Raw genomic sequence first — 115,343 nt, 5'->3', positions numbered from 1 at the left:
TCGGTTCCGCCAGCATTATTCTGATGCTGGTGCTGGTCGTGCTGACCATGCTGGCAGCAATGACTACGGGTTCGGGTAACGCGCCGTTCTATGCTTTCGTCGAGATGATCCCCAAACTGGCTCACTCATCGGGCATTAACCCTGCCTATCTCTCCATCCCGATGCTGCAAGCGTCCAACCTGGGTCGTACCATCTCCCCGGTCTCCGGTGTGGTCGTGGCAGTCGCAGGGATGGCAAAGATATCGCCATTTGAAGTGGTTAAGCGCACCTCCGTGCCCGTGATTGTCGGCCTGATTGTGGTGATCCTCGCCACCGAAATTCTGGTTCCCGGCGTCGCCGCGTAAGTATTTATCAGCTAAATAATTAAGGCGCCTGATGGCGCCTTATTTTATGATTGAAGAATATTGCCAATAAAAACGTGGAGTCAGGAAAATGCTCAGGAAGAATATTGTGTCAGGATGCGCGCTGCTACTGTGTGCCGGTAGCCTGCATGCCGCCCCGCTTGCACCGACACAATATGGTGACTTCGACCGTTATGTGCTGGCACTCTCATGGCAAACGGGTTTTTGCCAAAGTCTGCATGACCGTAACCGCAAGGAGCCGCTGGAGTGTCATCGACAAACGGAAGCGAGCAATAAGGCCGATTATTTAACCGTTCACGGTTTATGGCCAAGCCTGCCGGGCTCCATCGCCTCTCGCGGCGTGGATAACAACCGCTGGATGCGTTTTGGCTGCGCAACCCGCCCTATCCCGAATATGCCCGAAGCCAGGGCCAGCCGAAAATGCGCGGCGCAAGAGACCGGGTTATCATTGGAAATTGCTAATAAACTCAACCAGGTCATGCCCGGCAGCGGTGGAAATACCTGTCTTGAACGCTACGAATACGCGAAACATGGCGTCTGCTTTGGTTTCGATCCCGATGACTATTTCGGCACCATGGTGCGTCTTAATAGCGAGATAAAACAGAGTGCGCTGGGACAGTTCCTCGCCGACAACTATGGCAAGACCGTCACCCGCGTAAGCTTTGATAACGCCGTCGCCAGCGCCTTTGGCAAGGATAACGTCAAAGCGGTTAAGCTGACCTGCAACGGTAATCCCGCCTATTTAACTGAAATGCAGATAGCCATTAAAGCATCGAGCATTAACGCACCGCTTTCGGCAAGTTCGCTGCTACCCCAGCCCCATCCGGGTAACTGCGGTAAACAGTTCGTACTGGATAAAACCGGCTACTGATCTCAGCCCCCGCGTTTGGCGGGGGCTGAGCCAACTATTTCTGAATAAACTCCAGCAAATCGGCGTTGATCTGATGTTTATGGGTAGTACAAATCCCGTGTGAACCGCCGTGGTAGACTTTCAGTTCAGCGTCCGGCAGGATCTCTGCCGCCACCTTGCCGCAGGTTTCAAACGGCACAATCTGATCGTCATCACCGTGAATAACCAGCGTCGGAATGGTCATTTTACGCAGGTCTTCCCGCAAGTCAGTTTCAGAGAATGCTTTAACACAGTCATAGAGCGCCTTAATCGAACCCTGTAATCCCTGCTCAGTAAAACTTTCTCGTACCGCTTTTGACTCCTTGGCACCATCACGGTTATAACCGTAAAACGCCGCCGACAGTTCGTAGAAAAACGCGCCGCGATCGTTAATCACCCCGTCACGAATACCGTCAAAGACCTCAATCGGCACGCCGTTAGGGTTAGAATCCGTTTTTATCATGATTGGCGTGACCGCACCTATCAGTACCGCTTTTGCCACCCGTTCGGTGCCGTGACGGCCAATATAGCGCGCCACTTCGCCACCACCGGTGGAATGGCCAACGTGAATCGCCTCTTTTAAGTTCAGATGCGCCGTCAGCTCAGCCAGATCGTCGGCATACTGATCCATATTGTGTCCATCCCACGGCTGTGCCGAACGTCCGTGTCCTCGCCTATCGTGGGCGATAACGCGATACCCTTTCGAACCCAGATACAGCATCTGATCTTCAAAGGCGTCCGACGTCAGCGGCCAGCCGTGACTGAACACAATAGGTTGCCCGCTGCCCCAATCTTTGAACCAGAGATAACTACCATCTTTCAGGGTCAGTTTATCGAAACCGCTCATACGCTCTCCTGTACCGGGGTGACGCTGCCAGATGCAGCTTAAAAAGGATAATCCATAATTACGAGGCGTGATGTCTTTCGCATAAAATTCACACAATAGATGATTCACCGCCTCTGAATGTGCGTTACATCACTTCAAACCTGACGCCGGGATCAGTATGATGGGACGAGATGAACCCTTGCCGCTGGCGGTGAGGGTTTTCTTTTGGATAATAGAAATGACATGGAGTAGATAATGACCAGACCTGCCATCATTATTAATGAGTTCGATGCCGAGCGTATCGACCGCCTGCTTGAGCAACCTGCTTACGCAAATTCACCGGTGGCGAATGCGCTAAACGACGAGCTGGATCGTGCCCAAATGTGTGCCCCAGAGGCCATGCCGCATGATGTGGTGAGTATGAATAGCCAGGTCAGATTCCGCGACCTCACCAGCGGTGAAGAGCGCGTACGTACGCTGGTTTTCCCAGCCAATATGACCGATAGCGCCACCCAGCTCTCGGTGATGGCGCCCGTAGGTGCAGCGCTTCTGGGCCTGCGTACCGGTAGCACCATCCATTGGGAGCTGCCGGGCGGCGCATCCACCCACCTGGAAGTACTTGAGCTACTTTACCAGCCGGAAGCCGCTGGCGAATTTAATCGCTAACGTCAGCAGTTGACTGATTAAGGGGATGCCAGCCATCCTCTTTCTGCCCTTCCCCCGCCTCACGAAACTTTACAACTCTTGCGCTCCCTCAAACACTATTTTGCGAACTCAATGACATAATTAAAACGAATGATATGCTCTTATAGTGATACAAAGACAAGGAGGAGCCTATGTACAAAACAATCATTATGCCAGTTGATGTTTTTGAGATGGAGTTAAGTGACAAAGCGATTCGTCACGCAGAGTTTATGGCCCAGCAAGAGGGGATTATCCATCTGCTGCACGTCCTGCCAGCGTCCGCAAGCTACACCATGAGCCGCTTTGCTGGCGATCTGCGCCGCTTTGAAGAGCACTTGCAGCACGAAGCGGAAACCCGTCTGCAAACTATGGTCAGTCACTTCAGTATCGACCCGTCCCGTATCAAGATGCATGTGCGTCTGGGCAGCGTTCGCGACGCCGTCAACGAGCTTGTAGAGGAGTTAAACGCCGATATGGTGGTGATTGGTTCACGTAATCCTTCTATCACCACGCACCTGCTGGGGTCGAACGCGTCCAGCGTGATTCGCCATGCGCATATTCCGGTATTGGTCGTGCGCTAGTCACATCTCAAAGCAGGCCTGAAAGCTGCGCGCCATCAGGCAATCGCGACAAAAAAAGGCCACCTTTCGGTGGCCTTTGACATTGCAGGTATTGTCTTCTTTTTTATGCTGTTTTGGTGCGAATGAGATAATCAAACGCGCTCAATGACGCTTTAGCACCCTCGCCTGCGGCGATAATAATCTGTTTGTACGGCACGGTCGTACAGTCACCTGCGGCGAACACACCTTTGACGTTAGTTTCGCATTTCGCATCAATGATGATTTCACCCATGCGATTACGTTCGATAGCACCTTCCAGCCAGTTAGTGTTCGGCAGCAGGCCAATCTGGACAAAGATACCCGCCAGCGCAACATGATGCTCATCGCCGCTAACGCGATCGCGGTACTGCAAGCCGGTGACTTTGCTGCCGTCACCCTTCACTTCCGTGGTTTGCGCATTAAGGATAATGTCGACATTTTTCAGGCTGCGGACTTTATCCTGCAATACCTGGTCAGCTTTCATTTCCGGCGCAAATTCCAGCAGCGTCACGTGTTCAACCACCCCAGCCAGATCGATTGCTGCTTCAACGCCGGAGTTACCGCCGCCGATAACCGCCACGCGCTTGCCTTTGAACAGCGGGCCGTCGCAGTGTGGGCAGTAGGTCACGCCTTTGGTGCGATACTGATCTTCGCCCGGCACGTTCATGTTACGCCATTTCGCACCGGTAGAAATGATGATGCTACGGGCTTTCAGAACTGCGCCGGAAGCCGTTTCAATCTGATGCAATCCCCCTTCTGCCGCAGCCGGAATCAGCTTCGAGGCGCTCTGGGAATCAATTACATCAACGTTATACTCGCTCACGTGGGCTTTTAACGCCCCCGCCAGCTTCTGACCTTCCGTCTTCGGCACGGAGATGTAGTTTTCAATGTCTACCGTGTCCAGCACCTGGCCGCCAAAGCGTTCGCCCATCAAGCCAGTACGAATACCTTTACGTGCAGAATATACCGCCGCCGCTGCACCGGACGGGCCGGAGCCGACGATCAGTACGTCATAGGCATCACGTTGGTTCAGTTCTTCCGCCGCGCGTTTTTCCGCGCCGGTATCCACTTTCGCCACGATCTCAGACAACGTCATACGACCCTGACCAAATTCCTGACCGTTCAGATAAACCGCCGGAACGCCCATCACGTTACGTTCGGTAATTTCGTTTTGATAAACCCCACCGTCAATCGCGGTATGCTTAATGCGCGGGTTCAGCACCGCCATCAGGTTCAGCGCCTGCACGACGTCCGGGCAGTTATGGCAAGAGAGCGAATAGTAGGTTTCGAACTCAAAATCGCCGTCGAGATCGCGGATCTGCTCCAACAAAGTCTGCGCTTCTTTTGACGGATGGCCGCCGGTCCACAGCAGCGCCAGCACCAGCGAGGTAAATTCGTGGCCCAGCGGCGAGCCTGCGAAACGCGGCCCCTGGTTGGAACCTGGGTTGGTAATCAGGAACGATGGCTTGCGCACCGCCAGGCTATTGTCTTCTTTGAAGGTCACTTTATCTGACAGTTCAGCGATTTCAGCCAACAGTTCCTTGATCTCTGCCGATTTTGCGCCGTCATCCAGCGTGGCAATCAGCTCAACAGGTTTGGTCAGCTTCTCAAGGTAGGCCTTGAGCTGGGTTTTCATGTTGGTGTCGAGCATTTTTATCTCCTGGGCTTAAAACATCATCATGCAAGCCGATTTCGTCGGCAATGCAACTTGCATCATGATGCTGGAATGAAACAGGCGCAGAGTTGCGCCTGTTGGATGCCGGATGGCACTGCGTTTATCCGGCCTACATGCTGGCACACCCATTTTAAAGGGGTGATTTCCTAAGTATTTCGCATCACGGCAAGGCGGCTAGCGGGTGAATCCCCGGGAGCTTACATAAGTAAGTGACCGGGGTGAACACGCGACGCCAACGCCGCTGTGGTGCGAAAGACGACGGAAATTTAGATCTTACCAACCAAGTCCAGAGATGGAGCCAGAGTCGCTTCACCTTCTTTCCATTTAGCCGGGCAAACTTCGCCTGGGTGGGAAGCTACGTACTGAGCCGCTTTGATTTTACGCAGCAGGTCAGACGCATCACGGCCGATACCTTCAGCGGTCACTTCGATTGCCTGAATGATACCCTGTGGGTCAACAACGAAGGTTGCGCGGTCAGCCAGACCTTCATCTTCACGCATGTTTTCAAAGTTACGGGTCAGGGCACCAGTCGGGTCGCCGATCATCGCATATTTTATTTTAGCGATGGTGTCAGAGCTACCGTGCCATGCTTTGTGGGTGAAGTGGGTATCAGTAGAAACAGAGTACACGTCTACGCCCAACTTCTGCAGTTCTTCATAATGGTCTGCAACGTCGCCCAGTTCGGTCGGGCATACGAAGGTGAAGTCAGCCGGGTAGAAGAAGAAGACGCTCCAGCGACCTTCGGTATCTTTCTCGGTTACTTCGATGAACTCACCGTTTTTGAACGCCTGGTTTTTGAAAGGTTTGATTTTAGTGTTAATTAAGGACATCTATACTTCCTCCGTGTTTTCGTTGAGGTCTAAGTTAACGAACTTTTTCCGTTTCGACCAATGCGTTTACATTATCAAATCAATCAGCGTTACCTAACAACCTGTATAAGGTAACTTTGTGAAAAGGGATGAAAAGAAAGCTCCTTTCTTCTCAGCGACCGATTCGGCAATGCACTCTGCACCTGTGCCTTTGCGATGTGCCAGGTGATAGTCTGACCGGGAAAAGCACACCACCACCTTACACGCTTTCATCGAGTCTTTTAAAGGACAAAAGCTGATCCATTGGGCTTATCTATAAATGTGGTAGGCTAGCACTCACAAAATGCATGAACTGATGATTTTACAACGATTTTTATGACCCTACAGATAACAGCAAATCATCAACCACAATTATTGATACAGGTCAGATAGCCGTCAGCATGGATAAGTTCCATCTGCGCCGATGACCGGCCACCCACCAAGAAACAATTGCCAAACTAATAATATACATTCAGACATATTGATACTTCTCAATAACCAACCGTAATTAATATAATTCACCATGTATATACACTAAACGACTGAACAAAAAGTGGATAAGTGAGGATAACTGCTATATATTTAGAATAAATTCAAATCAATTTCAGTTTTTTGAACGTATGGATTTTTTGAGAAATTTTTCGAAATGCGCCGTGGACTCCATTTCGTAGCTTAAAATCCCCAAGGATATTCAATGGCCAACCTCTATAATCTAAAACGCTTCGATCTTAACTTGCTGATTATCTTTGAGTGTATCTATCAGAACCTCAGTATCAGCCAGGCAGCGCAAACGCTTTTTATTACGCCTTCAGCGGTGAGCCAGTCTTTACAACGTTTACGCGTCCAGTTAAACGATCCGTTATTTATTCGCTCGGGAAAAGGTATTACGCCGACAACAGTAGCGATCAATCTTCACCGCCATTTGGAAAACAATCTTAATAGTATTGAGGAAACCCTTAATATTATGGGAAACTCTGAACTCAAAAAAGAGTTCGTTGTTTATGGCCCTCAATTCCACACGCAGCCCAGATTGACCCAATTTATCACTGCCCTTTTAAAACATCCCAACGTCGAGGTAAGTTACCACGACATCGCCGCGGTCAAAGATAGTGTTGAGGATATTCTCAATTATCGCAAAGCAGATATCGTCTTTACCACGGAAAAATGTGAGAATCGGTCGCTGGTGTGTATGCCGTTTTGTGAATGCCCGGTAGTTTTAGTCTGCCGTGAAGATCACCCTCGCCTGAACCAAAATTCAACCTTGAATGATATTATGCAGGAAAGATTCACCTATCTTGAATCCCGTGAAATGGCGTTTACGAATTACAAAGATAACTTTAAACAAACGCTATTAATTGAAAGAAATATTGTTTTTCGTTCAAATTCTTTTATGAGTATTTTTAACGTCATACACGATAGTGATTTGGTTGGTTTTGTGCCTAAAAAAGCGTTTGAAAAACTTAAAGGCACTTTAGGATTACAGGAACTCCCCCATCCGATCCCACTTCCAGATATGACTTTGTATATGGTCTACAGCCGCTCATCATTAACCTCACCTTATTTCTCAGAGATTATAAACCAAGTCCAGAATACGGATGAGGCATTCACAGAGTGAATATAATTTAAAGTAACAAATCAAAAATAGCATGTATTATTTGGTTTATTAGCACTAAAATAATTGTATTATATCAGCCCAACACTAGACGTTATCGCCATAAAGGACGGCTGATCTATGTCAATCAAAAAGATCCCCTTGTCTCTTTCCGTACTTGAGGCAGCCCGGGAGCGTATCGTGTGGACCCTGGAGAATTTCCCTCGCGTATGCGTTTCATTTTCAGGCGGTAAAGACTCCACGGTAATGTTTCATTTAACCGCTGAAATAGCTCGTTCATTGGGTAAAAAAATATGCGTGCTGTTTATCGACTGGGAAGCGCAATTTTCCTATACCATTAATCACTGCGAAAAGTTACGTATTGCGTATCAGGATATCATTGATGAGTTTTATTGGGTCGCGCTGCCGTTAACCACACAAAATTCACTGACCCAATTTAATCCAGAATGGCAATGCTGGGAGCCGGGCGAAAAATGGGTGCGGCAACCGCCGAAAGACGCCATTACCGATCCCGCTTACTTTCCCTTCTACCAGCCGGGCATCAGCTTCGAAACCTTTGTGCAAAAGTTTGCCGAATGGTTTTCAAAACAGCGCCCAGCCGCCGTTATGATTGGAATCCGGGCCGACGAATCCTATAATCGTTTTTTAACGATTTCTTCTCAAACCAAGCATCGATTCGCCGATGATAAACCCTGGACCACCGTCGCCCCCGGCAATCATGCCTGGTATGTCTACCCCATCTACGACTGGAAAACCGCCGACATCTGGACGTGGTTTGCCAAAAGCGGCAAACCTTATAATCCCCTTTACAACCTGATGTATCAGGCGGGGGTTCCCCTGCGCTATATGCGCATCTGTGAACCGTTTGGCCCAGAACAGCGTCAGGGATTATGGCTCTATCATGTTCTCGAACCCGAGCGCTGGGCAGATATGTGCCAGCGGGTGAGCGGCGTCCACAGCGGCGGTATTTATGCCGGCCAGGATAATCAGTTCTACGGACATCGAAAAATAGAGAAACCCCAGCATTATAGCTGGCGCGGATATGCGCACTTCCTACTGCAAAGCATGCCAGAAACGACGGCAGACCATTATCGCAATAAAATTGCCGTCTATTTGCATTGGTATCAAAAGCAAGGCTGGGAAGATATTCCCGATAGCCAGGAAAAAGATCTGGGCGCCAAAGATATCCCGTCATGGCGACGCATCTGCAAGGTTTTATTGAACAACGATTATTGGTGTCGAATGCTCTCTTTCAGCCCGACAAAATCCAGCCACTATCAGCGTTACCGCTCGCGCATGGAACAAAAGCGCCAGCAATGGGGAATTTTATGCGACAACGATTAATAGCTGAAATGCAGGATTATCTGCAAACCCTGTCATTTGATGAAAAAATTGAGGCGCTTAATCAATTCCGCCTGGCACTCCATAAAGAGAGTCCGTTTAACGATCAGCCTATCGACTGCGTACTGTGGGTAAAAGAGGAGCAAGTGTCTCCTAACGACTATAACCCCAACAATATGGCTCCACAGGAAAAACGACTGCTAACCAAATCGCTTGAGGCCGACGGTTTTACCCAGCCGATTGTGGTGATTGAAAAACAAGATCACCGCTTTGAGATTGTCGACGGCTTTCATCGCCACCTGCTCTCACAATCAAAAGCCACATTGAAAAAACGCTTTCATGGCTATTTGCCGGTCACCCAACTGGAGCATCAGGACAATTCACTGTCAGCACGCATGGCCGCCACCATTCGTCATAACCGTGCTCGTGGGCGTCATCAAATAAGCGCGATGTCCGATATTGTGCGTGAGCTGAGCCAGCTCGGCTGGAGCGACGAGAAAATGGCTCAGGAATTAGGGATGGATGCCGACGAAGTGCTGAGATTGAAGCAAATAAACGGCCTGTGTGAAATGTTCGGCAATCGCCAGTTCTCACAGGCCTGGACGGTGAAATAACTACAATTGGCACAGCCGCTCGGCGGCAGCCAGCAGGGTTGATTCCTGCTTAGCAAAGCACAGACGAATCAGTTTATGCGGGAATGGCGCGGCGCAAAATACCGACAACGGTATGGCCGCCACGCCAACTTCCGTCGTCAGCCAGCGGCAGAAGCTCACGTCATCCAAATCAGAAATCGCGCTATAGTCGGCCAGCAGAAAATAGGTGCCCTCGCAGGGCAGAAGTTTAAATCGACTCTGGCTTAACGCATTACTAAACAGGTCACGACGCGCACGGTAAAACTCGGGAAGCTGACGGTAATGTTCTGGCTCGCTGCGCAACATATCGGCCAGCGCCAGTTGAGCGGGCGTGTTAACCGCAAAGGTCAGATACTGGTGAACTTTGCGCAGCTCGGCGCTGATAGCGGCAGGTGCGATGCAATATCCCACTTTCCAGCCGGTCATATGATAGGTTTTGCCAAACGATGACACCGCCACCGCTCGCTCGCGAAGCGCAGGATGCGTCAGCACGCTGGCATGCCCTTGCGCGGCAAAGCAAATATGCTCGTACACTTCATCGCTCAGCACATAAATTTCCCGCTCGGCAATCGCCTGCCACAGCGCCTCAAAATCCGCCGCCTGCCACGTCGTGGCCGTTGGGTTGTGCGGAGTATTGAGGATAACCAGGCGGGTTTTATCGCTTAACCGCTCGGCAAATTCCTGCCAGTCGACGCCAAAATGCGGTGGTTGCAGCGCAATACGCTGCACAATTCCGCCAGACAGTTCAACCGCCGGAGCATAGCTGTCGTAGCTGGGATCAAAACAGATAACTTCATCACCCGTGCGTACCAGCGCAGTGATGGCAGCGTATAGTGCTTCGGTTGCGCCCGCGGTGACGGTGATATCGCTATTCGCGTCCGGCGCAAAGCCGTACAGCGCGGCGGTTTTCTCGGCAATGGCATCACGCAGCGCCTGTACGCCGGTCATCGGCGCATATTGATTAGCACCGTGTGTCACATGGTGGGTCAGCCGCGCCTGAAGATAAACAGGGCCGTCGAAATCGGGAAATCCTTGAGAGAGATTGATAGCCTGATGCTCATGGGCCAATGCGCTCATTTGGGTAAAAATGGTAGTGCCAAGGTGAGGAAGTTTACTTTGGGGGATGAGTTGCTTCGTTGTCATACGTTGTCTGCCGCTCGTGAGACCAATGTTAACAGCAATATAACACGGCGTGCAGGTTTAGCAATCAAGACGTTTAGATGTCTAAATATATATTAACAGCACTTTGCCCCGCCCTTTCCGCCATAGCGCGCATCCTGGCGATCGCGGAAAAACGCTTCGTAGGTCATCGGTTCCTGGTCTGGATGATTGATACGCATATGCTCGACGTAGTTGTCGTAGTCCGGCACGCCGATCATCATTTTTGCCGCCTGACCGAGGTATTTTCCGGCTTTTGAGAGGGTATCAAACATTGTTTATCCTTTCGGGTGAACCCGGCGGCGCTACGCTTGGCCGGGCTACAAATTTGCACAATCGCGCACATTGCCGGATGGCGGCTACGCCTTATCCGGCCTACACCAATCGGTAACCCGGCCAAGCGCAGCGCGCCGGGAAAGCACGCGTATTAATGCGCGCGTTTCGCCTGTACCACCAGATTCTCCGCATCCGCCGGCATCGGCTCGTACGGGGTCTCTTTTGCCGTCGGCTTATCTTCTTTCAACGCCGCCAGCGCGGTTTTGATGGAGAACACCGCCAGCACTACGACCACCACCATAAAGAAGATCGTCAGCCCCGCATCCAGACGGTTGTTGAACACCAGCTGCGTCAGCTGCGATTCGGTGTACTGCGGCGGGATATTGCCGCTGTCGATCATCGCCTGGAACTTGTTGGCAATCGCCAGGAAGCCGACGCGGGTATCTTCGCTGAACGATTTTTGCCAACCCGCAACCAGCGTACATACCAGCAGCCAGGCAGTAGGCACCAGTGCCACCCACGCGTAACGCTGACGTTTCATCTTGAACAGTACCACCGCACAGAGCATCAGCGCCATACCGGCCAGCATCTGGTTAGCAATACCGAACAGCGGCCACAGCGTGTTAATACCGCCCAGCGGGTCAACCACCCCTTGGTGCAGGAAGTAGCCCCAGGCCAGCACGCACAGCGCCGTTGCCAGTAAGTTCGCGGGCAGCGAGTCGGTGCGCTTAAGCCCCGGGCTGATAACGCCCAGCAGGTCTTGCAGCATAAAGCGTGCCGCACGCGTACCGGCATCGACCGCCGTCAGGATAAACAGCGCTTCAAACAAAATGGCGAAGTGATACCAGAACGCCACGTCCATCAGGCCGCCCAGCGCACCGTGCAGAATGTAGGCCATCCCCACCGCAAGGGTCGGCGCCCCGCCCGCACGGGAGATAATCGACTGCTCGCCCACTTCATTAGCAATCTGATGCAGCAGATCCGGCGTGACCGCAAAGCCCCAGCTACTGACCACCTGCGCGGCAGACGCTACCACATCAGCGGTACCGGCAGGGGCCAGCATCGCCATCGGACTGTTCATCGCAAAGTAGACGCCCGGGTCAATAATACAGGCGGAAACCAGCGCCATAATGGCGACAAAGGATTCCATCAGCATGCCACCGTAGCCGATAAAGCAGGCCTGACCTTCGTTCGCCAGCATTTTCGGCGTGGTGCCGGATGCGATCAACGCGTGGAAACCAGACACCGCGCCACAGGCAATGGTGATAAACAGGAACGGGAACAGATCGCCGGTCCATACCGGGCCGGTGCCATCGACAAATTTGGTCAGCGCAGGCATGGTCAGGGTTGGACGCATAATCAAAATACCAATCGCCAGGCCGACGATGGTGCCGATTTTCAGGAAGGTGGAGAGATAGTCGCGCGGTGCCAGCAGCAGCCACACCGGCAGTACCGAGGCCACAAAGCCATATCCCACCAGCATCCAGGTCAGCTGTACACCGGTGTAATCAAACCACGGTGCCCAGGTCGGGCTTTCTGCCACCCAGCCGCCGGAAATGATGGCAAACACCAACATAACGAGGCCGATAACCGACACTTCACCAATACGTCCCGGACGCAGATAGCGGATATAAATCCCCATAAACAGCGCTAGCGGGATGGTAAAGGCCACGGTGTAAGTGCCCCACGGGCTGTGGGTCAGCGCTTTCACCACGATCATCGCCAATACCGCGAGGATGATCACCATGATCATAAAGGTGGCAATCAGTGCGATGACGCCTGCGGTCGGGCCCATCTCTTCACGCACCAGTTCGCCCAACGAGCGACCATCACGGCGCGTGGAGACAAACAGCACCATAAAGTCCTGTACCGCCCCGGCAAGCACCACGCCTGCCAGCAGCCAGATCATCCCCGGCAGATAACCCATCTGCGCCGCCAGCACCGGCCCCACCAGCGGGCCTGCCCCGGCAATCGCCGCAAAATGGTGACCGAACAGCACTTTTTTGTCGGTCGGTACATAATCAAGACCATCGTTATGACGCACCGCTGGCGTCATACGCGTGGGGTCAACCTGCAAAACCTTTTTCGCGATATAGAGGCCATAAAAACGGTAGGCAATAAGATAAACGCAAACCGCCGCTACGACGATCCACAGCGCGTTTATCTGTTCACCACGGTTAAGGGCGATATAGCCTAGGGCAAACGCTCCGACAATGGAGAGCAATGCCCATATAAGGTATTTCCCTGAATTGTTCATCGTTGTTTTCCGTATCAGTAGCAGAGGATGTTACATTTTGTGTCCATAGAAACACCTATGATTTAACATCTTAGAAACGGATATGAACAGGAAGTGAACCTGACTTTTACATCACAGTGTTAACGGGATCACTTAAGTCAGAAAAATGGATGAGAACTGGAAAGGAAAAAGGTGAACTTCCCGGGGTCACTGCGTTCGCCCGGGCTACATTCCTGGTAGCCCGGCCAAGCGCAGCGCCGCCGGGAACGGGCACAATATTACCCCATCACCGCCGTACCCAACCGGCAGGTGCAGCAGCGTCGGCCCTGCTCGTCAAACACCACAATCTCCCAGCTCTGGCTTTGACGCCCTGTATGCAGCGGCTGGCAAACTGCCCGCACCTGCCCCTGTGACACCGGGCGATGGTGCGTGGCGTTAAGCTCCGTCCCCACTACGCACTGTCCTTCGCGGGTCATCAGAAAACCGGCCATTGAACCTAACGTTTCCGCCAGCGCCGCCGATGCCCCGCCGTGCAGCAAGCCAAACGGCTGATGGGTACGGCTATCCACCGGCATCACCGCTTCCAGACTGTCATCGCCAATATGGGTATAAACGATGCCCAGATGCGCCACCATGGTGTTATCACTGGTCGCATTGAGCTCATCAAGGGTTAAATGACGTTTCCAGATCATCTCACGCTCCTAACGTTGACCCACCGTCCACCACGATATCCTGCAACGTGATGTGGCTGGCGTAATCCGAGGCGAGGAACAAGATCGTGTTGGCGATCTCTTGCGGGCGAGCGATTTTACCCAGCGGAATGCCAAGCTTAAACTGCTCGCCAAAGCCGCGAATACGCTGCTGCTCGGCATCATCACTCACCCACAGCACGCGCTGCATGTCGGTATCGGTAGAACCTGGCGACACAATATTGCACCGCACCCCAGCGTGGGATAATTCCAGCCCAACGGTCAGCGCCAGACTTTTCAGCGCCGCCTTCGACGCGCCGTAAGCGCTCATGCCGATACGCGGCGTGTGCGCAGCATCAGACGCGACGGTGACTATCGCCCCGCCCTGCTGCTGACGAAACTGCGCCATCGTCTGCTGGAACAGATTAAACGCCCCGCCGACGTTGACCGCAAAGGTCTGCTGCCAGTCGTCGTGGCTTAGCGCATCGGTGGCGCCCATGCGCAAAATTCCCGCCGCATTCACCAATACGTCGAGGCGTTCAGTTTTCGCTAACAGACGCTCGCACACCTGCGCCACCTGCTGTGCATCCGCCACATCCAGCACTTCAGTGGCAAACGGATAATCTTCACCGTCAAACGCCCGATCGAAACCGGTGACGTTTGCCCCCGCCGCCACAAACGCCAGCGCGGTCGTGTAGCCAATCCCTTTGCCCGCGCCGGTCACCCACACGGTCTGACCGCCAAAATCAAACCCGGCCATTATTTCACCTCGCGGGAGAGCAGCGCCCACCAGGCGTCAATGCTCGGATTTTTCGCCAGCATCACAAAATCGATGTCGCCGTGGACTTTGCGCCAGCGCGCCGCCAGCGCCATCATCCGTACCGAATCCAGACCGTAATCAATCAGATTATCATCATCAAACGGCTCGTCAGACTCATCCAGCAGCGGCAAAATCTGGGCGCGCAGTGCCTCTTTACTCGCCGGAACCGACGGCAGCAGTTCGTCGGTCATCACCACGCGACCGCTGCGCCCGGCCACGTATTTCAGCGACATCAAATGCTCATCACGGCTGAAATCCGCCAGCGCATCGGCAACAAAGAACGGCTTAATATCGCGCATAAACGCATCGGTGGCGGTGGTCATGCAGCCGATATGGGCATACACGCCGGTGATGATTAACTGGTTGCGCCCGCTTTCTTTGAGCATCTGCTCAAGCGGCGAGCGGTGAAACGCGCTGTAGCGCCATTTCACCAGCACGGTGTCGTCTTCATCCGGCGCCAGCGCAGCAATCACCCGCTGTTGCTCCGGCGAACGGGTCAGCCCCGGCCCCCACATATCGTTCAGCAGCGCGCGGTCTTCGTCGCTCTGCTCTTTCGGCTGGGCGGTGTAATAAACCGGAATACCGTTCTTTTTGCAGAAATCACGCAGGGCGGCGATGTTCGCCACCACCGTCTCCATCATCTCGCTGTCATCGCCCCAGAAATTGAGGAAATATTCCTGCATATCGTGAATCAGCAGCGCCGCGCGCGCCGGTTCAAAGGCCCAGTTGACCTTGTTTTCGGGAAGATCCAGCGCGGTTGGCAGCGCATAGCCCTGTAATTTTGGAATCGCCATTTTATTGTCTCCTTTAGCCCTGCGAACGGCTCGCCAGCCAATGACGCAATTGTTTTTTATCGACTTTACCGACGTGGGTCAGCGGCAGTTCATCTACGCACTCGACGCGGTCAGGCAGTTTAAATTCAGCCACCCCTTGCTCACGCAGGAAGCGGCGCACTTCTACTGCGCGCAGCGGTTCTTTCACCACCAGATACGCGCAGCTTTTCTCGCCCAGCAGGCTATCTTCCATGCTCACTAACGCCGCATAGATAACCGATTCATGGCGCAGCAGCAGGTTTTCAATCTCTTCAGCGGCAATCTTCTCGCCGCCGCGGTTAATCTGATCTTTCTCGCGCCCCTCGACGGTGATGTAGCCGTCCTCATCGATGGCAATAAGATCGCCGGAGCAATAAAAACCCTCGGCATCAAAGGCGCTGGCATTGTGCTCAGGACTTTTGTAGTAGCCGCGGAAGGTATAGGGGCCTCGGGTCATCAGCCGTCCAACCTCACCGCGCGGCAGAGGATTGCCGTCAGCATCCGCCACCCACACTTCATCATCCGGACACATCGGATAGCCCTGGGTATTGAGGATTTTCTCCGGTGAATCATCCAGACGGGTGTAGTTAACAAGCCCTTCCGCCATACCGAACACCTGCTGTAGCTGGCAGCCAATCTCCGCAGGAATGCGCGCCGCCAGCGTCGCCGACAACCGTGCACCGCCAACCTGTAACAGCGTCAACGAGCGAAGCTGCGCGTTGCTGCCCCACTCTCCAATCGCCTGTAACCACAGACTGACGGCAGGCGGCACCAGCGCCGCGACGTTAACCTGATGTTTTTCAATCAGCGGGAAGCACAGCGTGGGGCTTGGATCCGCCGCCAGCACCACCGTGCCTTCAGCGAGGAAAACGCCGAGCGCGCCCGGCGAACTCATGGCGTAGTTGTGCGCCGACGGGATGGCACACAGATAGCGCGTCTTAGGATCGAAGCGGCAAATCTCATTACTGCGGCGAATGCTGTAGTAATAATCGTTGTGGGTACGGGGAATCAGCTTCGGCGTGCCGGTACTGCCGCCGGAAAGCTGGAAGAAAGCGACCTCATCGGCGGCGGTCGGCGTGGCGAAAAAGTTGACGGCCGGACGGTCAATCGCCGCCTCCAGCGCATGCTCGCCCTCGCCCTGGCGCAGCAGCACCACGCGCAGCGAACGGTGTCGCTCGCAGAAGGTATTGAGAAACGCATCATCGCCAAACAGCGCATGGGTACGGTCGGCAATCAGCGCCGCGGGCGCAATCTGTTCGGCGTAAGCATTAAGCTCACTGCGCTGATGGCTGAACAGCGCATTCACCGGCGCGACGCCGATTTTCAGCAGCGCAAACAGCGTGACATAAAATTCAGCAATATTGCCCAGCTGCACCAGCGCGGTTTCACCGCGTTTGAGTCCTTTGCTTTGCAACACGGCGGCAAGATTATCGACGGAGTGATTCAGCTGGCGGTAGCTTATCTGGCGTTCACCATCAATTACCGCTATCGCGTCACTGTCCGCATGGCGGGTCAGCATTTCAGTCAACGGCAAATCCTGCCAGTAGCCTTTTTCACGATAGCGCGCCGCAAGCGCCTCCGGCCAGCGGGTAAATTCCACGGTCATTGGGGTTCCTTAATGCAGGCCGAAAACATTCAGCATGGTAGAAAGTTTGACGCCGGTTTCGCGCCACTCAGACTCTGGCGATGAGGCGGGCACAATCCCTGCCCCGGCAAACAGGCGCACGCTATTGTCCTTCACCCGCGCACAGCGGATGGTCACCACCCACTCGCCGTTACCTTCGGCGTCACACCAGCCGACAATCCCGCCGAACAGGTCTCGCTCGAACGGTTCCAGCTCGGCAATCACCTGTTTTGCGACCTCATGCGGGAAGCCGCTCAGTGCTGGCGTTGGATGCAGCAGGCAAGCCAGCGTTAAGGCGTTTTCGCAAGGCCGGGCCTGACCTTCAATCGGCGTGGCGAGATGCCAGAGAGTTGGCGTGGTAATCAACTGTGGGGTCTGCGGCAGCGTCAGTTCGACGCTACGCGGAGCCAGCGTCTGTTTCATCGACTGGGTCACCAGCTCGTGCTCGTGACGGTCTTTTTCCGATGCCAGCAGACGGTTGCCCGCTTCCCTGTCGAGAACGTCATCCGGCTGACGGCGAGCGGAACCGGCCAGCGGCAGAGAGCTGTAATGGTCGCCGTCTTTGCGCAGCAGCAGCTCGGGACTCGCGCCCAGCAAAACGCCGCCGTCTGGTAGCGGAACGTGGAAGTTAAAACTGGCCGGGTTTTGCGCCACTAAGCGTTCCAGCAGCGCGCCGCTGTCGAGCTTTTGCGCGGCCTGGATATCAATCAAGCGCGAGAGCACCACTTTGTCGACCTGCGGCGTCGCCGTCAGCGCTGCGGCTTTAGCCACCATATCGAGGAAAACGGGATGTTCAGGAATTTCCTGGCGTGCGGTGACCGTCATCGGCTCGCGCGACGCCTGATAGCGCGACGACTTCTGTTTGGCGGGACGCGAGAACGCCTCGCAACGCTCAGGGATAAACAGCGCGGAAGGCTGACGGGTATCGAATGGGATGGCCCCAACCATCACCGGATTGGCAATTCCAGCCGCTTTTGCCGCCGCAAAGGCGGACGCAAGCTCTTGCTGGAAAGCGCTATCCGGCGCTTCGCCCCCTTGCGCCGGGCAGGTCAAGCGCGTGAAGCAGCCCGAGGTGGTAAAACTGCGAAACGGCGACATAAAGAAAAAGCTGTCCGCCGGGACGAGGGTCTGGTGCTGCTGTTTTTGCGTTTGGTCAGCCACTGACGTTTCCATATCATCCTCCAAAAACGATAAAGATATTACGAATAATTATCATTTATATTTTGGTTCGGTAACCTAAAAGTAAACGCCTCGTATGTCAACAGCTCTAAGCAGCATCTTGTGCTTAATAGTCGGGTGGTCTGCCCGATGTTGTTCTCCCTGCCTTCGGGCATAACGCTTGCATCCAGGCAGAACAATAGTTGAAAATGAGAAGCATTAACCAATCCAGACAGGAATCGTATTCGTGAATTTCACCGCACTTTGGCGTAGCGTCGCACTGCTCGCCGGTTTTAGCGTTTTGGGATTATCCTCAGCTCACGCCGCCGACTGGCCGCGCCAGATAACCGACAGCCGCGGCGTGCATACGCTGGAACATCAACCGACCCGCATCGTCTCCACCAGCGTGACCCTCACCGGCTCCCTGCTGGCAATTGACGCACCGGTGATCGCCAGCGGCGCGACCACGCCGAATAACCGCGTTGCAGATGACCAGGGTTTTTTACGTCAATGGGGTGAGGTGGCAAAGGCGCGTAAGCTGACCCGCCTGTACATCGGCGAGCCCAGTGCCGAAGCGGTTGCCGCGCAGATGCCGGATCTGATTTTAATCAGCGCCACCGGCGGCGATTCGGCGCTGGCGCTGTACGATCAGCTCTCGACCATCGCCCCGACGCTGATTGTTAATTACGACGACAAAAGCTGGCAGGCGCTGCTGACCGAGCTTGGCGCAATGACCGGGCACGAACAGCAGGCCGCTCGGCGCATCGCCGAATTCGCTAAAAAGCAGGCACGGGTGAAACAGCAGATTACGCTACCGCCGCAGCCGGTCAGCGCCGTGGTGTACACCGCCGCCGCGCACAGCGCTAACCTGTGGACCAGTGAGTCCGCCCAGGGGCAGTTCCTGCAACAGCTTGGATTTACGCAAGCCGCGCTGCCCGCCGGGCTTCACGCCAGCCAAAGCCAGGGCAAGCGCCACGACATCATCCAGCTTGGCGGTGAAAATCTGGCAACTGGTCTGAACGGTGAGAGCCTGTTCTTGTTCGCCGGTGACCAGAAAGACGTTGATGCGATTTACGCGAATCCTCTGCTGGCCCATCTGCCGGCGGTGAAAAATAAGCATGTTTATGCGCTGGGCACCGAGACGTTCCGCCTGGATTACTACAGCGCAATGCGGGTGTTAGAGCGTTTAACGGCGCTGTTTGGATAAACATCTGCGCACTCCCGGGGTCGCATTCTGCTCGCCCGGGCTACCGACTGGTGTAGGCCGGATAAGGCGAAGCCGCCATCCGGCAATGTGCGCGGTTATGCCTGACGGCGCTGTGTGGCTAAACATCTGTGCACTCCCGGGGTCACCTTCTGCTCGCCCGGGCTACCGACTGGTGTAGGCCGGATAAGGCGAAGCCGCCATCCGGCAATATGCGCGGTTATACCTGATGGCGCGTAGCTTATCAGGCCTACCGATTGGTTTCAGGTTGTAGCCCGGACGAGGCGTTTACGCCGACTCCGGGGCTTCGCGCCTGAATCGCCGCAGCTCACCCAGCAACAGCAGCAAAATCCCGCCAATAATCGCCAGCCCCCAGCCGCTCACGCTTGCCGAAGCCACCGGGGTGAGCATCGCGCCCAAGCCGCCTAACAGCGCGGCACCAATGGCATCTCCGGTCACGTTCTGCGCCGTCCACAGACCGTTAATCCGCCCCAACATCGCCTCCGGCGTCTGGGTTTGAATCAGGGTGTATTGCAGCAGCGAGCTAATCGCGCTAAGCCAACCGAACAGCGCCAGACACACCATCCCCAGCGCCCAATGCGGCATCATGGCAAACAGGCCAATCGCCACAAACGCACCGACGGTCGCCAGCAACATCACCCAACCCGGACGCTCATTGTGCGCCAGCCTGCCGCTGGTCAACGCGCCAAAGGCCGCGCCCAGAGGGATTGCCGCGTACAGCAGACCAATCTGCGCGGCTGACATCTGCCAGCCCATTGCCAGCGCCGGATACAGCACGCGCACCGCGCTCGCCATCGTCACCAGCGCGCCCAAGAGCGCAATGCCGCCAATCAGCGGGCTACTGAGCAGAAAGCGAAAACCCGCCACCAGTGATGAGAGCGGATGCTCACGCGGCTGCGGCGGTGGCGGCAACTGCGGCAAACGCAGCAGCGTTAGCGTGGTGATAAAGGTACCGAGCGCCGCCAGCAGGTAGTTCCACGACACCCCGCCGGAGGCCAGCAGGAGTCCGCCGACCATCGGTGAAATAACCGACCCCAGACGCACCGTCAGCATGGTAATCGCCCCGGCCTGCATCAGGTTTTCACGCCCGACCAGCGCAGGCGTCGCCGCCAGCAGCGCCGTCACACCAAGCGAAGCAAAGAAGCCGTCCCATAAACCCAGCACATAGATCGCCATCAGCGACGGTTCCGGCAGCAGCGCATTTAACCACAGGCCGATAAATCCAATGCCGCAGGTGCCGCGCGCCAGCAGGATCAGTTTGCGGCGTTCATAGCGGTCAGCCAGCACGCCGCCGACCATCAGCCCGATAAACATCGCGCTACCGGTTAACGTCACCGACAACCCTACCTGCCAGGTGGAATGGGTCATCATCTGGATCTGTACCGGCACGGCAACGCCCAGAAGGCCGAGTGAAAGAATGGAGATAAAGCGGGCGATAAAGACGGCGCGGAAGGCCGGGTGGCTTTTTAACAGGCTGAGATTGAGCAGCCAGGATTGTCGCTTCATTACAGTACCTTGTGACTTTTTCATACCCTTTTTAAGGGCGCTCATGCTACCATAAACGAATAAGATAGATAACGATAATCACTATCATTATCACATCAGGGATGTCACCATGTCGTTTTCCACACCCGCGCTGCGTGCCGTTACGCTGCCCGGTTTATTCATACTGCTGTTTCTTGCCGTCACGCTCAGTTTATTAATCGGTGCCCGACCGCTACCGCTCTCCGTTGTCGTTGACGCCCTTGCCGGAAGCTGCCAGAGCGCCGACTGCATTATCGTGCTCGACGCCCGCTTGCCGCGCACGCTGGCGGGGTTACTCGCCGGGGGCGCGCTGGGCCTTGCGGGCGCGTTGATGCAAACCCTCACCCGCAATCCGCTGGCCGATCCCGGTATTCTTGGGGTGAATGCGGGAGCCAGTTTCGCTATCGTGCTCGGCGCCGCATTGCTGGGGATCTCCTCACCGCAAGAACAGCTGGTTATGGCCTTTTGCGGCGCACTGGTCGCATCACTTATCGTGGCGTTTACCGGCAGTCAGGGCGGCGGGCAGCTCAGCCCGGTACGTTTAACGCTGGCGGGCGTGGCGCTTGCCGCCGTGCTGGAAGGTTTTTCCAACGGGATCGCCCTGCTAAACCCGGACGTCTACGATCAGCTGCGTTTCTGGCAGGCCGGTTCCCTGGATATTCGCACCCTGCAAACGCTTAAAACGGTGCTCATCCCGGTGCTGATTGCCGGAACCGTGGCGCTGATGATGAGCCGCTCGCTCAACAGTCTGAGCCTCGGCACTGATACCGCCACCGCGCTGGGCAGCAAGGTGGCGCGCACGCAAATCATCGGGCTTCTGGTGATTACCATTCTGTGCGCCAGCGCGACGTCGGTCGTCGGGCCTATCGCCTTTATCGGCCTGATGATGCCGCATATCGCCCGCTGGCTGGTGGGCGCGGATCATCGTTGGTCGCTGCCCGTCACCCTGCTGGCAACGCCGTCTCTGCTCTTATTTGCCGATATTATCGGTCGACTGCTGGTGCCGGGCGAGCTGCGCGTGTCGGTGGTTAGCGCCTTTATCGGCGCGCCGGTGCTGATTTATCTTGTCCGTCGTCAACGCAGCGGAGGTGGCCGATGATAGCGCCTTCACGCCGATTACTCGCCAGCTGCCTGCTGCTGGTCGCCGTGTGTCTGCTGTTAACGCTGCTCAGTCTGCGTAGCGGCGCGGTCACCCTGGAATTGTCACAAATTTTCAACGCCCTGTTCGGCGATGCCCCGCGCGCTATCACTATGGTGGTGATCGAGTGGCGTCTGCCGCGCGTGCTGATGGCGCTGCTGATTGGCGCAGCGCTTGGCGTCAGCGGCGCGATTTTTCAGTCGCTGATGCGAAACCCGCTGGGTAGCCCGGACGTGATGGGCTTTAACACCGGGGCGTGGAGCGGCGTGCTGGTGGCGATGGTTTTCTTCGGTCAGAACCTGACCACCATTACACTTGCCGCCATGACCGGGGGGATTGTCACCTCGCTGCTGGTGTGGGCGCTGGCGTGGCGCGATGGCATTGATACCTTCCGGCTGATCATTATCGGTATCGGCATCCGCGCAATGCTGATGGCCTTTAACACCTGGCTGCTGCTGCGCGCCTCGCTTGAAACCGCCGTCTCTGCCGGACTGTGGTTTTCCGGTTCGCTTAACGGCCTGACCTGGGCAAAAATCTGGCCTGCCGCGCCGCTTATGGGGCTGGCATTGATCGCCTCCGCCCTGTTAGTGCGTCGTCTGCGTCTTTTAGAGATGGGTGATGACAGCGCCTGCGCGCTGGGCGTGCGTGTCGAATCCTCCCGCCTGTTGCTGATGCTGGTTGCCGTGGTGCTCACCGCTGCCGCCACTGCGCTGGCCGGGCCGATTTCGTTTATCGCGCTGGTGGCCCCACATATTGCCCGCCGCCTGAGCGGCACCGCCCGCTGGGGATTGACCCAGGCCGCGCTATGCGGTGCGGCACTGCTGTCCGCCGCGGATTTCTGCGCCCAGCAACTGTTCCAGCCCTATCAACTTCCGGTGGGCGTGGTCACCGTCAGCCTTGGCGGTATCTACCTCATCGTGTTGCTTATTCAGGAGTCTCGCAAAAAATGACCGACACCGTAGCCCGTTTGCACGGCGAGCAGTTAACCCTCGCCTACGGTAAAAAAATCATTGCCGAGTCGCTGAGCGTTGCCATCCCGGATGGACATTTTACGGCGATTATTGGCCCCAACGGCTGCGGTAAATCGACGCTGCTGCGCACCCTGAGCCGCCTGATGACGCCAACCCACGGTCACGTGTATCTCGACGGCGAAGAGATCCAACGTTACGCCAGCAAGGAAGTCGCGCGGCGTATCGGTCTGCTGGCGCAAAACGCCACCACGCCGGGTGATATTTCCGTGCAGGAACTGGTGGCACGCGGTCGCTACCCACATCAGCCGCTGTTTAGCCGCTGGCGTCAGGAAGATGAAGAGGCGGTGCAAAATGCCATGCGGGCGACCGGCGTCGTCAATCTGGCGAACCAGAGCGTTGATACACTTTCCGGCGGGCAACGTCAGCGGGTGTGGATCGCAATGGTGCTGGCGCAGGACACGTCGATCATGCTGCTTGATGAGCCCACAACCTGGCTTGATATCAGCCATCAGATTGACCTGCTGGAGCTGTTGAGCGAACTGAACCGCGAGCGCGGTTTTACGCTGGCGGCGGTGTTGCATGATTTGAACCAGGCCTGCCGATATGCCACGCACCTGATTGCGATGCGGGATGGGAAAATTGTCGCCGAAGGCGCGCCGAAAGAGATTGTGACGCCGGAGTTTATTGAGGCGGTGTACGGTCTGCGCTGCATGATTATTGACGATCCGGTGGCGCACACGCCGCTGGTGGTACCGCTTGGGCGACGCTGAGGATTTCCCGGGGTCACTGCGTTCGCCCGGGCTACGCATCCAGTGTAGGCATGATAAGCGTAGCGCCATCAGGCAGAACGGTGCAGGTTGCCGGATGGCGGCTTCGCCTTATCCTGCCTACATCTGCCCCCTCTCCCTTCCAGGGAGAGGGCCGGGGTGAGGGTACAGCGCGCACATTGCCCCTCACCCTAACCCTCTCCCCAAAGGGGCGAGGGAACCGAACCGTACGCGGCTTTACGGGCTGAACAAAATCACAAACTTACCCCAAAATCTCCCGAATCACCGGCCCAATCGCTTCGAACGCTGCCGGGGTGATGATGTCGACGTGTGCACAATCCTGGCGGTAAACCTCCAGCTCTCCCACCCATGGCCCCCACGCGGCGTGCGGATCCGCTGAGCGCGTTTTCTCGGCGACAAACAGCGTCGCTTTGCCATCAAACGTTGCGCTGTGTGCGGTCGACAGCAGACGCACCGCATCCGCATAGTTGCCCTCAATGGCGCTAAACAGTTCGCCGGAGCCCTGCCCCTGCTGCGCGGCAAGAAACGCCTCGCGTTCGCGCTCAATCTCTGCAAGAACCGCCGGATCCAGACCGTTAGCCTCTTTTTCCGCCCAGTTTTGCGTTTCTGGCGGCCAGGTATCGAGCAGGCCCAGGAATGCCACGGTTTCGCCACGCTGACGTAAACGGGCCGCAATGCCCTGCGCCAGCGTGCCGCCCAGCGAATAGCCCAGCAGATAATACGGCCCATGCGGCTGCTGTTCGAGAAGCGTTGCCAGATGATTTTCGCACACCGCATCCAGCGTCGCGGCGGTTTGCATCGGCCCGTGCGGGCGCGGCGACTGAATGCCGATAATCGACCAGCGCGGCGACAAATAGCGCGACAGAACGCTAAACTGCCAGGCAAAACCGGAAGCCGGATGGAAGCAGAATAACGTCGGCCCCGAGCCGGTGCGCAGCGGTAACACTGTTTCATAGCCCAGACGCTGCGCCTGTTCATCGTCGCCCGCGTCGAGCAAGGCGCTCAGTTTGCCGACGGTCGATGACACCATCACCTGCCCCGGCGTCACCGCGCGTCCGCTGCGCTGACCGAGCATCGCCGCCAGACGCATCGCCAGGAGCGAGTGTCCGCCCAGGGCGAAGAAGTCGGCGTCGATGTCCTGGATATCGCATCCCAGCAGTTGGCTGAAAGCATCGGCCACTAACGTTTCAGTCGCCGTTTGCGGCGCACGTCCGGCCGTCTTTTGCGTAAGCGACGGCAGCGGTAGCGCTTTGCGATCCAGCTTGCCGTTGGCACTGAGCGGTAATGCGCTAAGCTGCAACAGCACCACCGGCACCATATGCGGCGGCAGCTGTTCGCGTAAACGCGCCAATAGCGCCTCGGTGTCCAGCGGCAGGCCAGACGCCGATACCACGTAGCCCACCAGTTGCCGTGCATCGCCGCCGGTTGCCGCCGCTTGGTTAATCACGCAGGCGTGCGTCACCGCCTGCTCAACGTCCGGCAGGGTTTGCATCACGCGGTCGATTTCACCCAGTTCAATTCGCTGACCGCGTATTTTCAGCTGATCGTCGCTGCGGCCTAAATATTCCACCGCGCCGTTATCCAGCCAGCGCGCCACGTCGCCGGTGCGGTACATCCGTTGGCCGGGAGCAAACGGGTCGGCAATAAAGCGGCTGGCGGTGAGATCCGGGCGGCCCAGATAGCCTTGCGCTAGCTGAATACCGGTGAGATACAGGTCGCCCGCCACGCCAAACGGCAGCGGGCGCATCATGGCATCAAGAATGCGTAGCCCGGTATTCCATACCGGGAAACCAATCGGCACGCTGTTGCCGGTGACTTGCGCCAGCGCTTCGCCGTAAGCCGGATACCAGCTCACATCCACCGCCGCTTCCGTTGGCCCGTACAGGTTATGCAGCGGCACGTGGGTCAACAGCTCCCAGTCGCGACAAAGCCCGGTCGGCAGCGCTTCGCCGCTACAGAACACCTGTTTCAGCGAACAGCAGCAGTCGGCGGTTTCTGGCGTGAGCGAGGCGACAAACGCTGCCAGCATGGACGGAACAAAGTGGGTTGTGGTCACACCGTATTCGGCAAAGAAACGCTGCATCGCCAGCGGGTCGCGGTGCGCGTCGGGGGCCGCCATGACCAGACTTGCGCCGGTGATGAAGGGCCACCAGAACTCCCACACCGACACGTCGAAGCTGCACGGGGTCTTTTGCGCCACCACGTCATCGGCGGTCAGCGGATAATGATCCTGCATCCACAGCAGACGGTTAACGATAGCCTCGTGGCCGACCATCACCCCTTTCGGACGTCCGGTTGAACCGGAAGTAAAGATGATATAGGCCGTCTGTTCCGGCTGCGCTAACCCTAACGGCAACGTGTCACCTACCGCCAGCGGAGCGTTCAGGCACAAACTTTCGATGTTCGGGAAACGTGGGAGCTGGTCATCTGAGGTAATGAGCAGCGAGGGACGCGCATCTTCAAGCATCATCTGCAAACGATCATCCGGGTAACCGGTATCCAGCGGCAGCCAGGCGGCACCCGCTTCAACGATGGCGTGCAGCGCCAGGGTCAGAAATACCGAACGCGGCAGCGCCACGGCGACGCTGTCACCCGGCTTCACACCACGCTTACGCAGCACGTTTGCCAGTGCCACCACCTGCTGGCGCATTTCACGATAGGTAAAGCGATAATGGGCATCCACCAGCGCCACGGCATCCGGCGTTTTCGCCGCCTGCTCTGCGACCAGCGAGCTTAGCGTCGCGCGCGGCAACGCTTTTTCGGTCGCGTTGATCTGCGCCAGACGCTGGTATTCGTCGTCAGACAGCAACTCGGCATCAGCGCAGTGCAGCGCCGGATTGTCGGCGAACTGCTGCAAAAGCGACGATAAACGGGCGATATATTGCTGTAACGTCGATTTGTCATAACGCTGCTGATTGGCCAGGATCTCCAGCGACAGCCCACCCGTTTCATCCGGGAACAGCGCCAGCTCAAGATCGTTGACCGGGCCGGTCGCCAGCGTATGCGTGACGAAATCAACGTCGTCGAAAGCGAGGCGATAATCAAACATTTTGACGTTAAATACCGGGCCAAACAGCGCTTCATCGCCCGCGGCCTTTCCGGCATCACGGACAATTTGCTCGGCATCGTAACGTTGATGGCGGCGCATCTTTTTAAGCTGCCCGGAGAGCCGGGTTGCCAGTTCGCCCAGCGTTTCCTGACCTTCCAGCGTCACCGCCAGCGGCAGCACGTTGAGCACCGGGCCGGTGGCCGTCAGCGCGGCAGACCCCATGCGGCGCATAAAGATAAACCCGGCGGCATAATCGCTGCGTCCGCACAGGCGACCCAGCCACAGCGCGGCTAAGGCCAGCGCAAGATCGGCGGGTTGGCAGTGAGGATGCGAGGCCGTCAGGCGGGAAAACGCGCGGCGATCGGCGGTAAGTTTTAAGCGCCAGATGGCGGTGCTTTCCGCGCGTCCCGGTAGCGGTGCAGGCGAAAGAGAGGCCGGAGACGGCAGCGCTTTTCGCAGCTCGGCCCAGAAAGTTTTATCGCGCTGGCAGGCATCGCTGTCGCGATAGCGCTGATATTCCTCCACCACCTCGGCGAACGGCGTGAACGCTGATTGTGGCGTCGCTTCACCGCGCTGCCAGGCTTGATAAATCAGGCTTATCTGGCGGGTAATCGCCGGGAAGCTAAAGCCGTCCACCAGCAGATGATGATAGCGCTGATACCAGAACCAGTGGTTATCGCCAATCTGGAAAAGTTGATGATTAAACAATGGGTTGCCGCTGTCGACGCGGCTGTTTTGCGCAAGATCGGCCTGCATCATCGCCAGCGCGTCCTGCTGCGGGTTTTCTCTTCCGCGCAGGTCGTGGCGCAGCGGTTCGGCAATCACCGCGCTTTCGTCTACCCACTGCCACACCTCGCCGTTATCCTCGGCAAAACGCATGCGCAGCGTGTCGGCCTGCATCATGCCGGTGGCAATCGCGCGCGCCAGCAGGTTACCGTCAATATTGCCTTTAAGTTCAACGTAGTGCGCCACGCTCCAGGCATTGGGCAACTCAGAGAGCGCTTCTGCCATCCAGATCCCCGGCTGGGCGGCTATTAGCGGTAAACGTGCGCTCATGCCTGGCCTCCGAGGGTCGAAAAGTGATTCGGCAGCAGTGAATCCCAGTGCGCCGCCAGCCAGTCGTTACACGCCTCAAGCGGTTGCGGCGGGCAAACTACCGTCCAGCCCGCAGGCAACGTGCACTGCTGAGGCCATAGACTGAACTGCTGCTCGTGGTTTTGCAGAAGATAAAACTGCCCTTGCGTGTCGTCGAAGGGGTTACTGACTTGCATACCAAACTCCTGTCGTTAATCCCGCGTTGCGGCCTGGGTGTCCCAGAGCGTGATGAGCCCGGCGGTGAGTCCGCCGCGCCAGCAAAGCGCATCATGTCCGCCGTCAACCTGACGCCAGAAAACCGGCTGCTGCATATGATCTAATTGCGTCAAAAGCGCCTGATTGGCGCGAAAAATAAGCGGCTCACGGATACCGGCTTCCAGCACAATCCGCAATCCCTGAGGGTTCAGCTCGCCGCGTTCAAGCCCGGCCACAATCTCACCGGTTTCACGGCCACCGCGATGTGGCCACCAGTACGATCCCGACTGGCTCAGTACGCAGCCAAAGCGTTGCGGCCAGTGTAATCCGGCATACATCGCCGACAGGCCGCCGAAGCTCTGCCCCGCCACTATCGTGCGATCGGCACGGTCGCTAAAGGGCGCAATGGCCTGCACCTGCGGCAGCAACTCCTGCTGTACCGCCAGCCAGAAATCCGCGTTGCACGGCAGTTCGCGGCTGCGATGGGCGTTGTCGATAACATCAATCAGCAGATACACCGCCGGAGGAAGCTTTCTGGCGTCGGTGAGCGCGGCAAGCGCGGGCCAGACCGGCATACTTTCGGCCCAGAACTGACCGTCCAGCAACACCGCCAGCGGTCGCGCTTCCTCGTTCGGTTCACCGGTCGTGAAAATCCATACTCGCCGCTGATTTCCTAAACGGTCGCTGCGCCAGGTGATGCACTGCGGTTCATTCCAGACGCTGGCAGGCGTAGACCAGCCGGGCTGTTCAGGGGCATTCGGCAGTTCGAATGCGGAAACCGGGTGTCCACGACCGCCCTTCCAGCTGTGCGCATTTAGCGGGTCAGCCACGGCGTGCGGCAGCAATTTGCGCCAGCCTTCACGCAGTTGCATGCGGTCAGGTTCGACGGCGGTGAAAATACCGGGGGCGAAATCGTCTTCATGTGCAGAGGGAATGAAACAGTAGCTGCCGCGCCAGGTGGACGGCAAGGTGGTCGTCCAGCACCAGGCATCGGTGTGAGGTATACGTTGTAAGGTCTGCGGGGCACTATTGTGGTGGTGATCGGTGACGCCGGTGATGTAAATCCACACCCGACGAATCGGTGATGTGGTCTCGTTTCCCGCAGGATCTCGCCACCAGAAAGTTACCTTATACCCTTCGCTAACCTGCTCATATTGTGGGCCTTTAAGCGTTGCCCACCATGTGTCACTTCCTGTCTCTAACTTCTCCACCACGTTAACCCCATGTTTATTGTGGAATTTCTTGTTACACATGAAAATTTATTGATAATATTATTGATAACTATTTGCATTTGCAATAGCGTAATGCCGCGCAACTTTCACATGCTTTAGGCATATAACCCCGCCGTATCCCTTTTTCGGGAATGGATTTAAACAGCATGCGGCGATAGAAAGCAGGACAAAAAATGAATAATAAAATCAAATCCCTGGCCCTCCTGGTCAATTTGGGTATTTATGGCATCGCGGCACCGGCTTTTGCCGCTGAGACCACTGGCGACAAAACCGCTGACGGCGAAACGATGGTGGTGACCGCTGCCGAGCAGAACCTGCAGGCTCCGGGCGTTTCCACTATCACCGCCGACGAAATTCGTAAACGCCCACCGGCGCGCGACGTCTCTGAAATCATCCGTACTATGCCAGGCGTGAACCTCACCGGTAACTCAACCAGCGGCCAGCGCGGCAACAATCGTCAGATTGATATTCGCGGTATGGGCCCGGAAAACACCCTGATTCTTATCGACGGTAAACCGGTGACCAGCCGCAATTCCGTGCGTCAGGGCTGGCGCGGTGAGCGTGATACCCGTGGCGATACCGGCTGGGTTCCGCCGGAAATGATTGAACGTATTGAAGTGCTGCGTGGCCCTGCGGCTGCCCGTTACGGTAACGGTGCGGCGGGCGGCGTGGTGAACATCATCACCAAAAAAGGCGGCGATGAGTGGCACGGTTCGTGGAACACCTACCTGAACGCGCCGGAGCATAAAGAAGAAGGCTCCACCAAGCGCACCAACTTCAGCCTCAACGGCCCGCTGGGCGGAGATTTCAGCTTCCGTCTGTTTGGTAACCTTGATAAAACCCAGGCCGACGCGTGGGATATCAACGACGGTCACCAATCCCAACGTACCGGTGCGTACGCCGATACCATGCCTGCCGGGCGCGAAGGGGTGGAGAACAAAGATATTAACGGCCAGCTGCGTTGGGACTTTGCGCCAATGCAGTCGCTGGAGTTTGAAGCGGGCTACAGCCGTCAGGGCAACCTGTACGCGGGCGACACGCAGAACACCAACAACGACAATAAAACCAACGGTCTGGTGAAAAAATACTACGGGAAAGAGACTAACCGTATGTATCGCCAGAACTATGCGCTGACCTGGAACGGCGGCTGGGATAACGGCATCACCACCAGCAACTGGGCGCAGTACGAACATACCCGTAACTCGCGTCTGGGCGAAGGTCTGGCCGGCGGTCTGGAAGGCCTGTTTAACAGCAACCAGTTCAGCGATACCGATCTGGCCGACGTGATGCTGCACAGTGAAATCAGCATTCCGTTCGATCTGTGGGTTAACCAGAATCTGACGCTGGGCACCGAGTGGAATCAGCAGCGCATGAAGGACTCCAGCTCCAACGGACAAACCTTCATGGGCGGCAATATTCCGGGATACAGCAGCACCGACCGCAGCCCTTATTCACAAGCGGAGATTTTTTCCCTGTTCGCTGAGAACAACATGGAGCTGACCGACAGCACCATGTTAACGCCAGCACTGCGTTTCGATCATCACAGTATTGTCGGTGATAACTGGAGCCCGTCGCTGAACTTGTCACAGGGCTTAGGCGACGACTTCACCCTGAAAATGGGTATCGCGCGGGCGTACAAAGCGCCAAGTCTGTATCAGACCAACCCAAACTACATTCTGTACAGCAAAGGTCAGGGCTGTTACGCCACGGGCGCGGCGACCGGTATTGGTTGCTACATGATGGGTAACGACGATCTGAAAGCGGAGACCAGCATCAACAAAGAGATTGGTCTGGAGTTCAAACGTGAAGGCTGGCTGGCCGGGGTGACCTGGTTCCGTAACGATTACCGTAACAAAATTGAAGCGGGAACGACGCCGCTGAGCCGTACCTCGATTACCAGCGGCGCAAAAACGACTTACACCGATATCTACCAGTGGGAAAACATTCCTAAAGCGGTGGTGGAAGGTCTGGAAGGAACGTTGAATATTCCGGTAAGCGAAACCGTTAACTGGACCAACAACATCACCTACATGCTGCAAAGTAAGAATAAAGAGACCGGCGAGCGCCTGTCGATTATTCCAGAGTACACCCTGAACTCCACGCTGAGCTGGCAGGTACGTCAGGACGTTTCTCTGCAATCCACCTTCACCTGGTACGGTAAGCAAGAGCCGAAGAAATACGATTATCAGGGCAAACCGGTGTCCGGCACCTCGGCCACCGTGGCGAGCCCTTACAGTATTCTCGGCCTGAGCGCGACCTGGGACGTGAACAAAAATCTCAGCCTGACCGGCGGCGTGGATAACGTCTTCGACAAACGTCTGTGGCGCGAAGGTAACGCCCAGACCGTGAGTGATACCAAGACCGGCGATTATATGGCGGGCGCGGGCGCGTACACCTATAACGAGCCGGGCCGTACCTGGTACCTGAGCGTTAACACCCACTTCTGATAAGATGTGTGCCCCCTCTCCCGCCCGGGAGAGGGTTTTCAGGAGCCGTATGCGAACCCATCACACGACCCTCAATACCATTCAACGCATCGATTTCGACCCCGATACCTTTACGCCAGGCGATCTATTGTGGTTACCGCATCATGCGGCGCTTGCGCGCACGGGAAAAAAACGCCAGACCGAGCATTTAGCCGGGCGTATTGCCGCCGTTCATGCGCTGCGGGTATTTGGTGAAAAAGCGGTGCCGGGGATTGGCGAGCAGCGCCAGCCGCTGTGGCCTGCGGGGCTTTATGGCAGTATTAGTCACTGCGGGAAAACGGCGGTGGCCGTGGTGTCGCGGACGCCGACGGGCATTGATATTGAGCGCGTATTTGACGACACGCTGGTAGCGTCATTGGCGCAAGAGATTGCTACCGATAGCGAACTCGCCGTGTTACGTCACAGTTCGCCTGGTTTTACGCTCGCCTTAACCCTCGCTTTTTCGGCGAAAGAAAGCCTGTATAAAGCTTTCTCCCTGAAGCATCCTGAGTTGCAGCATTTTCATCAGGCGACGGTGATTTCCGTGGATGAGCAGCAGGTCAGGCTTAATATTGCTGCGCTCACGCTTACCGTCAGTGTCCGGTGGTTTTTGCTCGATGCAGACACGATCCTCACCGTTTACCACACGCCATAAACCGGCTGAGCCGCCCCCTCACCCTAACCCTCTCCCCAAGCTGTCTCATATACACAAATTCGTGGGACAGAACTGAATGTATGTCAGTCTGGTGAGGGGTTCCGTTCACTTTACGTCAGGCAGAATATGAAGTCCCGTCACCGGTGAACGGGCTAAGGGATGCGGCCGCGCACCCCTTAGCAATCCCCGCGGCCCCGCAGGGAAATCGGTGCTTCGCACTGCGCTCGCCTTCGAACTCCAGCCTGCGGCACGGCGAAACTCGACCTCCTGTCTCGCTTCGCCTCAGTCCGCCATCCATGGCGTCCTGACCTTGTCTTCCATTCTCCGGTTCGCCGATTTTCAGCGGGGACTCCGCCGTTCCAGCGACATTCGTTTTTGCTGTTAACTCAAAGGCCGCACGGTTTCTGGTGGCGTCTAAATCGCCGAAGCGTTCCCTGGAGGCCGGGGCAGCCCACAGGGATGTGGGCTGAGGGCGCGGTTTTACAGGGACGTTGCCTCGCGCCCGACCCGGAGCCGGAAGGGATAAGCAGAGGGAACCGCGTAGCGGCGATTTTGCCGCCAGAGCCTGGGGGTGCAGGGGGCGGCGGCGACTGGCCGCCCCTTGCGCGCTCTCTGCGCCAGTGCAATTTATATGGCTAGCATTGGAAGAGAGCGCAACATATTGATAAACATTAATATATCACCCCTTACCTGATCGCTGTCACCACGAATTTGTGTATAAGAGACAGCTCCCATAGGGGAGAGGGTATTCTATGGCGCGGTCTTTGATGAGGGGTTAACCCGCCCGGCGGTGCGCCCACTCGCGCAGACGCTGGAACAAGGCGTACAGCGACGGGATAAACAGGATGCCAATCACCGTCGCCACCAGCATCCCGCTAAAGACGGTGGTACCGATAATCTGCCGACTCTGTGCGCCTGCACCGGTGGAGAACATCATCGGCATGATGCCGATAATAAACGACACCGCCGTCATCATCACCGCCCGGAAGCGACGGGTTGCCCCTTCACGCGCGGCATCCACAATCGACAGCCCTGCCTGCCGCTGGGCACGGGCGAACTCAACGATAAGAATCGCGTTTTTCGCCGCCAGGGCTATCAGTAACACCAGCCCTATCTGGACGTATACGTCATTGGCGTAGCCCGCAATCCATAACCACAGCAGCGCACCGCCGATGGCGAACAGCACCGACAACATAACGCTTGCCGGGAGCGTCCAGCTTTCGTACTGCGCCACGAGGAACAGCCACGCCATCGCCACCGCCGCCAGCACAATCCATATCGCCTGGTTGCCGGTCTGCTGCTCCTGCCACGACAGGCCGCTCCACGCGTAGTCGTAGCCCTCCGGCAAATGTTCCGCCAGCAGCGTTTCCATCTGCGCCATTGCCGTGCGGCTGCTGACCCCTTCTGCCGCCGAACCGCTCACTGACACCGACGGGAACTGGTTATATTGCTGGATAAACGGCGCGCCCACGGTTGGCGTAATGATCACCAGATTGCTCAGCCGCACGCGCTCACCGTGGTTGCTGCGGACAAACAGTTCGCTGATTTGCTCAGCGCGCTCACGCCAGTGCATCTCGTTTTGCATCACCACGTGATAGACGCGATTGTTGATGCTGAAATCCCCGGCGCGGGTGCCACCAAACGCCGTTTGCAGGCTGGTAAAGATGCGCGACACCGGGACATCCAGGCGCGCCGCCTGGTCGCGGTCGACGGTCAACGTCAGCTGTGGAACGTTGCTGCTCCAGGTGGTGAAGACACGACTTAACTGTGGATGTTGATTGGCTTCCAGCAAAATCTTACGCGTCACCTGCTCAAGCTCAGCGGAAGATTGCCCGGCCTGCGCCAGAACACGCAGGTCAAAACCGGCGGCATTTCCCAGCCCCGGCAGCGTTGGCGGCGCAAACAGCATAATATTCGCCTGCGGCAGCGCCTGAAGCTGGCGCTGTAGCTCGCCCATCACCGATGCAAGCGGCGCACGCTGCGACCAGTCTTTGAGCATCAGCGAGATAAAGCCGCTGTTTGATGCGCTGGTGCCGCTCAGAATGCTAAAGCCCGACACCTGAATCACATCTTCTACCGCCGGATGCGCCGCCAACAGCGCGCGCGCCTGTGCCATCACCGCTTCGGTACGCTCTAAAGAGGCCGATTCCGGGAGCTGTACATTAGCAAAGACGTAGCCCTGATCTTCTGACGGCAGGAAGCCTTTCGGCATGGAGGTAAAGCTATACGCCACCAGCAGCGCGGCAGCGCTGGTCGCCGCCACGGCCACCAGCGGGCGACGGTTCATCCACATGACTAACCGACCGTAGCCATCGCGCGTGGCGTCCAGGCCACGGTTGAACCACTGGAAGAACGCGGCAGGTTTTGCCGGGCGCGGACGCAGCAGCAGCGCGCAGAGCGCCGGGGTCAGCGTCAGCGCCACGATGCTCGACAGCGTAACCGCGGTGGAGAGCGTGACGGCAAACTGGCGGTATAACTCACCAACAATTCCCGGCAGCATCGCCACCGGCACAAACACCGCCAGCAGCACAAGCGTAGTGGCGATAACCGGGCCGGCAATCTGGCGCAGCGCCTGCGCGGTGGCTTCGCTGCGGCTTAACCCGTCAGCCATATGCCCTTCCACGCTTTCGACCACCACGATGGCATCGTCGACTACCATGGTCAGCGCCAGAATAATCGCAAACAGGCTTAGCGTGTTGGCGCTGTAACCGAGCAGGTAGAGCACCGCGAAGGTGCCGACCAGCGACACCGGAATGGCTAACGCCACAATCAGCGTCGCCCGCGCGCTTTGCAGGAACAGCGAAACCACCGCCACTACCGCCAGCAGGGTGAGCGCCAGCGAGGTGCCAATCTCCTTAATCGTTGCCGCCACAAAGCGGGTAGTATCAAATTTCACCTCCCAGGTCAGGTCGGCCGGAAAACGGCTTTGCAGGCGGGTGAGTTCGTTGCGCACGGCGCTGGCCACCTGCAAGGCGTTAGCGGTCGGCGTGGGATAAATCCCCATGTAGGCCGATTCAACGCCATTGAGCTGGGCGCTGGAGTTGTAGCTGCGGGCGCCAAGCTCGGTGGTTGTCACATCGGCAAGGCGAACTAACTGCCCCTGTTCACCGCTGCGCACCACGATGTCGGCAAACTCCGCCGCGGTGCTCAAACGCCCTAGCCCGTTGATGGTCAGGGTTTGTTGTTGACCGTTAAACACCGGCGGCGTGCCCACCTGCCCGGCTGCGCCCTGTACGTGCTGCTCGTTGAGCGCTTTGGCGATATCGTCGCTGGTAATATTCAGCGCATTCATCCGGTCAGGGCGCAGCCAGATGCGCATACTGTAATCCCGCGCGCCAAACATCTGCACCTGGCCGACGCCCGGCAGACGCGCCAGCGCTTCACGGATCTGCGTGCTGGCATAGTTGCTCACCTGCAACGGCGCGAGCGTACCGTTCGGCGAATAGAGGCTTACGCCCATCAGCAAATTACTGGCGCGTTTACGCACCTGCACGCCGTTTTGTTGGGCATCGGCAGGCAGTTGTGCCACGGCCTGCGCCACGCGGTTTTGTACATCTATCGCCGCCATGTCCGGGTCGGTTCCCGCGGCAAACGTCAGGTTCAGGCTATAGCCGCCATCGTCGGAGCTGGTCGACTCCATGTAAAGCATCTGGTCAACGCCGTTGAGCTGAGTTTCCAGCGGCGCGGCGATGGCTTCCGCCACGTCCTGCGCGCTGGCACCCGGCCAACTGGCGCTCACGTTCACCACCGGCGGCGTGATTTGCGGGTATTGTTCCACTGGAATCAGCTTTAACGCGACCGCACCGACAAAGGTCATCAACAGCGCAATCACCATGGCAAATCGCGGACGACGGATAAAAAACGTCAGCATCGTTCACTCCTTCCTTAATTCAACAGCTGCACGACGGCGCCGTTGGTCAGGCGCTGTGCGCCTTCGGTAATCACGCGCTCACCCGCCTGAAGCCCTTGGGTAACAGCAAAGTTTTGTCCCTGCTGCCCGCCCAGTGTCAGGCGTCGCTGGACGGCGGTATTCTCAGCCGTCAGCACCCAGCTAAAGTAGCCCTGGGCATCCTGCTGCACGGCCGACACGGGGATCATCAGGCTTTTGCCCAGCGCTTTGGGCCGCAGCGTGACGTTAACATTGCCGCCCGGTAGCAGCCGGTGTTGCAGGTTGGCAAACTCGGCGCGCACGGCGACGCTGGCGGTACGGGCATCAATGCGGTTATCGACCGAGGTCAGCACGCCATCTTCACGTTTGCCATCCAGGGTAATTTGCGCCAGCCAGGCGGTTTTCAGCGTGCTGATATCCGGGTGCTGCCCGGCCTTGCTGTAAAATGCCGCCTCGTCGAGCGCGAAACTTACGCGCACCGGGTCGAGCTGGACGACCTCCACCAGCACGCCGCTGGCGGCATTCACCAGGCTGCCGACGTGAAAGGCGCTGTGCCCCACGCGGCCGCTCACCGGGGAGGTGATGCGGGTGTAATCGAGGATGATTTGCTGGGCGCTGACCCGCGCCTTTGCTTGCTCGACGGCGGCTGCGGCAACATCGCGCTGCATCTGTGCATTGTCCACATCATTGCGGCTAATCGACTGATGGGTTTTCAGGCTCTGAAAACGCGTCAACAGTTGCTGCGCCTGCCGCAGCGAGGCCTGCGCGCTTTTTAACTCGGCCTGCGCTAACGCCAGGGCGGCGCGCGGCTGAGCATCGTCGAGGGTAAACAGCAGGCCGCCTGCCTGAATATTCTGTCCATCCTGGAAATGGCGCTGCACGATAGCGCCTTCGGTACGCGCCCGGATATCGACGGCATGAACGGCCTCGACGCGGCCCGGTAACTGGCGCTCCACCGCATGTGGCGCAGGTTCAACGGTGGTAACACGTACCGGAATCGCGGCGGATGCGAGGGTGCAGTAGGCCAGCCCGCAGGCAAGCCAGGCGAGGCGGAGTGTATTTTTCATCGGGGGATCCTTGCAGAGTCGGTGCTCCTCTCCATGAGAGAGGAGCACGCAGGGCTAGGCGGTTTTGCGGAATCGGCGGGTCAGGCGCTTTTCAACTTCAACCACCAGGAACATCACGACAGCGATAGCGAGAGTAATCCCCCAGTAGCGCAGCGGCAGCGCTTCGGTGCCAAACAGCGTCTGCATCAGCGGCAGGTAGATAATTGCCACCTGGAGCGCCAGCAGGACGCCGGTCACAAGCCAGATACCTTTGTTCTTCAGCAGGCCGCTGTTCAAGGAGAAGCGGTCGCTGCTGCGGCAGTTAATCATGTAGACCCACTGCGCGGTCACCAGCATCTGCAACAGCACGGTGCGGATAAACTCGGCGCTGTGGCCGCGCGGCGCAAGCCAGGCCTCAAGAATAAAGGCAGCAATCGCAATCATCGAGCCCACAAAGGCCACGCGCCAGACGGCATAGGCATCCATCACGTGCTGGCCGGTTTTGCGCGGCGGACGGTTCATCACGTTGCGCTCGGCGGCTTCAAACGCGAGGCCGAAGGAGAGCGTGGCGGAGGTCGCCATGTTCATCCACAAGATAAGTACCGGCGTCAGCGGGATAATATTGCCCGCCAGCAGCGCGATGATAATCAGCAGCCCCTGCGCCAGGTTGGTCGGCATGATAAACAGGATGGTCTTTTTCAGGTTGTCGTAGACGCGACGGCCCTCTTTCACCGAACTGGCGATGGTGGCAAAGTTGTCATCGGTCAGCACCATGTCGGCGGCCTCTTTGGTCACCTCGGTGCCTTTGATGCCCATGGCGATACCGACGTCAGCCTGACGCAGCGCCGGGGCGTCGTTAACGCCATCGCCGGTCATGCCGACAATTTCGCCGCTGTCCTGCAACGCTTTTACCAGGCGCAGCTTATGCTCCGGGCTGGTACGTGCAAAGATGTCGTACTCCACCGCCGCTTTTGCCAGCTCGGCGTCGTCCATGTGCTCTAACTGGTAGCCGGTCATCGCTTCACGGCTGTTACGGATCCCCAACATCTGGCCGATGCTCATCGCCGTCTGCGGGTGATCGCCGGTGATCATCTTCACGCGGATCCCCGCGTTCTGGCAGGTATTGATCGCATCAACGGCTTCCGGGCGCGGCGGGTCCATCATCCCGGCGATGCCGAGGAACACCAGCCCCTGCTGGAGGTCGCTGTGATCGAGCGTTTTCTGTCCGGCGTTCGCCGGTTTGGCGGCCGCCGCGACCATGCGCAGCCCCTGGCTGGCAAAGCGTGCCATTTCTGCTTCCCAGTAGCTGCGGTCGAACGGCGCTACGCCGCGCGCGGTCTGCTGCTGCTGGCACAGCGCAAACAGGACATCCGGCGCGCCGGTGACCATCACGGTCTCTTCGTCAGCCAACTGGAAGTGAGTCGACATATATTTGTACTGAGAATCAAACGGGATCTTGGCAATCAGTTGAGTCCGCAGCGGCGTCAGATTCGCCTTCGCCGCCAGCACCTTCAGCGCGCCTTCGGTTGGGCCACCGGTAATCCCCCAATGGCCTGCGGCATCCTGCACCAGCTGGCTGTCATTACACAGATCGATAGTGCGTAGATACGTTTCCAGCACCGTGTTCGGCTGTACCGTCACCGCAGTATTGCAACCTTCCAGATAAATATTGCCGTGCGGCTCGTAGCTGTTGCCGTCTACGCGGTAGCAGCTATCGGCGGTAATAATCGCTTTTACGGTCATTTCGTTCATGGTCAGGGTGCCGGTTTTATCCGAGCAGACCACGGTCATCGCCCCGAGAGTTTCAACGGTTGGCAGCTTGCGGATAATCGCCCGCTTGCGCGCCATCGCCTGAACGCCCAAAGACAAAATAATCGAGATAATCGCCGGCAGACCTTCCGGTACGGCGGCAACGGCCAGGCTAATTAGCGACAGCAGCAGCTCGCCGAGCGGGATATCGCGCAGCAGCATGCTAAAGACGAACAGCGCCACCATCATCGCCAGGATAATGGCAAAAATGGCTTTACCCAGTTTGTCCATCTGCACCAGCAGCGGCGTGCGGTGCTTCTCAATGCCTGCCATCATCTGGTTGATGTGGCCAAGCTCGGTCTCCTGACCGGTGGCAACCACCACGCCCTTGCCGCCACCGGCGCTGACGGTGGTGCCGGAGAACAGCATGTTGGTGCGGTCACCCAGCGACAGCTCACCGTGCAATGCCTCAACGTGCTTATCGACAACGGTCGACTCACCGGTCAGGATCGCCTCTTCCACGCGCAGGTTGTGCGCTTCAATCAGGCGCATATCTGCCGGAATACGGTCGCCCGCGCGCAGTACCACGATATCGCCCGGAACCAGTTCGGTGGTCGCCACCGTCATAGGGTTGCCGTCGCGGATCACCTGCGCATCGCTTGAAAGCATGTTACGGATGCTTTTGAGCGATTTCTCGGCGTTACTCTCCTGGATGTGACCAATCAGGGCGTTAATCACCGTCACACCGAGGATAACCGCGGTATCGACCCAGTGGCCCATTACCGCAGTCAGCGCCGCAGCGGCCAGCAGCACATAGATCAGGACATCGTTAAAGTGTGCGAGGAAACGGAGCCACGCGGGCTTACCTTTCTTTTCCGGCAAGGCGTTAGGGCCATAAACATGCAGACGCTGCTGGGCGTCGGCAGGGCTAAGGCCGTTAGGCTGGCTGTTTAACTGCGACAGGACTTCCTGGGCTGAGCGCTGATAAGCGTGCTCGTGCGAGTCAGGAGCGGAGCGTGAAACATTCTGAGTGTTCATCATTTTCGACAAAATAGCGTTTCCTTTTAAATTCCTGCGAACGGAAAGCCTGAATTCACTTTCTGGCCAAGGCGACGTCGTTAATTATTTACTGCATTCAAAGAATATTTATTCTCCGACAAAATTCTTTGTTGTATAAATTTCAAAACGACATTAAGTTTATTAACTGATATTAATATTACAGAATATTTCTAAACCCAATCTAAACGAGGTCATTATGTTTGGAATCTACAGAGGACGCCGCCTGGCGCTGTACATCGCCCTAGCTATCGTGGTCGCCACGCTGGTTGGATACAGTACTTATACTTTTGTAAAAATATTATCTGGGGCATGACGTTAATTTACGAAAGACTTATTTAATTTAATATCGATTGTTATTTATCGCCTGTTATACGATGAATTTCGTAGGGCTTATTATTTATATTAATTAATACCGTCGAATGTTTATTAAATTAGAAACATTGCGTTCCATAAAAAATTACTGGACAATAATATCTTTAACTAAAGATTAACATTACATGAAGCATCCACTTGAAACGCTGATGACCGCCGCCGGTATTTTATTGCTGGCGCTTCTTTCCTGCCTGCTGCTCCCGGCACCTTCCCTTGGGCTGACGCTGGCGCAAAAGCTGGTGGAGACCTTCCATTTTATGGATCTCAATCAGTTCTATACGGTGCTGTTTTGCGTGTGGTTCCTGGCGCTGGGGACGGTGGAGTATCTTGTGCTGCGTTTTGTGTGGCGACGTTGGTTTTCGCTGGCGGATTAGGTACGGTGTGTCCCCGAGTACCCTATCGGTGTAGGCCGGATAAGGCGCAGCCGCCATCCGGCAATCTGCGCGGATGCGCCTGATGGCGCGTTGCTTATCAGGCCTACGAAGTCGTCCCCTCGCCCCTTTGGGCTGACGCTGGCGGATTAGATGCGGTGTTTCCCCGAATTACCTATCGGTGTAGGCCGGATAAGGCGCAGCCGCCATCCGGCAATCTGCGCGGATGCGCCTGATGGCGCTTTGCTTATCAGGCCTGTGAAGTCGTCCCTTGGCCCCTTTGGGCTGACGCTGGCGGATTAGGTGCGGTGTTTCCCGGCGTCGCTACGCTCGACCGGGCTACGCGATAAATCGTGGTACATACTTGTTCCCTCGCCCCTTTGGGGAGAGGGTTAGGGTGAGGGGAAACCGGCGACAAAGCCCCCCGCTCTCCCCCTGAGAAGATCAATGCGTTTGCGGACGATGATTCTCTTTGCGATAAGCCCCCGGCGACAGATTGAACGTGCGGGTGAAAATGCGCGTAAACGTCTGCTGGGAATCAAACCCGTACTTCAGGCAAATGTCATACACCTTTTGATCGGTCGTACACAGCTCATCCGCCGCCAGATTGAGCTTACGCTTGCGAATATAGCGACCAAGACTCTCCCCTTTGTGCTGTAAAAAAATGCGCTGCAAATGCCATTTTGAATACCCGGCTCGGCGAGCAATTTCATCAATGCGCAGCGGTTGATGCAGATTGTTGTCAATCCATTCGACCAGCGTGTCGACAACCTGAGTGGCTAATTCGGTCATATACCCCTCCCCTCATTTAACTACAATCGGTGGTTACTCCCACCAGGCACGAAATGTTTGCGTTGTGTCGGCAAGCCAGACCGGCTCGCCCTGCATCGGCGTCAGCAGCCGATACGCTTTATCTTTACTGGCGGCGGCCAGCCGTTTGTACGGGTCGTCCCAGGTATGTTTTGCCAGCACAAAGCGTCCGGCATGCCCCGGCAGCACGCGCTGCGCGTTCAGGTCTACCGCCGCCTGCGCGGTTTGTTCTGGCATCATGTGGATATAGCGCCAGTCCTGGTCATACTGACCATCTTCCAGAATGGCGAGGTCAACGTTGCCAAACTGCTCGCCGATGGCTTTAAAGTGCGGGCCGTAGCCGCTGTCGCCGCTGTAGTAAATTTTCTGCGTTGGCGTCACGAACATAAAGCTGGCCCACAGCGTCTGGTTACGCTTGAGTCCACGCCCGGAGAAGTGACGTGCGGGCAGAACGTGCACGCTCAGCGCATCGCTGATGGTGACGCTTTGCTGCCAGTCCGCTTCGGTGATGATCTCGTCCTTCATCCCCCAGTAACGCAGATGAGAACCGACGCCCAGCGGCACGACAGCACGCTTCACCTTCGGCATCAGCCCTTTGATGGTGGCGTAGTCGAGGTGGTCATAGTGGTCGTGGGAGATAATCAGCAGATCAATCTCCGGCATATTGGCCGCCTGCCACGGATAATTACCGTCAAACGCCTTATTCAAAAAAGCGAACGGTGCGGCATAGCTGCTGAATACCGGGTCAATCAGAATGCGTTTACCGGATAACTGTAAGTACCACGACGAGTGGCCCAGCCAAATCATGGTGTCTTGCTGCAACGGCAGGCTGGCGAGGTCAGTTGGCACCAGCGGCAGCGGCTGCTGTGGACGGGCATTTTCCCGTTTAGCGGTCAAAAATTCCCACCACGCCATAAGCATGTTTTTGTCACCGGTAAAACCCGGCGTAGGCAATGTGTTCTGGAACGCGCCGTCGCGGTAGTTTGGCGAACGTTCGATCTGACTTTTCTCGGCCCCTTGCGGTGCCTGACCAAAACCGGCATTCAGAACAAAGGGCAAACTTGCGGCACTGGCAATAAGCATGATGGCAACCACACTGATGATGAAACGTTTCATGTCCTGACCCGAGATAAGCTTCATCCAGGAAGCCACATTAAAAAAGTTGATTATGAGTGAGTAGGCACTCATTATAGGAAGGTGCGAAAAAAATCGTCAAGCGATTTACAAAATTAAACATTCGACATTGAAGTCTCTGTCCCCGACATGTTTCAATCACGCTTTTAACCGTCAGAGAGGTAAAGTGTAGTGGCTCGTCCGAAGAGTGAAGATAAAAAACAAGCGTTACTGGAAGCGGCTACCAGCGCCATTGCCCAATCCGGCATTGCCGCGTCCACTGCGCTTATTGCGCGCAGTGCGGGGGTCGCTGAAGGCACACTGTTTCGCTATTTCGCCACCAAAGACGACCTGCTGAATGCGCTTTATCTGCATCTGAAGAGCGATCTGTGTCAGGCTATGCTCGCCGGACTCATTGAGAACGTTTCGCCAAAAGAATTTACCCACAGTATCTGGAACAGCTATATCGATTGGGGCGTGCGCAATCCTTTGGGCCACCACGCCATTCGCCGCATGGCGGTGAGTGAAAAAATCACCGCTGAAACTATCGACCAGGTGCGCGCTATGTTCCCGGAGCTCCAAAAGCTCTGTCAGCGTTCAGTCCGCCCGGTGTTTATGTCGGACGAATTTCGCGCTTTTGGCGATGCGTTGTTCCTGTCGCTGGCGGAAGCCACCATTGAATTTGCCAGCCGCGAACCGCAGCGCGCCGATGCCCTGAAAGCGCTGGGTTTTGAAGCCATGTGGCTGGCGCTTGCCGAGGAGGATTGATGGACGGTAAAACGCTGCACGCATGCGCACATGAATTTGCGCTGACCCTGCCTTTTTCTGATATCTACTGGCCGTTTGGGCCGGAATATGACGTTTTCACCGTCGAGGGGAAAATGTTTATGCTGAAAACCTTTCTGCACGGCGAGGCGATCCTCAATCTGAAGGCCGATCCCGAGCAATCCCTCTTACATCAGGCGATCTACCCGCATATCAAACCGGGTTACCATATGAATAAAAAACACTGGATTTCAGTCTATCCCGGCCCTGAGATCACCGAAGATCTGCTGAAAAGTTTGATTGAGGATTCGTGGAATCTGGTGGTCAATAAGCTGCCGAAGCGGGTTCAACAACGCGTTCGCCCCGTCTGATTTTGCGTTCAATGCGATAAGTGTTATCGCATTGAATACCCTTCTCATTTGTTAATTCGCGCGGTACCCTGCTGTGATTCAATACACCGATTGGCGGTGTTTTTCATCATTCAGGAGTATTTATGGACATCGTTTCCGTTGCCTTAGCGCGCTATTCCACCAAGGCGTTCGACGCCAGCAAAAAACTGACCGCAGAACAGGCAGCCGACCTGAAAACGCTGCTGCGCTATAGCCCGTCCAGCACCAACTCTCAGCCGTGGCATTTCATCGTCGCCAGCACCGACGAAGGGAAAGCGCGCGTGGCAAAATCCGCGGCGGGCGGCTACGTGTTTAACGAACGCAAAATGCTGGATGCTTCTCACGTGGTGGTATTCTGCGCGAAAACCGCTATTGACGATGCCTGGCTTGAAAAAGTGGTCGATCAGGAAGAGGCCGATGGTCGTTTCGCGACCCCGGAAGCAAAAGCGGCTAACCACAAAGGCCGTACCTTCTTTGCCGACCTGCACCGCAAAGAGTATCACGATGACGATCAGTGGGCTGCGCGTCAGACCTACCTCAACGTCGGTAACTTCCTGCTGGCCATGGGCGCAATGGGTCTGGATGCAGTACCGATTGAAGGCTTTGATGCTGCGGTGCTCGATGCCGAATTTGGTCTGAAAGAGAAAGGCTTTACCAGCCTGGTAGTGGTGCCGGTGGGTTATCACAGCGAAGAAGATTTTAATAAGAAGCTGCCGAAATCACGTCTGCCTGAAGAGACGGTGATTACCGAGGTTTAATTGGCTTCGGAGCCCTTCCCGGCGGCGCTGCGCTTGGCCGGGCTACAAGGGTATGGTGGTAAGCTATCAGTTTTTAATAAAACGGTGATTACCGAGATTTAATTGGCGAAGCCGGGTTACGGCAATATTGTAGCCCGGCCAAGCGCAGCGCCGCCGGGGAATCTCAATATAGCACTATCTGCGGGTGCTCTACGCCGCAGGCCAGCGCATAACGTGTCAACGTGTCCAGGCTCGCGCGGGTCACGTTGGCCTCCATTCTTGATACCGTTGGTGCACTAACGCCCATCTTCATCGCCACCTGCGCCCGTGTCAGGCCCGCATGATTTCGCCATTGTGCCAGCATGGCGCGCAACCTTTCTCGCCGAGCCTCAGCGTCAAACGCCGCTTTCACCTCCGGCGCGTCCAGCATCTCCGCTTTAAGCTCGTCCCAATCAATTATTTTCTTGCTCATCACGCATCTCCTGTAGCCGCTTTAGTGCCAGGCTAATCTCCGCCTGAGGCGTCCTGACCGTTTTTTTGATAAAAACGCGTAGCAAAAAAATCGTTTCTTCTCGCTGGAATACATAGATGCCGCGACTGTGAATGGCTCCCAGCGTGCGAATCTCAAAAAGCCCATGAGAAAGAGGTTTGCTGTCAGGCTCCCTGAGCGCCGTGGGATTATGCCGAAGTTTCTCTATCTTACCGATCATTTTGGCCTGAACCACCGGGGGCAAGGCCAGTAACTCATCCCTGACATCCGAATGAACAACGATTCTGAACACGATTTTTATCCCCGAAATATTAGCATATATGGCAAATTGCATTAAAGGCTAATCAGCCCATAAAGCATGACTTTATGCGTAATAACGGCGACATTCAGATTGCATCATCCATTCTGGATAGCGGATCGTAAAACATCCTCAAACGGTAGCGCGACCTGGGGAGTTTTTCAGCGCGAGAGTTTCTCCAGCACCACCTCCCCCGCTTCATCCACCGGTAAATAGACCAGCAGGCGCGAACCGTTGCGCGGCGCGGAGTACCAGTACATTTGCTGGAGCTGGAATTCACCGAACTCAGGGTGGCAGAAGTTTTTAATCTGGTTTTCGACGCCGCGAACGTCGTAACGTTGATGCCACATCGCTTCAAATTCTGCGGAAACGGCGAAGAAACGCGCCAGCTTGTTTTCCCACGCCGGTTCACCACGGTGTTCTGCCATCGCGGCGCGGAAATAGGAGACAAAGGTCGCCAGCGCGTCGCGGTTTGCCAATCGACTGCGCCAGTCTGGGTGAGTCAGATACAGATAGATACAATTTCTATCGTCCTCCGGCAGGGTCGAAAAATCGACGCCCATCAGCCGACAAAAGGCATCATTCCACGCCACAATATCAAAATTTGGCCGCTGAACGCTGGCCGGATTCGGCAGCAAACTGTCCAGCATACGCCGCGCGCCGGGGCTTACCGAGTCACATTGCGTGGCATTGAGCGACTCCAGAGGTTGCAGCCCCGCCAGCACGAAAAGGTGGCGCGTTTCCAGCTCGCTGCACGAAAGCGCCTCGGCGACCGCTTGCATTACCGCCACCGACGGATTAACCTCGCGCCCCTGCTCAAGCCAGGTATACCAGGTCACGCCGACATCAGCCAGCATCGCCACTTCTTCGCGACGCAGGCCCGGCGTGCGCCGCCGTCCGCTGCGCGGTAATCCCAACCGTTGCGGATCGAGACTTTCCCGTCGCGCCCGAAGAAATGCACCCAGCTGTTTACGGCTATCACTCTGCCGTGTCTGCAATGCATCGATTTCACTGTGGCTGATGAGGCTCATGGTATCTCCAGCATAGTAGTGCCAGTACCAGTATAACCAGGAACTGGTACCCGTTTATTTAATCAGCGATGCTACGGCCAATCGCTGAATGACGCAATGGAGTCACCATGAAAACGTCTACTGTTTCACCCGGCCGTGCTGGGCTTCTCCTGCTAATGACTGGCCTGATGTTGCCGCAAATTGATACCTCAATTACCAACGTCGCCCTCGACTCAATCACCGCGTCGCTGCACGCCAGCGCGACGCAGCTGGAGCTTATCGTCGCAATGTACGGCGTCGCGTTCGCCGTCTGTCTGGCTATGGGCAGTAAGCTTGGCGATAACTACGGACGCCGCCGCCTGTTTATGTGGGGCGTGGCGGTGTTTAGTCTGGCCTCGCTGCTGTGCGGCGTATCGAATTCGATTACCGCCCTGCTGGCTGCGCGCACCCTACAAGGCGCGGGCGCGGCGCTGATTGTGCCGCAAATTCTGGCGACGCTGCATGTCACGATGAAAGGCACCGCCCACGCTCGCGCCATTAGTCTTTACGGTGGGATCGGCGGGATCTCGTTTATTGTCGGGCAGATGTTCGGCGGCTGGCTGGTGTCGGCCGATATCGCCGGGATGGGCTGGCGTAACGCTTTTTTCATCAACGTGCCGATTGGTCTGCTGGTGCTGGCCTTTAGCCGCCGCTATGTCCCAGAAACCCGTCGCGACGGGCACGCCAGCATCGACTGGCAGGGTACGATTAGCCTCGGGCTGATTCTTTGCTGCCTGCTGTTCCCCATGGCATTGGGGCCGGAGCTGCACTGGCCGTGGTCAATGCGTTTGATGCTACTGGCGACGATTCCGCTGCTGTTGTGGATGCGCGCCAGCGCGCTGCATAAAGAGCGACGCGGCGAGCACCCGCTGCTGCCTCCACGGCTGCTAAAATTAGCCAGTATTCGTTTCGGGATGGTTATTGCCCTGCTGTTCTTCAGCGCGTGGTCTGGGTTTATGTTCTGTATGGCGCTGACCATGCAGTCGGGCCTGGGCATGGCGCCCTGGCAGTCAGGAAACAGCTTTGTCGCCCTCGGCGTCGCCTACTTCCTGTCGGCGATGTACGCACCGAAGCTGATTGCCCGCCACAGCATGGGGCGCATTATGGTGGCCGGTCTGGCGGTGCAGATAAGCGGCCTGCTGTTGCTGATGGAAACCTTCCATCATTTCGGCCAGTCAACCACCACGCTTAAGTTAATCCCGTCGACGGCGCTGATTGGCTATGGTCAGGCGCTGATTGTGAACTGCTTCTACCGTGTAGGAATGCGGGATATCACCGCCAACGATGCCGGTGCCGGCAGCGCGCTGCTCAGCACGGTGCAACAAGCCACGCTGGGGCTTGGCCCTGCCGTATTTGGCTCGCTGCTGCTGGTGTTGATGCGCAACCATCACGGCAGCTATACCGATGCGATGGTCGGCTTTCTGGGCGTTGAAGCGGTGATGATGCTACTGCTGGCTATTATCGCGATTGGCCTGCGCCATCATTTAAACCGCAGTCCGTCGCTCGCCACCTCGTAATGTTAAGTTCCTGTATAGCGGTTTGCATATTATAGCCAGCCTGTCCATTATAAAGGGCTGGCATTAAAGGAGACGTTATGCAGGAACTGATTTCCCAAATCGAAGAAATGGGCATTGAAATAAACCATACCAATTCACTCTTCATCATCTTTGGTATTATTTTTCTCACTGCCATCATTGTCCATCTGATACTGCATCGGCTGGTGCTTCGAACCTTTGAAAAACGCGCACAGGCGAGCAGTCATTTATGGCTGCAAATCATTACGCAAAACAAACTTTTTCACCGTCTGGCATTTACCCTGCAAGGGGTTATTGTCAACGTGCAGGCGGTTTTGTGGCTGCAAAAAGGCAGCGATGCGGCACAAATATTAACGACCGCTGCCCAACTGTGGGTCATGCTATATGCCCTGCTGTCATTCTTTTCTCTGCTTGACGTTATATTTAATCTTTCGCAGAAACTCTCTGCCGCTTCACACCTGCCATTAAAAGGCATATTCCAGGGCGTTAAGCTGGTCAGCGCCATTCTGGTCGGCATCCTGATAATCTCCCTGCTATTAGGGCAATCACCGGCAATTTTGATCAGTGGTTTAGGTGCCATGGCCGCGGTGCTGATGCTGGTGTTTAAAGACCCGATACTCGGTCTGGTGGCAGGCATTCAGCTTTCCGCCAACGATATGTTGAAACTGGGTGACTGGCTGGAAATGCCAAAATACGGTGCGGATGGCGCGGTAACCGATATTGGCTTAACCACCGTCAAAGTGCGTAACTGGGATAATACCATTACCACGATCCCAACCTGGTCGTTGGTTTCCGATTCCTTTAAAAACTGGAGCGGCATGTCGGCCTCCGGCGGGCGTCGAATTAAGCGCAGTATTAATATCGACACCACCAGCGTGCATTTTCTTGATGAGCAAGAACAGCAGCGCTTAATTCAGGCGCGATTGCTTAAACCGTATATGGACTCGCGTCATGAAGAAATCACCATGTGGAACCAGCAGCATGGCGGCGGCGAGTCGGTGCTTAATCTGCGCAAGATGACCAATATCGGCACGTTCCGCGCCTATCTTAATGAATATCTGCGCAACCATCCGCAGATTCGCAAAGATATGACGCTGATGGTGCGCCAGCTCGCGCCGGATAATAACGGTTTGCCGATTGAGATTTATGCGTTTACCAATACCGTGGTGTGGGCGGAATATGAAAGCATCCAGGCTGATATCTTCGATCACCTTTTTGCAGTGGTGGAAGAGTTTGGTTTGCGTATTCATCAATCGCCTACCGGTAACGATATTCGCGCCCTGGCAGGCGCGATAGGACAGTAATCCTCAGGCGCTGGCGCGTGAAATAAAGCGCCAGTCCAGCATGACCCGTTCGGTTGGCACGTCCGGGTTTTCAATTTTATTGAGCAAAAGCTCCACCGCCTTCGCACCAATTTCTCGTGACGGTTGCTGGACGGTGGTGAGCTGCGGCGACACCATTTCAGCAAGCTCTGTACCGTCAAAACCGACAACGGCGATATCTTCCGGCACCCGCAGTCCGGCCTGTTCTATGGCGCGCATCGCACCGGCCGCCAGTGAGTCGGAAACGGCAAACACCGCATCCGGGCGCGGATTCATTGCCAGCAGTTTTTTCATCGCCGCCTTACCCGCCGCCGCACTCAGGTCGCTGGCGTATTCGACCGCGCCCTCCCCCAATTCCTGCTGCTGCAGCACCGCTTTATATCCCTGTTCGCGCAATCGGGCATATTTATAGCTCAGATCGTGATTTATCAGCGCAATATGCTGACGTCCGCTCGCGGCCAGATAACCCACCGCGTGTTCCGCCGCATCGATATCGTTGATCCCAACACAAGACACCGCGCCCGCATCCGCATATTCGGCACACTGCACCCACGGCGCATCGCCAATGACGGTGGTGAGTTCCGGCAAATTAGTGAAGGCGTCCATGGTGATAATTCCGTCGACCATTTTACCGGTCAGCAAGCGCAGGCCCGATTTGGAACGCTCAATATCAGAGCCTGAGTGGCACAGCAGAATACGATAACCGTTTTGTTCGGCGGCCGCTTCAATGCCTTTCACCACTTCGGCGCAAAACGGGTTGGCGATATTCGACACCATCACCAGAATCATAGAGCTGCGCGCCGTTCTGAGCTGGCGCGCCAGCAGGTTGGGCTGATAGTTGCTCTCCTGGATGGCTTTCAGCACCCGCTCACGATTTTTCTCTTTCACCGATTCGCTATTGTTGAGCACGCGAGAGACGGTGGCGACCGAGACCCCCGCCATCTGGGCGATTTTCTGAATTGACATAGCTACGCGATTCCCTGCAATTAACGCTTTGCTGCAGGCTATCATAAAAACGTGCCCGGCGTACCGGGCACAGCGTTATTGCTCGACGCTTATCCAGCGCCGCTGCTGGTGACTTTTGACTATCGCATCAATGATGTACATCACGTTTGCGCCTTCAGAAAATGACGCAAAACGACGCTCAGGGCCTGTCGGCATTTTCCCGGCGAGAACCGCCTGGTAAAAATTGAGCATCATATTTTTAAACGCGTCCGGCCAGCCTTCGCTGTGACCGCCGGGGAAATGCGCCTGCCCGGCAACGTCACGATTAAGCAGGCTCGGATCGTCACCTAAGATCTGATTCGCCCGGTGGCGCTGGCCAATCCATAGCTGCTGGGGCGTTTCCTGATCCCACGAAAGCGAGCTCACGCTGGCGTTAATATCAAAATGCAGACGGTTTTTACGCCCGGCGCTGACCTGCGAAACGCTAAAGCAGCCTTTGCTGCCGTCGTCAAAACGGAACAAGACGGAACCCGCATCCTCGGTGGTGACGGGAATATCCTGATAGTCAGCGTCAGGCAGACGCTCGCTAAAGGTGGAGTTATCGGCAACGCTGGCTTTACGCGTCGGCCAGACGATGGCAAGGTCAGCCATCACCTCGACAATGCGCCGCCCGGTGACGAACTGCACGGTATCGCACCAGTGGGAGCCTATATCGGCCATCGCCCGCGACACGCCACCTTGCTGTGCGTCCACCCGCCAGTTGAAGTCGGTTTCTTGCAGCATCCAGTCCTGATGATAGCCGCCGTAGGCTGAAAAGAGCCGCCCGGCGCTGCCGTCGCGCATCATGCTCGCCGCCTGCTGCACCATCGCAAACTGACGGTAGACAAAGCTGACCCCGTGCACCACGCCCGCCTCCCGCGCCAGCTGCTCAAGTTCCCTCGCCTCTTTTGACGTCAGGCACAGCGGTTTTTCCGAGAAAACGTGCTTGCCCGCTTTAAGGATCTGCCGGTTCACCTGCGCATGCAAAAAGTTGGGCGTACAGTTATGGACAACCTGGATCCCGGGGTGCGCCAGTAGTGCCTCAACATCACTGTAAGCGTAGGGAATGTTGAGCTGACGCGCTTTTTCCTGCGCGTGTTCCAGCGACGCATCGCACAGCGCCACCACCTCAACAAACCCCAGACGACGCAGGGCTTCAATATGCGCGGGGCCAATAAACCCGGAACCGACAATAGCCACCTGAATCATCCGCGCACCTCGCCGCCTGTGGCAAAATCATCAAATGCCCGCGCGGAGACGGGAATAATGTGCCGTTTGATAAATTCGCTGCCTTCACGCGCCCCGGTTTGCGCATCCTTTAAGCAGCACTCCCACTCCATCACCGCCCAGCCGTCGTAATCGTACTGAGTGAGCTTGCTGAAGATCTTTTTGAAATCGATATCGCCATCGCCCAGCGAGCGGAAGCGCCCGGCACGGTCGGCCCAGTTTTGATAGCCGCCGTAAACGCCGCTGCGGCCGTTTCGCTGGAACTCGGCGTCTTTAACGTGGAACGCCCGAATGCGCGAGTGGTAGATATCGAGATACGCCAGATAATCAATATTCTGCAAATGCAGGTGGCTTGGATCGTAGAGCATCTGGCAGCGCGGGTGGTTGTCGACCTTGTGCAGAAAACGCTCAAACGTCACGCCGTCGTGCAGGTCTTCACCGGGGTGAATTTCATAGCATACGTCAACGCCGTGCTCATCAAAGCAGTCGAGGATCGGCCGCCAGCGCTTCGCCAGTTCGTTAAACGCTTCATCCAGGAGCGCCGCATTATGCGGTGGCCACGGATAGAACCACGGCCAGGCCAACGCCCCGGAGAACGTCGCGTGGGCTTTCAGCCCCAGCCGTGAGGAGGCCTGTGCCGCTTTCATCACGCGGTCTACCGCCCACTGCTGGCGCGCCGTCGGGTTGTCTTTCACGGCGGCAGGCGCAAAGGCATCGAAAGCCCGATCGTAGGTTGGGTTCACGGCGACAAGCTGCCCTTCGAGGTGCGTCGATAGCTCGCTTATCACAAGGCCATGTTCTGCCAGACGGCCGGTGATATCGTCGCAGTAGGTTTGGCTTGCCGCAGCCTGCTCAAGATTGAAAATAGCCGGATGATTACACGGCAGCTGTAGGGCTTTAAAGCCCAGCTCAGCCGCCCATTGCGCTAGCCCATCGAGCGAATTAAACGGTGCCTGGCTGCCGATAAACTGCGCCAGAAATATCCCTGGCCCCTTGATGGTTTTCATACCCTTTCCTCCTTAAAAATTACGCCTGGTGTTTATCGTCGTACTTAAACGAGACCAGAAAAATCAATGCGATCACCACTGCGGCCACCGCCGGGATCCACCAGAAGTTCACCCATGCCTGCGGTACGGTTTGCCCGGCTACCAGCTGGTTGTACAGCGCGCCGGAGATCTGTGAACCCAACAGCATGCCGATACCGTAAGTGAACATCACCACCATACTTTGCGCCTGACCTTTCACCTTCTCGCCCGCCACGCGGTCGGTGTAGATAAAGCCGACCACAAAGAAGAAGTCATAGCACACGCCGTGCAGCAAAATACCGAGATACAGCAGGAAGCGCGTCTCTTCATTAATGCCGAGAGCGAAGAACATGTAGCGCACAAACCACGCCAGCATGCCGATGAGCAGCATGTATTTCACGCCCAGACGGCGGAACAGCAACGGGATAATCAACATAAAGATGATTTCAGACATCTGCCCGAACGACATGGCGGTGCTGACGTCGGCCACGCCCGCATCGGCCAGGAAAGAGGCGGTGTAGGCGTAGTAAGTGCCTAATGGCACGGAGATCAGCGTGGCGCAGAGGGCGAATACCAGGAAATGACGGGTTTTCAGCAGGGCAAAAGCGTCAGCGCAAAACAGATCGCGCAGTTTCAGCGCTTGACCTTTGGCCGGGGCCGGCGTGTGGGGCAGCGTCAGGCTGTAGACCGCCAGTATCACTGAGCACAGCGCTGCCAGCGTAAAGATGCCGGTAGTATCGGAAATACCGGTTACGCCGATAAAGATCCCGGCAATAATCCAGCCGATAGTGCCGAAAACGCGCACCACCGGGAACGTTTTGTCGATGTTACTCAGGCTGTGGAAGGCGATGTTGTTAGTCAGCGCCAGCGTTGGCATGTAGCACAGGGTGTAACCAAACAGCAGACCAATCAGTAGCGCGCCGTTTTCTGCCACCAGCGCCTGCGGCACAAACCACAGGATCGCCGCGCCCAGCAGGTGCATCACCGCCATCACCTTTTGCGATGGGAAGAAACGGTCGACCAGCATGCCGAGGACAAACGGCGACAGGATGGAAGCAATTGGCCCGGCCGAGAAGGCGTCACCAATCAGCAAAGACATGTTGTGCTGGCTCATTACCAGACCTAAGGTGACCGACCAACTGCCCCAGATGAAGAACTGCATAAACATCATTAATGATAAACGCGGCACCAGCAGCCGATGCTGTACGCCGCTATTTTCAGGATTTGATGTGGTGGAGACCATGTTTTTACCCTCAAAGTAATCGATTACAAAAACAGCTCAAATAAAAAGTAATCGATTACAAATTAAAGATCGCGCGTGGAATAGTAGATTTGCGAGAAGGGTCACGATTAAAAATGAATCAGGGAGAAAAGCGGCGATGGAGAGTTCCCGGCGTCGCTATGCTCGGCCGGGCTACCGTTTGGTGTAGGCCGGATAAGGCGTAGCCGCCATCCGGCAATGTCATTTCGCAGATAGCCCGGCCGAGCATAGCGACGCCGGGAAGTGCGCGGTATTACGCCTTGCGACGTAACACTTTAAAGGCGATAAACAGGAACAGCACCCAGACCGGCAGCAGAATCGCCGACAGGCGCATGCCGTCCATGGTGCACATCAGCACCAGCACCATCAGCAGGAAAGCAATGCAGATGTAGTTGCTGGCTGGCGCCCACAGCGCTTTGAATTTCGGCTCACGACCTTTACGACGCATGGCGGCACGGAACTTGAGGTGCGCCATGCAGATCATCACCCAGTTCAGCAGCAGCGTTGCCACCACCAATGCCATCAGCAGACCAAACGCCTTCTGCGGCAGCAGATAGTTGACCAGCACCACCAGCGAAGTAATCGCCCCGGAGAGAATCAGCGAGTTCACCGGTACACCACGACGGCTGACTTTGGTCAAAAAGCGCGGCGCGTTGCCTTGCACGGAGAGGCCAAACAGCATTCGGCTGTTGGAGTACACGCCGCTGTTGTATACCGATAATGAGGCGACCAGAATGACGAAGTTCAGCGCCGAAGCCACCAGGTTGCTGTCCAGATTATGGAAGATCATCACAAATGGGCTGCTGTCGGATTTAATGGCATGCCACGGGTACAGCGCCAGCAAAACAATCAGCGAACCGATATAAAACAGCAGGATACGGTAAACGACCTGGTTGACGGCTTTCGGGATCGAACGTTCCGGGTCACGCGCTTCCGCCGCCGTGATGCCAATCAATTCCAGCCCGCCGAAGGAGAACATAATCACCGCCAGCGATAAGATAAGCCCCTTCCAGCCGGTTGCCAGGAAGCCATCGAAACGCCAGAGGTTGTCGATACTGGCGTTGTCACCGCCCTTACCGGAGACCAGCATCCAGATGCCAAAACCAATCATGCCGATAATCGCCAGCACTTTAATCAGCGCGAACCAGAATTCGGTTTCCCCGTACAGCCGCACGTTCACAAGATTGACGGCGTTAATCAGCACGAAGAAGCCCGCGGCCCACACCCAGGTAGGGACATCAGGCAGCCAATATTGCATATAGATCCCGGCGGCGGTCAGTTCAGCCATGCCCACCAGCACGAACATAACCCAGTAGTTCCAGCCGGAGAGAAATCCAGCGAACGGCCCCCAGTATTTATAAGCAAAATGAGCAAACGAACCGGATACCGGCTCTTCAACGACCATCTCCCCTAAAAGGCGCATGATCATAAACGCGATAACGCCAGCGATGGCGTAACCCAGAATGACCGCCGGGCCTGCCATCTGAATAGCCGGGCCGATGCCGAGGAACAATCCGGTACCGATAGCGCCGCCGAGGGCGATTAATTGGATATGGCGGTTTTGTAACCCGCGGTGAAGCGTCGGGCTATTTTCCGACGACGCATCCGGTTGATTCTGGCTGGATGCTGATGACGCGTTTCTCACGTCTAACCCCTGTAGCTTTGATATGAAGGGGCACCTTTTAACACTTAGCGCGACTTGTCGCAAGGCTATCGGTACCCGAAGCCCTGAGGTAAGTGCTACGGATTGCACAAGATGGGCGCGGTAGGCCGGATAAGCTGCGCGCCATCCGGCAGTGTGCGGCAAATTGCCGGATGGCGCGCAGCTTATCCGGCCTACGTTGTGAGTATCATGATAACGAGTGGCGAAATGTTCCCGTTATCAAGGCGCTTTTAGAAGTCGTAGCTGACGGAAACTTTCAGCGTACGCGCCTCTCCCTGGTACAGATAGACGCCAAGGTCATCAACGCCTGACCAGTATTTCTCGTTGGTGACGTTGGTAATACCGGCGCGCCATACCAGATCGTTCTGATCCTGATTCAGGCGCATTCGATAACGCACGCCTAAATCCAGCGTGGTATAGCTATCGAGTTTTTTGGTGTTGGCAGAGTCAGCGTACTGAGAGCCGGTATGGTTAACGCGCGCGGTGGCTGTCAGACCATCAACCGGTTTGATGTCGTACTCAGCGCCCAGTACTGCGTAGAAGCGGGAGACGCCAATCGCATCGTTACCGTCGTTGAGACCGCCTTTGGTTTTGGTCATTTCCGGGTCAATCCACAGGGTGCTGCCGTTTAGACGCAGGCCGAGAACCGGTTCACCAAAGACGTTGAGCTCCACGCCACGGTTGCGCTGTTCACCGTCCATGCCATAGTAGCCGTCGCTATCAAGCACGCCGGAAGGTTTTTTAATCTGGAACAACGCCAGCGAGCCACCGACGCGTTCGTAATCAATTTTCACCCCCACTTCATCCTGCTTAGAGTGCGCGATGCCGATACTCTGACCAAAGTTTTTCGCCGTACTTGGCGCATTGCCGCCCGGTTGCAGCGCTTCCGTATGGTTGGCGTACAGAGAAACGGTTTCCCACGGTTTGTAGACCAGACCAAAGGTTGGCATCCAGCGGCTTTCGGTAAAGCTCGAGGTGGTGGTTTCCAGACCGGTGTTGTTATTGTAGTTACGGATAACCACTTTCTGGTTGCGCGCCGCGGCGGTAAACAGCAGGCTGTCGTCAAAGAAGCCCAGCGTGTCGCTGAATAGCCAGCCTTGTGTGCGATTACGCGCGGTGGTCAGCGGGTCGTGATAATTGCCGCCGGTTAAGGTGTAATCCGGCTTCTCTACGCCCTGATTGTCGTAGATGTTGGTGGTCGGGTTGGTTTTGCTGTTCGACATACGCCAGGCCGTGGCGTCGCGGGTGATCTTCGCCGAGTAGCCAATGTTCACTTTGTGGGACACGGCGCCGGTGTCGAAATTGCCGCGCAGGCCGCCCATCCCGCTGAAGCTGTCGATAAGGCGGTTGGTATCCAGACGCCCGACGGTGGCATCGCCGTTGACATTGGTCAGTTTCGGCGTGGCATAAATCCCCTCTTCGTGCGCATGCTGTGCGCCAAGCCCGAGGTAAGTCGTCCAGTTATCGGTCAGATCGTATTCTGCTTTTGCCATACCGAATTCGTTTTCAATATCGCTGTAGCCCCACTTCTGGCCGGTGTTTTTGGTGTTGCTCGGCACGTCCGGGATGGCGTTAATGGCGGCAAAGCCGATGCCCATCTCACCGCCGTGGAAGGTTTTTTTCTGGTAGCCAAAATCAAACGAGGAGCGGAAACGATCGCCACGGTAATCCAGCCCTAAAGAGGCCAGCGTGGTACGACGGTTATCGTTATCAACGCGCGCTTCGCCTTCGCGATGCAGTACGTTGACGCGGGCACCCCACTGATTGTCAACGCCAAAACGACGGCCAACGTCCAGCGCGCCGCCAACATGAGAGTTACCGGTGTAATCGACGCCGATACGGGTAGTGGGGATATCTTCGGCGCGTTTCGGCTCAAGGTTTATCATCCCACCGACGCCGGAGCTTGCCGCGCCGTTCACCAGCGCGTTGGCCCCTTTAAACACTTCGATACGTTCGAGCATCTGGGTATCGACCACCTGACGCGGCACGACGCCCGCCAGGCCGCCCATCGTCATGTCATCACCATCAAGCTTGAAACCGCGAATACGATAGGTTTCGGCAAAGTTACCGTAGCCCTGAACGGCCTGCACACCGGCATCGTTCTTAACCACATCAGCGATGGTTTTTGCCTGCTGATCCTGTACCAGCTTCGAGGTGTAACCGATGACGTTGAATGGGACATCCATGGATTTCTGCTCGCCGAGCATCCCTAGACGTCCACCGTGAGCGATTTGCCCATCGAGGTAGGCAGGAACCAACTGGTCGCCACCGGGGATGAAGCTACTGCTATCAACGCCCTGCACCACCATGGTTTCAGCCTGATTATTCTTTGTGGTTGCGCTTTCTGTAGCGGCATGAGCGGCAGGAACACCCGCGCTTATCGCCAGTGCGAGCACAGACAGTTTGGTTTTCATAAGAGGATCCCTGAGGTATCAATAAAAATTCATCTGAAGTACCAGCAGGTGGTCGCCACTTACGCCTGAGAATCCCCTGTGAAATTCCTCAACGACGCCTGAGCCAGCCGTACCGCATCAATGAATAAAAAAAGAGAGTGAGAACTATACTCATTATCGTTACACAATCAAGCGTAACGAGGCGCATCAATGGAATCTCACCGCATGTCATCCTGACACATCGGCGCACAAAACCATGGCGCAACGTCGCGCGGCTTACGGCATAATTTGCCGACTACCGTAAAAAGGAACGCCCTGTGTTGGTAAAAATAATTCTCGCTATGACCGCCTTTGCCGCCAACTCCCTGCTTTGTCGACTGGCGCTGAAAATGCTGCACATGGACGCGGTCACCTTTGGCAGCCTTCGCTTGCTGAGCGGCGGCGTAGCGTTATTTTTACTGCTGCAACTGCCGGGGATCAGAAAAAAACCCGAATACAATCTGCTCAATGCCGCGCTGCTGGCGCTGTATGTATTTGCTTTTTCACTGGCCTACATGTCGTTAACCACCGCGGCGGGCGCGTTATTGCTGTTCGGCACCGTGCAAGTGGTCATGACGTTTTGGGGATTGCTGCGGGGCGAACGGCTGACGTGGCTAAAAAGTACCGGGATGCTGGCGGCAATGGGCGGATTGGCGCTGCTGCTGTTGCCGGGAGTCGGTCATCCTTCGGGCAAGGCATCGCTGTTAATGATGCTCTCCGGGGCGGCCTGGGCGGTGTACTGCATCACTGGCAAAAGGGTGCGCGATCCCGCTGCCGCCACGGCGGGAAACTTTATGCTCGCGGTTCCCATCGCGCTGGTGGTTTTTGCCGTGAGCGATATGCCGATTCGTGGCGATCTTTTCGGCGTGCTGCTGGCGATCATCTCCGGGGCGCTGATGTCCGGCGCGGCCTACCTGCTATGGTATTCACTGTTGCCAAAACTCTCTCCCACTACCGCCAGCACGCTGCAGCTTAGCGTGCCCTGTCTGGCGGCGATGGGCGGATTGCTGCTGATGGGTGAAGCGATTGACGGGCGGATGCTGCTGGCTATTGTTATTACTCTTTCCGGGATTGGCCTGGTTATCGTGGCGGATAAAAGACGAGCATCGTCTTTATCCACTCATCAATAAATAGTGTTAAATCCCGGCGCTTTTCCACAGCGCCGGAATTTGCGTCAGCACCTCATCAATGATTCGACGCTTATCGTGACCCGGGCGCCAGAGGGTGACCATCGTCTGGCTTATCCCCTCATTGCCCACCGCCACCGGAATAGCTGAGACTTTGTCCCAGCGCGCCGCCTGAAAATGCGTGGGCAAAAAACCCCATCCGCAGCCCGATTCAATCAAGCCGCGTAGCATCTCCAGTTCATTGGTGAAAATAATGCTTCCCGCAATTTGTAAGCGTTGTGAAACCGGAATATCAGAGGCCGAATGCATGACGACCTGCGGCGTTAAGGACAAGTCGAGCAGCGAACACGGCATGGCAACCTGCGCAAATAACGTCTGCGAGGCGTAAAAATCCATCTCGAGCGTGCCGATGGCCCGCCACTCCATTTCAGTGCCGATGCTGCGATTATTGGCCTGGTAAAATCCCAGATCGGCCTGCCCGGCGGCCAGCGCCCGCTCCCCCGCTTCACGCGGCATGCAGGTGAGGCTGAGTCGAACCTGTCGTTTTGCCATAACGGCAATCAGGCCGTGGATAAATTTTCGCGGGGTAAAAGCGTCGTACACCACGCTTAGCGCCTGTGTTTCGGTTGACGGCACCTGGCAGGCAAACTGCTCGAATGCCCGGGCCTGACGCATCAGCAATTGCGCCTGTCGCTGAAGTAAGTCGCCTTCCGGCGTCAGTTGCAGCGTTTTTCCCTCACGGACAAACAGCGCATAACCCAGGCCATCTTCCAGCAAATCGATAAGATCGCGTAGCGTCGTTCGATCCTTACCGAGTTTGGCGGCCGCTTTCACCAGGCTCCCGTGCGCCGCCACGGCGGTAAAGGCTTCAAGTTGTGCAAACGAATAGGACAAAGATGGCAAAACGCACTCCCGGGTTTGATGTGGGGGTTTTTCCCCCATTACGCGTTTTTTATTATAGGTCGTCGATTTTTATACTGCACCTATCCCGCGATCGTCCCGGGCTACGGTGTCTACTTCTATAAACTTCGAACGAGAATACGATGAATAATAAACAAAAATCGTTAACCGCAACGTCATGCATCCTGGCAAGCCTTATCGCTGGCGCGCTGCTTTCCCCCGCCGCCATGGCCGCCTGTGAAGGCACTGAATTAACCCATTGCCCCGCGCCTTTTGATAAGCAGCTGCCCGATACCCAGAAAATGCTGACCTGGAGTCAGGCCGATCGCGTGATCGGTTTTCGTAACGATTATCGCAACTATCAAGGTGATGTTTTCCGCCATGGGCAATCCACTCCCCTCCTTAGCGCCGAAAAGCCGCTGACGCAGGCGACGTATCAGATTAACGGTCAGCAGTTTAACCTGCAGGACTACGTCAAACGGCAGAATGTCAGCGGCATGCTGGTGCTCAAAAACGGCAAAGTAGCGTGGAAATATCTGGCGCAAGGCAATACCGATACGACGCTATGGACGTCGCGCTCTGTCGGGAAAGCGGTCGTTTCCGTTCTGGTGGGCGCGGCGGTCAAGGAAGGCAAAATTCACTCAATGGACGATCTGGTAACTCAATATGAGCCCGATCTCAAAGGTACAGCCTGGGAAGGGGTAACGCTGAAGCAGCTTATCCAGCATACCTCCGGCGTGGCGTGGAACGAGGATTATACCAATCCACAGTCTGATTTCGCCAAATTGACCCAGTGTGAAGCGCATCCAGGGACTTACGACTGCGTGCGTAAACTGGTTTCGGGACTTAAACGCGCGCACCCTGCCGGAGAGGTGTGGTCGTACTCCTCGGGCGGCGCCTGGTTATTGGGTGATGTTCTCGAGCGCGCAACCGGCATGCCGCTGGCCCATTATCTGGAAAAAACGCTCTGGAAACCTTATGGCATGGCCAATGACGGCGTCTGGCATTCCTACAGCAAAGATAAGCATGACGTTGGCGCACACGGCTTTAACGCTACGCTGGAAGACTGGGGCCGCTTTGGCGAGTTTGTATTAAACGATGGTCGTCTGCCGGATGGTACTCAGGTACTGGCAAAAAACTGGATAGCGCAATCCGCAGATTGGACTACCGCAAAAAACTCGGTCTCAGCCGGTCATCCACGAGGGATTTATGGCTACCAGTGGTGGAATAACGAAGTACCCGCCACGGCAAAAGGCGTTGTCCCGCTCCCGCAAGACTCGCTTAAAGACTCCATGTGGGCATTGGGCATTTTTGGCCAGATGATTATGGTTAACCGCGCGGAAAACCTGGTTATCGTGCAGTGGTCAACCTGGCCACAGGCTGAGCCATCGTTCAACGCGCAGCCGCTCGAAGCTTCGCTGATGTTTAGCGCGATAGCCCAGGCGCTGCATTAATTAGCCACCGTTATAGATAACGCCAGAGCCCGTTTCGCGCTCTGGCATTTTCCTTACTGTTTAGGCGCTACCGCGACATACATTTCGATATCCCAATAGCCATCCTGCGCCCCGTTGTTGTGGTAAATCTCAAAGCAGGGTTTGTCGGCAATTTGATGCTTTTCATCCTTCAGCACGCTATCAAAGAACTGATACCAGGGCGTCGCAAAATCATGATTTTCGACCCGAGCACGCGCCACGGCGTATAACCCACCGGCCACTGCCGCCGTCATGACGCCTTCACTGTTTTCTGGCACCACAAAATCATCAGCCACGGAAACAACCGTATCACAGCGTAGTTTTTCCGCCGGAACTTCATCAGGATTATCGTAGTAAACAGCAATCCACTCCTGAGCGGGGGTCTGCTTGCCATCTACCCACATCATCAGTTGTTCAAAGCCTTGCTTAACCGTCTGCTCCCACGGGCCAACCATATGAAAACCGGCGATTTTTCTTGGCTCGATGTTTTTGATCTCGTAGTTCATACTGCCTCCGTATTGATGCTGTTTTTTTATACAGTGTAATTCGTGTTTTGTGGTTTAGACAAATGGGTGGTGGGGAATATGTGAGGGGATTCGCAATGTGGTTTGTGGGGTACGATATTGAACGAATCCTCCTGTGTCAGGCAAATATTGTTAAGCTATAGGAAATGTATACCATTCTTGTGATTTATGTCCTGTATATCTATATTTATTCATAGTATAATTTCAAAAAATCATTTTCCAATTAAGTTCATATGTTAACCAATCGACAATCTTTATCTTTACGTTATGCGCAAGGTTTAGGAATGATTGCAGTAGTGCTGGGGCATTACGGAATTGTGCCTCCTTATATTTTTGAACCTTACACTTTCCATATGCCATTATTTTTCTTACTTGGCGGAATTCTTTTTAAAGAAACATCAATCTTACAAACCATTAAAAATATCACAATAAAACACTTATGGTATATTGTATATACATATATAATTATTTCTGCCATAGCATTATTAATAAGTAATTATTACAACATTTCCATAGGTGAAATATACAAATCAACAATTTCTGACACTTTTAAAAACATATTTGATAAAAACTTTCATAACAATGGTTACTTCCTGGTCGCCTGGTTCTTATTTTCATATGCCCTTGCCAGTCTACTTTGCAGAGTAATTATTTATATTAAAAAACAAGTGATTATTCTTGGGATCGCAATACTCTTTGGTTTTGTTGGTATGGGTTATGTTGCATCACTCTATGCTGAAACGAGCAACCAGACATATAATCTAATTTCTCAAGTACTAGTAGGCTCCATGTTCTACCTCATAGGTTTTGTGTTTAAAAAAACACTTCTCTCTATGAAAAGCCTATACATCCCAATAATGTCTATAGTAATTATTTTTACAATGAAAAATTTCGGAGTTTTAGGCGGCTTACTAATGTCATGGAGTAAATACCCACAGGGATTTATTTTTCATACATTATCATCGTTATTATCGATATGCACAATTCTTGCGATAACAAATGCAGCAGCATCACAGGATAAAAAACTAAACTTATTAGCACTGATTGGCTCAAAAAGTAAAATAATCATGAGCTATCACTTATTAACCTTTACTATACTCGATATTGTTTTTTATAAACTAGGAATGTATAATATGAAAAGCGCATCCTATTTAAATCATTATTCAACACCACATTACTGGTTTTTGTACATTGCCACAGGCATAGTCTTACCTATAATTATTTCGCTCGCAGTGGATTATATAAAAAGTATAAAAGCAAATGAATTATTGGCAAAGAAAGAATCATAAATATAATAAATAACTAAATATTCAAAAAGACAAAAGCCCATTTTTTGGGCTTATCCCTTTCATTACCTCACCATTCTAAAAAAATTAACTAGTGCCAACACGACCCACATCATCATTTTATAATATAACTGTAATACGTTATTAATCTCCCCCAAGCTTCATTTAACATCATACAATTAGAAAATGACTTCCCCCAGACACTAACGAAGCCTAATACCACATCAAAAATTATAAGGGCTACGCTTGCATTCTCACCACGTCAAAGCATTGCCGTTAGATGATGAACCATCTTCACCGACTCTAAGTTGTTTCGCACAAATGTTTACCCTACTGGAGAGCATCGCCTCATAAACTCAATAGCCTTATCGATCATGTGAATAGATGATGCTAAACTTCATGCCTTTCAGAATTTACTGATTTCACTAATGTTAAAGCTTTTTAGTCGTTATGTTTCCGTGGGCGTACTGAACACGGCCCTTCACTGGGCGTGCTTTGGAGTGCTATTCAGCTTGTTCGGCTTGAACCAGGCGATATCGAACCTTGTTGCGTTCTCTGTGGCAGTGACGTTCAGCTTTTTTGTTAATGCCAGATGGACATTTAAAACCAAAGCCACGACAGGCCGGTATGTCGCCTTCGTTATCTTTATGGGGGCTATGGCAGTCCTGACTGGATACATTGCAGACAGCCTCCATGCACCGGCACTGCTAACGCTGATTGTATTTTCAGGATTCAGCCTGGTCGCAGGGTTCATCTATTCGAAATTCATTGTATTTAGGGATGTTAAATGAAAATCTCTTTGGTCGTTCCTGTCTTTAATGAAGAGGCCACGATACCGATTTTCTATAAGACGGTACGTGAGTTTGAAGAGCTAAAACAACACGATGTTGAGATAGTTTTCATCAACGACGGGAGCAGCGATGCAACCGAATCCATCATAAATGCTCTGGCGGCGTCGGACCCAATGGTTGTACCGCTATCCTTTACCCGAAACTTTGGGAAAGAACCGGCATTATTTGCTGGGCTCGACAACGCTTCCGGCGACGCAATCATCCCAATTGATGTTGATCTGCAAGACCCTATCGAAGTTATTCCCCACCTCATTGCTAAGTGGCAGGCTGGGGCAGACATGGTGCTGGCGAAAAGAACAGATCGCTCTACTGATGGACGGCTCAAACGTAAATCGGCTGAGTGGTTCTACAAGCTTCACAACAAAATCAGCTCACCGAAGATTGAAGAGAACGTGGGCGATTTTCGTTTGATGTCACGTGAAGTTGTAGAAAATATAAAGCTCATGCCTGAGCGGAATCTGTTCATGAAAGGCGTTCTGAGCTGGGTTGGTGGTCGTACAGATGTCGTCGAGTATGCACGTGCCGAGCGCGTAGCTGGGGATAGCAAATTCAACGGCTGGAAGTTATGGAATCTTGCACTGGAGGGGATCACAAGCTTCTCTACCTTCCCACTCCGTATGTGGACCTATATCGGATTATTTGTGGCTGGCCTTTCGTTTCTATACGGCGCATGGATGATTTTCGATACCGTTGTATTTGGTAATCCTGTTCGCGGATATCCCTCTATTCTGGTTTCAATCCTTTTTCTTGGCGGCGTACAGCTCATTGGTATTGGCGTTCTTGGCGAATACATTGGCAGAATTTATGTTGAGGTTAAAAACAGACCTCGATATGTATTGAAGGATAAGTAGATGAAAGACAACTTTTTTGAAACTTCCTCAAGGAAATATATATTCCTTTTATTTGGTTTTATATTTATCGCGACACTGGTGTTTTTCTCATATATACACCCTGTAACGATAGTATCTGGAGATGATTGGGGCAACTTAGCACGTTATCGCTCAGCTCTTCCTGAGTGGGGTGGATTCAATCCTGTAAAAGCCATCCCAGAAATATCATTCCCTATTGTTGCCAGATTCTCATCATTAGTGCTAATGAAGTTTGGGATGAATTTCTTCTTCGCAATCTCAATCACTACCGCTTTGATAACATCTGTTCTTTGCACAATCTTCTTGTACAGCTTTTTTGTTCTTATTAGTGAAAAATCAAAAGAACAGATAGTAACGGCATCAACCTGCACCTTTATCTATTTCCTTTTCATGTTTGGTTTCTTCAAAAGCGAAGGCGTGACAAATAGCTACTACCTTCTTTGGGAAATCAATATCACCTGCTTTTATCACTACCTTTTCCCTGCTCTGATAAATGGTTCATTTGTTTTATTTCTGATGAACAAGGAAAATTGCAGAGCATATCATAAAAAATACAGCGTTAATTTTTTAATAGCAACTTCCATTGTCACTTACGTTTGTATTTTTTCTAATGTTTTTGCTAGCGTAATACTCGCATCATATTGTGGTTCAGTAATTCTTATAAGCTTTATATCAAATAAATTCAACATCATAGAAACTGCAAGAGAAAAAAATCTTCAGATTTATATTTCTATCGTATGGTTGATTTCCATCTTATTTGAGATGAATGGAGGAAGAGCTTCTCAGATTGAAGGCGCTTCCCTCGATATATCTGGCAGCGTTAATAAGCTATGGTTATTTATAGGTAGCGCTAATAGTTGGTACATAGCGCTGATTTACATAGGCGTTGTGGCAGGCCTATTAATCGCTATAATTGATTTGTTGCGTAGAAAAAGATCATCTTTTTCAATGATTTACATCACAGCGTTAATTAGCTGGATTTTTTCCACGGTAGCATTGATTTTATTGTGTGCTAAGGCATCATCGTCTTATGCCGAAAGACCTGTTGCCATGTGGGCATTTTATATGTACCCCATTGTCCTGTCGTTATATTCAGTACATTACTTCTCAGCCAGATACAAACTTGTGGCAATAATTTTACCAATCTATGCTTTCATTCTGTTTAATATAGCGACTATGCCTCAATCATCTTTAAGAGAATCCCAGAACTTAAACTTAACCTATGAGAAAGCGACTCGAATTGGCGAATTAGTAATATCCCAAGTTACCGATGCTATTAATTCAGGCAAATCGGAAATTTCCGTTTTGGTGCCGAAAGGTGATGACAGGGATAATTGGCCATTCCCTGTTTACAATGGTAAAAAGATTGAAAATGCGCTATTGGATAATAATATTATCGATAGAAAAATCAAGATAACCATTACCCCTGATCCGAGTTTAAATGAGAGGTTAGGAATTCCCAAAAGCTAATTAATCATATAAAGGCTGCTAAACGCAGCCTTTATTATTTCTGCCATTGTCATCGAAAACCCAAGCCCTACTTCTGGCTGGGGCCGAAACTAAAAAAATTATTGGCTGGTAACAACAATCACATGCCCATGATGTCAAAACACTGTAAGCTATAACAATCCCCAAAATATATAGGCTCCTGTGTATACCAACAACCTCAAATTACTGCACAATCAAACCAGTAAATCTCTCTAAGATTAGGTTATCTTTCACCAACTATATGACCAATAGTTACCCAAATGAAAACCCGCCGAAGCGGGTTTATAAAAGCACTGAAATTATACAGCACATATTCACTTAGGGAGTATTAACGGTGCTACAAATCTTGAACCATACTTGTTGAAATGACTTCTATCCTTATAGATCTCATGACCATCAGCAAATAATGTACACTTTTGTGCATCGCACAACGTCTTCGATAAGTCCACAACCCTCAGTTCTGGATAATCTTTAGCAACTCTATACACCATCTCTTTATATGTCTGATGGGCAGCATTGTTATCATAGATAGCACGATCATATGAGCACTTTTCTCCTGCACTGGAAAGTCGTAGCGGACGAACAATACATGCTTTAGGGTCGAATTGTAATTCGGGATTATCGATAACCATTGTTACATGCTTGCCAGCAGTTGAAAGGACATTTAACGTTCTACGCATTCCTGCCTCAAGAATTTTTCCGCTATCTTTTTCTCCAGGATTAAGGATGTCAATTGCATTATGATAGGAGCAACCTGGGTTGTGTGCTAAAACCACATCTGTAATTTTTTTGTCCTTAAGAACATAATCGTATGCCTGATTGATAAGCTTGTAAGTGTACCTACGCCCTTCAAATTCTGCTTTATTATTCATACCAGAAGCGACGTTTATGAACGGAGACGCACAGCTCGCTGGGAACACAGCAACCCCCCTGTCCTTATATAACTCACTCAGTCCAAGATACAAATGATTTGTATGGGAGTCGCCAATTAAAGCTATTTCATTCTGTCCTGAACTTTTTTGCATAGCGCAAAGGTTATCTGTTTTATTCTTCCAGTCAGGGAACCTCTCGTCACATAACTTTATAGTGTCTTTCATGAATGCATGGATATAGGCATCATCTTTGATTTCCGTTACTGATTTTTCAAGCCTTGAAGGAATACCACCACTCATGAAGATGTACAACCCAGTGCAGCCGATTGTAACCATAACCATTATCAGGCCGATAGTTTTCTGGAAGGGATAATTCCCTCCCCTTAGATTCTTTTCAATGAAACGGTATGATAACCATGCTAGCAGGACGGAGAGGCCAACAATCGCCCACTGGATTTTATATGTCGGATAACCGCTTTCCATTATGTATGAAAAAGCTATTAATGGCCAGTGCCACAAATAAAGTGGATAACTTATCAATCCGAACCAAATTACGATACGTCTTGATAGAATAAATTTATTAACAAATGCATGGGGCCCAGCAAGGATGAGCATCACAGCCCCAAAAACAGGCGCAATGGCATACCACCCTGGAAATGCGAGTGATTCCGTATAGCTATACATGGCCATTACGATCACACATAATCCTGTTATTGAGATTAGGTGTCTATATGACGATCTACCATCACTATTTATAAATAGTGATACTATAGCTGGAACATTTCCATTGAATCTGGAAGAAATTGTTTTTTTATTTACCTGGCACCAGGCAAGGCAGCTACCGGAAAGTATTTCCCAGAATCTCATAACTGGAGAGTAAAACGTTAGAGACTGATTTTGCTCTATAAAATGAATATTTATGGAAAATGTCAGCACTAATAGCGCCAACGCCATGAAAATAGGATTTATAATCTTCCTAAATAAGACTAGAAGCAGAGGCCAGACAATGTAGAATTGCTCTTCAACAGCAAGGCTCCAAAGATGGAGAAGCGGTTTACTGATCGAAGCTGAGTCAAAGTAACCTGATTCACTGAGTAGAACAAAATTTGAGATAAAAATCGAGCTTCCTGCAACATGCTTTCCTAACTGGGCATATTCATCCGGGAATAATGCAAACCAACCGAATACTAATGAGAAAACCAACACAGTTGTTAGTGTTGGAAATATACGTCTTATACGACGTACATAAAAATCAACAAAGGAAAAACTATCATTGTTAAAGTTTTTAAGAATAATTAGTGATATGAGATACCCTGAAATAACAAAAAATATATCTACACCAACATACCCGCCTGTGATGGAATCAGGAAATGCATGAAATAGGACAACAGGTATTACAGCTAATGCACGTAAGCCATCAATATCTGGTCTATATTTAGGATGAGTTGAATTGCTAGCCACTGGAATAGTCCGTTACGATGAAATCGACGCAGATGCTATCACAACTATCCCACTACAGCCACAGCTTGCTTGTTACCATACCTTCAACGTAACACTTTCACATGCGCCACACATACCAATGTGTAACCTCAAACCGTTACCTATGAAATTTAGTAGGCTCTAACCTCAACGCTAATCGCCATAGTTGAAACCTCCGTTGATTTCTTTATCGCCCTGTAGCGCAACCTTCGGACAAGGATATCCTAACCACAACAAATTAAATCATCTTGCCGAAGTTTTATACTCTACCGCGAAAGTAAAATCATTAATCATCATTTTTATAAAAAGTGCTCGCCCCCGGAATCGGCTTCTTTTTATAATTTAACTTTATTCTAATACTCAACAACAGTTATTAAGGTATTTTCTAATAAAAATATCGATATTTATTAGCAATTATCTGTTAATATATTTCTTTAAAAGACATTGTCATTTTTTATCACGGCCTTTATTCCACTAAATAAATATAAAGCAACCTGAAAGAAGTGTTCTGATTAAATGTCACTTGATAGTAGATATAATTAATTCTAATGGGTAATTAATTGGATCTGACTTTTTTAAAAAATTCAGTTGCATTGTTATGGCAAAGAATATACGACATCATATAATCTGTGGCTGCCAATGTTCTTCAACTAAGATGTACAGTGCTAACATTAGCTTTACCTATGCGTTCCTGTTCTTCTCATCTACTACCTATATCAAAGCCTTTCAGACCTTGCCGAGCGGAACACTTTTGAGTTATTACATGACTCTTTGAGTTGAAATGGTGCGCCCTGCAGGATTCGAACCTGCGGCCCACGACTTAGAAGGTCGTTGCTCTATCCAACTGAGCTAAGGGCGCACTGGGGAACTTCTTGATGGAGTGAAGCGCGTGGAATTATACGGTCACAGACAGTTGAGTCAATCCATTTCCATGCGAAACCTGCACTGAATGTGGAGATGGATAAACTAACGCCAACTATCGCTCAAGTCTTCAACAAAACGACTTTCCGGTGAAAACTCGCAAACGATAACTGACAGCGAGCCTCGCATCTGACAAAATATGTCCATCCCCCCTTCGTTAATGACAGATGGAATAATTTCCCTGATGGCAGCAAAGATTATTGACGGTAAAACGATTGCGCAGCAGGTGCGCTCTGAGGTTGCGGAAAAAGTTAAGGCTCGCATTATAGCCGGAAAACGCGCCCCTGGGCTGGCCGTTGTGTTGGTTGGCAGCAACCCCGCATCGCAAATTTATGTCGGCAGCAAGCGTAAAGCCTGCGAAGAGGTGGGCTTTATCTCCCGCTCCTACGATCTGCCGGAAACCACCAGCGAAGCTGAACTGCTGACGCTGATTGATACTCTGAATGCCGACACCACTATCGATGGCATCCTGGTGCAGCTTCCGCTGCCTGCGGGTATTGATAACGTGAAAGTTCTGGAACGTATCGACCCGGACAAAGATGTTGATGGTTTCCATCCGTATAACGTGGGTCGTCTGTGCCAGCGCGCGCCGCGCCTGCGCCCATGCACCCCGCGCGGTATTGTGACGCTGCTTGAGCGCTATAACATCGACACCTATGGTCTGAACGCCGTGGTAATTGGCGCGTCCAACATCGTGGGTCGTCCAATGAGCATGGAGCTGCTGTTGGCTGGCTGCACTACCACCGTGACCCATCGCTTTACCAAAAACCTGCGCCACCACGTCGAAAACGCCGATCTGTTGATCGTGGCAGTTGGCAAACCTGGCTTTATTCCGGGTGAGTGGATCAAAGAAGGCGCCATCGTGATTGATGTCGGGATCAATCGCCTTGAAAGCGGTAAAGTAGTCGGCGATGTGGTGTTTGAAGATGCCGCCGCGCGCGCGTCTTACATCACCCCGGTACCGGGCGGCGTTGGTCCAATGACCGTCGCAACCTTGATTGAAAACACCTTACAGGCGTGTGAAGAGTATCACGACGTGGAGAAGGCATAAGATGGCAACATTTTCTTTAGGTAAGCATCCGCATGTGGAACTCTGTGACTTACTAAAACTGGAAGGCTGGAGCGAAAGCGGCGCACAGGCGAAACTCGCCATTGCCGACGGTCTGGTCAAAGTTGACGGTGTGGTAGAAACCCGCAAACGCTGCAAAATCGTTGCAGGCCAAACCGTGAATTTTGAAGGCCATAGCATCACCGTAACGGCGTAAGCCCCACCGGTCACCCGGCAACGCACCGCGATGCCGGGTTCATTTTTGTGCAATTTCAGAATTACGCCCTGCTGCATAAAATGCCTCAAGCAGCGATACTCTGTACTCCTTTGGCTGAAACGGATTACAGATGCCAACCATCATCACTCACGCCGCCGTCCCGATTTGTCTGGGTTTAGGTCTTGGCACTCGCGTTATTCCACCACGCTTGCTTTTTAGCGGCATCGTCCTTGCAATGCTGCCCGACGCCGACGTGCTGGCGTTTAAGTTCGGCATTGCCTACGGCAACGTATTTGGCCATCGCGGCTTTACCCATTCGCTGCTGTTCGCTTTTCTGGTTCCTCTACTCTGCGTAGTGATAGGCCGACGATGGTTTCACGCAGGGCTTGTCCGCTGCTGGCTGTTTTTGACGGTGTCACTGCTTTCACACAGTTTGCTGGATTCAGTCACGACAGGCGGTAAAGGCGTCGGCTGGCTGTGGCCGTGGTCGGATGAACGCTTTTTCGCCCCGTGGCAGGTGATTAAAGTGGCCCCCTTTACGCTTTCTCGCTATACCACGCCGTATGGGCATCAGGTGATTTTGTCGGAGCTGATGTGGGTATGGCTACCGGGTGTAGTAGTGATGGCATGCCTGTGGTGGCGTCGGCGGTGAGTCTGGGGGGCCGGGGCGGGCGACCTTTTTACGCCGTCATCCGGCGCTCCCAAAAATGATACTACGGGCAAAGTGAAGCCCATCACAAATCATCACACCCGGCGCCCCGCTTTCGCAACGCTAAAACGTATAGCCGATACGTAATTCATTGATTAATAAAACCCTAAAATCATCGTCGTTGTAATCAATACGATAATCATATCAATAACAGCATTTATCGAATTGGATTGGCAATCAACGGTTCCCCAGAATAGCGCGAAACATCCCTGATTCTGGAGTTCCTATGTCACCGTCAATCCTCAACAATGCCCCTTATGAAGCCGTCGACATCCTTCGTGCTGCCAAACCTGGGTTTACTCCGCGTATCGCCCTTATCCTCGGCTCAGGCCTCGGTGCGCTGGCTGACCGCATGGACAATAAAACCACGCTCTCCTATGAGGAACTTCCGGGCTTCCCGGTTAGCACCGTCATTGGCCATGCGGGAGAAATTGTCATGGGGACGCTGCACGGCGTACCGCTTATCTGCATGAAGGGGCGCGGTCATTTCTATGAAGGTTTAGGCATGGGCATCATGACCCAGGCGGTGCGCACCTTTAAGCTGCTGGGCTGCGAGTTTATGTTCTGCACGAATGCTGCCGGTTCGCTTAATCCCGCCATTCCAGCCGGCAGCCTCGTCGCCTTAAACGACCACATCAATACCATGCCCTCCACGCCGATGGTTGGCCCCAATGATGACCGCTTCGGCCCGCGCTTCTTCAGCCTGGCAAACGCCTACGATAAGGATTTGCGCACCCAGCTTCATCAGACGGCCAAAAGCCTTGAAATTCCCCTTCACGAGGGCGTTTTCGTCTCTTATCCTGGCCCGAATTTCGAAACCGCCGCTGAGATCCGCATGATGCAGCGTATGGGCGGCGATGTGGTCGGTATGTCGGTCGTCCCGGAAGTGATTGCCGCGCGCCACTGTGGGCTGAAGGTGCTAGCGGTTTCCGCCATCACCAATATGGCAGAAGGGCTGAGCGATGTAGAACTCTCGCACGAGCAGACGCTGAAGTGCGCAGCCATGGTGACCGACGACTTTATCCGTCTGATTGGCCAGTTCATAAAACAGTTAGCCTAATCCTCGAATGTTCGGCGGGCAGCCTCCTGCCCGCCTGGAGAGATATTTATGTCAGACACCTCATTTTCTCGTGCGAATTTAAATGCCGTCTCGTATCTGAGCTATTACTTTGTCGGCGCGCTTGTTTCTACGCTGGGCATCGTGCTCGGCCCGTTGTGCGCGGCATTCCATAAAGATCCAAGCTTTATCGGTCAGGTCTTTACGCTGATGAATATCGGCATGTTTATCCCGATTATGCTGGGCGGTATCCTGATGCGTAAATGGGGGCTGCAAAAGCCGCTGGTCATTGCAGCGGCAGTGACCGTCCTCATTAGCGCCATTCTTTTTGTTTCCCCTACCCTGACCCTGTTCAGCTTTGCGGTCGCTGGTATCGGCGCCTGTGGAGGGATTTTCATGACCATCGGGAGCTATCTGGTCGTGCGCATTAATCCCGATGAAAAGAGCCGTTCCTCAAGCCTGATTTTTACCGACTTCTTTTTCAGTCTTGCTGGCGCAACGCTCTCCTTCCTGCTCGCCTGGCTATTCCGCATGGGGGCAAGCTGGGTTGCGATGTACGGGATCATGGGAGGATTGGGCGCACTCATGCTGGCGCTGACGGCCCGCTGCCGCTTTCCAACCACCGAGGCGGCTGCGCCAGAACAGCGCAGCGTAACCGCCGCACGGGAGCCGTGGGGGCCATCAATTTATTTGATCTGCTTTGCGCTGTTTGCCTTCTTACTGGCTGAACCTATCTTCACCATGTGGACGCCAGGCTATCTGCAATTCCGCTTTCATCTCCAGCCACAGGACGCGGCGCTGTATACCACCGTCTACTGGGTGGCTAAAGCGATTGGTCTGTTCCTTAATCAGTTCACCGTGAAGTGGATGAAGCTACGCACCTTCCTGCTCGGCTGCACCTGCATCGGTCTGGCGGCCATTACGCTGATTGCCAACAGCGGTAATACCACGCTGATTCTGCTGGCCTGCGGGGTGTTCGGTTTCTTCAACTCCGGGCTGTTCTCAGGGCTGATGAGTTACGGCTCGCTGCAGGTGAATCAGAGTTCACCGACGCTTATCTCCGCCCTGCTCACCTGTGGCACCGTCGGTACACTGCTGTTTGCCAGCGTCTCTTCCCTGGTCAACGGCCACTTCGGCCTGCACGGCGCGCTCAATACCGCGACGATAGCCTATACGATACTGTTAGTGGTGCTGGCTGTTGCTATCGTTTGTAGCCGCGCAGAACGTCTGCACACCACCGCGCAGGCGGTTGTTTGACAACAAAAAAGGAGGGAGGCATCATGGCCCTCCCTCCTTTTTTTCCCGAACAGTCAATGAACGATGCCTTGACCAATAATCGTATTAACATCCGCGCTCTACGTTATTTTCAGGCTCTTGCCGAAGAATTACATTTTGGGCGAGCTGCCGCGCGGCTGAACATCTCCCAGCCACCGTTAAGCATGCAGATCAAAGAGCTGGAAGAGACGCTGGAAACCAGACTGTTCGAACGAACCAGTCGTAAGGTTGCGTTGACTCGTGCAGGTCAGGTGTTAAAAACTGAGGTGGACCGAATCCTCAACGCCACGGAGCAGTCACTTAACTACGTGCGTCAAATTGGCCGCAGCGAAAACCAGCACATCAGCATCGGCATTGTCGGCAGCGCACTGTGGGGGACGCTACTGACCCGGCTCAAAAAATTCAAAGCCACGCATCCCGACGTTGACTGGAGCCTGCATGAGCTGTCACAGCATCAGCAAATCGACGCCCTGCGCGCTCGCACCATTGATATCGCCATTAACCGCAACGTCCTGCCTTATGCGCAAGCCCATATTCGCAACCAGCTCATCTCCCATGAATCCGTCGCACTTGCCGTACCGGACACCGATCCGCTGGCCCAGCTGAAAGTTGTACCGTTAAGCGAACTCGCCACAAGGCCGCTTATCTCGCTGTCTTTCCAGCAAAGCGATTTTGCGCGTCAGCTTTATGACCGCTGTGCGGAAGCCGGATTTTACCCGCTCATCGCACATCAGGTGAATGAACCGCAAACGGCGCTGGCGCTGGTGAGCGCGGGAATGGGCGTGTCGTTGTTGCCGGAGACCTGCGGGCTTATCCACTGGCCAGGCGTGCGTTTTTTACCGCTGGAGGAAGCCGTACCGGCGGATCTTTATGCCTTGTGGTATGACGAACCGCTAACTGAGCTGATGACGGCGTTTGTGGCGGGGTTACAGGGGCATTAACACGAAGGGAGCCCCGGAGTCGGCGCTACATTTCGATGTAGGCCGGATAAGGCGAAGCCGCCATCCGGCACTACCGGGTAAATTGCCGGATGGCGGCTTCGCCTTATCCGGCCTACGTGCAGAGTTACTTACGACGCCAGGTAGTACCCTGCGGGCCATCTTCCAGCACGATATTCATGGCGTTAAGACGATCGCGCGCGGCGTCGGCTGCCGCCCAGTCTTTGGCTTTACGTGCATCAAGACGCTGCTGGATCAGCGCTTCAATTTCTGCGACTTCACCATCATCTGCCTGCGCGCCGCTTTGCAGAAATGCTTCCGGCTCCTGTTCCAGCAAGCCCAGCACTGAAGCAAGCTTACGCATGTGTGACGCCAGCGCATTAGCGGCGTGCGCATCTTCCGTTTTCAGGCGGTTCACTTCGCGGGCCATATCGAACAGTACCGAATAGGCTTCCGGGGTGTTGAAATCGTCGTCCATTGCTTCAATGAAGCGCGCTTCAAACGCTTCGCCACCCGCCGCCGCCACGGATTTATCGGTGCCACGCAGCGCGGTATACAGACGTTCAAGGGCCGAACGGGCCTGCTTTAAGTTTTCTTCACTGTAGTTCAGCTGGCTACGATAATGGCCGGACATCAGGAAGTAACGGATGGTTTCCGCATCGTAATATTTCAGCACATCACGTACGGTAAAGAAGTTGCCCAGCGATTTAGACATTTTCTCACGGTCAACCATCACCATGCCGGAGTGCATCCAGTAATTCACGTATTCGCCGTCGTGCGCACAGGTCGACTGCGCAATTTCGTTTTCATGGTGCGGGAACATCAAATCGGAACCGCCGCCGTGAATATCAAAATGGTTACCCAGCTGTTTGCAGTTCATGGCGGAACATTCAATGTGCCAGCCCGGACGGCCTGCACCCCACGGGGATGGCCAGCTTGGTTCACCCTCTTTGGACATTTTCCACAGCACAAAGTCCATCGGGTTACGTTTAACGTCAACAACGTCTACGCGCGCACCCGCCTGTAGCTGGTCCAGATCCTGACGTGACAGCTTGCCGTAATCAGCATCGGTTGGCACGTCGAACATCACGTCACCGTTGTCCGCCACGTAGGCGTGGCCTTTGGCGATGAGCTGCTCGGTGATTTCAATGATTTCAGGAATATGGTGGGTTGCACGCGGCTCCTGATCCGGACGCAGAATATTCAGCGCGTCGAAATCGTTGTGCATTTCAACGATCATGCGGTCAACCAGCGCCACGAAGCTCTCGCCGTTCTCATTGGCACGTTTGATGATTTTGTCGTCAATGTCGGTAATGTTACGCACATATTTCAGCTTATAGCCAAGAAAACGCAGGTAACGTGCGACGACATCAAAAGAGACAAACGTACGACCATGGCCGATGTGACAGAGATCGTAAACGGTGATACCACACACGTACATACCGACTTCACCGGCGTGAATAGGCTTAAATTCCTCTTTTTGGCGCGTCATTGTGTTGAAGATTTTTAGCATCGAGAATTCCATGTTTACGTGTGTGAACCGGGCTTTCGCCTGAAACGGCATATTCTACCCGTAATTCAACCCGGAAGCAGCACACAATGCAAGGTGATCGATGTGCACGGTTATGCTATAACAAGCACCTATATGCCGCTTAACTGCGGGCTAAAGCACCATACTAAACGGAACAGGATGCAGAAATGGTTACTTTCCACACTAATCACGGCGATATCGTCATCAAAACGTTCGACGACAAAGCGCCGGAAACAGTCAAAAACTTCCTGGACTACTGCCGCGAAGGTTTCTACAACAACACGATTTTCCACCGTGTTATTAATGGCTTTATGATTCAGGGCGGCGGTTTCGAGCCTGGCATGCAGCAGAAAGAAACCAAAGAAGCCATCAAAAACGAAGCGAACAACGGTCTGAAAAACACCCGTGGTACGCTGGCAATGGCGCGTACCCAGGCTCCACACTCAGCGACTGCGCAGTTCTTCATCAACGTTGCGGACAACGATTTCCTGAACTTCTCCGGTGAAAACCTGCAGGGTTGGGGCTATTGCGTATTCGCAGAAGTGGTTGAAGGCATGGACGTTGTTGATAAGATCAAAGGCGTGTCTACCGGTCGTAGCGGCATGCACCAGGACGTACCAAAAGAAGACGTTATCATTACTAGCGTGACCGTCAGCGAGTAATTGGTGGCGACACTTTTTATTGCAGACCTGCATCTGCAAACCCAGGAACCGGCGATTACCGCCGGTTTTCTGCGTTTTTTACACGGTGAAGCGCGCAGCGCCGATGCGCTGTACATCTTAGGCGACCTGTTTGAAGCCTGGATTGGCGACGACGATCCTAATCCGTTGCACCGTGAAATTGCCCGTGCGATAAAATCCCTGACTGATTCCGGCGTCCCCTGCTACTTCATTCATGGCAACCGGGATTTCCTTATTGGTCGCCGTTTCGCGCACGAAAGCGGCATGCAGTTGCTCCCTGAAGAGAAAGTGCTCGACCTCTACGGCCGCCGGGTGCTGATTATGCACGGCGACACGCTGTGTACCGACGACCCGGGCTATCTGGCGTTTCGCGCCAAAGTTCACACCCCGTGGATCCAGAAACTGTTCCTCGCCTTACCGCTGTTTATCCGCCGCCGCATTGCGCAAAGAATGCGCGACGACAGCAAGGCCGCGAACAGCAGCAAGTCGATGGAGATTATGGATGTCAACGCGCGGGCCGTGGTTGAGATCATGGAAAAGCATCAGGTGCAGTGGCTTATTCATGGGCATACCCATCGCCCGGATATCCATACCCTGACTGCCAACGGCGAAATCGCTCATCGTGTCGTGTTGGGTGCCTGGCACACGCAAGGCTCTATGGTGAAAGTCAGCGCCGACGACGTCGAGCTTATCCCCTTCCCGTTTTAATTTTTCCATCTGATTCCCCCTCAACCTGCTTACGCAACCGTTTTCCTTGCCCATTTTCCGTGGTATTCTCTGTGGCCTCTAAGTCGTGTGCAGCACACCCACAGGAGTTTTCAGACGCATGTCTTCGCGCAATAATCCGGTACGTATCGCCATCGTGATGGGGTCCAAAAGCGACTGGGCTACCATGCAGTTCACCACAGAAATCCTCGATATTCTGAATGTTCCTCACCACGTTGAAGTGGTTTCCGCCCACCGCACCCCCGATAAACTGTTTAGCTTCGCCGAAGCGGCAGAAGAGAACGGTTATCAGGTGATTATTGCCGGTGCCGGCGGTGCTGCGCATTTACCCGGAATGATTGCCGCCAAAACGCTGGTGCCCGTGCTGGGCGTGCCGGTACAAAGCGCGGCGTTAAGCGGCGTCGACAGTCTCTATTCTATTGTGCAGATGCCGCGCGGTATTCCCGTGGGCACGCTGGCAATTGGTAAAGCGGGAGCGGCCAACGCTGCCCTGCTCGCGGCGCAAATCCTGGCTCAGCATGATGCGGAACTGCATCAGCGTTTGCAGGCCTGGCGTAAAGCACAGACCGATGAGGTGCTGGATAACCCCGATCCGCGAGGTGCGGCATGAAACAGGTCTGCGTATTGGGCAACGGTCAATTAGGCCGTATGCTGCGCCAGGCGGGTGAACCGTTAGGAATTGCCGTCTGGCCCGTGGGTCTGGAAGCCGATCCGGCTGCTGTGCCCTTCCAGCAAAGCGTGATTACCGCCGAGATTGAACGCTGGCCGCAAACCGCGTTAACCCGCGAACTGGCGGAGCATAAGGCTTTCGTCAACCGTGACGTCTTCCCGATTATTGCTGACCGTCTGACGCAAAAGCAGCTTTTCGATAAGCTCGGCCTTGCCACCGCGCCGTGGCAGCTTCTGGCGAGCGTCGAGGAGTGGCCTGCGGTCTTTGACCGTCTGGGCGAGCTGGCTATCGTTAAGCGCCGTACCGGCGGCTACGATGGCCGCGGCCAGTGGCGTCTGCGCAAAGACGAAACCGCACAGCTGCCGGACGACTGCTACGGCGAGTGCATTGTCGAGCAAGGGATCAACTTTTCCGGTGAAGTCTCGCTGGTTGGCGCTCGCGCTCATGATGGCAGCACCGTATTTTATCCACTGACGCACAACCTGCATCAGGAAGGGATCCTGCGCATGAGCGTTGCCTTCCCACAGGCGGATGCAAAACAACAGGCGCAGGCCGAAACGATGCTTTCGGCAATTATGCAGGAGCTGGACTACGTTGGCGTGATGGCGATGGAGTGTTTTGTTACCCCCGCCGGGCTGCTGATTAACGAGCTGGCGCCGCGCGTACATAATAGCGGTCACTGGACGCAAAACGGGGCGTCAATCAGTCAGTTCGAGCTGCACTTACGTGCGATAACCGACCTGCCCCTGCCGCCGCCGGTGGTCAACAGTCCTTCGGTGATGATTAACCTGATCGGCACCGGGCTGAATTACGATTGGCTGAAGCTGCCGCTGGTGCATCTGCACTGGTACGACAAAGAGGTGCGTGACGGGCGTAAAGTTGGCCACCTGAACCTCAATGACAGCGATACCGGTCGCCTGAGCGCCACGCTGGAAGCGCTGGTTCCTCTCCTGCCCGCCGAATACGCCAGCGGCATTGCCTGGGCGCAAAGTCGTCTGAAATAGGCCTTTAGTGCCGGGGAGCAAACTTACGCTTCCCCGGCCCCCTCATCAAAGCGTAAAATCCTCTCTTAACCGCAACACTCCCCCGTTGGTATACAGAAGGATTTCCCCATGAATAATGGGACGGATTACTGCGCTATTCTGCGCGCAGAAACGCCCATCATTGACGTTCGCGCCCCCGTCGAATTTGCGCAAGGCGCGATGCCTGCCGCCGTCAATCTACCGCTGATGAACGACGATGAACGCGCCGCCGTGGGCACCTGCTACAAACGTGAGGGCGCCGATGCCGCGCTGGCGCTGGGGCATAAACTGGTCGCTGGAGAAACGCGTCAAAAGCGCATTGAGGCATGGCTTGCCGCCTGCGCTAAAGCGCCACAAGGCTACTTATGCTGCGCACGCGGCGGGCAGCGTTCACATATCGCCCAAAGCTGGGTTAAAGAACAGGGTATTGATTATCCGCTGATTGTCGGCGGCTACAAGGCGCTGCGTCAGGCGGCGATTCAGGCCACCGAGACGCTGGTGCGCCATCCGATCGTGCTGATAGGCGGCTGCACCGGCAACGGCAAAACGCCGCTGGTGCGCGAACAACCGTTAGGGATCGATCTCGAAGGGCTTGCCCACCACCGAGGGTCGTCGTTTGGCCGCACGCTAACGCCTCAGTTTTCTCAGGCGACCTTTGAGAATCATCTGGCGACCGCGCTGCTTAAAGCCGCATATCAGCAGGACAACGTTCGCTGGGTGCTGGAAGATGAAGGCCATATGATCGGCGCGAACCATCTGCCGGAATGCCTGCGCGATCGTATGGCGCAGTCGCCGATCGCGGTGGTTGAAGATCCGTTCGAACTGCGTATAGAGCGCCTGCGTGAAGAGTATTTCGCGCGCATGCATCATGACTTTATCGCCGCCTATGGCGAAGAACAGGGCTGGCAGGAGTACAGCGAATATCTGCATCATGGGCTGTTTGCGATCCGCCGCCGTTTAGGGCTCCAGCGCTTTGCAGAATTGACCGCCGCGCTCGATCTGGCGCTCGCAGAGCAGCAACGCAGTGGCTCCACCGAAGCGCATTTTGCCTGGCTGGTACCGCTGTTAAACGACTATTACGATCCGATGTACTGTTATCAGTTAGAGAAAAAAGCGGACAAGATTGTGTTTCGCGGGACGTCGGAAGCGGTCATAGAATGGTTGGCGGCAAGTCTGTGAATGACCCAAAACAGTAGCCCGGCCAAAGGCAGTGCGCCGATCCCGGGGTCGGCTAAACGCCTCGCCCGGGCTACAGGATAACGTAGCCCGGCCGAACGCAGTGACGCCGGGAATGCCCCAGCGTCACTTTTAGACGATTAGAAATCGTAACGCAGACGGACCAGGTTCATATCACCCAGGTCGTCGGTGCTGGAGGTAAAGACGTGTTCGTAATCAACACGGAAACCATAATCCAGCTGGAAGCTAATACCCACACCGTTGTCGATGCGCTGGTAGTTGCGACCATTCACGTATTCAATACGGTCACCCATGAAGTATGGCTGAACAGATTTAAGCGCATACTGGCCAACCGGGATTTTGTAACCCGCGAAGTATTCCACACCCCAGGCATCACCCGCGAAATAGTCGTTAACAGACGATTTCTTGGTGGTCATGAAGTTCTGATACCAGCCGCCGCCAACAGAGAAGGTCCAGTTGTCAGGCGTCCAGCTTAATGCGGTACCAACGATATTTTGATCGTAGGATTTGCTGTCATTGTTGTAGGTGGTGTTCATTTCAGCACGGGTATAGTTCCATGCAGTACCCCAGGTGAGGTCGTCGGTGATATGGTAATCCACACCCAATGAACCGCCGCCTTTACGTTTGTAAAGCAGGCCGTTGTTTTTGTTTAAGTCATCGTTGAACAGATAAGATGCGTAGAGATCGACATCGCCAACGGTTTTCTTATATTTCAAAGATTTACGGGTACGATAAGAACCATCGTAGTCGCCGTTAATACCGTTACCTGGAGCCTGGGCAATCATGTCATAGTCCCAGATATCGGTTTTCGCGCCCACCACATCGTAGTAGATGCTGTTTTGTTGACCGAAGGTCAGCGTACCCCAGGTATCGCTCTTCAGACCGGTGTAAAGCATACGACGAGTGGTGTCGTTAGCACCTTCAGCGTAGTGGTTATCCCAGTCAAATACCGCAGGGATGTTCACGCCGAGTTCGTAGTAGCTCACCCAGCTAATATCATCGAACAGGTAATAGTCTGCTGCGAAACGGAAACGAGTACCGCCGTCAAAACCGTTACGTTTGTAACCGTTTTTGCCGTCATTACCGTTCATGTTCTGGAACTGTGGACGAATACTGCCGCCCACGGTGAAGTTCAGACGACTTAGTGGATTGCCAGCCTGAGGATCCTGCTTAAGCAGGGTAATTTCAGCCTGGGATGCAAAAGACGTCAAAGCCACTGCAGCACCGATCGATAACGCCAGTGCTTTCATTTTTATAGTCATTATTTTTCCTTGATAGATTGTAAGCCAACTATCTGGCGCACAAATATTATCGTTTATTAATAAATTACACCTCGCTGATTTTTAATAAAACGTGCGCTTTAGGTTTCCAGATTTACCCAATGGTGCCATAAAAGCGGCAAAACGATGAAAAGATAGGCAATTTGCGAGGGTGAGGAGAATTGCGTTATCCGGTCGAATGCAGTGACGTCGGGGATGTGGAGTAATAAGCCGCGGTGCCGATCCCGGGGTCGGCTTAACGCCTCGCCCGGGCTGCAGGGTAATGTAGCCCGGGCGAACGTAGTGACGCCGGGAATGTAGACGTACTAGCTGGCGAACTGGCGGAACAAGGCGCGGCCTTTCAGGAGTCGCAGCCCCAGGCCCACGCCGCAAAGCGACAGCAACACCGCCCCGCACAGCGGCAATGCCACCCATAAGCGCCAGTCCGGCGACCATGGGAAATCAAACACTTTGCTCTGGAGCATCGCCAATGCGGTTTCAGCACCGATAGCCGCCACCAGGCCAGAAATCGCCCCCAGCAGCGCAAACTCCGCCAGTAACGTCGCGCGCAGCAGCGGCTTGCTGGCACCGAGCGTACGGTAAACCACCAGCTCCTGATGGCGCTGACGCATCCCAACCTGAACCTGCGCGAGCAGCAGCAATACGCCACAAGCGGTCACCAGCACCACCATCACCTCCAGTGCCCGGCTCACCTGCGACAGCACTTGCCCCACCTGTTTTAAAATCGCGCCAATATCGAGCAGGCTTACCGTCGGAAACTCGCGATTGAGCTGGGTCAAAAGCGTAGTACCGCGATCCCAGCGGAAGCTGGTCAGCCAGCTTTGTGGCTGACCATCCAGCGCGCCGTCCGGGAAAATAAAGAAGAAGTTAGGCCGCAGACTCTCCCAATCCACTTTACGGATACTGCTTACGGTGGCGCTGAAGTCCTGAGTATCGCCAGTAAAGGTCACGCTATCGCCGAGGCCAATCTTGAGGCGCTGCGCCAGCCCTTCCTCTATAGACACTTCACCCTTTTTCGGCGGCCAGACGCCCGCCACCAGCGGGTTATGCTGCGGTCGCTGGTTTTGCCAGGTTAAGTTGAGCTCCCGGTTGAGCGATTCATCTTTATTGCCTTCTGTACTGTGGTTATTTATCTGCGTCAGACGGGCGCGGACGATCGGATAGAACGCCGCCGGGATCACCTGATGATCGGCAAGAAAGGCCTTCACCTCGCCGACCTGCTCAGGGGCGATGTTAATCAGGAAATAGTTCGGGCTTTCCGGCGGAAGCTGCTGTTGCCAGCGAGCCAGCAGATCGCCCCGCAATACCAGCAACAGGGCCAGAAGCATGAACGAGAGCGAGAATGCCGCAAGCTGGCTTAACGTTGACCAGGGCTGGCGTAATAAACGGTTGACCGCCAGACGCAAAGGCAGCGCGCGCAGCGTCAGGCGTTTTAGCACTTTCAACAATAGCCAGCCCACCAGGCCACACAGAGCTGCCAGAACCACCGCGCCGGCCAGCACCGACCACAACAGGGGATTTGCGCCCATCAGCCACGCCAGCAGCGCGACCGTCACGGCGCACACCAACGGCAGATAAACTTTTAGCGGCCAGACGTTCGCCACGCTATCCCGGCGCAGCACGCGTAAAGGCTGCGTTGCCAGCAGCAAGCGATACGGGCGCAGCCCAACCAGCATTGAGATCACCGTCATGGATCCCACCGCCCATAGCCACGGCCAGGCGCTGGCAGCAGGTAATGCCGCCGGTAAGACGGGCTTTAACAACATCAGCAGGATGGACTCAAAAGCCAGCCCCATCGCCCCGCCCGCCAGCGCGGACAGCGCCAGCAGCAGCACCCACTGACCGATAATCAGCTTACGCAGTTGCGCCCGTCCGGCCCCCAGCGTTTTGAGGATGGCGACCATATCGTAGCGGCTTCGGCAGTAGTGCCCCATTGCCACCGCCACCGCCGCCACGGCTAAAAGCAGGGTTAACAAGGCCGACAACAGTAAAAACTGCTGGGAACGTTGTAACGATTTGCCCAAGGCACCATCGTCTTTATCCGGGCTCAGCCAGCGGTGTTCGGGCTTGAGTTTTGGCAACAGCCAGCTTTCATAGCTCGCCAGCTGCGTCGGCGTTCCCGCGAACTTATAGCTCCAGCTCACCCGGCTGCCGGGCTGCACCGCCCCGGTCTTCGCCACATCCGCCAGGTTCATCATCAGGCGTGGCGCCATCTGGAATGGATTAAAGCCGCTGTCCGGCTCCTGTGTCACCTCTCCGGCAATCCGTAAGGTGGCGTCACCCACGTCAATGTTATCGCCGGTTTTCAAATTCAGCAGCGCCATCAGACGCGGCGCCATCAGCACCGTACCCGCCTGCGGCTTAACGTTGGCCGGTAACGTTTCCAGCTCACCGTACAGCGGGTAGCTGTCGTCTACCGCTTTAACATCCGCCAGCTGTGGGGTATCACCCGCCCAGGTCATGGTGGAGAAGTTAATCTGCTCGCCAACCGTCAGTCCCACCGAACGCGCTTTCTCCAGCCATTCATGTGGCACTTCGCGCGAACTGCGCAGCGCCCGGTCGCCCGCCATATATTCACGGCTTTGTTGACTCAGCCCTTTATTCATACGATCGCTGATGCTGCCGAGCGCCAGCACGCAGGCCACCGCAAGGCTTAACGCCAGCCAGACAATCAGCAGCGATGGCGAACGCCATTCGCGCCAAAACCAGCGTAAAATCATGCTTCCTCCTGGAGCTGTCCATCCACCAGCCGTAAACGGCGGTCACAGCGTGCGGCCAGTTGAGGGTCATGGGTGACGAGGATAAGCGTGGTGCCGTGCTCGCGATTCATCGAGAACAGCAGGTCAGCGATTTTGTCGCCGGTCTGGCGATCAAGATTGCCGGTCGGCTCATCGGCAAACAGCAGTTCCGGGCGACCGTTAAAGGCACGCGCCAGCGCCACACGCTGCTGTTCGCCACCGGAAAGCTGTGCCGGAAGATGATGCAGACGCTTGCCCAACCCCAGCTGTTCAAGCAACGCTTTCGCCCCCTGGCGGCTCTGAGCGTCACTTTCGCCTCTGAGTAAGGCGGGCAGTTCAACATTCTCCTGGGCATTGAGCGTCGGAATCAACATAAAGGACTGAAAGACAAAGCCAATATGCCTGGCACGTAAACGAGCGCGCGCCTCTTCATCCATTTTCCCCAGCGATTGTCCCAGCAGTTTCACCTCGCCGCTGCTGCCATCATCCAGCCCGGCGAGAATCGCCAGCAGCGTCGACTTACCGGAACCCGACTCGCCAATTAAAGCAAGGGTTTGTGCCGGTTTGACAATCAGGTTAACTCCGGTAAGGATGGAAAGCTCATGCTCCCCCTGACCGACGGATTTCTTAAGATGATGAACTTCAAGTACGTTTTCCGCTGGCATTTGCCTGTCCTGTTTGTAATTTTGTTAAGCTTTCGCGCCGCGGCGGCGGACACGCTATTAGTGCTCGGCGATAGCCTGAGCGCCGGCTATCGCATGGCGGGCAACACCGCATGGCCCGTCTTATTGAACGATAAATGGCAGCCCAAAATCACCGTTGTCAATGCCAGCATCAGTGGCGACACCGCCCAGCAAGGGCTGGCTCGTTTGCCGGGACTTCTCAAGCAACACCATCCGCGCTGGGTACTGGTTGAGCTTGGCGGTAACGACGGACTGCGCGGTTTTCCGCCACAGCAGGTCGAAAGCACCCTGCGCACTATCTTGCAGCAGCTTAAAGCCGCTGACGTTCAACCGTTTTTAATGCAAATTCGTCTGCCCGCAAACTATGGACGCCGCTATAATGAGGCCTTTAGCGCCGTGTACCCAAAACTCGCCAGCGAATTCACTATTCCACTGCTGCCCTTCTTTATGGAAGAGGTCTACCTCAAACCGCAGTGGATGCAGGATGATGGCATTCATCCCAACCGTGACGCCCAGCCGTTTATTGCCGACTGGATGGCGACACGTCTGGCTCCATTAGTTAATCACGACGCCGGAAAGTAAAGCGGTGTCTTCAGGTAAAGTTATGCAAAAATCGGTCTTAATTACAGGATGTTCCAGCGGGATTGGCCTGGAAAGTGCGCTTGAGTTAAAGCGTCAGGGGTTTCACGTACTGGCTGCCTGCCGCAAACCCGATGACGTTAGACGCATGGACGGCATGGGGCTGACCGGCATTTTGCTTGATCTGGACAGCCCGGAGAGCGTGGATAACGCTGCGGATCAGGTGATTGCCCTCACCCACAATCGCCTCTTTGGCCTGTTTAATAATGCGGGCTACGGCGTTTATGGCCCGCTGGAGAGCATTAGCCGCGCGCAGATGGTGCAGCAATTTTCCGCCAACTTTTTTGGCGTCCACCAGCTGACTATGCGCCTGTTGCCTGCCATGGTGCCGCACGGCGAAGGGCGTATCGTCATGACGTCATCAGTGATGGGCTTGATTTCAACCCCAGGCCGCGGCGCTTACGCCGCCAGTAAATACGCGCTGGAAGCATGGTCTGATGCCCTGCGTATGGAGTTGCGTCACTCCGGTGTGAAGGTCAGCCTGATCGAACCCGGCCCTATCCGCACCCGCTTTACCGAAAATGTGAATCAAACCAGCGATAAAACGGTTGAGAACCCCGGTATTGCCGCACGCTTTACCCTTGGCCCGGACGCGGTAGTCGCCAAAGTGCGCCACGCATTTATCAGCGATAAGCCTAAGCTGCGCTATCCGGTGACGTTAGTGACCCACGCCGTGGGCTGGCTCAAACGTCTGTTGCCAGGGCGATTGATGGACAAAATTCTGCAAGGCTAGGTTGAAGTGCACACTTTTGCCCTCATCTCGAATACAAACTGACTATAGAGAATGACTTATGTCCGTACAGAATATCGTAAACATTACAGAAGCTAACCTGCACCAGACTCTGGAGCAGTCGGCTTCCATTCCGGTGCTGTTCTATTTCTGGTCTGAACGTAGCCAGCATTGTCTGGAGCTCACGCCGGTGCTGGAAAGCCTGGCCGCGCAGTACAACGGTCAGTTTATTCTGGCGAAAGTTGACTGTGACGCCCAGCAATTGGTCGCTTCCCAGTTTGGTCTGCGCGCAATCCCTACCGTTTACCTGTTCCAGAACGGGCAGCCGGTTGACGGCTTCCAGGGGCCACAGCCGGAAGAAGCGATTCGTGCGCTGCTGGAAAAAGTGCTGCCGCGTGAAGAAGAGTTGAAAGCGCAGCAGGCGCTGGCACTGATTCAGGAAGGCAATCACGCCGAAGCGCTGCCGCTGCTCAAAGATGCGTGGCAGCTTTCAGGTCAGGATAGCCAGATTGGCCTGTTGCTGGCAGAAACGCAGATTGCGCTGAACCGTTCTGAAGATGCCGAAGCGGTGCTGAAAACTATTCCGCTACAGGATCAGGATACCCGTTATCAAGGCTTGCTGGCGCAGATTGAGCTGCTTAAGCAGGCGGCAGATACGCCAGAGATTCAACAGCTTCAGCAGCAGGTTGAGCAGAATCCAGATGACGCAGAACTGGCGTCTAAACTGGCGCTGCAGCTGCATCAGGTTGGGCGTAATGAAGAAGCGCTGGAGCTGCTTTTCAGCCATTTGCGTAAAGATCTCGGCGCGGCCGACGGTCAGGCGCGCAAAATGTTGCAGGAAATTCTGGCGGCGCTCGGTACGGGCGATGCGTTGGCATCGAAGTATCGTCGTCTGCTTTATTCGCTGTTGTACTAACGGTGCGATCCCGGCGGCGCTGCGCTTGGCCGGGCTACCAATAATCTGCAATCGGGCGGGATATGCCGCCATCCGACAACGACGCTGCGTTATGCCTGGTCGGGCTACCAATAACAAGTAGCCCGGCCAAGCGCAGCGCCGCCGGGAATCCCTCATGCACTCTTCTTCAACTGCGTCACGACTAATTGATGGCGAGCGTTGTAAAATTTCCGATAGGTCAGGTAACAGGCAATAATCGTTGACAGACTGGCGGTAGACAGCAGCATAAACGTCACCATTATCTGATACTTAATCGCTTTCACCGGATCAATACCGGCAAAAATCAGCCCCGACATCATTCCCGGCAAGCTCACCAGCCCCACGGTTTTCGCTGAATCCACGGTGGGGATAAGCGAAGCGCGAATACTTTCGCGAATAAGCCGCGCTGAGGCCATTTTCGGCGTTGCCCCCAGGCTTAACTTCTCCTGAATCTGCTGCTGTTCAGCGCTAAAGCGCTGTCCCAGATTGTTGTAGCACAGCCCCACGGCAATCATCGCGTTACCGGCGATCATCCCGGAAATAGGGATAACCTGCATTGGCACAAAGGCAATCGAGCCGGAAAACACCAGCACCGCCAGCGTCAGCCCCGCTCCGGTGGTGATGGCGATAAATGAGGAAACAAACGCGTTGCTGATATATTTACTGCGCTTTTGCGCGTTGTAGGCGGCGTTAAAGCAGATAAACAGCACCATACACAGCGTCAGCACCGCGTGATTAACGTTAAAGATATACTTCAGCACGTAGCCAACAATCACCAGTTGCACGACCGCCCGGCAGATACTCCAGATAATGTCTTTTTCCAGCGCCAGTTTTTCCCGGTAGCTGACCAGTACGGCGATAAGCACCAGCACCATCGACAGGGCTAACGATTCGTTAGTAATAATATGATCATTCATGATGAGCCTCCTGCACGCTTGCATGGTGGGATGGCAGCGTTATTACCTCATCCGCATGACTTATTTCATCTTTATCGTGCGTCACCCATAGCACCGCCACCTGCTTATCGCGCACGTAGCGATGAATAATGTCGTTGACGTTCTTTTTATTCTGCTCGTCGAGCGCGCTGGTAATTTCATCGAGCAGCAGCACTTTAGGCAGAAATTGCAGATTACGAATTAACGACACCCGCTGCTTTTCTCCCCCTGAGAGTTCGTTAATCGATTTAGAGAGCGTCTCTTCGGTCAGGCCAAATCGCGTAAGCTGTGCGAGAAAGCGGTCTGGTTGCGGATTCTGCTGGCGAATTTGCCACGGGAAAATAAGGTTGTCATAAACCGTATCGCCAAATAGCGCGGGCGTTTGCGCGCAATACGACACCTGCTGACGATACGTTTCCGGCGAGAGCGTATTAATATCTTTGCCTTCAAAGAGGATCTCCCCGGCGCTGGGGGAAAGCAGCGAGGCCACTATCTTTAGCAGCGTGCTTTTACCACAGCCCGACGGCCCGGTAATCAGCTTAAACTCGCCGGGCGCAAGTTTAAGGTTGACCTCTTTAAGAATGGTATTCCCACCAATATCAAAGCTCACATTCTGGAGCTGTAAAATAGCGTTATTATCCTGCATGGCCTTCCATTGTCCTGATTCGTACTTTTAGTTCCCTTAGTGTAACGCCAATTAATTTCGGGGGGCGAATTTCACCGCCATTGCCGATATACTTGTTGACGTTACGGACAGTTAAACAGGAGGTTTTATGCTGGTATTTATCCCTATTCTTATCTTTGTGGCGTTAGTGGTGGTTGCCGCTGGTGTCAAAATCGTGCCACAAGGCTATCAATGGACGGTTGAACGTTTTGGGCGCTATACCAAAACGCTGCACCCGGGTTTGAGCCTGGTGGTACCGTTTATGGACCGCATCGGTCGCAAAATCAATATGATGGAACAGGTCCTCGACATCCCATCTCAGGAAGTCATTTCTAAAGACAACGCCAACGTATCTATCGATGCCGTCTGCTTTATTCAGGTGATTGATGCACCTAAAGCGGCCTATGAAGTAAGCAACCTTGAGCTGGCGATTATCAACCTGACGATGACCAACATTCGTACGGTGCTCGGTTCGATGGAGCTCGACGAAATGCTCTCCCAGCGCGATAACATCAATACGCGCCTGCTGCATATTGTTGATGAAGCCACCAATCCCTGGGGCATCAAAATCACCCGTATTGAAATTCGCGACGTGCGCCCACCGGCTGAGCTGATTGATGCAATGAACGCGCAGATGAAAGCGGAACGTACCAAACGTGCTTACATTCTGGAAGCCGAGGGGATTCGTCAGGCGCAAATCGTTAAGGCTGAAGGTGAAAAACAGGCGCAAATCCTGACTGCCGAAGGTGAGCGTCAATCAGCCTTCCTGCAAGCAGAAGCGCGTGAACGTTCGGCGGAAGCTGAAGCCCAGGCAACCAAAATGGTTTCTGAGGCGATTGCCGCCGGTGACATCCAGGCGATCAACTACTTCGTCGCGCAGAAGTATACCGACGCGCTACAGCAAATTGGTTCTGCTAATAACAGCAAAGTGGTGATGATGCCGCTGGATGCCAGCAGTCTGATGGGCTCGATTGCCGGGATTGCCGAACTGGTTAAAGACAGCGCAAGCGACCGGAAATCATAATGATTGCCCTTATTCTGGCGCACCCTCACCTCTTTTGGTTAAGCCTTGGCGGCCTGCTGCTGGCAGCAGAAATGCTCGGCGGCAGCGGCTATTTGCTGTGGAGCGGCATGGCGGCGGCGGTCACCGGGTTACTGACCTGGGTACTGCCGATTGGCTGGGAGTGGCAGGGTACGCTTTTTGCGGTGCTCACGCTGCTGGCAGCCTGGCTATGGTGGAAATGGTTAAGCCTGCGGAGCGGACGTCAGCGTCCGAACGAAAGCCGACTTAACCAACGCGGTCAGCAGCTTTTGGGGCAACGCTTTACGCTCGATAACACGCTGGTCAACGGGCGCGGTCATATGCGCGTCGGCGACAGTTCGTGGCCGGTCGTGGCTGATGACGATCTCCTGGCGGGCAGCAAAGTAGAAGTGATTGCGGTGGAAGGGATAGTCTTGCGCATCAGACTCGTCCCTTCGCGTTAAGTATCAGGCCTGGGCTTTACGATGGCAGCAGCCGGACAGATTATCAATAATCGGACAGTCGGCGCTGTCATCGCCCGGGCACGATGCCGCAAGCGTGAGAAGCTGGTCGCGCATCGCCTGTAAATCGCTGATGTGCCGCTCGATATCGGCCACTTTCTGTAGCGTATAGGCCTTCACATCTGCACTGTGACGCTTGGGGTTATTAAACAGATTCACCAGCTCGCCGCATTCTTCCAGATTAAATCCTACCTGTCGCGCCTGGCGTAGTAACGTAAACTCATCAAGGTGCTTTTGCGTATAGCTGCGGTAGCCGTTCTCGCTGCGCAGCGGCGGCGTCACCAGCCCCTTCTCTTCATAAAAGCGAATGGCTTTACTGGTTAAGCCGGTTTTTTTGGCAACATCACTGATATTCACTTTTCCCCCTTGACCTTCCCCTTGCTGGAAGGTTTAACCTTCATAACTGTAGACCAAAACAGATTATTGGTCATTCATTATTGAGGAACGTGATATGTCTCATACCATCGATCTGGCACTGGACGGTCTGTCCTGCGGCCACTGCGTGAAACGCGTGAAAGAGAGTCTGGAACAACGCCCTGACGTCGAACAGGCAGACGTCACCATTGAAGCTGCGCACGTTATCGGCAGCGCCAGCGCTGAATCGCTCATCGACACCATTAAACAAGCCGGTTACGGCGCGGAGCTAAGCCACCCAAAGGCTAAACCGCTGGCAGAGTCATCACTCCCGTCGGAAGCACTGACAGCGGCCACCCCTGAGCTTCCGGCAGCACAGGATATCGATGACAGCCAACAATTGCTGTTAAGCGGAATGAGCTGCGCCAGCTGCGTCTCCCGGGTACAAAAGGCGCTGCAAGCCGTACCGGGCGTCGTACAGGCACGGGTAAACCTGGCGGAGCGCACGGCCCTCGTGATGGGCAATGTCTCCGCCAGCGATTTAGTGCAGGCCGTTGAGAAAGCTGGCTACGGCGCGGAAGCGATTGAAGACGACCTTGAGCGCCGTGAACGTCAGCAGGAAACGGCGCTGGCGACCATGAAGCGTTTTCGCTGGCAGGCGATTGTCGCCCTGTTGGTCGGTATTCCGGTGATGGTGTGGGGGATGTTCGGCGACAACATGATGGTCACCGACGATAACCGTTCACTGTGGTTGGTTATCGGCCTTGTCACCCTTGCAGTGATGGTTTTTGCAGGCGGTCACTTTTATCGTAGCGCCTATACAAGCCTGAAAAATCGCACCGCCACCATGGATACGCTGGTTGCGCTCGGCACGGGTGTAGCGTGGCTGTACTCCATGAGCGTCAACCTGTGGCCACAGTGGTTCCCAATGGAAGCCCGCCACCTCTATTATGAAGCCAGCGCCATGATTATCGGCCTGATTAACCTCGGGCATATGCTGGAAGCGCGAGCACGTCAGCGTTCGTCCCGGGCGCTGGAGAAATTACTCGATCTCACGCCGCCTACCGCGCGCGTGGTGACCGACGAGGGTGAAAAAACCGTGCCGCTGGCGGAAGTCCAGCCTGGCATGATCCTACGTCTGGCAACCGGTGACCGCGTGCCGGTGGATGGTGAGATTAATCAGGGCGAAGCCTGGTTTGATGAAGCGATGCTGACCGGCGAACCGATCCCACAGCAAAAAAGCGACGGCGACACCATTCACGCCGGTACCGTTGTGCAGGACGGTTCTGTCCTGTTTTGCGCCAGTGCGGTCGGCAGCCATACCACGTTGTCACGCATTATTAAGATGGTGCGTCAGGCGCAAAGCAGCAAGCCGGAAATTGGCCAGCTTGCCGACAAAATCTCGGCGGTGTTCGTGCCGGTGGTCGTTGGTATCGCCATTTTTAGCGCCGCCATCTGGTACTTCTTTGGCCCCGCACCGCAGATTGTCTATACCCTGGTGATTGCCACCACGGTACTGATTATCGCCTGTCCGTGTGCGTTAGGTCTGGCGACGCCGATGTCCATTATCTCCGGCGTCGGTCGCGCTGCGGAATATGGCGTACTGGTGCGGGATGCCGACGCGTTACAGCGTGCCAGTGAGCTGACAACGCTGGTATTTGATAAAACCGGCACCCTGACCGAGGGCAAACCGCAGGTGGTGGCGGTGAAAACGCTCGGCGCTATCAGTGAAGCCACCGCCCTGCGTCTGGCCGCTGCGCTGGAGCAAGGTTCCAATCATCCGCTGGCGCGCGCCATTATGGAAAAAGCCGCGCAAAAATCGTTGCCACAGGTGAGTGCATTCCGCACGTTACGCGGTTTAGGGGTTAGCGGCGAGGTGGACGGGCATCGTTTGCTGCTGGGTAACCAGGCGTTGATGCACGAGGAGCAGGTCTCGACTCAAGAACTCGACGATGAGCTGGCCCAACAGGCAGCGCTTGGTGCGACGCCGGTGCTCTTAGCCATCGATGGTCAGGCCGCCGCGCTGTTCGCTATCCGCGATCCGCTGCGCAACGATAGTGTTGCCGCATTGCAGCGCCTGCACCGCGAAGGTTATCGTCTGGTGATGCTCACCGGTGATAACCCGGTCACGGCCAAGGCCATTGCCAAAGAAGCGGGTATTGATGAGGTGATTGCGGGCGTACTGCCAGACGGTAAAGCACAAGCGATTATTGATTTACAGGCCCAGGGGCAGAAAGTGGCGATGATCGGTGACGGTATTAATGATGCCCCTGCGCTGGCGCAAGCCGATGTAGGCATCGCCATGGGTGGCGGTAGCGATGTCGCCATTGAAACGGCGGCTATCACCCTGATGCGTCACAGTCTGGTTGGTGTGGCGGATGCGCTGGCCATCTCCCGCGCCACGCTGCGCAACATGAAGCAGAACCTGCTGGGTGCATTTATTTATAACTCGCTCGGCATTCCGATTGCCGCCGGGATCCTGTGGCCGCTGACCGGCACGCTGCTGAATCCGGTGGTTGCAGGTGCAGCGATGGCGCTTTCGTCGATTACGGTGGTGAGTAACGCTAACCGCCTGCTGCGGTTTAAACCGAAGCAGTAATCTCCCCGTCCCCCCGTCACGGGGGACGCATTTGCACCTTTTCTTGCATCGCGCTAGCATGAGATTTTGGCTTCAGGGAGCGCGAATGAGTCTGGTAATTCACCTACAACGCCTGTGGCGCGCCCTGCGTGGTTCGCCCTACAGTTGGCCTGCGATTGACGTTTCCCTGCCCGGCGGTCGCCACTTGCATCTCATCGGCAGTATTCATATGGGGACGCGTGATATGGCCCCGCTTCCCGCCAGACTCATCAAGAAATTACGTCAGGCCGATGCCCTGATTGTCGAAGCGGATATTTCGGGTAACGACACGCCGTTTAGCAATCTGCCGGTCTGCCCGCCGCTTGACGAAAGGCTTAACGAGACGCAGCTTGCCTGCCTGGAAAAACTGGCGGATGAACAAGGTTTACCGCTGTCTCGTTTTGATAGCCAGCCGCTGTGGCAGATAGCGATGGTGCTTCAGGCAACGCAAGCGCAAAGATTGGGGCTGCGGCCGGATTACGGCATCGATTATCAGCTTTTAACGGCCGCTCGTGAAAGCGCGCTACCGGTAAAAGAGCTGGAGGGCGCTGACAGCCAGATTGCGCTGCTGTGCCAGTTGCCCGACGGCGGCATGGCGCTGCTTGATGATACGCTCACCCACTGGCATACCAATGCGCGCTTGTTGCAGGTGATGATTGGCTGGTGGCTACAACAGCCGCCGTCGAACGGGACGGCTTCGCTGCCCAATACCTTCAGCCAGTCGCTTTATGATGTGTTGATGGTGAAACGCAATGAGGCCTGGCGCGACAGCCTGCAGGCGCTGCCGCCGGGGCGCTACGTGGTGGCCGTTGGGGCGTTACATCTTTATGGCGAGGGCAATCTGCCGCAGATGTTGAAATAAAAAAATGGCCAATATTTCTATTGGCCCGTCAAAGAGGAATTTCATCATTATTATTATCCCGGCGTTTTCACTCCGGATCCTTCGATTGTCGCTCAAAGTTACCGCAACTGCCAAGACCTATTGCGCAAGATTATACTATTTTTTAGTCCGCTTTCGGGCGTATGCTGGCCTCATATCTCGTTAGAAGTAAGAAGGAAGGCTATGACTCCCGCCGTTAAGTTACTCGAAAAGAACAAAATCCCGTTTAGCATCCATACCTACGATCACGATCCCAATGAGACAAACTTTGGCGATGAGGTGGTGCGTAAATTAGGCCTTAACGCCGATCAGGTTTATAAAACGTTGCTGGTAGCCATGAACGGCGATATGAAGCAGCTTGCTGTTGCCGTGACGCCGGTCGCCGGGCAGCTAGATCTGAAGAAAGTGGCCAAAGCGCTCGGCGCGAAAAAAGTCGATATGGCCGATCCGCTGGTGGCTCAGCGCGTGACCGGTTATCTGGTCGGTGGGATCAGTCCATTAGGGCAGAAAAAAAGGCTACCGACGGTCATTGACGCGCCATCGCAGGAATTTAGCTCTATCTTTGTGTCCGGCGGTAAACGCGGGCTGGATATTGAACTGGCGGCGGTGGATTTGGCGAAGATCCTTGGCGCAACGTTTGCGGATATTGCGCGTCGGGATTGAGGGTTATCCCAGGGGGCGCTTGCGCTCGCCTGTGTAAACCCGGCGGCGCTGCGCTTGGCCGGGCTACGTTCGTGCATATTGGTAAACCGTGCGAACGAATGTTTGCATATTTGTCGCCCGGCCAAGCGCAGCGCCGCCGGGAACGACTCAAAACCTTACTGCCAGCTCACTTCACCTTTCGGTTCGTAAGCATTCACATCCAGCGGTGAATTTTGCTCAATATACTGTTTGAGCACCTCAGCATCGATAAAACCGGTATTCACATACCCCGATTTGGTATCAATTTTTGGATAACCATCGCCACCGGTGGCGTTGAAGCTAAGCGTTGCCATACGATAAGTTTTCGCAGGATCAATCGGTTCACCTTTGATTTTCAGGTCGTTGAGCTTTCCCCCCTTCGCCACAAAGCTCACGTTGGCAAACTGCGGGTAAGCACCGGAATCCGGCTTCATCTGAGCCACGGCGGTCAGGTACTCAATGACTTCTTTCCCACTCATGTCAGCGTAAACCACCACGTTGCCAAACGGCTGTACCTTCAGCACGTTCTTATAGGTGATATTGCCCGACTCAATAGAATCGCGAATACCGCCACCGCTCATGACGCCGAAATCAGCGCCGGTGCGCGCCATTTGCGCCGCCAGAATCAGACGTCCCATGTTGGTCTGCACAAAACGAACTTTGCTGCGGTCACCTTCCAGTTGCCCGTTGACGCTGCCCACTTTGACGTCCAGCTGCGCTTTCCCTTTGCTCTGGAAAGGCGTTAGCAGGGAGAGCATCTGTGGGCTTTCAGGGATTTGCGGGGTGTAAAGTACGCGCTCACTCTGCCCGTTGTCGTAGGTCACTTTCTTCTTCAGATTGACCGGGATCAGCTGATAATGCACCAGCTTCATCTCGCCGTTACGGAATTCAAAGTCCGCACGGCCGACGTATTTACCCCATTCATGGGCCTGAACAATCCAGATACCGTTTTGTTTATCCGGCGCACAGAGGGTGCCAGGAACATAATCCACCTGCTTTTTATTCTCTGACGCCATACACACAGGATCTTGTGAGTGACCGCCCACAATCATCGCCAGAGAGCCTGCTGGCAGGCTGCGCGCCATCTCTACATCGCCCGGTGCGTTAGAACCGTGTTCGCCGTTATCGTAGTGACCCATATGGGTCGTCGCCAGAATGAGGTCTGGCTTCTCATTTTGCTGTAGCTCCTGAATCACCAGTTTGGCTTCGTCCGCCGGTTTGCGAAATTCGATATCGGTAAAATATTCCGGGTTACCGATTTTCGCCGTATCGTCGGTGGTTAAACCAATTACGGCAATTTTCAGATCCTGGCGTTTAAACAGCGCCCAGGGTTTAAACAGGCGTTCACCGGTACTTTTCTGGTAGATATTGGCGGAGAGGAACGGGAATTTGGCCCATTTTTCCTGCTGGCGCAGCACGCTCATCGGATTATCAAATTCGTGGTTACCGACCGCCATTGCGTCATAACCGACCAGATTCATGCCGCGAAAGTCCGGTTCAGCATCCTGGAGATCGGATTCCGGTACACCGGTGTTGATATCCCCGCCGGAGAGCAGTAGCACGCTGCCGCCTTCTGCAGCCACCTCTTTACGGATGCCATCCACCAGCGTTTTTTGCGCCGCCAGGCCGTATTCACCATATTCACTGCGCCAGAAGTGCCCGTGATGATCGTTGGTATGCAAAATGGTGATTTTATAAGTTTTATCTTGCTGGTAAGCCTGTGCCGGTAAGCTGGTGACAGATAATGCTGCCAGCATCGCCAACGCCACGCCCCGTTTGACGAATCGCATAATTCTCTCCCTGAGTGAATAACAACCGCAGAAATTACAACGCTCTGAAATATTAGTCTAATTTGTTTTCAGAAATGAGACTTCCTTCAAACGTCTTAGGCAGGTATCTTAGTCTGATAATAATTATTAAAGCGTATATATCCCCAACATCGCTCGATAAATGACAAGTGGAATCTATGGCAATCTCTGAAACCAGCCCTAACCGGCCTGGCCCTTCTGCGTCCTCGCAACAGGGTCGTACTGCATTTGGCATCCTGGGAGCAATCAGCCTCTCCCACCTGCTAAACGACATGATTCAGTCGCTGATACTGGCAATCTATCCGCTGCTGCAATCAGAGTTTTCACTCTCCTTTGTGCAGATAGGCATGATCACGCTGACCTTCCAGCTCACCTCGTCCCTATTCCAGCCCGTTATCGGCTACATCACCGATAAACGCTCAATGCCGTGGTCTTTGCCGGTGGGGATGTGCTTTACGTTAAGCGGTCTGGTGCTGCTGGCGCTGGCAGGAAGCTTTGGCACCGTTTTACTGGCCGCAGCGCTTGTCGGTACCGGTTCATCGGTATTCCACCCGGAATCCTCCCGCGTTGCCCGTATGGCTTCCGGCGGACGTCACGGGTTGGCGCAGTCTATTTTCCAGGTTGGCGGCAATTTCGGCAGCTCATTGGGGCCATTGCTTGCAGCGGTAATCATCGCGCCTTACGGTAAAGGAAATGTGGCCTGGTTTGTTCTTGCCGCCCTGCTGGCGATTGTCGTGCTGGCCCAGGTTAGCCGCTGGTATGCCGCACAGCATCGTATGAACAAAGGCAAGCCTAAAGCGCCGATTATCAATCCGCTGCCTAAGAACAAGGTTATCCTGGCGGTTTGCATCCTGTTAATGCTGATTTTCTCCAAATACTTCTATATGGCGAGCATTAGCAGCTATTACACCTTTTATTTGATGCAAAAATTCGGATTATCGGTACAAAATGCCCAGATACATTTGTTTGCGTTCCTGTTCGCCGTTGCCGCAGGTACGGTGATTGGTGGCCCTGTAGGCGATAAAATCGGGCGTAAATATGTTATTTGGGGCTCTATCCTCGGCGTTGCGCCTTTCACCCTCCTTTTACCCTATGCAACCCTGTGGTGGACCGGTATTTTGACGGTGATTATTGGATTTATCCTTGCCTCAGCATTTTCCGCCATCCTGGTGTACGCTCAGGAGCTATTACCAGGGCGAATTGGCATGGTTTCTGGCCTATTCTTCGGTTTCGCCTTCGGCATGGGAGGCTTAGGGGCTGCGGTGTTGGGGCTGGTAGCCGACCACACCAGCATCGAATTGGTCTATAAAATATGTGCTTTCCTACCACTTATTGGGATGTTGACCATATTCTTACCTGATAACCGGCAAAAACACTAAGTTCCCGGCAGCCAAAGTCTCTCTTTGGCTGCCCCCATCTCCGCGCAAGCTCGCCCCTTACCTGACTTATCTCGTTTAATTTTCACTTTTGTGCCGTTTACTCCGAAAATTCAATTTTTTAGCTAAATTCAACAATTATTCACAAACATAATAGTGAAAATTGTCATAAACTATTACCAGGCTTTTTGGTTTTCAGGCTGTTTTGACACTCTGCGCCAAAAATGGAACCACGCATCACGACGAAAGGAGACGGAATGCATCACGCCACACCGCTTATTACCACCATTGTTGGTGGCCTTGTGCTCGCTTTTTTCCTTGGCATGATTGCCAATAAGTTAAGAATTTCACCACTGGTGGGTTATTTATTAGCGGGCGTACTGGCCGGGCCATTCACTCCAGGATTTGTTGCTGATACTAAACTTGCGCCGGAACTGGCAGAACTCGGCGTGATATTGCTGATGTTTGGCGTGGGTCTCCACTTCTCACTCAAGGATCTGATGGCAGTAAAAGCCATCGCCATCCCCGGCGCGATTGCCCAGATAGCCGTCGCCACGCTACTGGGGATGCTGCTTGCCACCTTCTTAGGCTGGTCGATGATGACCGGTATCGTCTTTGGTTTATGTCTTTCCACCGCCAGTACCGTCGTGCTCTTACGCGCGCTGGAAGAGCGGCAACTCATTGATAGTCAACGAGGACAAATCGCCATCGGCTGGCTGATTGTTGAAGATCTGGTGATGGTGCTGACGCTGGTACTGCTGCCAGCAGTCGCCGGAATGATGGAAAAAGAGAACATCGGCTTCGCCTCGCTGGCTCTCGATATGGCTATTACTATTGGTAAAGTGGTGGCATTTATTGCCATTATGATGCTGGTTGGCCGTCGCCTGGTGCCATGGATCCTTGCCCGTAGCGCCGCTACCGGTTCTCGTGAATTGTTTACGCTGTCGGTACTGGCGCTAGCGCTGGGAATCGCCTTTGGCGCTGTGGAACTGTTTGACGTCTCCTTCGCGCTGGGCGCCTTCTTCGCCGGTATGGTGTTAAACGAATCTGAGCTCAGCCACCGCGCCGCACACGATACGTTGCCATTACGCGACGCCTTTGCCGTGCTGTTCTTTGTCTCCGTCGGCATGCTGTTCGACCCTTACATTCTGATTGAGCAGCCGCTGGCCGTTCTGGGGACGCTGGCTATCATCATCTTCGGTAAGTCGCTGGCGGCATTCGGGTTGGTGCGTCTGTTTGGTCACTCGCAGCGCACGGCATTAACTATCGCTACTAGCCTTGCGCAGATTGGTGAATTCGCCTTTATCCTGGCTGGTCTGGGAATGATGCTGGGTCTGCTCCCGCAGGCTGGACAGAATCTGGTACTGGCCGGCGCTATCCTCTCCATTATGCTCAATCCGGTGCTGTTTACGCTGCTGGAGAAGTTCCTCGAGAAAACCGAAACTCTGGAGGAGCAAACGCTGGAAGAAGCGATGGAAGACGAGACGCAAATTCCGGTGGATATCTGCAACCATGCGCTGCTGGTGGGTTATGGTCGCGTAGGCAGCCTGCTGGGCGAGAAATTAATGGCTCAGGGGATTCCGCTCGTCGTCATTGAAACGTCACGTACGCGGGTCGATGAGCTGCGTGAGCGAGGTATTCGTGCGGTGCTGGGCAATGCGGCCAATGAAGAGATTATGAATCTGGCGCATCTGGACTGCGCGCGCTGGCTGCTGCTGACCATTCCTAACGGCTACGAAGCCGGAGAAATCGTCGCCAGCGCCCGTGAGAAGTGCCCAAATCTCGAAATTATCGCCCGTGCGCATTACGATGATGAAGTGGCATACATCAGCGAACGTGGCGCCAATGAGGTGGTGATGGGCGAGCGTGAGATTGCCAAAACGATGCTTGGGCTATTGAGCGAGCCGCCGTTGAAAGAGGCGGTTAGCGGGTAAGATTGTGCGTTCCCGGCGGCGCTGCGCTTGGCCGGGCTACAAGGGATATGTAGCCCGATCAATAATCACAATCCGGGGAAAATGTAGCCCGGGCAAACGCAGCACCACAACAAAATGTAGCCCGGGCGAACGCAGTGACCCCGGGACAGCTCGGACTTAACGTTCCCAGTACGCCTCTTCCAGACTATCTTCTTTTTCCGGCAGGCCGCGTGTCAGACGCGGTGAATGCTGGTTCAATACCTGATAACTCACCCGGTTTGCATACTTACACACCTGCGCCAGCGACGAGTAGGTCAGCCAGTTTAGCTGATGCTTGCTGGAGTTCGGCACATTCGTGCGGTGATAAGCGTTGGCGGTAATATCATGCAGTAGCGCCGCCAGCGCGCCATCACCGGCACCATTGGTGTTCATGATTTTCTCAGGTCCGCCCATAAACGGTGCGATATGTGAGTAAATACGCAGCGGATCCTGGCAATCTTTAAAACGCACCGCGCGGCTGAATTCGTACTGGTTAAATTCAGCAATAGCACCCGGCAACAGAGGATGTTGAGTTTTACGTTTTGTCTCGTTCTCGGTAAAGCTTGCCATATACAGCCCGGTTGGCCCGGCGGTACACAACACCAGATCCACCCAATCCAGCGCTTTATCCGCCGCCAGCAACGGGTCGCTCAGGCCGGTTAAAGCTTCGGCTTCTTCTTCGTTCATCGCCAGAATCGACACGTTGTCTTTGATAAAGCTCTGCCACCATTCCGGGCTTTCGGCGATCACAAACTTTGTACCCAGCGTCAACACTACCGGCACGTCATATTTTTTGGCGTAAGCGATAGCCTGCATCGTGGCATCCGGCATCGGTTCGCCAGGTTTGCAGCGCACTAAATAGGAGGTCAGCACCAGAGCAGAAGCGCCTGCGATAACGGATTCAGGGATACTTTCCGGGCGCAGTTTATTCATATGGCCAGGGCTTATCGCAAAGGTACGCTCACCGGCGTCGCCAATCAGCGTAAAGCAGCGGCCAATCGGTCCATCAACACCTTGCAGGTGGTTCAGATCGGTACGGCTGGAGGTATTGCACAGATAGCGATAGGCGTAGCCGCCAATTTCGATATTGCTGCACATCACGCCCAGCAATACGGAGCGATCGTCCGCCAGCACCGAGTAGTTGTGCATGGTATTGCCGATGGTACCGCCAGCGAACTGGTGGGTAATCAGATTTTCGCGCACCAGTTCCTGATACAGCGCTTCAGCCACATCATCTTCAATCACCAGAGAGTGGCCAGCGCTCAGGCCATAGCGCTCGATAAACGCGTCGTCGACCCTGGCTTCGATATCCACCAGCGTCTGGTCAATACCGACGACCCACGAGATGCTAGTTTCGCTCTCAGGCTGGATCTGTTTTAACAATGGATCGCGTGCGTCCACCGGGAAATAGTGTTTGGATTTGCGTTTACCGGGAAATTTCATGGTGATTTTTGAGTGGCTTTAACAGGCGGAGAATAGTAGCACACTCCCCCGCCTGCTTGCGATCAACGGTATTGCGCAGTCAAATTGGCCATCATCGCGATATGCAACGGATCGTCATTCAGCGCCGGAATATATTCATATTTCTGACCGCCTGCCTCGAGGAACACCTCGCAGTTTTGTACCGCAATCTCTTCAAGCGTTTCCAGACAGTCGGCCGAGAATCCCGGACACATCACCTGAATATGCTTAACGCCTTTTTCACCGAGCATTTTCAGCGTTTCGTCAGTGTACGGCGTAAGCCACGACTCCCGGCCAAAGCGTGACTGGAAGGTCATCATCACTTTATCCGGTGAAATGCCTAACGCTGAAACCAACTCACGGGTGGTATCGCGGCAGCGTTGCGGATAATCATCCCCTTCGCGGGCGTAGCGCTGTGGAATGCCGTGATAGGACAGCAGCAGCACGTCCGGTTCGCCATGGCGCGCAAATGAAGCCTGAGCACTGGCTGCCAGCGCCTGAATATAGCCGTGGTCGGTCGCGTAGTCGCGAATAAATGATACGTTGGGAATTGCGCGTTTCTTCGCCAGAATGCGCGCCAGTTCATCCCACACCGCCGCAACGGTCGAACAGGAGTATTGCGGGTAGAGCGGCAGCACTATCAGTTGATCGATGTCGTGCGCCAGAAGCTCATCAACCGCGCTTTGCAGTGACGGCGTGCCATAGCTCATGCCCAATACCACCGGCACATCCGGTAAATGAGCCGCCAGCGCGCGCTGTTGGCGGCGGCTGTAGACCATCAGCGGGGAGCCTTCTTCCATCCACACGGATTGGTACAGCTTCGCAACACGCGGCGCACGGATAGGGAGAATAACCCCACGCAGCAGCGGCCACCAGAGCAGGCGATTGGTATCAACCACGCGGCGGTCGCTTAAGAATTGCAGCAGATAACGCTTTATCGCGCCCGGCGTCGGCGCGTCGGGGGTGCCGAGGTTAACCAGCAGAATACCGGGTTTCTTGTAATGCATTACCGTCTCTTATCGATTCAAATTGTTGATAATTGTAGCGGAAAAGCGAAGAAGAAAAACTAATTGCTGTGAGAGGTGGGGAGACAATTTTGCCTGAGGGCGCTGTGGTTATCAGATCTACGGGATTATTTGACGCATTTTGCCTGATGGCGCTGCGCTTATCAGGCCTACGGGATAATCTGACGCATTTTGCCTGAGGGCGCTGCGCTTATCAGAACTACGGGATTATCTGACGCATTTTGCCTGATGGCGCTGCGCTTATCAGGCCTACGGGATAATCTGTTGGATTTTGCCTGATGGCGCTGCGCTTATCAGGCCTACGGGATTATCTGGCGCATTTTGCCTGAGGGCAGGCCTGCGGAGAGTGTAGGCCGGATAAGGCGTTTACGCCGCCATCCGGCATCGGATGGCGGCACAACATTAGCCGAGGATCTTCGCAAGCTCTGCGCGAACGTCAGCCACGGCTTTGGTGCCGTCAACTTTTGCGTATTTGGTGTTACCCGCCTGCGCTTCTTTAGAGTAGTAACCGATAAGCGGCGCGGTCATCTGATGGTATTCCACCAGACGCTTACGCACGGTTTCTTCCTGATCGTCTTTACGCGTAGTCAGGTCTTCACCGGTCACGTCATCTTTGCCTTCAACCTTAGGTGGGTTGAATTTGATGTGGTATACACGGCCGGAAGCCGCGTGCACACGACGACCAATGATGCGGTCAACGATCAGATCGTCCGGTACGTCGAATTCCAGAACGTAGTCAACGTTGATGCCCGCTTCTTTCATGGCATCAGCCTGAGGAATGGTGCGTGGGAAACCGTCCAGCAGGAAACCATTGCGGCAGTCTTCCTGAGAGATACGCTCTTTTACCAGCGCGATAACCAGTTCATCGGTTACCAGTTTGCCCGCATCCATGATGTCTTTGGCCTGTTTGCCCAGCTCGCTGCCGGATTTTACTGCGGCACGCAGCATGTCACCGGTGGAAATTTGCGGAATGCCATATTTCTCCATGATGAACTGAGCCTGAGTTCCTTTCCCCGCGCCCGGAGCGCCAAGCAGAATGATACGCATTACGAAAATCCCCTTAAAGGTTGTCGATATTTTTTAAAAAGCGCTAAAAGATACCACCAGAACGGCGATGGCTCAAGGAAGGAGGGTCGGCTGAAACGGTTAATGGGGTGATATTTTACGTAAAAGGGGTTTAAGAACGATCGCCCGGACAAGTAGCCCGGGCGAGGCATTTATGCCGACCCCGGGGTGAGCCGGAGCCTCTCCCGGCGTCGCGTTGCTCGACCGGGCTACAATATCAGGTCTCGTTTATGACACCAGCAGCTGATTCATACGACGGATAAACTGGTTCGGATCTTCCAGCGTACCGCGCTCAGCAAACAGCGCCTGGTCAAGCAGCAGCTCAACCCACTCTTTAAACTGACCTTCATCTTCGGTATCCGCCGTGCGTTTTACCAGCACGTGATCCGGGTTCAGTTCAAAGATGTATTTCACTTCCGGCGCGGCCTGGCCCGCAGCGGCAAACAGTTTTGCCATCTGGGTGCTCATCTCGTCGGCATCGGTGGTGACAATCGCCGGAGTATCGGTCAGACGATGGGTCAGACGCACCTCTTTCACGCGATCGCCCAGCAGGGTTTTCACGCGCTCAACGAATGGCGTCAGCGCTTTTTCGGCTTCTTTTGCGCTTTCGTCGACTTCGTCAGCCAGCTTGTCGATTGACTCATCGGCTTTCGCCACGGACTGGAACGGTTTGCCGTCGAACTCGGTCAGGTAGTTCATCATCCACTCATCGATGCGGTCAGAAAGCAGCAACACTTCGATGCCTTTCTTACGCAGCAGCTCGAGGTGCGGGCTGCTCTTCGCCGCGGCATAGCTGTCGGCAGTGATGTAGTAAATCTTCTCCTGCCCTTCTTTCATGCGCGAAACGTAGTCGGCCAGCGACACGTTCTGCTCGGAAGAGTCGGTATGGGTAGAGGCAAAGCGCAGCAGTTTCGCGATCGCTTCCTGGTTGCCGTTATCTTCCGCAGGTCCCTCTTTCAGCACCAGACCAAACTGTTTCCAGAAGGTCAGGTATTTCTCAGCATCGTCTTTCGCCAGCTTATCCAGCATCTGCAATACGCGTTTGGTCAGCGCATTACGCAGGTTACGCGTCACGGTGCTGTCTTGCAGAATTTCACGCGACACGTTCAGCGGCAGATCGTTGGAGTCTATCAGCCCGCGAACGAAACGCAGGTAGTTCGGCATGAACTGCTCAGCGTCATCCATGATAAAGACGCGCTGTACGTACAGTTTCAGACCGTGTTTATGGTCACGGTTCCACATATCCCACGGCGCCTGGGATGGAATGTACAGCAGGCTGGTGTACTCCTGCTTACCTTCCACGCGGTTGTGGCTCCAGGTCAGCGGGTCAGTAAAGTCGTGGGCGATGTGCTTATAGAACTCTTTGTATTCGTCGTCGTTAAGTTCCGCTTTGTTACGCGTCCACAGCGCCTGCGCCTTGTTGATTTTCTCCCAGGAAACCACGGTCTCGCCGTCTTTCTCTTCGGATTTTTCGATTTCAACCGGCAGCGCGATATGGTCAGAATATTTGCTGATGATCGAGCGCACGCGCCAGTCGTCGAGGAACTCATCTTCGCCTTCACGCAGGTGCAGGGTGATTTCGGTGCCGCGATCGTCTTTGGTGATGTCGGCAACGGTGTATTCACCTGCGCCTTCCGATTCCCAGAACACGCCGTTTTCAGCGCTATCGCCTGCCGCACGGGTGCGTACGGTCACTTTATCAGCCACGATAAACGCCGAGTAGAAACCGACCCCAAACTGGCCGATAAGCTGGCTGTCCTTCGCCTGGTCAGAACCCATGGACTCAAGGAATGCTTTAGTGCCAGATTTGGCGATGGTCCCGAGGTGGTCGATAACCTCGTCGCGATTCATACCAATGCCGTTATCGGCAATGGTCAACGTACGCTTATCTTTATCAAAGGAGACGCGAACGCGCAGTTCACCGTCACCTTCATACAGATCCGGGTTGGACAGCGCGCGGAAGCGCAGTTTGTCGGCGGCATCCGATGCGTTAGAGATAAGCTCACGCAGGAAGATCTCTTTATTGGAATACAGAGAATGGATCATCAGGTGCAGAAGCTGTTTTACTTCTGACTGAAAGCCACGGGTTTCTTGTCCTTTCATTGCAAAATACCTCAATGCTGATTACAAGGTAAAAAAAAGCGATGAGAGGAAAATGGGGATAGGGAAAGTGAATTTCAAGCGAGAGCAGTAAATCCTGCTCCCGATTGATTAAAAACGAATCTTATGACGCCCGGCCAGGGAGTGCGACAGCGTTGTGCCATCGACCATCTCCAGCTCGCCACCGACGGGCACACCATGAGCGATACGGCTGGCTTCAACACCAGACTGCGCGCACAGCTCGGCGATGTAGTTAGCGGTCGCCTCTCCTTCCACCGTGGGGTTGGTGGCGAGGATAACCTCGGTAAGCTGCTCCGTTTCCAGACGCTGCTCAAGGCGGTCAAGTCCGATATCGTCCGGCCCGATGCCGTCCAGCGGCGAGAGGTGGCCCATCAGCACGAAGTAGCGGCCAGAAAATTGTCCGGTCTGCTCAATGGCGTAGATGTCCGCAGGACTCTCCACCACGCAGATTTGACCGTTTTCCTGGCGACGCGGGTTCGAACAGATGTTACACACCTCTTGCTCGGTGAAGGTGCGGCAATCGGCACAGTGGCCGATTTCCGACATCGCGCGCGTTAACGCCTGCGCCAGACGCATACCGCCGCTGCGATCGCGCTGCAGCAGGGTAAACGCCATGCGCTGCGCTGACTTCGGGCCAACGCCCGGCAGACAGCGCAATGCTTCCATCAGCTGAGTTAACAGCGGACTGGTTTGCATCAGAATGGCATCTTGAAGCCTGGCGGCAGCTGCATACCGGAGGAGACTGACGCCATTTTTTCTTTCTGGGTTTCATCAATACGGCGCGCCGCATCGTTGAAGGCCGCAGCCACCAGATCTTCCAGCATGTCTTTGTCATCTTCCAGCAGGCTTGGGTCGATTTCAACGCGACGGCAGTTGTGCGCGCCGTTGATGGTCACTTTGACCAGACCTGCGCCGGATTCGCCGGTGACTTCCAGCTGGGCGATTTCTTCCTGCATTTTCTGCATTTTGTCTTGCATCTGCTGGGCCTGTTTCATCAGGTTACCCAGACCGCCTTTACCACCAAACATAGGCTTCTCTCTTTGTAGGTCACGTTAAACAATAACGACCGTAAGCAGCGCTTGCGGTCAAATGGGGCGAATACTCTCTTCATCCAGATCCGCATCGAAGAATCGGCGCAGGGTCTGAATATTATTATCCGCGATAATCGACTCGCGCGCCTGCGCGAGCTTTTCTTCATAAATGGTCTGTCGCCACTCCAGCGGCGTACGCACCGCCGGATTATCATCTTCAACGATGGTCAATTCAACAGGCGCACCGAATAAAGTGCTCATGGCCTCGGACAGTTTTTGCAGCGAGCCCGGCGAATTAAGATGCCGCTGGGTCGAGCGTAGATGCAAACACACGGCGTTGCCGTTTTGCTCTTTCCACGCGTTAAGCGCCACCTGTTCAACCAGCTTGGGCAGCGCCATCTGGCTGACCTGCGCCGCCCACTCGTCGCGTTCGATGGCTTCTTCCATCAGCTTGACGGCAAGCTCGGGCGTCTTTTCATGCTCCAGCGCTTTTTTCAGCGCTTTAGGCGTGGCGACGGCTTCTTTTTGTACTTCAGCGACTGACGTGGTCGCTTTCCAGCGATAGGCCTCTTTTTTCGCCGCGGGCTTGGTCAGTGCCGAGGGCGCCGGACGCGCCTGAACGCGCTCGGTTACCGAAGCCAATCTTTCCAGCGCAGCGTTGTTCACCGGCCGCACGCGGGAGGCGGCTGCCGGTTCACTCTTTTTTGGTTGGGTTGCTCCCTGATTACCCTGCTGGAGCTGGCGACGTGCGGCCAGCACCTGATTGGTTGAATCAGGCAGAGTCGCCGCAGGCGGCGTAACCGGCGCGCTATTTTGCACAGGCGCTTGCGGCGGTTGCATCACCGGCGTAGTGGCAGGGACATAGGTCTGCGGCGGCGCTTCCGGTTCGGGTAGTGGCGCATTCGGATGGAATGCCAGCGCCCGCAGCAGCGTCATTTCAATCCCCATACGTCTGTCCGGCGCATACGGCAATTCTTTGCGGCCGATCAACAGCGTCTGGTAGTAAAGCTGGATATCCGTTGGCGGAACGGTACGCGCCAGATTGCGCATCCGCTGTTCAACAGCCGCCATATCACTGCCCAGCGCCGCAGGCGAAAGCTGAACCATCGCGATGCGGTGAAGTAAGCTTTGCATTTCAATCAGCAACGCTTCCCAGTCGACGCCACGCAGCGCGGCATCGTTAATCAGCTCCATCACCTGCTCGCCGTTCGCGGCCACCAGCGATTCAATCAGCGAGAGCGCCTGTGAATCGTCCAGCGTACCGAGCATTTCACTTACTGAAACGGTGGTCAGTTGCCCATCACCGCTGGCAATCGCCTGATCGGTCAGGCTTAGAGCGTCACGCAGGCTGCCATCCGCCGCACGCGCCAGCAGTTGCAAAGCGCGAGGTTCGTGGGTGATATGTTCTTCGTCGAGGATATGCTCGAGCTGATGGCGAATCTGCTCAACGTCCAGCGCTTTCAGATGGAACTGTAAGCAGCGCGACAGTATCGTCACCGGCAGCTTTTGCGGATCGGTTGTCGCCAGCAGGAACTTAACGTGCGCAGGCGGTTCTTCCAGCGTCTTAAGCAAGGCATTAAAGCTGTGACGGGAGAGCATGTGCACTTCGTCGATAAGATAGACTTTAAAACGACCGCGCGCAGGCGCGTACTGGACGTTATCCAGCAGGTCGCGAGTATCTTCGACTTTGGTACGTGAGGCGGCATCGATCTCAATCAGATCGACAAAGCGCCCCTGTTCGATTTCCCGGCAGTTATCGCACACACCACACGGCGTGGCGGTGATGCCGGTTTCGCAATTCAGTCCTTTCGCCAGTAAACGGGCGATAGAGGTTTTCCCCACACCCCGGGTGCCGGAGAAGAGGTATGCGTGATGAATGCGCCCTAACGATAAGCCGTTCGCCAGTGCGGTCAGCACATGTTCCTGGCCGACGACGTCAGCAAAGGTTTGTGGGCGCCATTTTCGGGCTAAGACCTGATAACTCATTGGCTGGCTCTGAAACGCTGGAAGGTGGATTCTTGAAGGGGTAATGCTACCACAGCCCCGCCAACTCGGCGAGGCTATGTATCGGGAAATGCTTAGTGACCCGGGAAATTCACCAGACTGTAGCTGGTGATGCCCTGTTTTTCCAGGCGCTGCTCGCCGCCGAGGTCAAACAGGTTGATGATGAATGCCGCATCGTGCACTTCACCACCCAGACGACGAATCAGCTTCACCGTCGCTTCGATAGTGCCACCGGTTGCCAGCAGATCGTCGACGACCAGCACTTTATCGCCGGCTTTAATCGCATCCACGTGGATTTCCAGCTGGTCGGTGCCGTATTCCAGCTCGTAGCTTTCGGCAATGGTTTCACGCGGCAATTTACCCGGTTTACGTACCGGGACAAAACCGACGCCCATCGCCAGGGCAACCGGCGCGCCAAACAAGAAACCACGTGCTTCGGTACCCACGACTTTGGTGATACCGGCATCTTTGTACTTCTCGACCAGCAGTTCAATGCTGAGCGCGTAAGCTTTCGGGTCTTCCAGTAAGCTTGTGACATCGCGGAAAAGGATGCCCGGTTTCGGATAATCCTCGATGCTCTGGATGCTGTTCTTCAGGTATTCAAGCTGCTGTGCGGTTGCGGTCATAGGTTTGTGCCTAATTAAAACGGTGTTACTTAAGGCGAGCAAAACGGGTTAAAAACATCAAATGATTAATTTTTAACCGGGCGCGCCTGGGCTCGAAAACGCCAGAATTTACTGGCTAGCTCAGAGAATTGCAACACCATTAATGCGGTTCACGACTTTTGTTGTTCTGCATCAACCACCGGGATCCGCCACATAAAAATTAATAATCCGCACAGAATCGCGAGCAGCAGCAGGCGTACCCAAAGCATATTCACCAGCCACAGGGAGATGCCGAACGTCACTAAAATCAGCGCGATTGCCCGCGGTTTCGCGCCCGGCGGCATTGCCCGATAGCGCTGCCAGTGGCGAAGATAACTGCCGAACCACGACCGATAAAGCAGCCACTGGTGAAAGCGCGGTGATGAACGAGCAAAGCACCATGCAGCCAGCAGAATAAACGGCGTCGTCGGCAATAGCGGAAGAACCACACCGATTGTGCCAAGGGCTACCGCCAGCCAGCCAATAATGATTAAAATAGTACGCTGCATAATGCGAATCGTTATCAAGTGAGTCTGCTAATGTAGCATAACCGATAACAATAAAAACGGAGAACCTGGTGAAAACGGCCCGGCTTTTACAAACGCTCGAACAACAGCTTGCCCGCCTGCAAACGCAGGTGGCGCCGCAGGCTTCGCACGCCACGCTGAGCGCCCGTTTTGACCGCCAGCTTTTTCGCACGCGCAGCACAAAGATGCAGGCCTATCTTGATGAAGCTCAAGCGCATTTCGAAGAGCTAAAGCACGCGGTCGGACAGCAACAGCTTCCGCAGGTGGCATGGCTTGCCGAACATCTGGCGGCGCAAATTGAGGCCATTAATCGCGAAAGTGAAGCCTGGTCGTTGCGGGTGTGGGATAACGCCTCGCCGGGGCTACGCCGCTGGCAGCGCAAAAGGCTGGAAACGCAGGATTTTGAACGGCGCTTGCTGGAAATGAAGCATCAGCGTCAGCAGCAATACCGACAGGCTAGCACGCTTGATGAACAACAGCGCCTGGCACGCGAGATTACCGCCTTCGACGGCCGCATCGCGCGCTGTCAGCAGGCGCTACAGGAAATTGAACGCGTTCTGGCGCGCATGACGCGCTAACGAAAAAGGAGAAAGTATGTCGCTGGAAAATGCCCCGGATGACGTCAAACTGGCGGTCGATCTTATCGAGCTGCTGGAGAGTAACAACATCGCGCCGCAAATCGTGCTAAGCGCGCTGGAGATGGTACGGCAAGATTATGTTAACAAGTTAAAAAATGCGGAAGGTGCCTCGTAAAAAGCGCCAAACCCGGCTGCTTTCCCGTCATCGTCTGTGGCACATTCCAGGCCTCATTCAGGACAATACGATGACGGAATATCATGAAAATTCTCTCGGCAACCCCGCATGACGCCATTTTTAAACAGCTTTTGCATCATAAGGCGATTGCCCGCGATTTCTTAGCTATCCATCTGCCAGCCGCGCTGTTGGCGCGGTGTAAACTTGACACCTTGCAGCTAACCTCCAGTAGCTTTGTTGAGGAAAACCTTCGCGCCAGGTACTCAGATATTCTCTACGCCCTGCAAACGGATGACGGGCAAGGCTATGTCTACGTGCTTATCGAGCATCAAAGTACGACGGATAAGCTGATGGCCTTTCGCCTGATTCGCTATGCGATTGCCGCCATGCAGCAGCACCTTGATGCCGGTCATGACTCGCTGCCTTTGGTTATCCCCATGCTGTTCTATCACGGAACCGGCCCCTGGCCGAGCCGTCTTAACTGGCTGGAACTGTTCGCCGATCCGCTGCTTGCTAAAAGCCTTTACACGCAGGATTTCCCGCTCGTTGATATCACTACCATCCCGGATGATGAAATCATGACCCATCGTCGAATGGCGATGCTCGAACTGCTTTTCAAGTATATCCGCCAGCGCGATCTGGCCACATTACAGGAACAACTGGGCGTGTTGCTTTTGGAAAATTGGTTAACTGCGCCACAGTTAAGCGCGATAATCAGCTATATGCTGCAAGCGGGCGGAACGCAGCATCCGGAGGAACTGATTATCAGACTTGCAGAACATTCACCACAGCATAGGGAACAACTGATGACCATTGCGGAATGGCTTGCCGAAAAAGGGCGAAAAGAAGGGATGGAAAAAGGAATTGAGCAAGGTGAAGCCATCGGGCGCAGGGAAGAAGCGTTCAAAATCGCGCGCAATATGTTAAGTGCGGGGCTGACCGTTTCGCTGGTCATGGAGCTGACCGGCCTGACCGCAGACGATCTGGCGACTCAGAGAGATTAAAAAAGGGCGACAGAGTGTCGCCCTTTCACCCTTAGCAATCGACGACGAGATCCTTACCATCGTCTTTAGCGTCGCGCTTCACTTCCGTCACTTCATCACCCTTTTCATTATGCAGATGCACTTCCAGCTGATTAAAGGCGATATTGATATTGTTTTCGCGGCACAGTCTATCGATAGTGCGGTTTAAATCATCAACGGTGTAGCTACGATCGCGCAACTCACGAACGTACAGACGTAATTCGTGATCCAGCGTACTGGCGCCAAAAGTGGTGAAGAATACCGACGGTTCCGGATCGTGCATGACTTTAGGGTGGCTTGTTGCCGCCTCCAGCAGCACTTTTTTCACTTTATCCAGATCCGAACCGTAAGCGACGCCAAGACGAATAACCACGCGGGTAATGGTATCGCTAAGCGACCAGTTGATCAGGCGCTCGGTCACAAAGGCTTTGTTCGGGATAATGACCTCTTTGCGATCGAAGTCAGTTATGGTGGTCGCACGAATACGGATCTTACTGACCGTCCCGGAGAAGGTGCCAATGGTCACGGTATCGCCGATGCGCACCGGGCGCTCAAACAGAATAATCAGGCCAGAAACGAAGTTACCGAAGATCTCCTGCAAACCAAAACCCAGACCGACCGACAGTGCGGCGGCAAGCCATTGCAGTTTGTCCCACGATACCCCCAGCGAACCGAACACGGCCATCGCCCCGACCACCAGAATCACGTAGTTCAGGATGGTGGTTATCGCGTAAGACGCCCCCTGGCGCATGTTTAACCGCGAGAGCACCAGCACTTCCAATAAGCCCGGCAAGTTTCGGATCAATGCCCACGCGACGATCGAGGCAATAATGGCAAATAGCAGGCTGCCCATGGTGACATTTTTTACGACGTTCGCCCCGGCTTCCGTACCGTTGTAGTGCCACAGCGTGATGCTATCGAGGTAAGTAAACACGGTAATCAAATCTGACCAGATGGCCCAGAACATCACCCCAAATAGCGCCACCATCACCAGCATGGTAATACGTAGCGTTTGTTGGTTAATTTGTTCAAGAGCAATGGTCGGCTCTTCCTGAGGCTCAGCCCCTTCAGCGCCCTCTTTCACCATGTTCTGACGACGCGCCACCGCACGACGATAGGCAATACGGCGCGCGGCCACGCTCAGGCCACGCAGCACGGTCTGGTAGAGCAGATTCCAGAAGATGACCAGATAGACCGTTTCAATCCAGCGCCCCGACAAACGCAGCGTGGTGTAGAAGTAGCCCGTCGCGGTCAAAACCATCAGGCCCAGCGGCACCAGTCCCAGCACGGTCACGGTAACAAGACGCAGACTGTGCGACTCTTTATCGCGCCAGCTGTCACGGCACATCGGCCACATCAGTATCGCAATCACCAGCAGGTTAAGCAGAATGACCAGTTGGCCCAGGACGTCATCCATCAAATTGAGCGGAGAGAGCTCTGAAACCACCGACCAGAAGTGCAGCGGCAGTAAGGCCAGGCTAATACGCACAATCTGACGCCGCCAGTGGCTGGTCAGCTGTTCCGGCATATTGAAATGGCGTACGGCGACGCCGTTTTTCTCCAGCACTTTCCAGCACAGACCAAAGACCAGCCAGAAAATCGCCAGTTTCTTACAAAAAGCCCAGAGTAATACGCTGATGTTGAGCTGCATGGTCAGTAAAACCAGACCAATAGCCAGCACCAGCAGCACTACCGGAAGCGCACGGATTAAATCGATTAAAATCGCTTTTGGCGTATGAAGCTGGCTATCGTTTCGTAAATTACCAACCTGATCGCCTAGGCGATTTTGATAATTTCTCAACCACTGAAGCCGCCAGCGGATCAATCCGGCAACCAGTAAAAGCGGCAGTCCGGCGAGGAAGGCAATAAATACCGCTGGCCAGGCTTTCTCCCAGTTCACGGTGATTTTCATCGCTTTAAACTGGTCTTTTAACGCTCCTGGGAAGGATTTAATCCAGTCCCAGTCCATCGGTCTATTGCTGTTAACCCAGAAAATTTGCTGGGTCAGAATAGCCTTCAGACTTTTCGAGACGCTCATCAACTGCTGCTGATTAATTTGCAGGTTGATGGCCATCATCAGCTGGTTGCCCAACTGTTTATTAATCAGATCAAGCATTTCACGGCGTGCATCGACAATCTGCAACAGCGCGTCGTGCACTTCGCTATCCACTTCATTACTGTGCCCCTCCTCCACTTTGGCGACAAACTCGTCGCTCTGGAATAAGGCATCACGCTGCTGGTTGATTTCAAATTGCTCCAACCGCAGGTCAGCAATGCGCGTCGTCATATCCTGGAGTTCGTCCGCCGACGGCAGCGTCTGCTGCTGCTGATACAAAATGCGTGAGAGCAGCAGACTGCCTTTTAAGACGGCTATTTGCTCTTTCACGTTTCGCTCAGATTGCAGCGCCCGGTCAAGCCAGGTTTTCACGCGAATGTTTTGCTGCACCAGCTGGTTACCGCTTTCCGTTGCGGCGATCAGTTTCTGGCTCAGTTGATGGTTAATTTCCAGCTCTTGCTTAACCAGCGGATTACCCTGAATACGTGCAGTCTCTTCAGGCGAGGCGGTCTCAGCGGCAGTTTTTTCCGAAAGCGTTAAGCGCTTGCTGTTGACGGCTTCCTGTAGCAACTGAAGCTGATGTTCTAAGCGGGTGCTGTAGGCGGTCACGTAATCACGCTGTTTTTGCAGGGTGTCCTGCAAAACGGTATTACCGGCGAGGCTCTTACGCTGAAGTTCTATCTCGGCATCCAGCAGCGTTTTCTGTACCTGCAACATGGTCTGCTGGGTCGGACGCAGCGCATCACCGATGGTACTGCCGTTAAGGCTGTTTCGCACCTGGAGCAACTGCTGGGAAGC

At 54.5% G+C, this 115,343-nt stretch carries 99 protein-coding genes, 1 tRNA gene and 1 other annotated feature (2 of these 101 running past the window's edge); of the genes, 49 read left to right on the top strand and 51 right to left on the bottom strand.

All coding sequences use genetic code 11. From position 1 onward, the window contains the following. On the top strand, positions 1-344 hold the end of the coding sequence (gene dcuC, locus ACIPDS_RS13170; RefSeq protein WP_166514812.1) for an anaerobic C4-dicarboxylate transporter DcuC. The gene continues 1,027 nt to the left of window position 1, outside the view; only the last 344 of its 1,371 coding nucleotides appear in the window; the start codon falls outside the window, past its left edge; its stop codon occupies positions 342-344. 88 nt (positions 345-432) lie between these two features. After that, positions 433-1,233: a ribonuclease I gene (gene rna / locus ACIPDS_RS13165; protein WP_400736378.1), complete on the top strand. Its 801-nt coding sequence runs from the start codon at positions 433-435 to the stop codon at positions 1,231-1,233. Positions 1,234-1,267: 34 nt separating this feature from the next. Here rna and ACIPDS_RS13160 read toward each other — a convergent pair whose 3' ends face one another. After that, complete coding sequence (locus tag ACIPDS_RS13160; protein ID WP_400736375.1) at positions 1,268-2,098, bottom strand: alpha/beta fold hydrolase; 831 nt, start codon at positions 2,096-2,098, stop codon at positions 1,268-1,270. Between the two features lie 234 nt (positions 2,099-2,332). Between ACIPDS_RS13160 and rnk the strand changes: the two genes are divergently transcribed. After that, complete coding sequence (rnk, locus tag ACIPDS_RS13155) at positions 2,333-2,743, top strand: nucleoside diphosphate kinase regulator (protein WP_400736372.1); 411 nt, start codon at positions 2,333-2,335, stop codon at positions 2,741-2,743. Positions 2,744-2,913: 170 nt separating this feature from the next. Beyond that, positions 2,914-3,342 carry a universal stress protein UspG gene (uspG, locus tag ACIPDS_RS13150; protein WP_400736369.1) on the top strand — a complete coding sequence of 143 codons (429 nt, stop codon included), beginning with the start codon at positions 2,914-2,916 and terminating at the stop codon, positions 3,340-3,342. Positions 3,343-3,445: 103 nt separating this feature from the next. Here uspG and ahpF read toward each other — a convergent pair whose 3' ends face one another. After that, a complete protein-coding gene (gene ahpF / locus ACIPDS_RS13145) occupies positions 3,446-5,011 on the bottom strand; it encodes an alkyl hydroperoxide reductase subunit F (RefSeq protein ID WP_400736366.1) in 1,566 nt (521 codons plus the stop codon). Between the two features lie 290 nt (positions 5,012-5,301). Beyond that, positions 5,302-5,865, bottom strand: a complete 564-nt coding sequence (gene ahpC, locus ACIPDS_RS13140) for an alkyl hydroperoxide reductase subunit C (protein WP_052284784.1) — start codon at positions 5,863-5,865, stop codon at positions 5,302-5,304. Between the two features lie 712 nt (positions 5,866-6,577). On the opposite strand from ahpC, the gene ACIPDS_RS13135 reads away from it, so the two are divergent. The 3 genes from ACIPDS_RS13135 (at position 6,578) to ACIPDS_RS13125 (ending at position 9,450) form a co-directional block, all read left to right on the top strand. After that, complete coding sequence (locus ACIPDS_RS13135) at positions 6,578-7,498, top strand: LysR substrate-binding domain-containing protein (RefSeq protein WP_400736361.1); 921 nt, start codon at positions 6,578-6,580, stop codon at positions 7,496-7,498. A 117-nt stretch (positions 7,499-7,615) separates the two neighbouring features. Then, positions 7,616-8,839: a phosphoadenosine phosphosulfate reductase gene (locus ACIPDS_RS13130; protein WP_400736358.1), complete on the top strand. Its 1,224-nt coding sequence runs from the start codon at positions 7,616-7,618 to the stop codon at positions 8,837-8,839. Continuing rightward, positions 8,824-9,450, top strand: coding sequence for an IbrB-like domain-containing protein (locus ACIPDS_RS13125; protein WP_400736355.1), 627 nt, complete (start codon positions 8,824-8,826; stop codon positions 9,448-9,450). The genes ACIPDS_RS13130 and ACIPDS_RS13125 overlap by 16 nt, the downstream gene beginning before the upstream one ends. Here ACIPDS_RS13125 and ACIPDS_RS13120 read toward each other — a convergent pair whose 3' ends face one another. The 8 genes from ACIPDS_RS13120 to entC all read right to left on the bottom strand — a co-directional run bounded on the left by ACIPDS_RS13120 (position 9,451) and on the right by entC (position 18,256). After that, complete coding sequence (locus ACIPDS_RS13120; protein ID WP_400736352.1) at positions 9,451-10,611, bottom strand: pyridoxal phosphate-dependent aminotransferase; 1,161 nt, start codon at positions 10,609-10,611, stop codon at positions 9,451-9,453. It abuts the gene before it with no gap. 92 nt (positions 10,612-10,703) lie between these two features. Beyond that, positions 10,704-10,901 (bottom strand): YbdD/YjiX family protein, encoded by a 198-nt coding sequence (locus ACIPDS_RS13115; protein ID WP_062775277.1) that lies wholly within the window; start codon positions 10,899-10,901, stop codon positions 10,704-10,706. Between the two features lie 152 nt (positions 10,902-11,053). Continuing rightward, on the bottom strand, positions 11,054-13,159 hold the full coding sequence (gene cstA, locus ACIPDS_RS13110; protein ID WP_400736348.1) for a pyruvate/proton symporter CstA: 2,106 nt from the start codon (positions 13,157-13,159) through the stop codon (positions 11,054-11,056). Positions 13,160-13,416: 257 nt separating this feature from the next. Then, entirely contained in the window at positions 13,417-13,830 is a 414-nt protein-coding gene (gene entH / locus ACIPDS_RS13105; protein ID WP_400736345.1) for a proofreading thioesterase EntH, read from the bottom strand. Between the two features lies 1 nt (position 13,831). After that, entirely contained in the window at positions 13,832-14,587 is a 756-nt protein-coding gene (gene entA / locus ACIPDS_RS13100) for a 2,3-dihydro-2,3-dihydroxybenzoate dehydrogenase EntA (RefSeq protein WP_400736342.1), read from the bottom strand. Further along, complete coding sequence (locus tag ACIPDS_RS13095) at positions 14,587-15,441, bottom strand: isochorismatase family protein (protein WP_400736339.1); 855 nt, start codon at positions 15,439-15,441, stop codon at positions 14,587-14,589. The genes entA and ACIPDS_RS13095 overlap by 1 nt, the downstream gene beginning before the upstream one ends. A 13-nt stretch (positions 15,442-15,454) precedes the next feature. Beyond that, positions 15,455-17,065: a (2,3-dihydroxybenzoyl)adenylate synthase EntE gene (entE, locus tag ACIPDS_RS13090; RefSeq protein WP_400736336.1), complete on the bottom strand. Its 1,611-nt coding sequence runs from the start codon at positions 17,063-17,065 to the stop codon at positions 15,455-15,457. Positions 17,066-17,074: 9 nt separating this feature from the next. Further along, positions 17,075-18,256: an isochorismate synthase EntC gene (gene entC / locus ACIPDS_RS13085; RefSeq protein WP_400736333.1), complete on the bottom strand. Its 1,182-nt coding sequence runs from the start codon at positions 18,254-18,256 to the stop codon at positions 17,075-17,077. A 232-nt stretch (positions 18,257-18,488) separates the two neighbouring features. Between entC and fepB the strand changes: the two genes are divergently transcribed. Beyond that, positions 18,489-19,448, top strand: a complete 960-nt coding sequence (fepB, locus tag ACIPDS_RS13080; protein WP_400736330.1) for a Fe2+-enterobactin ABC transporter substrate-binding protein — start codon at positions 18,489-18,491, stop codon at positions 19,446-19,448. Between the two features lie 285 nt (positions 19,449-19,733). Here the strand turns inward: fepB and entS are convergent, their stop codons facing one another. Beyond that, positions 19,734-20,972 carry an enterobactin transporter EntS gene (gene entS, locus ACIPDS_RS13075; protein ID WP_400736327.1) on the bottom strand — a complete coding sequence of 413 codons (1,239 nt, stop codon included), beginning with the start codon at positions 20,970-20,972 and terminating at the stop codon, positions 19,734-19,736. A 109-nt stretch (positions 20,973-21,081) separates the two neighbouring features. On the opposite strand from entS, the gene fepD reads away from it, so the two are divergent. From fepD to fepC, 3 genes are read left to right on the top strand one after another with little or no spacing between them, the layout of a single operon-like run. Beyond that, positions 21,082-22,089, top strand: a complete 1,008-nt coding sequence (gene fepD / locus ACIPDS_RS13070; protein WP_400736324.1) for a Fe(3+)-siderophore ABC transporter permease — start codon at positions 21,082-21,084, stop codon at positions 22,087-22,089. Beyond that, the gene (gene fepG, locus ACIPDS_RS13065) at positions 22,086-23,078 is read left to right on the top strand and encodes an iron-enterobactin ABC transporter permease (RefSeq protein WP_400736321.1); all 993 of its coding nucleotides are present in this window, start codon (positions 22,086-22,088) and stop codon (positions 23,076-23,078) included. The genes fepD and fepG overlap by 4 nt, the downstream gene beginning before the upstream one ends. Continuing rightward, a complete protein-coding gene (gene fepC / locus ACIPDS_RS13060) occupies positions 23,075-23,869 on the top strand; it encodes an iron-enterobactin ABC transporter ATP-binding protein (protein ID WP_400736318.1) in 795 nt (264 codons plus the stop codon). Before fepG ends, fepC begins: the two co-directional genes overlap by 4 nt. Positions 23,870-24,128: 259 nt before the next feature. Here the strand turns inward: fepC and entF are convergent, their stop codons facing one another. From entF to fes, 3 genes are read right to left on the bottom strand one after another with little or no spacing between them, the layout of a single operon-like run. Then, the gene (entF, locus tag ACIPDS_RS13055; RefSeq protein WP_400736315.1) at positions 24,129-27,992 is read right to left on the bottom strand and encodes an enterobactin non-ribosomal peptide synthetase EntF; all 3,864 of its coding nucleotides are present in this window, start codon (positions 27,990-27,992) and stop codon (positions 24,129-24,131) included. Then, complete coding sequence (locus ACIPDS_RS13050) at positions 27,989-28,207, bottom strand: MbtH family protein (protein WP_400736312.1); 219 nt, start codon at positions 28,205-28,207, stop codon at positions 27,989-27,991. Before ACIPDS_RS13050 ends, entF begins: the two co-directional genes overlap by 4 nt. A gap of 15 nt (positions 28,208-28,222) precedes the next feature. Beyond that, positions 28,223-29,479 (bottom strand): enterochelin esterase, encoded by a 1,257-nt coding sequence (fes, locus tag ACIPDS_RS13045; protein WP_400736309.1) that lies wholly within the window; start codon positions 29,477-29,479, stop codon positions 28,223-28,225. A gap of 152 nt (positions 29,480-29,631) precedes the next feature. On the opposite strand from fes, the gene ACIPDS_RS13040 reads away from it, so the two are divergent. Both ACIPDS_RS13040 and entD read left to right on the top strand, forming a co-directional pair. Beyond that, positions 29,632-31,905 (top strand): TonB-dependent siderophore receptor, encoded by a 2,274-nt coding sequence (locus ACIPDS_RS13040; protein WP_400736306.1) that lies wholly within the window; start codon positions 29,632-29,634, stop codon positions 31,903-31,905. A gap of 49 nt (positions 31,906-31,954) precedes the next feature. After that, positions 31,955-32,578, top strand: a complete 624-nt coding sequence (entD, locus tag ACIPDS_RS13035; protein WP_400736303.1) for an enterobactin synthase subunit EntD — start codon at positions 31,955-31,957, stop codon at positions 32,576-32,578. 775 nt (positions 32,579-33,353) lie between these two features. On the opposite strand, the gene ACIPDS_RS13030 is transcribed toward entD, so the two are convergent. The 3 genes from ACIPDS_RS13030 to ACIPDS_RS13020 are packed head-to-tail and all read right to left on the bottom strand — an operon-like array spanning position 33,354 to position 40,303. Further along, the gene (locus ACIPDS_RS13030; RefSeq protein ID WP_400736300.1) at positions 33,354-36,449 is read right to left on the bottom strand and encodes an efflux RND transporter permease subunit; all 3,096 of its coding nucleotides are present in this window, start codon (positions 36,447-36,449) and stop codon (positions 33,354-33,356) included. A gap of 14 nt (positions 36,450-36,463) precedes the next feature. Continuing rightward, the gene (locus ACIPDS_RS13025; protein WP_400736297.1) at positions 36,464-37,534 is read right to left on the bottom strand and encodes an efflux RND transporter periplasmic adaptor subunit; all 1,071 of its coding nucleotides are present in this window, start codon (positions 37,532-37,534) and stop codon (positions 36,464-36,466) included. A gap of 54 nt (positions 37,535-37,588) precedes the next feature. Then, the gene (locus tag ACIPDS_RS13020) at positions 37,589-40,303 is read right to left on the bottom strand and encodes a cation-transporting P-type ATPase (RefSeq protein ID WP_400736756.1); all 2,715 of its coding nucleotides are present in this window, start codon (positions 40,301-40,303) and stop codon (positions 37,589-37,591) included. Between the two features lie 515 nt (positions 40,304-40,818). Between ACIPDS_RS13020 and ACIPDS_RS13015 the strand changes: the two genes are divergently transcribed. Continuing rightward, positions 40,819-41,067, top strand: coding sequence for a DUF1158 domain-containing protein (locus tag ACIPDS_RS13015; protein WP_166514783.1), 249 nt, complete (start codon positions 40,819-40,821; stop codon positions 41,065-41,067). Positions 41,068-41,508: 441 nt separating this feature from the next. Here ACIPDS_RS13015 and ACIPDS_RS13010 read toward each other — a convergent pair whose 3' ends face one another. Beyond that, positions 41,509-41,856: a RamA family antibiotic efflux transcriptional regulator gene (locus ACIPDS_RS13010; RefSeq protein WP_166514782.1), complete on the bottom strand. Its 348-nt coding sequence runs from the start codon at positions 41,854-41,856 to the stop codon at positions 41,509-41,511. Between the two features lie 33 nt (positions 41,857-41,889). Then, complete coding sequence (locus tag ACIPDS_RS13005) at positions 41,890-43,005, bottom strand: MBL fold metallo-hydrolase (RefSeq protein WP_400736753.1); 1,116 nt, start codon at positions 43,003-43,005, stop codon at positions 41,890-41,892. A gap of 174 nt (positions 43,006-43,179) precedes the next feature. Here ACIPDS_RS13005 and ACIPDS_RS13000 point away from each other — a divergent pair, with 174 nt between their 5' ends. From ACIPDS_RS13000 to nfsB, 3 genes are all read left to right on the top strand, one after another. Further along, a complete protein-coding gene (locus ACIPDS_RS13000; protein ID WP_400736292.1) occupies positions 43,180-43,755 on the top strand; it encodes a TetR/AcrR family transcriptional regulator in 576 nt (191 codons plus the stop codon). Next, complete coding sequence (locus tag ACIPDS_RS12995; RefSeq protein WP_400736289.1) at positions 43,755-44,123, top strand: MmcQ/YjbR family DNA-binding protein; 369 nt, start codon at positions 43,755-43,757, stop codon at positions 44,121-44,123. The genes ACIPDS_RS13000 and ACIPDS_RS12995 overlap by 1 nt, the downstream gene beginning before the upstream one ends. A gap of 122 nt (positions 44,124-44,245) precedes the next feature. Then, positions 44,246-44,899 (top strand): oxygen-insensitive NAD(P)H nitroreductase, encoded by a 654-nt coding sequence (gene nfsB / locus ACIPDS_RS12990; protein ID WP_166514779.1) that lies wholly within the window; start codon positions 44,246-44,248, stop codon positions 44,897-44,899. Positions 44,900-45,062: 163 nt separating this feature from the next. Here nfsB and ACIPDS_RS12985 read toward each other — a convergent pair whose 3' ends face one another. The 3 genes from ACIPDS_RS12985 to ACIPDS_RS12975 form a co-directional block, all read right to left on the bottom strand. Further along, positions 45,063-45,350 carry a helix-turn-helix transcriptional regulator gene (locus ACIPDS_RS12985; protein WP_166514778.1) on the bottom strand — a complete coding sequence of 96 codons (288 nt, stop codon included), beginning with the start codon at positions 45,348-45,350 and terminating at the stop codon, positions 45,063-45,065. Beyond that, complete coding sequence (locus ACIPDS_RS12980) at positions 45,331-45,660, bottom strand: type II toxin-antitoxin system RelE/ParE family toxin (RefSeq protein ID WP_400736285.1); 330 nt, start codon at positions 45,658-45,660, stop codon at positions 45,331-45,333. Before ACIPDS_RS12980 ends, ACIPDS_RS12985 begins: the two co-directional genes overlap by 20 nt. A 167-nt stretch (positions 45,661-45,827) precedes the next feature. Then, positions 45,828-46,697: a helix-turn-helix transcriptional regulator gene (locus ACIPDS_RS12975; RefSeq protein ID WP_400736282.1), complete on the bottom strand. Its 870-nt coding sequence runs from the start codon at positions 46,695-46,697 to the stop codon at positions 45,828-45,830. 107 nt (positions 46,698-46,804) lie between these two features. Between ACIPDS_RS12975 and ACIPDS_RS12970 the strand changes: the two genes are divergently transcribed. Both ACIPDS_RS12970 and ACIPDS_RS12965 read left to right on the top strand, forming a co-directional pair. Beyond that, a complete protein-coding gene (locus tag ACIPDS_RS12970) occupies positions 46,805-48,232 on the top strand; it encodes an MFS transporter (RefSeq protein ID WP_400736279.1) in 1,428 nt (475 codons plus the stop codon). A gap of 77 nt (positions 48,233-48,309) precedes the next feature. Continuing rightward, positions 48,310-49,554, top strand: a complete 1,245-nt coding sequence (locus tag ACIPDS_RS12965) for a mechanosensitive ion channel family protein (RefSeq protein ID WP_400736276.1) — start codon at positions 48,310-48,312, stop codon at positions 49,552-49,554. Between the two features lie 3 nt (positions 49,555-49,557). On the opposite strand, the gene ACIPDS_RS12960 is transcribed toward ACIPDS_RS12965, so the two are convergent. The 6 genes from ACIPDS_RS12960 to ACIPDS_RS12935 form a co-directional block, all read right to left on the bottom strand. Further along, positions 49,558-50,538: a LacI family DNA-binding transcriptional regulator gene (locus ACIPDS_RS12960; protein ID WP_400736273.1), complete on the bottom strand. Its 981-nt coding sequence runs from the start codon at positions 50,536-50,538 to the stop codon at positions 49,558-49,560. 75 nt (positions 50,539-50,613) lie between these two features. Then, positions 50,614-51,765: a Gfo/Idh/MocA family protein gene (locus tag ACIPDS_RS12955; protein WP_400736270.1), complete on the bottom strand. Its 1,152-nt coding sequence runs from the start codon at positions 51,763-51,765 to the stop codon at positions 50,614-50,616. Beyond that, on the bottom strand, positions 51,762-52,790 hold the full coding sequence (locus tag ACIPDS_RS12950) for a sugar phosphate isomerase/epimerase family protein (RefSeq protein WP_400736267.1): 1,029 nt from the start codon (positions 52,788-52,790) through the stop codon (positions 51,762-51,764). The genes ACIPDS_RS12955 and ACIPDS_RS12950 overlap by 4 nt, the downstream gene beginning before the upstream one ends. A 19-nt stretch (positions 52,791-52,809) precedes the next feature. After that, positions 52,810-54,051, bottom strand: coding sequence for an MFS transporter (locus ACIPDS_RS12945; protein ID WP_400736264.1), 1,242 nt, complete (start codon positions 54,049-54,051; stop codon positions 52,810-52,812). A gap of 271 nt (positions 54,052-54,322) precedes the next feature. Further along, positions 54,323-55,714: a phenylalanine transporter gene (gene pheP, locus ACIPDS_RS12940; protein ID WP_400736261.1), complete on the bottom strand. Its 1,392-nt coding sequence runs from the start codon at positions 55,712-55,714 to the stop codon at positions 54,323-54,325. A 248-nt stretch (positions 55,715-55,962) separates the two neighbouring features. After that, positions 55,963-58,146 carry a TonB-dependent receptor gene (locus ACIPDS_RS12935; RefSeq protein ID WP_400736258.1) on the bottom strand — a complete coding sequence of 728 codons (2,184 nt, stop codon included), beginning with the start codon at positions 58,144-58,146 and terminating at the stop codon, positions 55,963-55,965. Between the two features lie 296 nt (positions 58,147-58,442). Here ACIPDS_RS12935 and ACIPDS_RS12930 point away from each other — a divergent pair, with 296 nt between their 5' ends. Beyond that, positions 58,443-59,294, top strand: a complete 852-nt coding sequence (locus tag ACIPDS_RS12930) for a DMT family transporter (RefSeq protein WP_400736255.1) — start codon at positions 58,443-58,445, stop codon at positions 59,292-59,294. Positions 59,295-59,300: 6 nt separating this feature from the next. Here the strand turns inward: ACIPDS_RS12930 and ACIPDS_RS12925 are convergent, their stop codons facing one another. Beyond that, positions 59,301-60,194 carry a LysR family transcriptional regulator gene (locus tag ACIPDS_RS12925; protein ID WP_400736252.1) on the bottom strand — a complete coding sequence of 298 codons (894 nt, stop codon included), beginning with the start codon at positions 60,192-60,194 and terminating at the stop codon, positions 59,301-59,303. Between the two features lie 140 nt (positions 60,195-60,334). On the opposite strand from ACIPDS_RS12925, the gene ACIPDS_RS12920 reads away from it, so the two are divergent. After that, a complete protein-coding gene (locus tag ACIPDS_RS12920; RefSeq protein ID WP_400736250.1) occupies positions 60,335-61,645 on the top strand; it encodes a serine hydrolase domain-containing protein in 1,311 nt (436 codons plus the stop codon). A 53-nt stretch (positions 61,646-61,698) separates the two neighbouring features. Here ACIPDS_RS12920 and sbmC read toward each other — a convergent pair whose 3' ends face one another. Continuing rightward, a complete protein-coding gene (gene sbmC, locus ACIPDS_RS12915) occupies positions 61,699-62,169 on the bottom strand; it encodes a DNA gyrase inhibitor SbmC (protein WP_400736248.1) in 471 nt (156 codons plus the stop codon). Between the two features lie 251 nt (positions 62,170-62,420). Between sbmC and ACIPDS_RS12910 the strand changes: the two genes are divergently transcribed. The 4 genes from ACIPDS_RS12910 to ACIPDS_RS12895 all read left to right on the top strand — a co-directional run bounded on the left by ACIPDS_RS12910 (position 62,421) and on the right by ACIPDS_RS12895 (position 66,663). Beyond that, positions 62,421-63,476: an acyltransferase family protein gene (locus ACIPDS_RS12910; protein ID WP_400736245.1), complete on the top strand. Its 1,056-nt coding sequence runs from the start codon at positions 62,421-62,423 to the stop codon at positions 63,474-63,476. A gap of 425 nt (positions 63,477-63,901) precedes the next feature. Beyond that, a complete protein-coding gene (locus ACIPDS_RS12905; RefSeq protein ID WP_166514763.1) occupies positions 63,902-64,264 on the top strand; it encodes a GtrA family protein in 363 nt (120 codons plus the stop codon). Then, the gene (locus ACIPDS_RS12900; RefSeq protein WP_400736242.1) at positions 64,261-65,175 is read left to right on the top strand and encodes a glycosyltransferase family 2 protein; all 915 of its coding nucleotides are present in this window, start codon (positions 64,261-64,263) and stop codon (positions 65,173-65,175) included. The genes ACIPDS_RS12905 and ACIPDS_RS12900 overlap by 4 nt, the downstream gene beginning before the upstream one ends. Further along, positions 65,176-66,663 (top strand): hypothetical protein, encoded by a 1,488-nt coding sequence (locus ACIPDS_RS12895; RefSeq protein ID WP_400736239.1) that lies wholly within the window; start codon positions 65,176-65,178, stop codon positions 66,661-66,663. A 332-nt stretch (positions 66,664-66,995) separates the two neighbouring features. Here ACIPDS_RS12895 and ACIPDS_RS12890 read toward each other — a convergent pair whose 3' ends face one another. Together ACIPDS_RS12890 and ACIPDS_RS12885 are read right to left on the bottom strand one after the other, a co-directional pair. Then, complete coding sequence (locus ACIPDS_RS12890; RefSeq protein ID WP_400736235.1) at positions 66,996-69,014, bottom strand: acyltransferase family protein; 2,019 nt, start codon at positions 69,012-69,014, stop codon at positions 66,996-66,998. An 800-nt stretch (positions 69,015-69,814) separates the two neighbouring features. Continuing rightward, a tRNA-Arg gene (locus ACIPDS_RS12885) sits at positions 69,815-69,891 on the bottom strand. Positions 69,892-70,137: 246 nt separating this feature from the next. On the opposite strand from ACIPDS_RS12885, the gene folD reads away from it, so the two are divergent. The 6 genes from folD (at position 70,138) to ACIPDS_RS12855 (ending at position 75,200) form a co-directional block, all read left to right on the top strand. Then, positions 70,138-71,004, top strand: coding sequence for a bifunctional methylenetetrahydrofolate dehydrogenase/methenyltetrahydrofolate cyclohydrolase FolD (gene folD / locus ACIPDS_RS12880; RefSeq protein WP_400736232.1), 867 nt, complete (start codon positions 70,138-70,140; stop codon positions 71,002-71,004). Between the two features lies 1 nt (position 71,005). Then, entirely contained in the window at positions 71,006-71,218 is a 213-nt protein-coding gene (ybcJ, locus tag ACIPDS_RS12875; protein ID WP_400736229.1) for a ribosome-associated protein YbcJ, read from the top strand. A gap of 130 nt (positions 71,219-71,348) precedes the next feature. Continuing rightward, complete coding sequence (locus ACIPDS_RS12870; RefSeq protein WP_400736226.1) at positions 71,349-71,870, top strand: metal-dependent hydrolase; 522 nt, start codon at positions 71,349-71,351, stop codon at positions 71,868-71,870. Between the two features lie 283 nt (positions 71,871-72,153). Continuing rightward, positions 72,154-72,987, top strand: a complete 834-nt coding sequence (gene xapA / locus ACIPDS_RS12865) for a xanthosine phosphorylase (RefSeq protein WP_400736223.1) — start codon at positions 72,154-72,156, stop codon at positions 72,985-72,987. A 48-nt stretch (positions 72,988-73,035) separates the two neighbouring features. After that, positions 73,036-74,241 (top strand): MFS transporter TsgA, encoded by a 1,206-nt coding sequence (gene tsgA / locus ACIPDS_RS12860; RefSeq protein WP_400736220.1) that lies wholly within the window; start codon positions 73,036-73,038, stop codon positions 74,239-74,241. 23 nt (positions 74,242-74,264) lie between these two features. Beyond that, a complete protein-coding gene (locus ACIPDS_RS12855) occupies positions 74,265-75,200 on the top strand; it encodes a LysR family transcriptional regulator (RefSeq protein ID WP_400736217.1) in 936 nt (311 codons plus the stop codon). 124 nt (positions 75,201-75,324) lie between these two features. Here the strand turns inward: ACIPDS_RS12855 and cysS are convergent, their stop codons facing one another. Then, positions 75,325-76,710 carry a cysteine--tRNA ligase gene (gene cysS / locus ACIPDS_RS12850; protein WP_166514754.1) on the bottom strand — a complete coding sequence of 462 codons (1,386 nt, stop codon included), beginning with the start codon at positions 76,708-76,710 and terminating at the stop codon, positions 75,325-75,327. A 185-nt stretch (positions 76,711-76,895) separates the two neighbouring features. Between cysS and ppiB the strand changes: the two genes are divergently transcribed. The 5 genes from ppiB (at position 76,896) to mnmH (ending at position 81,005) form a co-directional block, all read left to right on the top strand. Continuing rightward, positions 76,896-77,390 carry a peptidylprolyl isomerase B gene (gene ppiB / locus ACIPDS_RS12845; protein WP_166514753.1) on the top strand — a complete coding sequence of 165 codons (495 nt, stop codon included), beginning with the start codon at positions 76,896-76,898 and terminating at the stop codon, positions 77,388-77,390. Positions 77,391-77,393: 3 nt separating this feature from the next. After that, on the top strand, positions 77,394-78,116 hold the full coding sequence (gene lpxH / locus ACIPDS_RS12840; protein WP_400736213.1) for a UDP-2,3-diacylglucosamine diphosphatase: 723 nt from the start codon (positions 77,394-77,396) through the stop codon (positions 78,114-78,116). A gap of 118 nt (positions 78,117-78,234) precedes the next feature. Further along, positions 78,235-78,744, top strand: a complete 510-nt coding sequence (purE, locus tag ACIPDS_RS12835) for a 5-(carboxyamino)imidazole ribonucleotide mutase (protein ID WP_400736210.1) — start codon at positions 78,235-78,237, stop codon at positions 78,742-78,744. Continuing rightward, positions 78,741-79,808 carry a 5-(carboxyamino)imidazole ribonucleotide synthase gene (purK, locus tag ACIPDS_RS12830; RefSeq protein WP_166514750.1) on the top strand — a complete coding sequence of 356 codons (1,068 nt, stop codon included), beginning with the start codon at positions 78,741-78,743 and terminating at the stop codon, positions 79,806-79,808. Before purE ends, purK begins: the two co-directional genes overlap by 4 nt. Before the next feature lie 108 nt (positions 79,809-79,916). Continuing rightward, complete coding sequence (gene mnmH, locus ACIPDS_RS12825) at positions 79,917-81,005, top strand: tRNA 2-selenouridine(34) synthase MnmH (RefSeq protein ID WP_400736205.1); 1,089 nt, start codon at positions 79,917-79,919, stop codon at positions 81,003-81,005. A 137-nt stretch (positions 81,006-81,142) separates the two neighbouring features. Here mnmH and ACIPDS_RS12820 read toward each other — a convergent pair whose 3' ends face one another. The 3 genes from ACIPDS_RS12820 to ybbA form a co-directional block, all read right to left on the bottom strand. Then, positions 81,143-82,285, bottom strand: a complete 1,143-nt coding sequence (locus ACIPDS_RS12820) for a porin (RefSeq protein WP_166514748.1) — start codon at positions 82,283-82,285, stop codon at positions 81,143-81,145. A gap of 323 nt (positions 82,286-82,608) precedes the next feature. Further along, positions 82,609-85,023, bottom strand: a complete 2,415-nt coding sequence (gene ybbP / locus ACIPDS_RS12815) for a putative ABC transporter permease subunit YbbP (protein ID WP_400736202.1) — start codon at positions 85,021-85,023, stop codon at positions 82,609-82,611. After that, positions 85,020-85,706: a putative ABC transporter ATP-binding protein YbbA gene (ybbA, locus tag ACIPDS_RS12810; RefSeq protein ID WP_400736199.1), complete on the bottom strand. Its 687-nt coding sequence runs from the start codon at positions 85,704-85,706 to the stop codon at positions 85,020-85,022. The genes ybbP and ybbA overlap by 4 nt, the downstream gene beginning before the upstream one ends. On the opposite strand from ybbA, the gene tesA reads away from it, so the two are divergent. From tesA to ACIPDS_RS12795, 3 genes are read left to right on the top strand one after another with little or no spacing between them, the layout of a single operon-like run. Continuing rightward, positions 85,677-86,306, top strand: a complete 630-nt coding sequence (gene tesA / locus ACIPDS_RS12805) for a multifunctional acyl-CoA thioesterase I/protease I/lysophospholipase L1 (protein WP_400736750.1) — start codon at positions 85,677-85,679, stop codon at positions 86,304-86,306. The two genes, ybbA and tesA, sit on opposite strands and share 30 nt — an antisense overlap. Positions 86,307-86,328: 22 nt before the next feature. Next, positions 86,329-87,096, top strand: a complete 768-nt coding sequence (locus ACIPDS_RS12800; RefSeq protein WP_166514745.1) for an SDR family oxidoreductase — start codon at positions 86,329-86,331, stop codon at positions 87,094-87,096. A 58-nt stretch (positions 87,097-87,154) separates the two neighbouring features. Beyond that, positions 87,155-88,009 carry a co-chaperone YbbN gene (locus ACIPDS_RS12795; RefSeq protein ID WP_400736195.1) on the top strand — a complete coding sequence of 285 codons (855 nt, stop codon included), beginning with the start codon at positions 87,155-87,157 and terminating at the stop codon, positions 88,007-88,009. A gap of 152 nt (positions 88,010-88,161) precedes the next feature. Here the strand turns inward: ACIPDS_RS12795 and fetB are convergent, their stop codons facing one another. Then, the gene (gene fetB, locus ACIPDS_RS12790; protein ID WP_166514743.1) at positions 88,162-88,944 is read right to left on the bottom strand and encodes an iron efflux ABC transporter permease subunit FetB; all 783 of its coding nucleotides are present in this window, start codon (positions 88,942-88,944) and stop codon (positions 88,162-88,164) included. Beyond that, positions 88,937-89,608 carry an iron efflux ABC transporter ATP-binding subunit FetA gene (gene fetA / locus ACIPDS_RS12785; protein WP_400736191.1) on the bottom strand — a complete coding sequence of 224 codons (672 nt, stop codon included), beginning with the start codon at positions 89,606-89,608 and terminating at the stop codon, positions 88,937-88,939. The genes fetB and fetA overlap by 8 nt, the downstream gene beginning before the upstream one ends. 127 nt (positions 89,609-89,735) lie before the next feature. Between fetA and ACIPDS_RS12780 the strand changes: the two genes are divergently transcribed. Beyond that, positions 89,736-90,650, top strand: a complete 915-nt coding sequence (locus ACIPDS_RS12780; protein WP_166514741.1) for an SPFH domain-containing protein — start codon at positions 89,736-89,738, stop codon at positions 90,648-90,650. Next, complete coding sequence (locus ACIPDS_RS12775; protein ID WP_400736187.1) at positions 90,650-91,111, top strand: NfeD family protein; 462 nt, start codon at positions 90,650-90,652, stop codon at positions 91,109-91,111. The genes ACIPDS_RS12780 and ACIPDS_RS12775 overlap by 1 nt, the downstream gene beginning before the upstream one ends. Positions 91,112-91,114: 3 nt before the next feature. On the opposite strand, the gene cueR is transcribed toward ACIPDS_RS12775, so the two are convergent. Beyond that, positions 91,115-91,525, bottom strand: a complete 411-nt coding sequence (gene cueR, locus ACIPDS_RS12770; protein WP_166514739.1) for a Cu(I)-responsive transcriptional regulator — start codon at positions 91,523-91,525, stop codon at positions 91,115-91,117. 94 nt (positions 91,526-91,619) lie between these two features. On the opposite strand from cueR, the gene copA reads away from it, so the two are divergent. From copA to ybaK, 3 genes are all read left to right on the top strand, one after another. Further along, the gene (gene copA, locus ACIPDS_RS12765; protein WP_400736183.1) at positions 91,620-94,121 is read left to right on the top strand and encodes a copper-exporting P-type ATPase CopA; all 2,502 of its coding nucleotides are present in this window, start codon (positions 91,620-91,622) and stop codon (positions 94,119-94,121) included. A gap of 85 nt (positions 94,122-94,206) precedes the next feature. Beyond that, entirely contained in the window at positions 94,207-95,001 is a 795-nt protein-coding gene (locus ACIPDS_RS12760; protein WP_400736180.1) for a TraB/GumN family protein, read from the top strand. Between the two features lie 201 nt (positions 95,002-95,202). Then, positions 95,203-95,682, top strand: a complete 480-nt coding sequence (ybaK, locus tag ACIPDS_RS12755) for a Cys-tRNA(Pro)/Cys-tRNA(Cys) deacylase YbaK (protein WP_166514736.1) — start codon at positions 95,203-95,205, stop codon at positions 95,680-95,682. A 155-nt stretch (positions 95,683-95,837) separates the two neighbouring features. Here the strand turns inward: ybaK and ushA are convergent, their stop codons facing one another. Then, a complete protein-coding gene (gene ushA / locus ACIPDS_RS12750) occupies positions 95,838-97,490 on the bottom strand; it encodes a bifunctional UDP-sugar hydrolase/5'-nucleotidase UshA (RefSeq protein WP_400736176.1) in 1,653 nt (550 codons plus the stop codon). Positions 97,491-97,666: 176 nt separating this feature from the next. Between ushA and ACIPDS_RS12745 the strand changes: the two genes are divergently transcribed. Both ACIPDS_RS12745 and ybaL read left to right on the top strand, forming a co-directional pair. After that, positions 97,667-98,887, top strand: a complete 1,221-nt coding sequence (locus ACIPDS_RS12745; protein WP_400736173.1) for an MFS transporter — start codon at positions 97,667-97,669, stop codon at positions 98,885-98,887. Positions 98,888-99,141: 254 nt separating this feature from the next. Further along, positions 99,142-100,818, top strand: a complete 1,677-nt coding sequence (ybaL, locus tag ACIPDS_RS12740) for a YbaL family putative K(+) efflux transporter (protein WP_400736169.1) — start codon at positions 99,142-99,144, stop codon at positions 100,816-100,818. Between the two features lie 156 nt (positions 100,819-100,974). Here ybaL and ACIPDS_RS12735 read toward each other — a convergent pair whose 3' ends face one another. The 9 genes from ACIPDS_RS12735 to ACIPDS_RS12695 form a co-directional block, all read right to left on the bottom strand. After that, complete coding sequence (locus tag ACIPDS_RS12735; RefSeq protein ID WP_400736166.1) at positions 100,975-102,279, bottom strand: inosine/guanosine kinase; 1,305 nt, start codon at positions 102,277-102,279, stop codon at positions 100,975-100,977. 62 nt (positions 102,280-102,341) lie between these two features. Then, positions 102,342-103,304: a ferrochelatase gene (gene hemH, locus ACIPDS_RS12730; protein WP_400736163.1), complete on the bottom strand. Its 963-nt coding sequence runs from the start codon at positions 103,302-103,304 to the stop codon at positions 102,342-102,344. A gap of 420 nt (positions 103,305-103,724) precedes the next feature. Beyond that, positions 103,725-104,369, bottom strand: a complete 645-nt coding sequence (gene adk, locus ACIPDS_RS12725; RefSeq protein ID WP_166514730.1) for an adenylate kinase — start codon at positions 104,367-104,369, stop codon at positions 103,725-103,727. A 246-nt stretch (positions 104,370-104,615) separates the two neighbouring features. After that, complete coding sequence (gene htpG, locus ACIPDS_RS12720) at positions 104,616-106,490, bottom strand: molecular chaperone HtpG (RefSeq protein ID WP_400736159.1); 1,875 nt, start codon at positions 106,488-106,490, stop codon at positions 104,616-104,618. A gap of 108 nt (positions 106,491-106,598) precedes the next feature. Next, positions 106,599-107,204: a recombination mediator RecR gene (gene recR, locus ACIPDS_RS12715; protein WP_061282030.1), complete on the bottom strand. Its 606-nt coding sequence runs from the start codon at positions 107,202-107,204 to the stop codon at positions 106,599-106,601. Next, positions 107,204-107,536, bottom strand: a complete 333-nt coding sequence (locus tag ACIPDS_RS12710) for a YbaB/EbfC family nucleoid-associated protein (RefSeq protein ID WP_052283815.1) — start codon at positions 107,534-107,536, stop codon at positions 107,204-107,206. Before ACIPDS_RS12710 ends, recR begins: the two co-directional genes overlap by 1 nt. 57 nt (positions 107,537-107,593) lie before the next feature. Further along, on the bottom strand, positions 107,594-109,525 hold the full coding sequence (dnaX, locus tag ACIPDS_RS12705) for a DNA polymerase III subunit gamma/tau (RefSeq protein ID WP_400736154.1): 1,932 nt from the start codon (positions 109,523-109,525) through the stop codon (positions 107,594-107,596). Next, positions 108,200-108,264 (bottom strand) — a sequence feature (DnaX frameshifting element). It overlaps the preceding gene by 65 nt. Positions 109,526-109,617: 92 nt before the next feature. Further along, positions 109,618-110,169 carry an adenine phosphoribosyltransferase gene (apt, locus tag ACIPDS_RS12700; protein ID WP_166514727.1) on the bottom strand — a complete coding sequence of 184 codons (552 nt, stop codon included), beginning with the start codon at positions 110,167-110,169 and terminating at the stop codon, positions 109,618-109,620. 149 nt (positions 110,170-110,318) lie between these two features. Beyond that, positions 110,319-110,696, bottom strand: a complete 378-nt coding sequence (locus ACIPDS_RS12695) for a DUF454 family protein (protein ID WP_400736150.1) — start codon at positions 110,694-110,696, stop codon at positions 110,319-110,321. 68 nt (positions 110,697-110,764) lie between these two features. Between ACIPDS_RS12695 and priC the strand changes: the two genes are divergently transcribed. From priC to ACIPDS_RS12680, 3 genes are all read left to right on the top strand, one after another. Continuing rightward, entirely contained in the window at positions 110,765-111,292 is a 528-nt protein-coding gene (gene priC / locus ACIPDS_RS12690) for a primosomal replication protein N'' (RefSeq protein WP_400736147.1), read from the top strand. Between the two features lie 16 nt (positions 111,293-111,308). Beyond that, positions 111,309-111,467 carry a pleiotropic regulatory protein RsmS gene (gene rsmS, locus ACIPDS_RS12685; RefSeq protein WP_400736144.1) on the top strand — a complete coding sequence of 53 codons (159 nt, stop codon included), beginning with the start codon at positions 111,309-111,311 and terminating at the stop codon, positions 111,465-111,467. An 83-nt stretch (positions 111,468-111,550) separates the two neighbouring features. Further along, a complete protein-coding gene (locus tag ACIPDS_RS12680) occupies positions 111,551-112,471 on the top strand; it encodes an Rpn family recombination-promoting nuclease/putative transposase (protein ID WP_400736141.1) in 921 nt (306 codons plus the stop codon). Between the two features lie 31 nt (positions 112,472-112,502). Here the strand turns inward: ACIPDS_RS12680 and mscK are convergent, their stop codons facing one another. Beyond that, positions 112,503-115,343, bottom strand: partial view of a mechanosensitive channel MscK gene (mscK, locus tag ACIPDS_RS12675; protein ID WP_400736138.1) — the 3' portion only. It continues 513 nt past the right edge of the window; 2,841 of the gene's 3,354 nt are visible here — the last part of the coding sequence; the start codon falls outside the window, past its right edge — the gene reads right to left on this strand; the stop codon is at positions 112,503-112,505.

This window comes from Kluyvera sp. NPDC087067 (assembly GCF_044745165.1).
Classification (GTDB): domain Bacteria; phylum Pseudomonadota; class Gammaproteobacteria; order Enterobacterales; family Enterobacteriaceae; genus Kluyvera.
The sequence above is the reverse complement of the archived record's forward strand: the minus strand, read 5'-3'. Positions and strand labels throughout refer to the sequence as shown.

Excerpts from the sequence above, each read along its gene's own strand:
- rna (WP_400736378.1), top strand. The coding sequence starts at position 433 with ATGCTCAGGAAGAATATTGTGTCAGGATGCGCGCTGCTACTGTGTGCC.
- ACIPDS_RS13160 (WP_400736375.1), bottom strand. The coding sequence starts at position 2,098 with ATGAGCGGTTTCGATAAACTGACCCTGAAAGATGGTAGTTATCTCTGG.
- rnk (WP_400736372.1), top strand. The coding sequence starts at position 2,333 with ATGACCAGACCTGCCATCATTATTAATGAGTTCGATGCCGAGCGTATC.
- uspG (WP_400736369.1), top strand. The coding sequence starts at position 2,914 with ATGTACAAAACAATCATTATGCCAGTTGATGTTTTTGAGATGGAGTTA.
- ahpF (WP_400736366.1), bottom strand. The coding sequence starts at position 5,011 with ATGCTCGACACCAACATGAAAACCCAGCTCAAGGCCTACCTTGAGAAG.
- ahpC (WP_052284784.1), bottom strand. The coding sequence starts at position 5,865 with ATGTCCTTAATTAACACTAAAATCAAACCTTTCAAAAACCAGGCGTTC.
- ACIPDS_RS13135 (WP_400736361.1), top strand. The coding sequence starts at position 6,578 with ATGGCCAACCTCTATAATCTAAAACGCTTCGATCTTAACTTGCTGATT.
- ACIPDS_RS13130 (WP_400736358.1), top strand. The coding sequence starts at position 7,616 with ATGTCAATCAAAAAGATCCCCTTGTCTCTTTCCGTACTTGAGGCAGCC.
- ACIPDS_RS13125 (WP_400736355.1), top strand. The coding sequence starts at position 8,824 with ATGCGACAACGATTAATAGCTGAAATGCAGGATTATCTGCAAACCCTG.
- ACIPDS_RS13120 (WP_400736352.1), bottom strand. The coding sequence starts at position 10,611 with ATGACAACGAAGCAACTCATCCCCCAAAGTAAACTTCCTCACCTTGGC.
- ACIPDS_RS13115 (WP_062775277.1), bottom strand. The coding sequence starts at position 10,901 with ATGTTTGATACCCTCTCAAAAGCCGGAAAATACCTCGGTCAGGCGGCA.
- cstA (WP_400736348.1), bottom strand. The coding sequence starts at position 13,159 with ATGAACAATTCAGGGAAATACCTTATATGGGCATTGCTCTCCATTGTC.
- entH (WP_400736345.1), bottom strand. The coding sequence starts at position 13,830 with ATGATCTGGAAACGTCATTTAACCCTTGATGAGCTCAATGCGACCAGT.
- entA (WP_400736342.1), bottom strand. The coding sequence starts at position 14,587 with ATGGCCGGGTTTGATTTTGGCGGTCAGACCGTGTGGGTGACCGGCGCG.
- ACIPDS_RS13095 (WP_400736339.1), bottom strand. The coding sequence starts at position 15,441 with ATGGCGATTCCAAAATTACAGGGCTATGCGCTGCCAACCGCGCTGGAT.
- entE (WP_400736336.1), bottom strand. The coding sequence starts at position 17,065 with ATGACCGTGGAATTTACCCGCTGGCCGGAGGCGCTTGCGGCGCGCTAT.
- entC (WP_400736333.1), bottom strand. The coding sequence starts at position 18,256 with ATGGAAACGTCAGTGGCTGACCAAACGCAAAAACAGCAGCACCAGACC.
- entS (WP_400736327.1), bottom strand. The coding sequence starts at position 20,972 with ATGAAGCGACAATCCTGGCTGCTCAATCTCAGCCTGTTAAAAAGCCAC.
- fepD (WP_400736324.1), top strand. The coding sequence starts at position 21,082 with ATGTCGTTTTCCACACCCGCGCTGCGTGCCGTTACGCTGCCCGGTTTA.
- fepG (WP_400736321.1), top strand. The coding sequence starts at position 22,086 with ATGATAGCGCCTTCACGCCGATTACTCGCCAGCTGCCTGCTGCTGGTC.
- fepC (WP_400736318.1), top strand. The coding sequence starts at position 23,075 with ATGACCGACACCGTAGCCCGTTTGCACGGCGAGCAGTTAACCCTCGCC.
- entF (WP_400736315.1), bottom strand. The coding sequence starts at position 27,992 with ATGAGCGCACGTTTACCGCTAATAGCCGCCCAGCCGGGGATCTGGATG.
- ACIPDS_RS13050 (WP_400736312.1), bottom strand. The coding sequence starts at position 28,207 with ATGCAAGTCAGTAACCCCTTCGACGACACGCAAGGGCAGTTTTATCTT.
- fes (WP_400736309.1), bottom strand. The coding sequence starts at position 29,479 with ATGTGTAACAAGAAATTCCACAATAAACATGGGGTTAACGTGGTGGAG.
- ACIPDS_RS13040 (WP_400736306.1), top strand. The coding sequence starts at position 29,632 with ATGAATAATAAAATCAAATCCCTGGCCCTCCTGGTCAATTTGGGTATT.
- entD (WP_400736303.1), top strand. The coding sequence starts at position 31,955 with ATGCGAACCCATCACACGACCCTCAATACCATTCAACGCATCGATTTC.
- ACIPDS_RS13030 (WP_400736300.1), bottom strand. The coding sequence starts at position 36,449 with ATGCTGACGTTTTTTATCCGTCGTCCGCGATTTGCCATGGTGATTGCG.
- ACIPDS_RS13025 (WP_400736297.1), bottom strand. The coding sequence starts at position 37,534 with ATGAAAAATACACTCCGCCTCGCCTGGCTTGCCTGCGGGCTGGCCTAC.
- ACIPDS_RS13020 (WP_400736756.1), bottom strand. The coding sequence starts at position 40,303 with ATGATGAACACTCAGAATGTTTCACGCTCCGCTCCTGACTCGCACGAG.
- ACIPDS_RS13015 (WP_166514783.1), top strand. The coding sequence starts at position 40,819 with ATGAAGCATCCACTTGAAACGCTGATGACCGCCGCCGGTATTTTATTG.
- ACIPDS_RS13010 (WP_166514782.1), bottom strand. The coding sequence starts at position 41,856 with ATGACCGAATTAGCCACTCAGGTTGTCGACACGCTGGTCGAATGGATT.
- ACIPDS_RS12995 (WP_400736289.1), top strand. The coding sequence starts at position 43,755 with ATGGACGGTAAAACGCTGCACGCATGCGCACATGAATTTGCGCTGACC.
- nfsB (WP_166514779.1), top strand. The coding sequence starts at position 44,246 with ATGGACATCGTTTCCGTTGCCTTAGCGCGCTATTCCACCAAGGCGTTC.
- ACIPDS_RS12985 (WP_166514778.1), bottom strand. The coding sequence starts at position 45,350 with ATGAGCAAGAAAATAATTGATTGGGACGAGCTTAAAGCGGAGATGCTG.
- ACIPDS_RS12975 (WP_400736282.1), bottom strand. The coding sequence starts at position 46,697 with ATGAGCCTCATCAGCCACAGTGAAATCGATGCATTGCAGACACGGCAG.
- ACIPDS_RS12970 (WP_400736279.1), top strand. The coding sequence starts at position 46,805 with ATGAAAACGTCTACTGTTTCACCCGGCCGTGCTGGGCTTCTCCTGCTA.
- ACIPDS_RS12965 (WP_400736276.1), top strand. The coding sequence starts at position 48,310 with ATGCAGGAACTGATTTCCCAAATCGAAGAAATGGGCATTGAAATAAAC.
- ACIPDS_RS12960 (WP_400736273.1), bottom strand. The coding sequence starts at position 50,538 with ATGTCAATTCAGAAAATCGCCCAGATGGCGGGGGTCTCGGTCGCCACC.
- ACIPDS_RS12955 (WP_400736270.1), bottom strand. The coding sequence starts at position 51,765 with ATGATTCAGGTGGCTATTGTCGGTTCCGGGTTTATTGGCCCCGCGCAT.
- ACIPDS_RS12950 (WP_400736267.1), bottom strand. The coding sequence starts at position 52,790 with ATGAAAACCATCAAGGGGCCAGGGATATTTCTGGCGCAGTTTATCGGC.
- ACIPDS_RS12945 (WP_400736264.1), bottom strand. The coding sequence starts at position 54,051 with ATGGTCTCCACCACATCAAATCCTGAAAATAGCGGCGTACAGCATCGG.
- ACIPDS_RS12935 (WP_400736258.1), bottom strand. The coding sequence starts at position 58,146 with ATGAAAACCAAACTGTCTGTGCTCGCACTGGCGATAAGCGCGGGTGTT.
- ACIPDS_RS12920 (WP_400736250.1), top strand. The coding sequence starts at position 60,335 with ATGAATAATAAACAAAAATCGTTAACCGCAACGTCATGCATCCTGGCA.
- sbmC (WP_400736248.1), bottom strand. The coding sequence starts at position 62,169 with ATGAACTACGAGATCAAAAACATCGAGCCAAGAAAAATCGCCGGTTTT.
- ACIPDS_RS12910 (WP_400736245.1), top strand. The coding sequence starts at position 62,421 with ATGTTAACCAATCGACAATCTTTATCTTTACGTTATGCGCAAGGTTTA.
- ACIPDS_RS12905 (WP_166514763.1), top strand. The coding sequence starts at position 63,902 with ATGTTAAAGCTTTTTAGTCGTTATGTTTCCGTGGGCGTACTGAACACG.
- ACIPDS_RS12900 (WP_400736242.1), top strand. The coding sequence starts at position 64,261 with ATGAAAATCTCTTTGGTCGTTCCTGTCTTTAATGAAGAGGCCACGATA.
- ACIPDS_RS12895 (WP_400736239.1), top strand. The coding sequence starts at position 65,176 with ATGAAAGACAACTTTTTTGAAACTTCCTCAAGGAAATATATATTCCTT.
- folD (WP_400736232.1), top strand. The coding sequence starts at position 70,138 with ATGGCAGCAAAGATTATTGACGGTAAAACGATTGCGCAGCAGGTGCGC.
- ybcJ (WP_400736229.1), top strand. The coding sequence starts at position 71,006 with ATGGCAACATTTTCTTTAGGTAAGCATCCGCATGTGGAACTCTGTGAC.
- ACIPDS_RS12870 (WP_400736226.1), top strand. The coding sequence starts at position 71,349 with ATGCCAACCATCATCACTCACGCCGCCGTCCCGATTTGTCTGGGTTTA.
- xapA (WP_400736223.1), top strand. The coding sequence starts at position 72,154 with ATGTCACCGTCAATCCTCAACAATGCCCCTTATGAAGCCGTCGACATC.
- tsgA (WP_400736220.1), top strand. The coding sequence starts at position 73,036 with ATGTCAGACACCTCATTTTCTCGTGCGAATTTAAATGCCGTCTCGTAT.
- ACIPDS_RS12855 (WP_400736217.1), top strand. The coding sequence starts at position 74,265 with ATGGCCCTCCCTCCTTTTTTTCCCGAACAGTCAATGAACGATGCCTTG.
- cysS (WP_166514754.1), bottom strand. The coding sequence starts at position 76,710 with ATGCTAAAAATCTTCAACACAATGACGCGCCAAAAAGAGGAATTTAAG.
- ppiB (WP_166514753.1), top strand. The coding sequence starts at position 76,896 with ATGGTTACTTTCCACACTAATCACGGCGATATCGTCATCAAAACGTTC.
- purE (WP_400736210.1), top strand. The coding sequence starts at position 78,235 with ATGTCTTCGCGCAATAATCCGGTACGTATCGCCATCGTGATGGGGTCC.
- purK (WP_166514750.1), top strand. The coding sequence starts at position 78,741 with ATGAAACAGGTCTGCGTATTGGGCAACGGTCAATTAGGCCGTATGCTG.
- mnmH (WP_400736205.1), top strand. The coding sequence starts at position 79,917 with ATGAATAATGGGACGGATTACTGCGCTATTCTGCGCGCAGAAACGCCC.
- ACIPDS_RS12820 (WP_166514748.1), bottom strand. The coding sequence starts at position 82,285 with ATGACTATAAAAATGAAAGCACTGGCGTTATCGATCGGTGCTGCAGTG.
- ybbP (WP_400736202.1), bottom strand. The coding sequence starts at position 85,023 with ATGATTTTACGCTGGTTTTGGCGCGAATGGCGTTCGCCATCGCTGCTG.
- tesA (WP_400736750.1), top strand. The coding sequence starts at position 85,677 with ATGAACTTCAAGTACGTTTTCCGCTGGCATTTGCCTGTCCTGTTTGTA.
- ybbA (WP_400736199.1), bottom strand. The coding sequence starts at position 85,706 with ATGCCAGCGGAAAACGTACTTGAAGTTCATCATCTTAAGAAATCCGTC.
- ACIPDS_RS12800 (WP_166514745.1), top strand. The coding sequence starts at position 86,329 with ATGCAAAAATCGGTCTTAATTACAGGATGTTCCAGCGGGATTGGCCTG.
- ACIPDS_RS12795 (WP_400736195.1), top strand. The coding sequence starts at position 87,155 with ATGTCCGTACAGAATATCGTAAACATTACAGAAGCTAACCTGCACCAG.
- fetB (WP_166514743.1), bottom strand. The coding sequence starts at position 88,944 with ATGAATGATCATATTATTACTAACGAATCGTTAGCCCTGTCGATGGTG.
- fetA (WP_400736191.1), bottom strand. The coding sequence starts at position 89,608 with ATGCAGGATAATAACGCTATTTTACAGCTCCAGAATGTGAGCTTTGAT.
- ACIPDS_RS12780 (WP_166514741.1), top strand. The coding sequence starts at position 89,736 with ATGCTGGTATTTATCCCTATTCTTATCTTTGTGGCGTTAGTGGTGGTT.
- ACIPDS_RS12775 (WP_400736187.1), top strand. The coding sequence starts at position 90,650 with ATGATTGCCCTTATTCTGGCGCACCCTCACCTCTTTTGGTTAAGCCTT.
- copA (WP_400736183.1), top strand. The coding sequence starts at position 91,620 with ATGTCTCATACCATCGATCTGGCACTGGACGGTCTGTCCTGCGGCCAC.
- ACIPDS_RS12760 (WP_400736180.1), top strand. The coding sequence starts at position 94,207 with ATGAGTCTGGTAATTCACCTACAACGCCTGTGGCGCGCCCTGCGTGGT.
- ybaK (WP_166514736.1), top strand. The coding sequence starts at position 95,203 with ATGACTCCCGCCGTTAAGTTACTCGAAAAGAACAAAATCCCGTTTAGC.
- ushA (WP_400736176.1), bottom strand. The coding sequence starts at position 97,490 with ATGCGATTCGTCAAACGGGGCGTGGCGTTGGCGATGCTGGCAGCATTA.
- ACIPDS_RS12745 (WP_400736173.1), top strand. The coding sequence starts at position 97,667 with ATGGCAATCTCTGAAACCAGCCCTAACCGGCCTGGCCCTTCTGCGTCC.
- ybaL (WP_400736169.1), top strand. The coding sequence starts at position 99,142 with ATGCATCACGCCACACCGCTTATTACCACCATTGTTGGTGGCCTTGTG.
- ACIPDS_RS12735 (WP_400736166.1), bottom strand. The coding sequence starts at position 102,279 with ATGAAATTTCCCGGTAAACGCAAATCCAAACACTATTTCCCGGTGGAC.
- hemH (WP_400736163.1), bottom strand. The coding sequence starts at position 103,304 with ATGCATTACAAGAAACCCGGTATTCTGCTGGTTAACCTCGGCACCCCC.
- adk (WP_166514730.1), bottom strand. The coding sequence starts at position 104,369 with ATGCGTATCATTCTGCTTGGCGCTCCGGGCGCGGGGAAAGGAACTCAG.
- htpG (WP_400736159.1), bottom strand. The coding sequence starts at position 106,490 with ATGAAAGGACAAGAAACCCGTGGCTTTCAGTCAGAAGTAAAACAGCTT.
- recR (WP_061282030.1), bottom strand. The coding sequence starts at position 107,204 with ATGCAAACCAGTCCGCTGTTAACTCAGCTGATGGAAGCATTGCGCTGT.
- ACIPDS_RS12710 (WP_052283815.1), bottom strand. The coding sequence starts at position 107,536 with ATGTTTGGTGGTAAAGGCGGTCTGGGTAACCTGATGAAACAGGCCCAG.
- dnaX (WP_400736154.1), bottom strand. The coding sequence starts at position 109,525 with ATGAGTTATCAGGTCTTAGCCCGAAAATGGCGCCCACAAACCTTTGCT.
- apt (WP_166514727.1), bottom strand. The coding sequence starts at position 110,169 with ATGACCGCAACCGCACAGCAGCTTGAATACCTGAAGAACAGCATCCAG.
- ACIPDS_RS12695 (WP_400736150.1), bottom strand. The coding sequence starts at position 110,696 with ATGCAGCGTACTATTTTAATCATTATTGGCTGGCTGGCGGTAGCCCTT.
- rsmS (WP_400736144.1), top strand. The coding sequence starts at position 111,309 with ATGTCGCTGGAAAATGCCCCGGATGACGTCAAACTGGCGGTCGATCTT.
- ACIPDS_RS12680 (WP_400736141.1), top strand. The coding sequence starts at position 111,551 with ATGAAAATTCTCTCGGCAACCCCGCATGACGCCATTTTTAAACAGCTT.